The following is a 111,616-nucleotide window of genomic DNA, read 5'->3' as shown; positions in this document are numbered from 1 at the left end:
TGCGCCGGTCGCCTCCTACAACAACCATTGGGGCGTGCCTCTCACGCTCTGCCGCACGCCTGCCGATATCGCCTATGGCGTCTACGAGATCGGGATGAACAGCCCCGGCGAGATCGTCCCGCTGGCGCGGATGGTGCGCCCGCAGGTCGCGATCATCACCACGATCCAGCCGGTGCATCTCGCCGCCTTCGCTTCGCTGGAGGGGATCGCCGAGGAGAAGGCCGGCGTCTTCTGGGAACTTGAAAAAGGCGGCACGGCCATCGTCAACGCCGACATCCCGCAATCGGAGCTGCTGCGCGATATCGCCAAGTCCGGGCCGGCCGGGCGGATCATCACCTTCGGCGAAAGCCCGGATGCCGATGTCCGGCTGATCTCCTGCGCGCTCAAGCCGGACCTGTCCGTGGTCGAGGCCCGCGTCTTCGGCGAGCCCGTCACCTATCGCCTCGGCAGCCCGGGCAAGCATATCGTGCTGAACTCGCTCGGCGTGCTCGCCGTCGTCCATGCGCTCGGTGCCGATCTCGCGCTGGCCGCGCTCGCGCTCGGCGACCTCAGGCCGCCGGCCGGGCGCGGGGCGCGGCAGATCCTGCAGGCGCGGGGCGGCGCGATCACGCTGCTCGACGAGAGCTACAACGGCAACCCCGCCTCGATGCGCGCCGCGATCGAGAATCTCGGTCGCTTGCCGGTGGAAGGGCGCGGCCGGCGCATCGCCGTGCTCGGCGACATGCTGGAGCTCGGACCGAGCGGCGGCGACCTCCATCGCGGTCTCGCCGAGCCTCTCGTGGCTAACACGATCGACCAGGTCTTCGCCTGTGGCCCGCTGATGAAAGGGCTCTATGAGAGCTTGCCTTCCGCCATGCGGGGGGCTTATGCCCCCGGGGCGAGCGAACTGGAGCCGCTCGTGCTCGATGCGATCCGCGCCGGCGATGTCGTCACGGTCAAGGGTTCGCTCGGCTCGCGCATGGGGCCGATCGTCAAGGCGATCCTCGCGCGCTTCCCCGCCATGCCTGCCGAAGACTGACCCTGAGAGCGGGATGCGAGAAAGTGGAAGCTGGTTTTTCGCACCAATCCCACTCTCATCTTTTGGAATCGATCACGTTTTGTGATTTGGGATCGAAACGATCCAAAATCATCGTGATATAAGAGAATCAATCAGCATGCTCGTCTGGCTCGCCGACTTCTCCGGCACCTTCCCGATCCTGAACGTCTTCCGCTACATCACCTTCCGGGCTGGTGGGGCTACAGCGACGGCGCTGCTCTTCGTCTTCTTCTTCGGCCCGGCGGCGATCTCCTGGCTCAGGATCAAGCAGGGCAAGGGGCAGCCGATCCGCACCGACGGCCCCGAATCGCACCTCGCCAAGCGCGGCACGCCGACCATGGGCGGGCTGATGATCCTGGGCGGGCTCTTCGCCGCGACGCTGCTCTGGGGCAATCTGCGCAACCCCTATGTCTGGATCGTGCTCGGCGTGACGTTCTGCTACGGCGCGATCGGCTTCTATGACGACTATCTCAAGGTGACCAAGCAGTCGCATAAGGGCTTCTCGGGCAAGGCGCGCATCGCCATCGAAGTCGTGGTCGCGCTGATCGCCTGCTACCTCGTGATGCAGACGCAGCCGCCGGCGATCTCGTCGGGCTTTGCCATGCCGTTCCTCAAGGACGCGATCATCCCGCTCGGCATCCTGTTCCCGCTGGTGACGGCCTTCGTCGTGGTCGGCGCCGGCAATTCAGTGAACCTGACCGACGGGCTCGACGGCCTCGCCATCGTGCCGGTGATGATCGCGGCAGGCACCTTCGGCTTCATCTCCTATCTCGTCGGCAACGCGATCTTCGCCAACTACCTGCAGATCAACCATGTGCCGGGCTCGGGCGAGCTCGCGGTGATCTGCGGCGCGGTGATCGGCGCCGGCCTCGGCTTCCTCTGGTTCAACGCGCCGCCGGCCCAGATCTTCATGGGCGACACCGGCTCGCTTGGCCTTGGCGGCCTGCTCGGCACCATCGCGGTCGCGACCAAGCACGAGATCGTGCTGGCGATCGTCGGCGGCCTGTTCGTGGTAGAAGCGCTCTCGGTCATCATCCAGGTCGCCGTGTTCAAGCGCACCGGCAAGCGCGTCTTCCTGATGGCGCCGATCCATCACCATTTCGAGAAACTGGGCTGGACCGAGCCGCAGGTCGTGATCCGCTTCTGGATCATCTCGGTGGTGCTGGCGCTGGTCGGCCTCTCCACGCTCAAGCTGCGCTGAGCGATGTCTGTGGCTACCGGTACCACCGCGTCATTCCGGGGCGCGCCGCAGGCCCGAGCCCGGAACCCAGACCCGATGTTCTTGATCGAGAGGGCGATCGTGTTCCGCTGTCTTTTCGAAACACCGCATCGGTTCTGGGTTCCGGGCTCAAGCGCTCCGCGCTTGCCCCGGAATGACGGAGGTACTCGATGACACCGGTTACGGTCTTCGCCGGGCGCAAGGTCGCCCTGTTCGGCCTCGGCGGCTCGGGGCTCGCCACGGCGCGCGCGCTCAAGGCCGGCGGCGCGGATGTCGCGGCCTGGGACGACAACGAGACGAGCCGCGACAAGGCGGCGGCCGAGGGCATCGCCGTCGTCGATCTCGCCAGCGCCGACTGGTCGGGCTTTGCCGCCTTCGTGCTCTCGCCGGGCGTGCCGCTGACGCATCCGGAGCCGCACTGGACCGTGGCGAAGGCGAAGGCTGTGGGCGCCGCGATCATCGGCGATGTCGAATTGTTCTTTCTGGAGCGGGCCAGGATCGCGCCGGGCTCTCCGACCGTCTGCATCACCGGCACCAACGGCAAGTCGACGACGACGGCGCTGATCGCGCATGTGCTGAAGCAGGCCGGGCGCGACGTGCAGATGGGCGGCAATATCGGCACTGCGGTGCTGGCGCTGGAGCCGCCCGCGGCCGGGCGCGTCCATGTCATTGAATGCTCAAGCTACCAGATCGACCTCGCGCCATCGCTTAAGCCCACGGTCGGCATTCAGATGAACCTGACGCCAGATCATCTCGACCGGCACGGCTCGCTGGAGAACTACGCGGCAATCAAGGAGCGGCTGGTTGCTGCCGCCGATATCGCCGTCGTCGGCGTCGACGATGAGGCCTCGAAGCAGATGGCGCGGCGCCGCGCCGCCGGAGGCCGCCCGCTCGTCAAGATCAGCGGCGAGCAGCCGCTCGACGAAGGCGTCTTCGCCGGCGTCACCGCCAATCACGGCCGGCTCGATACCCGCATCGTCGAGGTCAAGGACGGCAAGCCCAAGGTCGTCGCCAATCTCGCCGGCATCGGTTCCTTGCGCGGTTCGCACAACGCACAGAACGCGGCGGCGGCCTTCGCCGCCTGCTCGGCAGTAGGCTTGAGCGCCGAGGAGATCGAGGCCGGCTTCAAGAGCTATCCGGGTCTCGCGCATCGCATGGAGGAGCTCGGCCGGATCGGCCGCGTCGTCTTCATCAACGACTCCAAGGCGACCAATGCGGATTCCACGGAAAAGGCGCTGACCTCCTTCCGCGACATCTTCTGGATCCTCGGCGGCAAGGCCAAGGATGGCGGCATCGAGTCCCTGCGCCGCTATTTCCCGAATATCGCCAGGGCCTATCTGATCGGGGCCGCGAGCGATCTCTTCGCCGCGACCTTCGACGAGGATGGGCGTGTCACCTATGAGCGCAGCGTCACTCTCGACCAGGCGGTGGCTGACGCGACGCGCGATGCGCTCGCCAAGCCGGGCGAGGGCGAGATCGCGGTGCTGCTCTCGCCGGCCTGCGCCTCCTTCGACCAGTTCCCGAATTTCGAGGTGCGCGGCGACACGTTCCGCAAGCTTGTCGCAGCGCTGCCGGGTTTCGAGCCCTTCGGGGCACCCGGAAAATCTACCGCTCCGTAGAGCCTGCTGATGTGAGCCGGAAAAGCGTGCTCATCCCGGGCTTGACCCGGGATCCATGCCGGAACTGTTCAGGCATGGATCCCGGATCTCCGCTTCGCTGCGTCCGGGACGACGGCACGGACGTTCAAATCCGGCTGGGCTGATCGGCGTCAGGACGCCGGGCAGGCGGAGCCGCTGTCGGCCCAGGCCTGCATCAGCGCGCCGAACTCGGCCGGGGTGCCCGGAGCCGGTTCGCGGCCCTTGCCGGGCTTCCAGCCCCAGAGCACGAGGCTGTCGGTGGTGACGTGCTTGACCAGGGCAGCGAGGTCGCGGCTGCCGTTGCGGTTCTGGTCCTTCAACTGCTCGCAGATCTGGGCGAGGCTCTTGCCTTCCCAGGCCATGGAGGCCGGTGCCAGCGCCCAATGCTCGTTGCCGGGGATGCGGGCGGGATCGAAGTTCTCCTTGCCGTGGCAGGTCGCGCAATGCAGGCCGGCCGCGCCGTGCCCGTCCTTGCCGCGCACGACGAGGGGCTCGTGCAGCTTGCGCAGATCGCCCTGGCGCGGCCGCTCCGTCGCCGGATGGCAGTTCATGCAACGCGGATGCGTGAGCACCTTGCCCATCTCGTTGAAGACCGCGACCGAGCGGTCGCGCTGATTGGCGATGGACGAGAAGCTCGATGCCGGCCTCAAGGTCGCGCCGCCGGGTTGAGCCTGCCCGGCGTTCTGCGCCAGCGTCAGCGCGCTGCCGGTGACGCAGACCGCAAGCGCGGCGGCGGCAGCGAGGATGAGATTCCTGCTCATCAGACGGTTCCTCCCTGCATCGGCAACTGGCGCGGCCGGCCATGGCCGAGCGCGGCGAGCGCATTGGCGACCGCAGGGCCGATCGGCGGCACGCCGGGCTCGCCGACCCCGCTCGGTTTCTCGGTGGAGGCGATGATCTTCACCTCGACCTCGGGCATCTCGTGGATGCGCAGGGAGCGGTATTCGTGGAAGTTGGTCTGCACCGGCCGGCCCTGGTCGAGCGTTATCTCGCCGTAGAGCGCATGGCCGAGGCCGAAGCCAATGCCGCCTTCCATCTGGGCGCGGATGATGTCGGGGTTGACGGCGACGCCGCAATCCACTGCGCACCAGACCTTGTGCACCTTCGGCTCGCCCTCAGGGCCGATCGAGACCTCGGCGACCTGGGCGACGAAGGAATCGAAGCTCTCGACCACGGCGATGCCGCGCGCGCGGCCATCGAACGGGCCTGCGCCCTTCCAGTTCGCCAGCTCGCCGACCGCCTTCAGGACGCCGGCAGCGCGCGGATGCCTGTCGCCCATCAGGGCGAGCCGGCCCTGCAGCGGGTCCTGCCCCGCCGCCTGCAGCAACTCGTCGATGAAGCATTCGACGGCATAGCCGGTATGGGTGTGGCCGACCGAGCGCCACCACAGCGTGGGCACGCCGACCTTGGGATTGTGCACCTCGCAGTGGAAGTCCGGCACCTCGTAGAAGATCTCGTTGGCGCCCTCGACGGAGGTCGCGTCGATGCCGTTCTTGACGGTCATCGCCTCGAAGGGCGTGCCCAGGAAGAAGGACTGGCCGACCAGCGTGTTCGCCCAGGCCATGACCTTGCCGTCCTTCACCGCCCCTCTGAGACGATGCACGAAGAGCGGCCGGTAGTAGCCGCCTGTGAGGTCGTCCTCGCGGGTCCAGACGATTTTGACCGGGCGGTTCGGGCCGATCGCCTTGGCCACCATGGCGAGCTCGGCGGCGAGATGCTGGCTGACCTGCGCGCGCCGGCCGAAGCTGCCGCCGGCGAGCATGGTCTCGAGGCTCACCTTCTCGGGCGGAAGGCCGAGGATGGTCGCGATGGTCTGGTGTTCGGTGGTCTGGAACTGGCTGCCGAAGCGGGCGAGCGCCCGCTCGCCGTCCCATTCGAGATAGCCGTCGAGCGGCTCCATCGGCGCATGCGCCAGATAGGGGAAGACGAACTCGGCCTCGATCACGCGGTCGGCCTTGGCGAGCGCTGCCTCGGCATCGCCGTGGCTGCCGGCGATGGTGCCGGGTTGCCGAGCGAGCTTGCGGTATTCAGCGATCAGCTCGGCGCTGCCGCGCTTCTCGGCCGCACTGTCGTCCCAGGTGACCTGGAGGACCTCGCGGCCCTTCAGCGCCGGCCACATGCCGTCGGCATAGACCGCGACGCCCGAGCCGATCTGCTTGACGTCGACCACGCCCTTGATCTTGAGCGCCTCCGAGGCGTCGAAGCTCGCGACCTTGCCGCCGAAGCGCGGCGAGCGGGCCACGACGACCGTCAGCATGCCGGGTGCGTGGATGTCGATGGTGAACTGCGCTTTGCCCCGCGCCTTGTCGGCGCTGTCGAGGCGCTTCACCGCGCCTTCCTTGCCGATCAGCTTGTAGGCCGAGGCCGGCTTCAGCGGCGGGTTCTCCGGCACGGGCAGCTTCGCGGCGGCTTCCGCGAACTCGCCGAAAGAGCCCTTCTTGCCGGAGGCATGGGCGATGACGCCGTCGGAGACGGTGATCTCGCCAGCCGGGACCTTCCAGGCATCGGCTGCTGCCTGAACGAGCATGGAACGCGCCGCGGCGCCCGCCTTGCGCATCTGCTCCCAGCTGTTGGCGATGGCAGTCGAGCCGCCGGTGCCCTGCACGCCGAAGAGGAGATTGGCGTAGAGCTTGACGTCGGCCGGGGAATGCTCGGCCCGCATCTGGCTCCAGGCCGCGTCCATCTCCTCGGCGGCGAGAGTGGCGAGGCCGGTGAACGGCCCCTGGCCGAACTCGATGTGCTTGACGAGCACGGTCACGGTCGAGTCGGGCGCGACGCGAATGAAGGCATTGGGCGCGAAGGTGGCGTTGCCGCCCGGCCGGTAGGCCGCGCCGGCTCCGGATTGGGCCTTGGCGCCACGCGGCAGGTGCAGGCCAATGACGAGGGCGCCAGCGCCCGACAGCAGCGCGCGGCGGGAGAGCTTGGGATCATGCGCGGCCATGGCTCAGATCTCCAGCGCGCGGGCGGCGTCATGGATTGCGGCGCGGATGCGGACGTAAGTGGCGCAGCGGCAGATATTGCCGTTCATCGCGAGGTCGATGTCGCGATCGCTCGGCTTGCGGTTTTCCTTGAGCAGGGCGATGGCGCTCATCACCTGGCCGGACTGGCAGTAGCCGCATTGCGGCACGTCGCGTGCGGTCCAGGCGGCCTGGACGGCATCGGCCTCCTTGCCGGCGAGACCTTCGATGGTCGTGATCTCGCTGGTGCCGACCGCCGAGACCGGCGTCACGCATGAGCGCAGCGGCTGCCCGTCGATGAAGACGGTGCAGGCGCCGCATTGGGCGACGCCGCAGCCGAATTTGGTGCCGGTGAGGCCGAGATTGTCGCGGATCGCCCAAAGCAGGGGCGTTTCGTCGTCGATGTCGACGCTATGCGTCGTCCCGTTGACCTTGAGAGAGACCATGGCTGCCTCCGATGCTGGCAAGACGCAGCGCGGCACCATGGTGCGGATCGAGGGCTCGCCCTCGATGGCCCGATCTGACATATCAGATGGCGGGCGATGAATCCGTAGCCCTGGGTCGCGCGACTGGACTAATTAGACGTTTTGAGTCTAATTAGGATGGTCGCGCGCAGTTTGGATTTTGTCAAGACTACCGACGCTGCAAATGCCGGACGAAAGCGAAAGTTCCAGCCCTCTCCCTGTCGACGAGGCGAATGCCCGCGTCGACCAGATCGCCGATGCGGCGCTGCGGCTGTTCGCCCGCTATGGCTACAAGCGCAGCTCGATGGACGACATCGCCAAAGAGGCAGGTCTCGCCAAGGCGACGCTCTACCTCCACTTCAAGGGCAAGGACGACGTCTTCCGGGCGATGCTGGACTTGCTGGCGCGCCGCGTCGAGGCACGTTGCCGTGAGGTGATCGAGAGGAGGGGGCCGTTCCCGGAACGCCTCGCCGCGCTGCTCCAGGCTCATCACGGGCAGGCCTATGCGAGCTTCGGCACCGGCGAGCATCTCGTCGAGCTGAAGGCGGTGATGAACGCCATCGCGACGCGGGAGTTGCAGGCGTTCGAGCAGATCTTCGCCAGCTTCGCGCGCCAGCTGCTTCGGGAAGCGGAAGCCCAGGGCGAGATCGCCCTGAACCGTGGCTCCATCACCATCGAGGACTGGATCGCTGGGCTGATGTTCGCCGCTGCCGGCGCCAAGACGGGCGAGCCGCCGGGTGCCCAGGCCTATGCCGAGCGGCTAGCCGGCATCGCCCGCGTCTTCGCGGCCGCGGTGACGACGGGATAGGCTTCCCGGCTCTGCATGCAACCAAGCGGTCATTCCGGGGCTTCAAGCGAAGAGTCCGGAACCCAGAGCCGACGCATGCGACGAAAGAGCTGGCCAACTTGAGCGCCTTCCCGACGAGCGATATCGGTTCTGGGTTCCGGGCTCAGGCCTTCGGCCCGCCCCGGAATGACGGTGTGGCTCCGTCCTAAAACAGCGGGCTTCGGAGTGCCGTCCGGCAAGCCGGTCGTTCGCCGTGTGCAAGTCCGGCAAACCGCGGCATCGGAATCAATCGGTTAACCATTCATTGACAGAGTGATTCGTCACGCAAGGCGTGGCTTCGGCCGCGCAGAATTTGTCGATGGGATGCCGTCATGGTCTCGCGCGCGGAACCTTCTCTCAGTGGCCGCTGGTGGTGGTCGATCGATCGCCTGATCCTGACCGCGCTCGTCGCGCTGATGGTCTCGGGCGTGGTGCTGCTGATGGCCGGCGGGCCGCCGGTGGCCGAGCGGCTCGGGCTCTCGACCTTCCATTTCGTCAACCGGCAGGCGGCCTATCTCGCGGTCGCGCTGGCGATCTTCCTCGGCGTCTCGCTGATGACGCCACGCCAGGTGCGTCGCGCGGCGCTGCTGATCTATGTCGTCTCGCTCGCGATGGTGGTGGCGACGCTCTATTTCGGCGTCGAGGTGAAGGGCGCCAAGCGCTGGCTGACGCTCGGCCCGCTAGGCTCGGTCCAGCCTTCCGAATTCCTGAAGCCGGCCTTTGTCGTGCTGGCCGCCTGGGCCTTCGCCGAGGGCACGCGCCGGCCGGACCTGCCGGGCACGATCATGGCCCTGCTGCTGCTGCCGGTCACGATCGTGCCACTCGTGCTGCAACCCGATTTCGGCCAGACCATGCTGGTCAGCCTCGTCTGGTGCGGGCTGTTCTTCGTCGCCGGCCTGCATTGGTTCTGGGTGATCGGGCTCGGCGGCATCGGCGCCACCGGCATCCTCGTCGCCTATGAGCTGGTGCCGCACGTCCGCGCCCGCATCGAGCGCTTCATGGACAAGGGCTCGGGCGACACCTTCCAGGTCGACACGGCGCTGGAGAGCTTCGCGCAGGGCGGCTGGCTGGGGAAGGGACCGGGCGAGGGCACGGTCAAGCGCATCCTGCCGGACGCGCATACCGACTTCATCTTCGCCGTCACGGCCGAGGAATTCGGCATCCTCGTCTGCATGCTGCTCGTCGCGCTGTTCGCGGCCATCGTGATCCGGTCGCTCTTCGTGGCGCAGAAGGCGGAGGACCCGTTCATCCGCCTCGCCGTGACGGGGCTCGCTTTGCTCTTCGGCATCCAGGCGGCAATCAACATGATGGTCAACCTGCACATGATGCCGGCCAAGGGCATGACGCTACCGTTCATCTCCTATGGCGGCTCGTCGCTGCTCTCGCTCGCGATCGGCACCGGCTTCCTGCTGGCGCTGACCCGGCGCAGGCCGCGCTCGGTCGATTTCGGCTCCTACGGACGTTGAACGATGGCAGCGGGCAAGCTCGTCATGCTGGCCGCCGGCGGGACCGGCGGCCATCTTTTCCCGGCCGAGGCGCTGAGCCACGCGCTCCATGCCAAGGGCATGCGCGTCGTGCTGATGACCGATACGCGCGCCGCCGAGTTCGCCGGCACCTTCCCGGCCGAAGCGGTGCATGCCGTGCCGGCGGCGACACCGTCCGGCCGCTCGCTCTTCCAGAAGGCCGCGGCGCTGTTCCGCATCGCCAAGGGCACCTTCGCGGCGCGTCGGATCATCGCGCAGGTCAAGCCCGCCGTCGTCGTCGGCTTCGGCGGCTACCCGACCGTGCCGCCGGTGCTCGGCGCCTCGCTTGCCGGGGTCCGCACCCTCATCCATGAGCAGAACGCCGTGATCGGCCGCGCCAACCGCTTCCTCGCCGGCCGTGCCGACGTGATCGCGACGGGCTTCGCCAAGGTGGGTGGTCTCACCGAGGCCCAGCAGGCGAAATGCCGCCATGTCGGCAACCCCGTCCGCCCGGCCGTGATCGAGGCTGCCGGACGTGACTATGACTGGCCGGGCGAGGGCAGGATCCAGCTTCTGGTCTTCGGCGGCAGCCAGGGCGCACGCATCATGGCGGACATCGTGCCGCCGGCGATCCAGCTCCTGACCGATGCGGAGCGAGCGCGGCTGGCGATCGTCCAGCAGGCGCGGGCAGAGGATGACGAACGAGTGCGCGGCATCTACGAGAAGCTCGGCGTGAAGGCGACGATCGCGCCCTTCTTCAAGGACCTGCCGGCGCAGATGGCGGCGGCGCAGCTGGTCATCGCACGCTCGGGTGCCTCGACAGTGGCGGAGCTCACCGTGATCGGCAGGCCGGCCATCCTCGTGCCGCTGCCGGGCTCGCTCGATCAGGACCAGGCCGCCAATGCCGGGTTCCTTCAGGATGCCGGTGGCGCCATCCGCATGATGCAGCCGGACTTCACGCCGCGGCACCTCGCCGCCGAGCTCTCGCAGCTCATCGCGCAGCCGGCGCACTTGACGACGATGGCCGCAAACGCGAAGAGCGCCGGCATCCCCGACGCTGCCGACCGCCTGGCCGATCTCGTGATCGCCACGGCCCATTCTTCGAACTGACAGGATTCACGGACCATGAAGCTGCCGCCGAAGCTCGGCTCCATCCATTTCGTCGGCATCGGCGGCATCGGCATGTCCGGCATCGCCGAGGTGCTGCACAATCTCGGCTACAAGGTGCAGGGCTCGGACGCCTCCGACGGCGCCAACGTCAAGCGCCTTGCGGAAAAGGGCATCACCACCTTCGTCGGCCACAAGGCGGAAAACCTCGGCGAGGCCGAGGTCGTCGTGGTCTCGACCGCGATCAAGCGCGACAATCCCGAGCTTGCCGCCGCGCGCGAGCTGCGCCTGCCCGTGGTGCGCCGGGCGGAGATGCTGGCCGAGCTGATGCGCCTGAAGAGCTGCGTCGCCATCGCCGGCACCCATGGCAAGACGACCACGACCTCGCTGGTCGCGACGCTGCTGGAGAAGGGAGGGCTGGACCCGACCGTCATCAACGGCGGCATCATCAACGCCTACGGCACCAATGCCCGCATGGGCGAGAGCGACTGGATGGTGGTCGAGGCCGACGAATCGGACGGCACCTTCCTGAAGCTGCCGGCCGACGTCGCGATCGTCACCAATATCGATCCGGAGCATCTCGACCATTTCGGCACCTTCGACGCGATCAAGGCCGCGTTCCGGTCCTTCGTCGAGAACCTGCCCTTCTACGGCTTCGCGGTGATGTGCATCGACCACCCGACGGTGCAGGGTCTGGTCGGCCAGATCGAGGACCGCCGCGTCGTCACCTATGGCGAGAACCCGCAGGCCGATTTCCGCCTGATCGACATCGATCTCTCGGGCGGGCAGGCAAAGTTCACGCTTCTTATCCGCGACCGCAAATCGGGCCGCGACGAGGTGATCCGCGATCTCGTCATGCCGATGCCCGGCCATCACAACGCGCTCAACGCCACGGCCGCTATCGCAGTCGCCTACGATCTCGGCATTCCCGTGCCTGTTATCCGCGAGGCGCTGGCCGGCTTCGGCGGCGTCAAGCGCCGCTTCACCAAGACCGGCGAGTGGAACGGCGCGCTGATCTTCGACGATTACGGCCATCACCCCGTGGAGATCGCCGCCGTGCTCAAGGCCGCGCGCGCCTCGACCAAGGGCAAGGTCATCGCCATCGTGCAGCCGCATCGCTACACCCGGCTCTCCAGCCTGTTCGACGATTTCGCGGCCTGCTTCAACGACGCCGACACGGTGATCGTGGCCGACACCTATGCGGCCGGCGAGGCGCCGATCCCGGGCGCCGACCGCGATTCGCTGGTGGCGGGCATCAAGGCGCGCGGCCATCGCCACACGCTGCCGCTGGAAGGGCCCGAGAAGCTCGCCGGCATCGTGGCGGAGCTGGCGGGGCCGGGCGACTACGTCGTCTGCCTCGGCGCCGGCAACATCACGCAATGGGCCTATGCGCTGCCGGGGGAACTCAAGGCACTGGCGTGAATGTGCGCCGCACTCTCCGCCGTCATTCTCGGGCGCAGCGAAGCGTAGACCCGAGAATCTCAGGTAGGAAAAGGCAACGGAAACTCCTTCGGCAAGAGATGCTCGGGTCAAGCCCGAGCATGACGACCTGTTCCGTCCCGGATCATCATGCTCTAAAGCGACGCCATGCCCTTTGCAGACCTCACCTCCGACATCCGCGCCTCGGCTCCCGATCTGCGGGGGCGGCTCCTTGCGAACCAGGACCTTTCCGGTCTGACGTGGTTCCGCGTCGGCGGTGCCGCGCAGATCCTGTTCACGCCGGCCGATGACGAGGACCTGGCCTATCTGCTCTCGAAGCTGCCGGAGGACATTCCGGTCACCGTGGTCGGGCTCGGCTCCAACCTGATCGTGCGCGACGGCGGCATTCCCGGCGTCGTGGTCCGGCTCGGCGGCAAGGGCTTCGGCGAGATCGCGATCGAGTCCGGCGATCGGCTGCGGGCCGGCACGGCAGTGCCGGACGTCAAGGTGGCGCGGGCGGCGGTCGATGCCTCGCTCGATGGGCTTGCCTTCTATCGCGGCATCCCCGGCTCGATCGGCGGGGCGCTGCGCATGAACGCCGGTGCCCATGGCGGCGAGACGACCGATGTGCTGGTCGAGGCGCGTGGCGTCACCCGCAAGGGCGAGATCGTAACGCTGAGCCACGCGCAGATGGGCTTCACCTATCGCAACAGCGCTGAGGCGACCCGCGAGATCATCTTCACCTCGGCGCTCTTCCAGGGGCGGCCGGGCGACAAGGCGGCGATCCAGGCCGAGATGGACCGGGTGACGCAGGCGCGCGAGGCGGCCCAGCCGATCAAGGAGCGCACGGGAGGCTCGACCTTCAAGAATCCCGATGGCGGCAAGGCCTGGAAGCTGATCGATGCTGCCGGCTGCCGTGGCCTGCGCGTCGGCGGGGCGCAGGTCTCGGAGATGCACTGCAACTTCCTGATCAACACCGGCGGCGCGACGGCGGCCGATGTCGAGGGGCTGGGCGAAGAAGTGCGCCGCCGGGTCAAGGACAACTCCGGCTTCGAGCTGCACTGGGAGATCAAGCGGCTCGGGGTTGCGGCGTAATCGTCGCCATCGCGGCGGCCCGGCGCGAGAGTAGCATGCCGGCGATCGTCGAACTCAGGATGATCGCGATGCCGAGGAGCTGGAGCCCGCCAAGCCATTGGCCGAGCAGGACGGCGCCGAGGATGGTCGCGACCGTTGGGCTGAGCAGCCCGAGAAAGGCGACGCTGGCGCCGAGCGTGGTGATGCCCCGGACCCAGAGCCAGTAGGCGAGGGCGGTGCCGATCAGGACGAGATAGCCCAGGCCGAGGCCGTTCAGGGCGGTCGGCATCGGCGGCGGCCCTTCCACCAGCAGCGCCACCGGCAGCAGGATCAGCCCGCCCAGCGTGAGTTGCCAGGCCGCCAGAGCGAGCGGCGAGCCCATCTTGCCCCAGCGTTCGATCAGCACGGTGCCGGTCGCCATCGAGGCGGCGCTGGCGAGGCCGGCGATCAGGCCGACGGCATCGGGCCGGGCATGCGGATCGAGCACCAGCAGGGCCACGCCGACGAGGCCAGCGAGCGCGGCGACGATCTGGCCCCGGCCGGGGCGCCGGCCGAGCAGCGGCCAGGCCAGCAGTCCGACGATCAGCGGCTGGATCGAGCCGACCGTGGCGGCAAGCCCGCCCGGCAGGCGCGCGGCACTGACGAAGAGCAGCGCGAAGAACAGCCCGATATTGGCGAGCCCGAGTGCCGCGAGCGGCAGGAGCTTGTCGCGCGGCGGCAGTCCCGGCCCAAGCGCCATCAGCAGAAGGCCGGCCGGCAAGGCGCGGAGAGCTCCGACCAGCAGCGGGTGATCCACGGGCAGCGTCTGGGTGAAGACGATGTAGGTGGAACCCCAGAGGCAGGGCACGAGGATCGTGGTCAGCAGCGTTCTGTTCAGGCTCGGCATGGCGGCCTCCGATGCGCGTGGAGCTTGGCTCCCGACAGCGCCGATGCTAGTTTGATTTGATGTAAGATAATTCGATATCAAATTATCTGATATGAAATTACTTGGCAAGGAGCGGGGATGAGCGAGGAGCGGCCCGGTGGTCAGGGCGGGGCAATGGATTCGATCCTGACGCAGTGGCGGCGGGAGCGTCCCGACCTCGACACCAGCGTTATGGCGGTCTGCGGCGATCTCTGGCGCGCGGCCGACCGGGTGCGCGACGGCGTTTCCGCCAATCTCGTGGCCGACGAGCTCGATCTCGCCGGTTTCGACGTGCTGCTGACTCTGCGGCGGCAGGGCAAGGGGCGGGCGCTCTCACCGTCCGAACTCGCGCAGGACATGATGATCTCGACCTCGGCGATGACGAATCGGCTGGACCGCCTGCAGAAACGCGGGCTGATCGAGCGGCAGGCCGATCCGGCCGACCGCCGGGCGTTGCGCATCGTGCTGACGGAGGCGGGCTTCGCGCTCGCCGACCGAATCGTCGTCTCGCATGTCGCGACGGAGGAGCGGCTGGTCGGCGCCCTTTCGCCGGAGGAGCGGGCGCAACTGCGACGGCTTCTCGCCAAGATCGGCTAGCGGCTGCTGATTCTCTATGGAATCACGCGGTCATCCCGGGCTTGACCCGGAATCCATGCCGGAGCTTTGCCGATCAAGCTTCAGGCATGGATCCCGGCTCTGCGTTTCGCTCCGGCCGGGATGACCCGGATTTTCGTGAATACACAGAGGCCTTCAGGCCTAGCCGTAATGGCCTTCTCAAGGCCGGAGCGTCGGGCCGTCGTCCCTCGTTAACGCCCGGTTCGTCATGGTTAACGCGCTGTTAACCATTGCGGGCAGAGGTTCGGCCATCGCATCGAGCGGGGACCGGCATGAGCAAACACGTCGCAGTGCTGATGGGCGGATGGTCCGTCGAGCGGGAGGTCAGCCTCAATAGCGGCGCGGCCTGCGCGCGAGCGCTGGAGAGCGTCGGCTACCGCGTCACGCGCGTCGACGTGCAGCGGGACATCGCCGAGGTTCTCGCGCGGCTGAAGCCCGACGTCGCCTTCAACGCGCTGCATGGGCGCTTCGGCGAGGACGGCACGATCCAGGGCGTGCTCGAGATCCTGCGGATTCCCTATACCCATTCCGGCGTGCTGGCCTCGGCGCTCGCGATTCGCAAGGACCGGGCGAAGACGGTGGTGAAGGCGGCCGGCGTGCCCGTCGCCCATGGCGTCAACGTCTCTCGCTTCGCCGCAGCGAAGCAGCATGTGCTGCCGCCGCCCTATGTGCTCAAGCCGATCGACGAGGGTTCCTCTGTCGGCGTAGTGATCGTGAAGCAGGGCCGGGAGCATCCGCCGCAGGAAATCGCCCGGCCGGACTGGCCCTGTGGCGAAATGCTGCTGGCCGAAACCTTTATCGCCGGCCGCGAGCTGACCTGCGCGGTGATGGGCGAGCGCAGCCTCGGTGTGACGGAAATACAAGCCGCAACCGGTGAGTTTTACGACTACGACGCGAAGTACGCGAAAGGTGGCTCGATCCACATCTGTCCGGCTCAAATTTTACCGAAAATTTACCAGCAGATCGAAGAGTGTGCGTTAACGGCGCATCAAGCAATCGGATGCCGGGGCGTCAGCAGATCTGACTTCCGATACCACGACGAGACCGACACGCTCGTCTGGCTGGAGGTCAATACGCAACCCGGAATGACCGAGACCAGCCTGGTGCCCGAACTGGCTGCCCACGCGGGCCTGAACTTCGGTGAGCTCGTCAAATGGATGGTGGAGGACGCCTCCCTCGATCGGTGAATGCGATGACGGCGAAACCCGTTTCAGTGGCAAGACGCGCGCCGGTGGCGAGACCTGTCTCGCGCCTGCCGGTCCAGCATGCCGGCCCGCAGCTGCTCGTCGGCGAGCGGCAGGGCAAGTGGCTGCGCCGCTCGCGCCGCAGCGCCATCGCCGTGCCGCTGGCGCAGCGCCTGCCGAGCAGCCTCGGCACCTGGCTCGCGATCGGCTTCCTCACCCTGAGCCTGGGCACCGGCTTCGTGATGGGCGGCCACTGGCAGACCATGCAGGACAATTACGGCGAGCCGCGCCACATGCTGGCTCGCGCACTCGGCTTCGGCATCGACCGCGTCACCATCTCGGGCCTCTCGGGGCTCTCGGAGCAGGAGGTGCTGGTCGCGGCCGGCATCGATTCGAAGACGTCGCTGGTGTTCTTCGACGCCGACGAGGCTCGCAAGCAGCTCGAAGCCACGCCGCTGATTCGCGAGGCGACGGTGCGCAAGCTCTATCCGGGCGAGGTCTCGATCGCGCTCACCGAGCGCGAGCCCTTCGCGTTGTGGCAGGTCAAAGGGGAGCTTTTCGTGATCGCGGCCGACGGGACGGTGATCGACAAGATGGATGACGGCCGTTTCGCCTATCTGCCGCTGGTCGTCGGCAAGGACGCCAACAACCGGGCGGGCGAGTATCTCGCGCTGCGCAACCAGGCGGGGCCCTTCGCCCAGCATATCCGCGCGGCGACGCTGATCTCCGGCCGCCGCTGGAACCTCAAGCTCGACAACGGAATGGATGTGCGCCTGCCCGAGACCAAGCCGGAAGCCGCCGTCCAGCGCCTCGTCTCGATGGAGAGCGACTACCGCATCCTCGACAAGGATGTGCTGGCCATCGATCTGCGCCAGCCCGACCGCGTGGTGATGCGCCTCTCCGAGGAGGCCGCCGCCGCCCGGGCCGACCTGCTCAAGAGCAAGGGCAAGAAGAAGGGAGGCGAGGCATGAACCACGTCACCTCCCAGGGTCTGACCCCGCGCATGCGTCCGCTGTCGTCGCGCAAGAGCGCGACCTTGTCGATTCTTGACATCGGCACCAGCAAGGTCGTCTGCCTGATCGCCGAGCTCAACCCGGCCGAGGCCAATGAGCGGCTGCGCGGACGCACCCATGTCGCCCGCATCATCGGCATCGGCCACCAGCGTTCGCTCGGCCTGAAGGGCGGGGCGATCATCGATCTCGAAAGCGCCGAGCGTGCGATTCGTGCCGCGGTCGACGCGGCCGAGCGCATGGCCAAGGTCGAGGTGCAGTCGGTCATCGTGAACCTGACCGGCGGGCGCATCGGCTCCCAGCATTATGCGGCGAGCGTCGACCTGCGCTCCGGCTCGGTCGGCGACGGCGACGTCAAGCGCGTGCTCGCCACCGCCGCGACCCATGCGATCCGGCCGGGCAAGGCCGTGCTCCATGCGCTGCCGACCGGTTACGCGCTGGACGGCGTGCCGGGCGTGCTCGATCCGCGCGGGCTGATCGGCGGCAAGCTCTCCGTCGACATGCATGTCGTCGCCAGCGAGGCGGCAGCGGCGCGCAACGTCATGCTGGCGGTCGAGCGCTGCCATCTCGAGGTCGAGGCCGTGGTGGCGACGCCCTACGCCTCCGGCCTTTCGGTTCTCGTCGACGACGAGGCCGAGATGGGCGTGGTCGTCGTCGATCTCGGCGGCGGCACCACCAGCCTCGGCGTCTTCTCCGGCGGGCACATGGTCCATGCCGACGCGATCGCGGTCGGCGGCAACCACATCACCATGGACGTGGCGCGCGGCCTTTCCACCCGCGTCTCGGCGGCCGAGCGGCTGAAGACGCTGCACGGCTCCTGCATCTCCAGCGCCTCCGACGAGCGCGACATGATCGCGGTGCCGCAGGTCGACGACGACGAGCGCGACATGCCGAACCATCTGGCGAAGTCGCATCTGGTGCGGATCATCAAGCCCCGCGTCGAGGAAATCCTCGAGCTGGTGCGCGACCGGCTGACCAATGCCGGCTTCTCGGCCCAGGCCGGGCGGCGCGTCGTGCTGACCGGCGGCGCCTGCCAGCTCACCGGCCTGCCGGAAGTGGCGCGGCGTGTGCTGGGGGGGCAGGTCCGCACCGGACGCCCCCTCGGGATCAAAGGGTTGCCGGAAGCGGGCAAGGGCCCGGCCTTTTCGGCGGCGGTCGGCCTGCTGGTCTATCCGCAGGTCGCCCATGTCGAGCACTTCGAACCGCGCGCCGCCGGTGCGCGCTATTTCGCAACCGGGACGGACGGCTACTTCTCGCGTGTCGGGCAGTGGCTGAAGGACAGTTTCTAGATCATGGCGCGAAAGGGCGGAGACCAGCCTTTCGCGCGCATATCCGGAATTTGAGTGAGTACCGGCGCGTTCGAAAGGGCGAGCCACGGCGTCAAACGTAGCAATCGGGACGGCTCCCGCCAGGCGCCGGACAAACGGATCAAAAGAGGCAACCATGGCGATGAATCTGCAAGCCCCGGACATCCGGGAACTGAAGCCCCGGATCACCGTCTTCGGCGTCGGTGGCGCCGGTGGCAATGCGGTCAACAACATGATCGAGGCGGGACTCGACGGCGTCGATTTCGTCGTCGCCAACACGGACGCTCAGGCTCTCGCCCTTTCGCGCGCCTCGCGCATCGTCCAGATGGGCCTCCAGGTCACCGAGGGTCTCGGCGCCGGCTCGCAGCCGGAAGTCGGGCGCGCGGCGGCCGAGGAGGTCATCGACGAGATCCGTGACCATCTGGCGGGCGCCCACATGGTGTTCATCACCGCCGGCATGGGCGGCGGCACCGGCACCGGCGCGGCCCCCGCCATCGCCCGCGTCGCCCGCGACATGGGCATCCTGACCGTCGGCGTCGTCACCAAGCCGTTCCAGTTCGAGGGCCAGCGCCGCATGCGCATGGCGGAGGCCGGCATCGGCGAGCTCAACGAAGCCGTCGACACGCTGATCGTCATCCCCAACCAGAACCTGTTCCGCGTCGCCAATGAGACCACCGGCTTCGCCGATGCCTTTGGCATGGCCGACCAGGTGCTCTATTCGGGCGTCGCCTGCATCACCGACCTGATGGTCCGCCCCGGCCTCATCAACCTCGACTTCGCCGACGTGCGCGCCGTGATGCGCGGCATGGGCAAGGCGATGATGGGCACCGGCGAGGCGCAGGGCGAGAAGCGCGCGCTGACCGCCGCCCAGGCCGCGATCAACAACCCGCTGCTCGACGACGTCTCGATGAAGGGCGCGCGCGGCCTGCTGATCTCGATCACCGGCGGGCGCGACATGAAGCTCTATGAGGTCGACGAGGCCGCCACCCGCATCCGCGAGGAGGTCGATTCCGAGGCCAACATCATCGTCGGCGCGACCTTCGACGAGTCGCTCGAGGGAACGGTCCGCGTCTCCGTCGTCGCCACCGGCATCGACAAGCCGATCTCGACGCAGGCCGAGGTCGACGACACCGAGGCCCGCATCGCCCAGGTCGCCGAGCGTCTGAAGCAGGAAGCGCGCCTGCGCAGCACTGCCGCCGCCGCGACCCGTCCGGTCGCCCAGGCCACGCATGTGCCGGTCATCGAGACCACCCGCATGGCCCCGATGGCCGAGCCCGCCCCGGCGCCGATGGCGCAGGACATCCGGATCGAGCCGGTCCAGCCTCGCCCCGTCATGGCCGCCCCGGCTCCCGAGCCGATCGCCCATGCCGAGCCGAGCCTGCATTTCGACGACAGCTTCATCCCGCCGATGCCGGAGCGCGCGGTGGTCCGCCCGACCCGCATGCCGCGCGTCGAGGATCTTCCGGCCCCTGGCCAGGCCCAGCTCAACGCCCAGCGCGGCGCCCAGCCCGCGCCGGTGCCGCCGAACGCCATCGAGCAGAAGCGCATGTCGCTGATGCAGCGCCTCGCCTCGGTCGGCTTCGGTCGCAAGGAGGATGAGGCCGAGCATGCGCCGGCCCCGGCTCCGGTTCGCCAGGCTCCGCAGGCCCCGATGCCGCAGGCGGCTGCGCCGAGCGCTGCTCATGCCGAGTATATGCGCCGTCCGGCACAGCCGCCGGTCTCGCGTCCGGCGCAGGGCCAGCTCGACCCGCATGGCCGACTCGCGCCGACCCGCAGCAGCGAGGAAGATCACCTGGAGATTCCCGCTTTCCTGCGTCGCCAGGCGAACTGAACGACCGCGCCTTTCACGGCGTTGTAACCGATCCCGTCGCGGCCAGCCGCGGCGGGATTTTTGCGTGTTAGAAAATCGTTATCTTTCAGCGTGTTATTGATCGGGGCCAAAGCTTTCCCGCTGTAACACAGCGAAAGAAAGAGTGATTTTGAGAGGCTGCGGCAAAGACTTATGTTGCAGCCGCATCAAGAGGATTAGCCCATCTGGGTCGCTTGATGCCGAATTTGGATATGTCGCCGCCGACCGTCGCATATGAAGCGACCCCGGTTGCCGCGACCAGGATTGGATAGCGGAATGAACTTCGATCGGCAGACGACCTTGCGCGCAGCCGTGACCCTCGCCGGGATCGGTGTCCATTCCGGGGCGCCCGCGAGCATCTGCCTGAAGCCTTCCAGCGCCAATTCGGGCGTCGTCTTCCTGCGGACGGGCATCGAGGGCATGCCGCCCCAGCTCATCCACGCCAAGCATACCAAGGTCAGCGCCACCGAGCTCTGCACCGTGATCGGCGATCGCGGCCCGGCCTCGGTTTCGACGATCGAGCATCTGATGTCGGCCTGTGCCGGTCTCGGCCTCGACAACGTTCTCGTCGAGATCGACGGGCCGGAAATGCCGATCATGGACGGCAGCGCCACCGCGTTCGTCGCGGCGATCGAGGCGACCGGCATGGTCATGCTCGGCGCTGCCCGTCGCTACCTCAAGGTTCTCCAGCCGGTGCGCATCGAGAACGGCCGCGCCTTCGCCGAGCTGATGCCGGCCGAGCAGGGCTTCCGCCTCGACGTCGAGATCGATTTCGACACCGCCGTCATCGGCCGCCAGCGCAAGATCTTCGATCTCGACGCGAAGGCCTATGCCAGCGAGATCTCGAAGGCCCGCACCTTCGGCTTCATGCGCGATGTCGAGCAGCTCTGGAAGGCTGGCTTCGCGCTCGGTGCCTCGCTCGACAACACCGTCGCGATCGGCGAGGACAAGGTCATCAACCCCGAAGGCCTGCGCTACGGCGACGAGTTCGTGCGCCACAAGGTGCTCGACGCGATCGGCGATCTGGCGCTCGCCGGCTATCCGATCATCGGCGAGTTCCGCTCCTATTGCGGCGGTCACCGCATGAATGTCCGTATCCTGGAAGCGCTCTTCGCCGACCGTGCCAATTTCGCGATCGTCGAATCCCAGCCGGTCTTCGCCGCGCCGCGCGCCGTTCAGATGGCTGCGTCCGCGCCGGCAGCCTACGCGCCGGATCTGCACTGAAAAGTCGCAGGGCGGCGCTTTCTGCCTTTCCTTCGCCAGGTTTTTGTCCCAGATGCCGCAAGGCTGCGGAATCGTGCCCTGACCGGCTTTCGGCAGTGGCGCGGGGGAAGCGTCTGAGGTAAGGCATGCTTCCCGCCGGCAGAGACGATCGAAAGAGGACGGACGACGTGAGCGTGAAGCGGCATAGCCTTCCGGCAATTCATCGTGGCTCCTATCCACGCAAGGGCATCGCCCTGGCGCTGGGCGCCGCCATGCTGCTCGGCGGCTGCGATACGCTGTCCTCGCTCAATCCGTTCGACAAGCCCGAGGTCTACAAGCCGGACCTCACCCCGCCCGAGCCGGCCGACAAGCTCTATAACGAGGGCCTTGCGCGCCTGCAGACCGGCGACAGCGAAGGCGCGACCAAGAAGTTCGAAGGCATCGACAAGGCGGAGCCGTTCTCGCCCTACGCCCGCAAGGGCCTGCTGATGACGGCCTACACCAATTTCCAGGCTTCGAAGTGGGAGGAGGCGATCACCGCGTCCAAGCGCTTCATCGCCCAGAACCCGGCCAGCCCCGATGCGGCCTATGCGCAGTACATCCTGGCGATGTCCTATTATAACCAGATTCCGGACACGACCCGTGATCAGGAGCGGACGGCTCAGGCGATCCAGGCCTTCGAGCAGCTGATCGCAAATTATCCGAAGTCGGAATACGTGCTGGACGCCAAGGAGAAGCTCCTGGTGGCGCGCGACCAGCTCGCCGGCAAGGAGATGAACGTCGGCCGCTACTATCTGGAGAAGCGCAACTACACCGGCGCGGTGAACCGCTTCCGCGAGATCATCATCAAGTACCAGACGACGCGGCATGTCGAGGAGGCGCTGATGCGCCTGACCGAGGCCTATATGGCGATGGGCATCTCCAACGAAGCCCAGACTGCCGCGGCCGTGCTCGGCCACAACTTCCCGGATAGCCCGTGGTACAAGGACGCCTACAGGCTGCTGCAAAGCGGCGGTCTGGAGCCGCGCGAGGATCGTGGCTCCTATATCAGCCGCGCCTTCCAGGGCTTCTCGCGCACGGTCGGCGGCGTTTTCGGGTTCGGCGGTCTCTGACGGGGCTTGCATGACGGACCCCGGACGACCCTGCCGGCTCCGCAAACCGAGCTGAGCGCCAATGCTGGCGCAGCTCTCCATCCGCGATATCGTCCTGATCGACCGGCTCGATCTCGGCTTCCGTGAGGGCCTCAGCGTCCTCACGGGCGAGACGGGCGCCGGCAAATCGATCCTGCTCGACGGTTTCGCGCTGGCGCTCGGCGGGCGCGGCGATGGTTCCCTCGTGCGCCATGGCGAGGCGCAGGGACAGGTCAGCGCCGTCTTCGACCTGCCGCTCGAGCATGCCGCTCGCAAGCTGGCGCAGGCCCAGGAACTCGGCACCGACGGCGATCTGATCCTGCGCCGCGTGCAATATGCCGATGGCCGCACGCGCGCCTTCATCAACGACCAGCCGGTTTCGGTGCAGATCCTGCGGATGGTCGGCGCGGCGATCGTCGAGATCCACGGCCAGCATGACGACCGGGCCCTGACCGACCCGGCCCAGCACCGCACCATCCTCGACGGCTTCGGCGGGCTCGAGAAGCAGGCCGAGGCCGTCGCCACGGCCAGCGAGACGCTGAAGCGCGCGCGGCAGGCCCTGCAGGCGCAGCGGATGCGGGTCGAGGCGGCGCGCAAGGAAGCGGATTTCCTGCGCCACGCGGTCGAGGAACTCGGCAAGCTCGCGCCGCAGCCGGGCGAGGAGGATGCACTCGCCGCAACCCGGCAATCGATGATGCAGGCGGAGAAGGTCGCGCGCGACCTGATCGATGCCCATGAAGCCGTCGGAGGGCAGGCGTCGCCGGTCGCGGGGCTGGCGGCCGTGCTGCGCCGGCTGGAGCGCCGGGCCGGGCAGGCGCCGGAGCTGATCGATCCCTCGCTCGCCTCGCTCAACACCGCCATCATCGCGCTCGAGGAGGCGGGCGAGACGCTCGCTGCCGCGATGCGCGCCGCAGAGTACGATCCGCGCGAGCAGGAGCGCATCGAGGAGCGGCTCTTCGCGCTCAGGGCGGCGGGCCGCAAATACGACGTGCCGGTCGATGGGCTGCCCGTCCTTGCCGCCACGATGGCGAGCGATCTCGCCGCGCTCGACGAAAGCGAATCGTCGCTCGCGCGCCTCGAGGCCGAGCTGAACGAGGCGGAGACAGCTTTTCTCGCACAGGCGCAGGCGCTGTCAGAGGCCCGCAAAGCGGCCGCGGCGCGGCTCGATGAGGCCGTGAAGGCCGAGCTGCCGCCGCTCAAGCTGGAGCGCGCCCGCTTCATCACCCGGATCGAGAGCGACGAGAGCGCGCGCGGCCCGGAGGGCTTCGACAGGGTCGAGTTCTGGGTCGAGACCAATCCGGGCACGCGGCCGGGGCCGATGATGAAGGTCGCGTCCGGCGGCGAGCTTTCGCGCTTCATGCTGGCGCTCAAGGTGGTGCTGGCCGAGCGCGGCTCCGCGCCGACGCTGGTCTTCGACGAGATCGATACGGGCGTCGGCGGCGCCGTCGCCGATGCGATCGGCGAGCGGCTGGCGCGGCTCGCGGGACGGGTGCAGGTGATCTCGGTGACGCATGCTCCGCAGGTCGCCGCCAAGGCCGGGCAGCATTTCCTGATCGCCAAATCGGCGGTTGACGACGCGGCTTCCCGCACCGTGACGCGGGTCACGGTGCTGGAGGATCAGGCGCGGCGCGAGGAGATCGCGCGAATGCTGGCCGGCGCCTCGATCACAGAAGAGGCGCGGGCCGCGGCCGGGCGCCTGCTGCAGGCGGCGGGTCTGCGCGGCTGAGGCCGCTTGGTGCGGTCGAGACGGAATCCACTGACCGTCATTATCTTCTGACCGTCATTCCGGGCATCGCGCCAGCGATGAGCCCGGAACCCAGAACCGATGCCCTCGATCGTGAAAACTGCGGGAAAGTTTCCGTTTCATGACGGACAGCATCGGTTCTGGGTTCCGGGCTCGGCCTTTCAGGCCGCCCCGGAATGACGGTGCGAGCAGCTTGGCCGCCGGCATGGATCAACACGTCGAGCGGGGCCTCGAAGATGCCGTCGTGCAGAATCGAGACCTCATAGGCGCCGATGCGGCGTGACTGCTGCTCCATGAACCGTTCTCCGTCAGGCATGATGCTTCGGCGATCAGGGCTGGAAGCTAGTGGGACCGGCGGATGGCCGACAAGGCGCGTCTGGCTTCGTGCGGCTTTGCGTGCCGCGCCGGGCGCCATGCATTCCCTTTTGCCTCGGTTTGCTCTATGAGCCGGTTTCATTCGATGGCGCAGCCTGCCCGTCAGCGCTTCAGCCCATCGTCCACGCTTTCGCGTCGTTCCGCCGACCACGCCGCAACCTCAGGCCCGTTATCGCATGTCCTTCTCCCTCACGAGCCCGCCGCTCGCGCGCGCGCTCGCCGATCGCAACTATTCCGAACCGACGCCGGTGCAGAGCGCTGTGCTGGAGGAGAACGCCCGCGGGCGCGATCTTCTGGTTTCCTCGCAGACAGGCTCCGGCAAGACCATCGCCTATGGCCTCGCCATCGGCGAGACGCTGCTGGGCGACGCCGAAAAGCTCGGCCCCGCCGCCGAGCCGCTGGCGCTGATCATCGCGCCGACGCGCGAGCTTGCGCTCCAGGTGCAGCGCGAACTCGCCTGGCTCTATGCCCAGACCGGAGCGCGGGTGATCTCCTGCGTCGGCGGCATGGACCCGCGCCGCGAGGCCATGCTGCTCGACGAGGGTGCCCATATCGTCGTCGGCACGCCCGGCCGCCTGCGCGACCATATCGAGCGGCGCCGCCTCGACGTTTCCGCGCTGAAGGCGGTCGTGCTCGACGAGGCTGACGAGATGCTCGATCTCGGCTTCCGCGACGATCTCGAATACATCCTGAAGACGACGCCCGAGGGGCGGCGCAGCCTGCTGTTCTCGGCGACCTTCCCGAAGGCCATCGTCCAGCTCGCGCAGAGCTATCAGCGCGATGCGCTGCGCATCGAGGTGGAAGCGACGCGGCGCGGCCATGCCGACATCGCCTACAAGGCCGTGCGCGTCTATCCCAAGGAGGCGGAACTCGCGGTCGTCAACCTGCTGCGCTTCCACAATGCGCCAGTGGCGCTCGTCTTCTGCAATACCCGCAACGCCGTGCGCCACCTCGAGGCGATCCTGCTGGAGCGCGGTTTCACCTCCGTCGCGCTCTCGGGCGAACTCGGCCAGAACGAGCGCAACGCCGCGCTGCAGGCGCTACGCGACGGCCGGGCGCGGGTCTGCGTCGCGACCGATGTCGCGGCGCGCGGCATCGACCTGCCGGGGCTCGACCTCGTCATCCATGCCGAATTGCCGAACGATTCCGAGGTGATGCAACACCGTTCGGGCCGCACGGGCCGCGCCGGCAACAAGGGCACGAGCGTGCTGCTGGTGCCGCAGTCGCGCCGGCGCAAGGCCGAGCGCCTCCTGATGGAGGGCAAGGTCGAGGCCGAATGGATCGCCCCGCCGACGGCGGAGGAAATCCGCGTGCTCGACCAGGAGCGCCTGCTATCCGATCCGCTGCTCAGCGGCGACGGCTCCGAGGACGATGCCGGCATGATCGAGGCGCTGATGGCGGGCCGCGAGGCCCGTGACATCGCGGCGGCCCTGGTCCGTCTCTACCGTACCCGGCTGCCAGCGGCGGAAGAGGTCGGCGATCCCGGCTTCGGCCGTGACGAGCGCCGCCCCGTCCGCACGAACGAGGATTACGCTGCCAAGCGCCGTCCGTTCGGACGCGACGAGGGCGAGGATGGCGAACGCCCGCGCAAGCCGGCCGGCCCGCGCGGCGACACCGTCTGGTTCCGGCTCGACATCGGCCGCAAGCAGGGCGCCGATCCGCGCCAGCTCCTGCCGATGCTGTGCCGCCGCGGCCGGATCACCCGCGACGAGGTCGGCGCGATCCGCATCTTCGACCGCGAGACCAAGGTCGAGATCGATGCCGATGTGGCCGACCGCTTCTACGAATCGGCGAAGGTGCCGGATCGCGACCGGATCACGATCGAGCCCACGACCGAGGCCGAGCGGCGGCCGGCCAAATCTTTTGGCGACAAAGCCGAGCGTCCGGCTGCGCCGCGCAAGAGCTGGGACGGCGCCGAGGCTACGGGCGATGCGCCGCAGCGTCCGCGCTATCAGCCGAAGGACGGCGGAGAGCGCGAGCCGCGCGGCGAGGACCGCAAGCCTTATCGCCCGGAAGGCAGGCCCCAGCGCGACGACGCTCGCCCGCGCCGGGATGATGGCAAGCCCGCCGGTGGCGGCTTCAAGAAGCCGTTCGCTGCGAAGGGGAAGCCCTTCGCCGCCAGGCCGGAGCGTACTGAGGGCGGGCGCCCCGCCGGCGGCGGTAAGCCGTTCGGAAAGGGCAAGCCGCGCCGCGGCTGAGCCTCAGCGGCCGGCGTCTGCAATCCGCCTTCTCTTCGCTCTCAGCGCAAGCCAAGGAAGGAGAGAATGGCGAGGACGACGACGATCAGGCCGACGATATAAATGATGTTGTTCATGAAAAACCCCCTGACTGAATGAGCCATCAGGCTCGATTTGACAGGGGGTGAACCCCATTTAGGGGCCAAAGGTTCCCGCGACGACGGCAGCGCTCCCGGGGAGCGCCCGATCCCGACCCGGGTTCAGACCACGATCTTGCGGTAGAGATGCCAGGTCGCGTGGCCGAGCACCGGCATCACCACGATCAGGCCGACCAGCACCGGCAGGCAGCCGAGCACGAGCAACCCGGTCACCATCAACCCCCAATACATCATCACGCGCGGATTGGCCTCGACGGCGGCGATCGAGGTGCGGATCGCCGTGGGCGCATCGACATGCCGGTCGATGATCAGCGGGAAGGATATCACCGAGATCGAGAAGGCGAGGATCGCGAAGAGCAGCCCGAGCGAGTTGCCGATGACGATCATGATCCAGCCGTCGGCCGTGGTGAAGAGGGCCCGCAGGAAATCAGTGGTCGAGACATCGGCCGGCAGACCGAGGATGCCGCGATAAAGGAACCAGGCGCTGAATAGCCAGGCGAGGAAGAGCCCGGTCAGGATTGCGCCCAGCAGGATGATCTGTCCGATCGAGGGCGAGCGCAGCACTTCGAGTGCGTGACTCCAGGAAGAGTCGAGGCCCTTCTCGCGGCGGCGGCTCACCTCATAGAGCCCGATCGCGGCGAACGGGCCGATCAGCGCAAAGCCGCTGAGCAGCGGGAAGAGCAGGGGGAAGATGTTGTAGCTCACGGTGAGCTGCGCCAGCAGGATGCCGGCAATGGGATAGATCACCGCGATGAAGACCAGATGGCTCGGCTGCGCCATGAAGTCCTCCCAGCCGCGTCGCAGCGCTTCGCGCAAGTCCATCGTGGTGATGGTCTTGATGCGTGGCTGCGAGAGCGTGACGATGTCATGTACGGTGCCGTCGACATTAGCCATGGCGTGACTCCCGGTTCCTGGCCCGGTTCACCACGGCTGTCGACATGTCCCTGGCGTCAACGGCCTGCGGCGTCGAGCTTCCAATTCCCAGCCTCCAAACTATACGCGCGAAAGCCGGATTTGTCGCAAGCCTTCTCGCGGATGTGAGAGGCTTATCGATCATAGTCCTCATCTTGAGGAGTAGCCGAAGGCTGCGTCTCGAAGGATGTTCCAGATGGTTCGGGAACCTTCTGAAGCACCCTTCGAGACGCCGCTGCGCGGCTCCTCAGGATGAGGGCTGAGTATCGGCTGGAGTGGTAAGCCGCATCGGCTGCTGCCCTTTCTCGTCACGCGCATCTCGCCTAATGCTGTGCCATGAGCGACGCCGACGACACCGCCCTCTCCGAAACCCCGGTTGCCGAGCTGACGCCGCGCAAGGCGAAGGTCGAGCACAAGCGGCTTGCCGCCGAGGTGCAGGCGGCGAACGACGCCTATTTCCAGGACGATCAGCCGATCATCGATGACGCGGCCTATGACGCGAAGCGTCAGCGGCTGGTCGCGCTCGAAGAGGCCTTTCCCGAGCTGAAGGACGCCGCCGGCGTCAGCGGCAAGGTCGGCGCCAAGCCTTCGGGCAAGTTCGCCAAGATTCGCCATCGCGTGCCGATGCTCTCGCTCGACAACGCCTTCTCCGACGAGGCGGTCGCCGAGTTCGTCAGCCGTGTCTATCGCTTCCTCGGGCGCAAGGAAGAACACGGCATCGCCTTTACCGCCGAGCCGAAGATCGACGGGCTGTCGCTTTCGCTGCGCTACGAGAAGGGCGAACTCGTCTCTGCCGCGACGCGCGGTGACGGCGAGGAGGGTGAGGACGTCACCGTCAACGCCCGGACCATCTCCGAGATTCCGCACCGGCTGGAGGGGGGCGACATTCCGGAGATCGCCGAGGTTCGCGGCGAGGTCTATCTCGGCCATGCCGATTTTGCTGGGATCAACGAGCGCCAGCGCGAGAAGGGGCTCACCGAATTCGCCAATCCGCGCAACGCAGCGGCGGGCTCGCTGCGCCAGCTCGACGCGACGATCACGGCCGCCCGGCCCCTGCGCTACTTCGCCTATGCCTGGGGCGAGATGCCGGTGTTGCCGGCGCCGACCCAGATGGGCGTGGTCGAAATCTTTCGGCGATGGGGCTTCCGCACCAATCCGCTGATGAAGCGCTGCGAGAGCGTGGCGGAGCTGCTGGAGCGTTACCGGCTGATCGAGAGCCAGCGCGCAACGCTCGGCTACGATATCGACGGCGTGGTCTACAAGGTCGACGATCTCGCGTTGCAGGCCAGGCTCGGCTTCGTCTCGCGGGCGCCGCGCTGGGCGATCGCGCACAAATTCCCGGCCGAACTCGCGACCACCATCCTGGAGGCGATCGATATCCAGGTCGGGCGCACCGGCGCATTGTCGCCGGTGGCGCGGTTGAAGCCGGTGACGGTCGGCGGCGTCGTCGTGACCAACGCGACGCTCCACAACGAGGACTATATCCGCGGCTTCGATTCCAAGGGGCTGCCGATCCGCGACGGCACCGACATCCGCATCGGCGACACGGTGACGGTGAAGCGCGCCGGCGACGTCATCCCGCGCGTCGAGGCCGTCGATCTCGCCAAGCGTCCGGCGGATTCGAAGCCCTATGAGTTCCCGACGCTGTGCCCGGCCTGCGGCAGCCATGCGACGCGCGAGCTCAACCCCCGCACCGGAAAAGAGGATGCGGTGCGCCGCTGCACCGGCGGGCTGATCTGCCCGGCGCAATCGGTCGAGCGTCTCAAGCATTTCGTCTCGCGCGATGCGATGGATATCGACGGGCTCGGCGACAAGCAGATCGAGTTCTTCCATTCCGACCCCGAGCTGCCGGTGAAGGAGCCGGCCGATATCTTCACGCTGGCCGAGCGCGACGCCGCCAACTTCAAGAAGCTCAAGGACAAGGAAGGCTTCGGCGCGGTCAGCGCCAGGAAGCTCTTCGATGCGATCGAGGACAGGCGCACCCCGCCGCTCAACCGCTTCATCTTCGGCCTCGGCATCCGCCATATCGGCGAGACGACGGCGCGGCTCCTGGCGCGGCATTACGGCTCGTTCGAGGCGCTGCGGGTGGCCAGCATCGCGGCGGCCGACGAGGCCTCGCCCGAGCGACAGGAACTCGACGCCATCGACAGTGTCGGGCCGACCGTGGTCGAGGCGTTGATCGAGTTCTTCGGCGAACCGCATAACGAGGAGCTGCTCGACCGTCTGCTGGCGCAGGTGTCGCCGCAGCCGCTGGAGGCGGTGGCCTCCGCGAGCCCGGTCGCCGGCAAGACCGTGGTCTTCACCGGTGCGTTGGAGCGGATGACGCGCGACGAAGCCAAGGCGATGGCCGAGCGGCTGGGCGCCAAGGTGGCGGGCTCGGTCTCGTCGAAGACCGACCTGCTCGTCGCCGGGCCGGGCGCCGGCTCGAAGCTCAAGGATGCCGCCAAGCACGGCGTCGAGGTGATCGACGAGGCCGGCTGGTTCGATCTGGTGGGTGGGTGAGTTTGCTCGTCATTCTCGGGCGGAGCGAAGCGCAGACCCGGGAATCTCGTGACCAGAGGGCGCTGGTCTCCGAGATGGTCGGGTCAAGCCCGACCATGACGGCGGGAGTTAGGCTACTCCGCCGCCTCCGCAGACGGCGCGAACATCGCTGTTGGCTGCTGCCCGCCTGCCGCCCGCACCTGGCTCGGCGCCGAGCCGGTGATGCGCTTGAAGGCGCGGCTGAACGAGGCTTCGGATTCGTAGCCGAGGCGTTGCGCCACCACCGCGATGCGCAGCTTGTCGCGGGCGAGCCATTGCCGGGCCTGGTGCATCCTGACCTGCGCGACATAGCGTGCCGGCGTCTCGCCGACGACCTCGGCAAAGCGTTCGGCGAAGCCGGAGCGCGAGGCGCCCATCAACCCGGCCAGGCTTTCGACCGTCCAGTCGGTTTCCGGATGAGCGTGGACGGCGGCAAGCACGCGGCCGATCTGCGGGCAGCGCGCCGCCGCGATCCAGCCCTTGGCAGTACCGCATCCGAACTCGACCCAATTCCGGATAATCGTCGCGGCGACGACATCGGCAAGGCGGGCGAGGATGCCGCCAGCGCCGACGCGGTCCATCGCGACCTCGCGGCCCATCGCCTCCAGCAGGTGCGGAAGGCCGGGCTCGTTGGCGGCGAAATCATAGATCCGCATCACATCCGGCATCAGGCGCAGCAGCGGATGGTCGAGGTCGACGTTGAAAGTCATCCGGCCTGTGAAGACCAGCATGTGCTCGCCGGTGCCGCCGCCCTCGACATCGAAGACATTGCCGTAGAGCTCCCGCACGCGGCAGTCGCAGGGCGGGGTGGGCACGACCTCCGGCGAACTGGCCAGGATATGGCCGCCGCCATGCGGCAACAGGACGGCATCGCCGTCGCGCAGCTCCACCCATTCGCCTGTCAGCGTCTTTAGCCAGCAACCGCCGCGGGAGATGAAATGGAAGCAGGCCTCGCGGCTCTGCGGGAAGACGACGCCCCAGGGCGCGGCCATCTGGCAGCGGCTGTAGTCGACGCCGTCGAGCCTCAGCCCGCGCAGCATCTCGGTCAGGTGATCGATTGAAGCGCTCATTGCAGTCCTGGACGAACGGACAAGGAATGCGGATTATATAGCATGGAAACTCCACGGCGCCACGCCCATCTTCCGGCCACCTCGTGGAGACCCCCATGTCAGATTCTCTGTCTGCAACTGCACTCGAACTCGATGACATCCGCGACGACACGCGCGAAAAGCCTGCCTGGGCCGCCGTCGTCTCGCTGACCTTCGGCGTTTTCGGCCTCGTCACCGCCGAATTCCTGCCCGCCAGCCTGCTGACGCCGATGGCCGCCGATATCGGCGTCTCGGTCGGAGCGGCCGGACAAGCGGTGACCGCGACGGCGGTCGTGGGTGCCATCGCCGGCCTCGCCGCGGCGATCGTGACCCGCGGCATCGACCGTCGCATCGTGATCTGGTCGCTGACCAGCCTGCTGATCTTCTCAAGCGCGCTCGCCGCCGTCGCCACCACTCTCCCGACGCTGCTCGTCGCCCGCGTCCTGCTCGGCATCGGGCTCGGCGCCTTCTGGTCGATGGTGGCGGCGATCGCGATGCGGCTGGTGCCGCCGAGCGCCATGCCCAAGGCGATGTCGCTGATCTTCACCGGCGTTTCCATCGCCACGGTGAGCGCCGCGCCCATCGGCGCCTATGTCGGCAACCTGCTGGGCTGGCGCGTCGTCTTCTGGATCGCGGCTCTCATCGGCGTCGCGACGCTCGTCATCCAGATGGCCGTGCTGCCGCGCCTGCCGGCACGCGGCTCGCCCGATATCCGTACGCTCTTCCGGTTGCTCGGCCGGCCGAGCATCGCGCTGGTCCTGGCGGGCATTGTCGTCGTGATCTCCGGGCATTTCGCCGGGTTCACCTATGTCCGGCCGTTCCTGGAGCAGATCCCGCAGCTTTCGGTCGAGGCGATCTCGCTCGTCCTGCTGGCCTATGGCGTCGGCGGCTTCTTCGGCAACCTGGTCGGCGGCGCCATCACCGCCCGCAGCGCCAAGGCATCCGTGATCTTCGGTGCGCTGACGATTGCGCTGATGGGCCTGGGCCTGCTGCTGGTCGGTTCTTCGCCGGTGGCTTCCGCCGTCGCCGTCGGGCTCTGGGGCTTCGCCTTTGGTGCGCTGCCGGTAGGGTTCCAGACCTGGCTGGTGCGCGTCGCGCCGGAAGAGGAGGCCGAGTCGGCCGGTGGCCTGCTCGTCGCCGCCTTCCAGGTCGCGATCGCCAGCGGCGCGATCTTCGGTGGGCTTCTGGTCGACGGCTTCGGGACGCTCGGCGTGATGGCCTATGCCATGGTCGCGACGCTGGTCGGCGGGCTCGGCGTGCTGGCGCTGGGATCGAAGAGCCCCGAGCGGGTCGGAGCCGGCAGCGCCTCCCACGCCATCTAACGCTGTTCCGAACGACCAGAACACATCGGGCGCGTGATGCGCCCGATCACTTTTCTTCAAGACAGCGATGCGGCGAGAGAGTTTATGCTCGCCCCATGGAAGCGATCACACAGGGCGAGACATTGTGCCTCGAACCGCTCGTCGCCGGCGAGCGGGCGAAGCTGTTTCCGGCTGAGCGCTTCGACGGGCTGGATTGCCTCGCCGCGACCTTCCGCCGGCATGCCTATGCCCCGCACCGCCATGAAAGTTATGTGATCGGCACGATCGAGGCCGGCTGCGAGACGTTTCGGGTGCGTGGCGAGCGGCACTATGCGCGCCCCAACCAGATCACCTTCGTCAATCCGCTCGAGACCCATGACGGCGAGCCTTATGGGCCGGGCTACAGCTACCGCATGACCTATCCCGAGATCGGGCTCATCCGCGAGGTCGCGGCCTCCCTCAGCGGCCGGGACGTGTCGGGCACACCGTTCTTTCGGCAGCCGCTGGTCGAGGATGCCGAGGGCGCGGCGCTCTTTGCAGCCGCGCATTGTGCGATCGAGGATGGCGAGGATCTGCTGGAGGGAGAGGAGATGCTGCTACGCTTCTATGCGCGCTGCCTGGCCCGCCATGCCGATCTGGCGGTTCGTTCGGTCGGTGCTGAAGGCGGGCCCGTCGCCAAGGCGCGCGAATTGTTCGAGGCGCGCTATGACGAGGACCTGTCGCTCGCCGATCTCGCGCGATTGACCGGCCTGCCGCGCCACCATCTGATCCGCGCCTTCCGGCGGGAAACCGGACTGACGCCGCATGCCTATCTCGTCGATGTCCGCGTCCGGCGCGCCCGCGAGCGGCTGCGGCGCGGCGACATGCCGGGCGATGTCGCGGCGGCCACGGGTTTCTGCGACCAGCCTCACCTGACCCGCGCCTTCAAGGCCCGCTTCGGCGTGACCCCTGGCGCCTTCCGTGCGGCGCATGCCGGCTGAGCCAAGCGCCTTTCGAGAGAGCGAACCCATGTCCACGATGCGCGACGACATCAGGCGCGGCCTGAGCGACATCTGGCCGGCGGCGGTAGCTGCGGCGCCGATCGGCCTGCTCTTCGGCGCGGTCGCCGCCAGCAAGGGGCTGTCGCCGCTCGAAGTCTTCCTGATGAGCCTGATGGTCTTCGCCGGCGGGGCGCAGTTTGCGGCAGTGGAGCTGTGGACGGCACCGGCGCCCATCGCCGCGCTGGTTTTCTCGACGCTGCTGATCAATGCCCGCCATGTGCTGATGGGCGCCTCGCTCGCGCCCAAGCTCGAGGGCTTCAGCCGCTGGCAGAAGCTGCTCGGCCTCTACTACATGGCCGACGAGAACTGGGCCCTTGCCGAGAAGCGAGCCCGCACGCATCGGCTCACGCCGGCCTACTGGTTCGCGATGGTCGTTCCCTTCGTCACCGGCTGGCTGGTGAACTCGACGCTGGGCGCGAGCATCGGCGCCGTGCTGGGCGATCCGAAGCGGCTCGGCGCCGATTTCGCCTTCACGGCGCTGTTCATCGCGCTGGTCGCAGCCTTCTGGAAGGGGCGGGTTACGTTCTGGACGGTGGCGGCCGCCGGCATCGCCTCGGCGGTTACCTATCGCCTGGCCGGGCCGCCCTGGCATGTCGCGGCGGGTGCGGTGTGCGGACTTCTGGCCGCGTGGCTGGCCGCCGGCGCCGATCCGCAGCCCGTGGCGAAGGAGGCTGAGGCGTGAGCGTCGATCCGATCAACCTCCTCGCCTTCCTCGGCATGGCGATCGTGACCTATGCAACGCGCGTCGCAGGGCTCGCGCTCGCCGGGCGCCTCAGCCTGTCGCCAAGGGCGCAGGCGGCGTTCGACGCCATCCCGCCGGCCGTGCTGATCGCGGTGATCGCGCCGAGCGCGCTCGCGACCGGGTGGGCCGAGACGGCTGCGGCGGCGGTGACGGCGCTGGCCGCGACACGGTTGCCGCTGTTGGGCGTCGTGGCCGTGGGTGTCGTGGCCGTGGTGGCGTTCCGGATGGTGATGTGATCCACCCCCGTCATGCTCGGGCTTGACCCGAGCATCTCGTGACCAGCGGGCTGCGGTTTCGCGCCTTTTTCTGCAGGAGATTCTCGGGTCGAAGCTTTGCTTCGCCCGAGAATGACGGGTGAGATCACAACGGCCGGCAGGCCTGCTCCAGCCAAGCCTTCGCCTCGCCTTCGACCAGCGGGGAGAGCTTCTCCCAGACCGTGGCGTGATAGGCGTCGATCCAGGCGATCTCGCCGGCATCGAGCAGCGACGGCTCGATCAGCGCTCGCTCATAAGGAGACCAGGTGATGGTCTCGAAGCCGTAGATCGTACGCTCGGCACCGGGGATCTGCCGCTCCTCGACGACGATCAGGTTCTCGATACGGATGCCGTATTCGCCCTGCTTGTAGTAGCCGGGCTCGTTGGAGAGGATCATGCCCGGCTCCAGCGGCGTAGTGCCGAGCTTGGAGAGCCGCTGCGGCCCCTCATGCACCGAGAGATAGCTGCCGACGCCATGGCCGGTGCCGTGGTCGAAGTCGAAACCGCCCTGCCAGAGCGGCAGCCGCGCGAAGGCGTCGAGCTGTGCGCCTGACGTGCCCTTGACGAAGACCAGCCGGGAGATCGCGACATGGCCCTTGAGCACGCGAGTATAGCGGTCGCGCATCTCAGCGGTGGGCTCACCGATGACGATGGTGCGGGTGATGTCAGTGGTGCCGTCCTCGTACTGGGCGCCTGAATCGACCAGGAAGATGCCGGGCTCCAGCCGGCGATTGGTCGCCTCGCTGACCCGGTAATGCGGCAGTGCAGCGTTGGGGCCGGCGCCGGCGATGGTCGTGAAGGAGACGTCCTTCAGCAGCCCGGTCTTCAGCCGCTCGGTTTCGAGAGCGGCGACGGCGTCGATCTCTGTCAGCTTGCCCTTTGGTGCCTCGCTTGCGAGCCAACTCAGATAGTTCGTCATCGCCGCGCCGTCGCGCAGATGGGCGGCGCGCGTGCCGGCGAGCTCGGCCGCGTTCTTTCGGGCCTTCATCAGCGCGATCGGGTCGGTGCCGGCATCGGGCGTGCCGCCGGCGTCGCGGATCAGCGTCGCCAGCGCGGCGGCGGCGGTGGTGGCATCGAGCCGGACCTTGGCCTTGGCAGCGCCGAGCGTCTTCAGCTGGTTTTCAAGCTGGGCCGGTGGCGCGATCTCGCCGACGGCGCCGATCGCGTCGCCGGCTTCGTTGGTGATCTTCTCGGGCGCGAGGAACACGGTCGGGCGGCCTTCGCGCGGGACGATGGCGTAGCCGAGCGGCAACGGCGTGTGCTCGACATCGCCGCCGCGGATGTTGAAGACCCAGGCCAGCGCATGCGGGTCGGAGACGACGAGCGCGTCGACCTTGGCCTCGGCCAGCGCCTTGCGGATGCGGTCGAGTTTCGAGGCGGTATCCTCGCCGGCATAGGCGGCCGGGTGTGCCTTCACCGGCGCAGCGGGCGGGGCCGGGCGGTCCGACCAGAGCGCGTCGACGGGATTGGCGGAGACCGCGACGAGGCTGCCGCCGGCTGCGGCCGCCGCCTTCTCAAGCTTCGCGACACCATCGACCGTGTGGAGCCAGGGATCGTAGCCCAGCTTGCTGCCGGCCGGCAGGTTCTGCTCGATCCAGCGCTCCAGCGGCGTCTCTTCCATGCGGACGGGGGTGACGATCTTCGTGTCGGTCTGCGCGGCCGACTGGATGGTATAGCGGCCGTCGACGATCAGCGCGGCCTTGTCGGCCAGCACCACGGCACTGCCGGCCGAGCCGGTGAAGCCCGTCAGCCAGGCGAGGCGGGCCATATGGCCCGGGACATATTCGCCCTGATGCTCGTCGGCGCGTGGGATGACGAAGCCGGCGAGGCCCTGTGACGCAAGGGCGCCGCGCAGCGCCGCGACGCGGCCGGCGACCTCGGCGGGATCGCTGGGTTCAGAGAAGGACTGGAAGCGGCAGGTCGGCAGGGTCGATTCGGTCATGGCAGGGTCCGGCATAGCGTGCGCCATCGTCGCGCCCCGCCAGGGAAAGCGCCAGCGCAAAAGCGGCGTTTCGGCGATGCCCATTCGGTGGGACCGGACTGCCTGCCCGCTCCGCATTGTGCCGCTTGGTTATGCAATCGACGCAAACGTTAACGGATATGGACGGATCGCATGCGTTTTGCGCATATCTCGCATATGCGAACATACCTTCTCGCAAGTGCGAAATGACCCCACCTTAGTCGCATAAGAGAACGAGGAAGCGACCGGGACTGTCCTTCGTTTTTCGGAGATAGACCCATGACCTATGTGCTGAACAATGCCGACGTGCTGCCCGTACCGGTGGTGGCCGAAGCCAAGGCTCGCAAGGCCGATACGCCCAGCCTGATGCAGCGCCTCTATGCCGCGCTGATCGAGAGCCGCATGCGCTCCGCCACCCGCGAGCTGCGCGCCCGCAACCTCCTCGTCAACGAGGCCGAGATGGTCCTGGGCGGCTACCCGTCCGCGACGCTGTCGGGCGACGTCTCGCTGCCTTTCAACCGCTGAATTCGGGCTGCTGCGGCCCTGCCGCGCGCCGGCAACTTTCAGGATCCGAACCATGATCGCCATCATCAAGCATATCGCCGAACAAATCGCCGACGCGGCGAAGTTCACCGCTGCCGTCTGGCACGACGCCCGCAGCCTGCAGGCCGAGGCCGAGCGCAAGTACGGCCATATCGGCTTCTGAACTGAACGGGTAACGACCTCGCGCTTCTAGCGGCAGTGGATCGGAAGGGGCTTCGCCTCTTCGGTCCGGTGCTCTGGCGCAGGAGGTCAGGCAGGGCGGCGGGGCCTTGGGGCTGCGCCGCCTTTTTTCATGACCAGCGTCGCCCAGCCTTCGCGCAGCGAGTGGCTTGCGAGATAGACGCCCTGATGCCGATAGGCGGAGACCACGCCGGCAACGTCCATGGCGAGCAGCCCGGACAGGATCAGCGTACCCTGCGGCGCCAGCACGCGCGCGATCGAGGGCGCGAGACGCCTCAGCGGCCCGGCCAGGATATTGGCGAGGACGAGGTCGAAACGGCCCGGCCGGTTCGCCTTGGCATGGCGCAGGCCCGGCGCGACATAGAGATCGAGCGCGCGGGGCGCGTGGTTGAGCCGGGCATTATGGGCGGAGACCTCGACCGCGACGGCATCGATATCGCCGGCGACGACCTTGCGCTTGATCTGCTTGGCGAGCGCCAATGCCAGAATCCCGGTGCCGGTGCCGACATCGATGCCGAAACGGGGCCGGCGCTTCTTCATTTCGGCATCGAGCGCCAGCAGGCAGCCGGCCGTGGTGCCGTGATGGCCGGTGCCGAAGGCGAGCGCCGCCTCGATCTCGATCGCGACGTCGTTGACGCGCACGGTCTCCCGGTCATGGGCGCCGTGGACGAGGACGCGGCCGGCGCGCACGGGTTTCAGCCCGTCGAGGCTCGCCGCAACCCAATCGCGCGTGTTCACGGTGGTGAAGGGTGTCGTGTCGACCAGACCGCCGACGATCGGCCTGAGCAGGTCGCGCACCGCCTCTTCGTCCGGGTGCTGGGCGAAGTAGATCTCGACCTTCCAGGGCGCATTCAGCGAGAGCGTGGTGACGCCGTCCTCGATCTCGAAGGCCGAAATCGCGGTCTCGGTCGGGTCGAAGATCTCGCCGAGCAATTCGGTCAGGGCCCGAGCCTTCTCGCCCGAGGTGGAGAGTTCGAAGACGGTCGCAACCGTCGCTGGCAGGAGGCCTTCGCGCATGCGGTGGCATTAGCAGGGCGGGGCAAGGTTGTCATGCGCTGCCGGCGAAGGGTCCTTCGGAGAAAGTACAGGCTCGGCCAGCGCGGGAAACCATCTCCTGGAGGGAGAGGGCAGGGTGAGGGGTAGGCCGCTAACCCATTGCCGCGCAGCGGTAAGCCCCGCTTTGCCGGTCCAACGGTCGACACCTCAGCCCTGCCCCTCTCCTTGCAGGAGAGGGTTCGCCACGCCCCTTTCCTAAGGTTGCGCTTGTTTTCAGGCGTGCTGGGCGTTCAGCGCGGCGAAGATGTTGGCGAAGGTGCCTGTCGCCTCGGCGAAGCGCAGCGGCTTGCAGCGCTCGACGATCACCTCGGCGGCCTCCGGCCGGGTCTCCAGGATCGCCATCACCTCCGCGATGAAATCGGCCAGCGGCATCGCGGCGGGATCGACCGCCTGATGCGAGCCGAGGAGTTCGGTCTGGACATAGGGCGGGGCGATCTCGATGACCCCGACCGACGTATTCTTGAGCTGCTCGCGCAGGCCGATCGACCAGGAATGGATCGCTGCCTTGGTCGCGCTGTAGGTCGGGGTTCCCGCCAGCGGCACGAAGGCGAGGCCGGAGGAGACGGTCAGGACCGTCGCATTCCGCTGCTTCAGCAAATGCGGCAGCAGCGCCGTGGTGAGGCGGATCGGACCGAGCAGGTTGGTCGCGATCGTCTCCTCGGCGATGGCGAGATTATCGGCGGCCGGGACGTTCTCGGGCTTCATGATGCCGGCGTTGTTGAGGACGGCGTTGAGCTTCGGAAAGCGCTCGACGATCTGCCTGGCGAAGGCCTCGATATCGGCCTTGTCCTGAATGTCGAGCAGCATCGAGGCCATGCCGGGATTGGCGGCGGTGACCTCGTCGAGGACGCTTTCGCGACGCCCCGCGATGATGACCTGGTTGCCCTTGGCGTGAAGGGCCTCGGCCAGTGCCCGGCCGATGCCGGAGCCGCCGCCGGTGATCAGGATGGTGTTTCCGGAGATGTGCATCGCAAGTCCCTTTCGTGGTTGCGTGACACCAGTTGGCACCCTTACTCTTCAATGGAAAGAAGGCGCGTAGAAGTTCCATACGCACCAAAAGGAGAGTGTCGGATGCAGGCGATCCGCAGTGCCATGGGCGCGATGCATGCCAGGAGCGACGCGCTGCCGCCGGTGAGCCCGGCCGTGGAGTCGCTGGTGCGCCAGGTGATCGCGCAGATCGCCGACAAGTGGACGATGCTGGTGCTGGAAGCGCTGGAGGAGCGGGGCACGCTGCGCTTCACCGAGGTGGGGCGCAGTGTCGGCGGCATCAGCCAGAAGATGCTGACCAAGACGCTGCGGGAGATGGAACGCGACGGGCTGGTCGTGCGCACCGTCCATCCGGTGATCCCGCCGCATGTCGACTACACGCTGACCGAGCTCGGCCGCGAGCTCAGCGCCGCCTTCTGCGGGGTCTGGGTCTGGGCGGAGACCTACTACCCGCAGGTCTCGGCGGCGCGGAAGGCCTTTCGCGAGCGGGAGAACGGCGCTTGAGCGCTCAGAGGTCCTTGGTCAGGTAGACCCGGGTCGCGCCGGGCGGCTTCGGTGCGATCTCACCGAAAACCTGCCATCCCAGCTTCTTGTAGAACTCCGGCGCCTGGAAGCTGATGGTGTAGAGCACGGCCTTGCTGCAGCCGCGCCGCCGGCCTTCCTCCTCCGCCATGGCGAGGATGCGGCTGCCGACGCCCGAGCCGCGCAGGCTCTTCGGCAGATAGAAGAAATCGATGAAGAGCAGGCCGAGCGCGCTGCGGCCCATGAGCCCGCCGATCGGCTCGCCGCTCTCGGGATCATCGACGCGGATCGTCAGCGTCTGGCGATCGTTCCGGCCGATCTTTTCGTCGTTGTAGTTTCGCAGGCCGTTATGGAGGACGTCGCGAAGAGCATCGTCCTCGGCGTCGGTCAGCGCGATCTGGGGAGTCATAGTCGGTTGTTTCTTCAGAGAATCGGCAGCTTAGGCGCCGCTTCTACTCCGCTGCTGGCTGTAGCGATACATCCGGAGCCGGGATCAGGGCGATGGCGTGCCGGGTCTCGGCCGGGATGCCTCCGGTGTCGGTTCAAGCCGACGGTCGCCAGCGATCCCCGGCAGGATCGTTGCACAAGTCGATTCCGTGTCTATGCGATGCCTGACGTAAATGTCGGTGCCGGGTTGCATCACAAAGTTTCATGCAACTTATAGTTGTATTTTTGACATTGGGCTCGTAATCATCGTCGCTCTGGAAAAGGGGGCAACATGATGAGAGCTTTTGCGCTGGCAGCCACTGCAGGTCTCGTCGCTTTTGCGACGGCTCCCGCGATTGCTCTGCCGAAGATCGAATCCTCGACGCGGGCGAACGGAGTGGTCGCCTTTCAGGACGAGGCGGATCCGAAGCAATTTCATATCTATCCTGAGCGAATTCCGCTCGTGCTCGGCCTGACATTGTCCGATCCCTCGGTGAAATACTGGGGCATCGGAGCGCCATTCAGGCAGAAGGATCCCGAGTACGGCCTGTATGTGCCGATCGTCGGGGCAACCATCTCGGGTCTGGCCACGGTCACGATCACGCCCGATCAGGAAACTGCGATCCGCGCTGCCATCAAACGCGATTTCGAGGTCGACACGCCGAAGCTCGCCAATCTCGATGGCAAGACCAAGAGCATCGAGCCGGTTTACGCCGCCACCTCGCTCGGCATCAAAGGTAACGGTGATTCAGTCTTTCCGCCCGCGTTTCGCTTCGGTTCGTCCTTCAATTTCGTCGTGGGTTCGCCCGACAGCCACACTTTCGCGTCCTATGTGGCGCAACGCATTCGCGACCAGCCCGACATCACGCCGGATTCGAGCTTCGGTGTGAACCTGGTTGCTACCTCGCAGTTCAGGGGCGCTCCGTGGAGCGTCAGCTGCAAGGCGGATCTCCAGAAGGTCTGGAAGGAGGTGCGGCAGCGCTATAACGGCTCGGGCGGGTACGGATGGTTCGGCATGACGGCCGACTATCAGTCGATCCAGCAGGATCTGTTCCGCAGCAAGCTCATCGATTGCGATCTGAAGGAAGGAGACCTGGAGGCGAAGGAAAAAGGCGCCCAGCTGTTCCAGATCGCGAAGGACGCGCTGACATCGATCAACGACCCCGACAACGAGTTCTTCCGCTTTCAACCCAATCCGCAGGCTGCGGCCAATGGCGGGGCTGCGCAAGGACCGTGGCTGGTCTCGCTGAACCTCGCCTACAGCTCCGCCAGCCTGAAGGACAAGATCGAATGGAAGCAGACCTTCACGTTCAACCCGACCGTCGAACGCGATATGCCGGTCTCGCTCACGCTGGCGGTCAAATGCGATGTGAATACAGAGCAATACTTCAAGGAGCTTGAAGTATCCGAGCCTTGCATAACCGCGAAGAAGGCAAATTTCATCAAAGAGTGGACCAGCCGCGAAAACGAGCTCAAGCAGGCCAAACTGATCGAGGTCATGAGCAATCCGAATCTGTCGGACAAACAGAAGAAGGATCTGGTCAAATTCTACAGCAAGATCTCGCTCAGCGATTCCGCCATGAAGGTTGCGGCCAGCGGCCTTTCCAGCAAGGATAGCGCCAGCATCCTCAAGACGGCGCCGACGTCTGAGTATTTCATCGGTCTTTCGGACGACTTCTTCGAGCAGCTTGAGCGGTTGGTCGCGCGGGGAAGCTCGGTCAAGGACGCGGTCAAGGCATTGAGCAAATGACCGCTTCGCACGGGAAGCCCGGCTCCGGACTTGCCGTTGCGTCGATCGCCTGGCTGCTATCGTGCAGCCTCGCGATCGGTGCGGACGCGCCCCAGCAATGCAGGATTTTCGGCGCTGGCCGCATCCCCGACAAGCTCGAGGCTTTCGTGCAGTCCGGCGTCGGGCTGCCGCCGCCTTGCGTGAACAACAAATGCTGCATCGACATGAAGTTCCACGAGATCGCCGTCGTCAGGAAGCTGGAGCCGGTCTCCGTATGGACGCGGGCGGTCTTTTTCGACCGGCTCGACACCGGCATTCCGGACAAGCAGATCCGGGTTTCGGTCGTCGACGTCAACGGGATGGAGATCGGGGGATCGAGCGCTCACTATACGATCACCAATGGCGACATCATCACCGACAAGAACGGCTTCAGCTATTTGCCGGTCGTGCTGCAGTTTTCCCCCGACGCGCCGACGGCAAACATCTATGCGCTGAGGTTCGGCTATGCCGATCGGGGGCCGATCTCATATAGCTACGGCCCGTACTTCTACGTGAAGGAACCGGCCGAAGCTGCGTCGACCACCCGCGACAAGCTGTTCCTGCGAGGATTTACAGCGATCAGCGGGCTTGGCCCCTAGCGACGGGTGCCACTGCAAGGTGGCGCGTCGCCGCCATCACCCGGCCTTCTGCACGAAGCTATCCAGCACCATCTTCCGCCCGGCCTTGTCGAAATCGACGGTGAGCTTGTTGCCGTCGACGCTGGCGACGGAGCCGGGGCCGAACTTGACGTGGAAGACGCGGGCGCCCTCGCCATAGGCGGATTCGCCTGATGATTTGGCGGTGAGCTCGCCCTCGATCAGTAGTGGGCCGCGCTGGCGCGAGCCTGAGCCTGAGCCTGAACCGAAGCCGCCCGAGCCGAAACCGCGGCCGCTCTCGGAGAAGCCGCTGCCGCCGCCGTTCTTGGCCCGGTTCTCCTGCGCGCGCTGCCAGCCCGGCGTGTTGTAGCTGGAGCCGAAGCTCTCCATCCGGTCGAAGCGCGAAGCGCCGTAGCCGCCTTGGCTATAGCTGTTCGGAGCCTGCTCGACCTCGACATGCTCCTCCGGCAGTTCGTCGATGAAGCGGGAGGGCAGGCTGGTCTGCCAAAGGCCGTGGATGCGCCGGTTCGAGGCGAAATAGAGCTTCAGCTTCTTGCGGGCGCGGGTCAGGCCGACATGGGCGAGGCGGCGCTCCTCTTCCAGACCGGCGCGGCCGCTCTCGTCGAGCGCGCGCTGGTTGGGGAAGAGCCCTTCCTCCCAGCCGGGCAGGAAGACGGTGTCGAACTCCAGCCCCTTGGCGGCGTGCAGCGTCATGATCGAGACGCGGGCGCCGGATTCGCCGTCGGCGACATCCATCACCAGCGAGACGTGCTCGAGGAAGGCCGGCAGGTCCGGGAACTCGTCGAGCGAGCGCACGAGCTCCTTGAGGTTTTCGAGGCGCCCGGCGGCATCGGCCGAGCGGTCCTTCTTCCACATCTCGGTGTAGCCGGACTCCTCCAGCACCAGTTCGGCTAGCTCGCCCTGCGGCATGTGCTCGGCGCGGGCCGACCAGCGGCCGAAGGCCTCGACCAGTTCGCGCAGCGCCGTGCGGGCCTTGGGCTTCAGCTCGTCGCTCTCGACCGCGGCGCGGGCCGACTGCAGCAGCGAGAAGCCGGTGGCGCGAGCGTGGTTGTGCAGGAGCTGGACGGTGGCGTCGCCGAGGCCGCGCTTGGGGACATTGACGATGCGCTCGAAGGCGAGATCGTCGGTCGACGATACCACGCAGCGCAGATAGGCCAGCGCATCGCGGATTTCGGCGCGCTCGTAGAAGCGCGGGCCGCCGATCACGCGATAGGGCACGCCGGCCTGGACGAAGCGCTCCTCGATCTCGCGCATCTGAGCGGAGATGCGGACGAGCACCGCGGCCTGGCCGAGATCCTGGCCCTTGGACTGCATCGCCTCGATCTCGTCGGAGACCAGGCGGGCTTCCTCCTGGCTGTCCCAGGCACCGGTGATGGTGACCTTCTCGCCGAGCGCATCCTCGGTGCGCAGCGTCTTGCCGAGGCGGCCCTCGTTGCGGGCGATGAGCTTGGAGGCGGTGGCGAGAATATGGCCGGTCGAGCGGTAGTTGCGCTCCAGCCGGATCACGGTCGCGCCCGGAAAATCGTGCTCGAAGCGCAGGATGTTGTCGACCTCGGCGCCGCGCCAGCCATAGATCGACTGGTCGTCGTCGCCGACGCAGCAGATGTTGCGGCGGCCCTGCGCCAACAGGCGCAGCCAGAGATACTGCGCCGTGTTGGTGTCCTGGTACTCGTCGACGAGGATGTAGCGGAAGCGGTCGTGATAGGTCTGGAGTACGTCCGGATAGTCGCGAAACAGCGTCAGGCAGTGCAGCAGGAGATCGCCGAAATCGACGGCGTTCAGCGCCTTCAGTCGCTCCTGATAGGCGGCGTAGAGCTTGCCGCCCTTGCCGTTGGCGAAGACGGCGGCCTCGCCGGGCGCGACGTCCTTGGGGCTAAGGCCGCGGTTCTTCCAGCTGTCGATGAAGCCCGCCAGCATGCGGCCGGGCCAGCGCTTCTCGTCGATGCCCTCGGCCTGGATCACCTGCTTCATCAGGCGGATCTGGTCGTCGGTGTCGAGGATGGTGAAGTCGCTGCGCAGGTCGAGCAGCTCGGCATGGCGGCGCAGCAGCTTGGCCGAGATCGAGTGGAAGGTGCCGAGCCAGGGCATGCCCTCCGCCACCGGGCCGACGAGATGGGCGACACGCTCCTTCATCTCCCGCGCCGCCTTGTTGGTGAAGGTGACGGCGAGGATCTGCGAGGGGTAGGCGCGGCTGGTCGAGATCAGATGACCGATGCGGGTGGTGAGCACGCGGGTCTTGCCGGTGCCGGCGCCGGCGAGCACGAGCACCGGGCCTTCCGTCGCCTCGACAGCCTGGCGCTGCTCCGGGTTCAGCCCGGCGAGATAGCCGGCCGCCGGCTGCGCCGCGGCGCGCGCGGCCAGTCCGCCGGGGCGGGGCAAGGGAGCGGAAAAGGCGTCGGTATCGGACAAGGGTCTAAGCTGCTCGTGCGTGATTCGTTCTCCGGCAAATATAGGGCGTCGATGTCAGGATTGCGCCCTGCCGGAGCGATCATTTTATATCCCGTTCCACAGGGAGGTGGCAGCAATGGCCGAGCATGGCAACGACGGGCGCTGGGAGGTCACCAATCAGGTGCCTGTGCTGGCGGATTACGATGCATTCGCCGCCGATCCAGTGCTGCCCCGTATCGTCGCGGCCTTCGGTGCCGATTGGGCAAGCGCCCGGCTGCATGAGGTTGGGCGCACGGTCGGCTCCAGCCGCGTGCAGGAGCTCGCCTATCTCGCCAACCGCCATACGCCGGAGCTTCGGGCCTTCGACCGCTTCGGCAACCGCATCGACGAGATCGCCTTCCATCCGGCCTGGCATGAACTGATGGGCCTTGCCATTGGGCAGGAGACGCATGCGTTGGCCTGGAACCAGCCCGAACCCGGCGCGCAGGTGGCAAGGGCCGCCCTGCAATATCTCTGGTACGGCGCGGAGAGCGGCATCTGCTGCCCGATCAGCATGACCTATGCCGCTGTGCCCGTGCTGAAGCAGGATGCTGCGCTCTGGGAGCAGTGGGGTTCGCTCGTTACGTCCAACCGTTACGATCCGAGGCAGGGGCCAGCGCATCTGAAGACGGGCGCGACCGTCGGCACGGCGATGACGGAGACGCAAGGCGGTTCGGATCTGCGCCAGACACAGACGGTGGCCGAGGATAATCGCGACGGCACATTCTCGCTGCATGGCCGGAAATGGTTCTTCTCGGTGCCGCATTCCGACGCCTTCCTGACGCTGGCGCGAACGAAGGAGGGCATCTCCTGCTTCGCTGTGCCGGGATGGCTGCCTGACGGAGCGCGCAACGGCGTCGCGATCCAGCGGCTCAAGGACAAGGTTGGCAACCGCTCGAATGCGTCGTCCGAGGTCGAGTTCCGGGGAGCCATCGGGCACCTGATCGGCGAGCCGGGACGTGGCATCCGCACCGGGCTCTCGATGAACCATAATTCGCGGCTCGACATCGCGGCGGCGTCCTCCGGCCTGATGCGGATGGCGGTGTCGCTGGCGGCCCATCATGCGCAGCACCGGCGCGCCTTCCAGAAGGCTCTGATCGACCAGCCGATCATGCAGAACGTGCTCGCCGATCTCGCCATCGAGGCCGAGGCGGCCGCATGGCTCGCATTCCGGTTCTTCGCGGCGCTCGATCGGCAGGAGACGTCCGAGAGCGAGCGCCTGCTGGCGCGGGTGGGCGCGCCGATCGCGAAATACTGGATCACGCGGCGGGCGCCCGCCGTCGTCACCGAGGCTTTGGAATGCCATGGCGGCAACGGGTTCATCGAGGAGAACCCGATGGCGCGGCTTTACCGCGAGGCGCCACTCAACGCCATCTGGGAAGGCTCGGGCAACGTCATCTGCCTCGACGTGCTGCGCTCGCTGACGCGGGAGGAGGGGGTGGTGGATGTGCTGCGGGCGGAGTTGCTGGCGGCTGCCGGGGCGGATCGACGCTATGACGCGGCGCTCAAGCGGCTGGAGGGCGATCTGCCGGAGCTGATGCGCAACGAGGGGCAGGCGCGGCGGCTGACGGAGAGGCTGGCGCTGCTGCTGCAGGGCTCGCTGCTGTTGCGGCATGCACCGGCGGAGGTCGCGGATGCCTTCATCGCGACGCGGCTTGGGGATGGCTGGTCGGGGCAGTTCGGCGATCTGCCGGTTTCGGTCGATGCGGCGGCGCTGGCGCGAAGGGCGGTGCCACGGGCTTCATAGAGCGCACCGTCATTCCGGGGCAGGCCGAAGGCCTGAGCCCGGAATGACGGCAGTAGGCTTCAAGCCGCTTCCGCCGCCTCGAAGTTCATCGCCACGCCGTTGATGCAGTAGCGCAGGCCGGTGGGCGGCGGGCCGTCCGGGAAGACGTGGCCGAGATGGCCGCCGCAATTGGCGCAATGCACCTCGGTGCGGACCATGCCGAACTTGCGGTCGTCGCTGGTCTCGACCGCGCCTTCCAACGGCTGGTCGAAGCTCGGCCAGCCCGTACCGCTCTCGAACTTCTTGCCGGATTTGAACAGCTTCTGGCCGCAGCCGGCGCAGGAGAAGGTGCCGGCGCGCTTCTCGAAGTTGAGCGCGCAGGAGCCGGCCCGCTCCGTGCCATGGCCGCGCAGGATCTGGTACTGCTCCGGCGTCAGCCGCGCGCGCCACTCTGCATCGGTCAGCTGGAACGGGAAGGTCTCGTCCGCCTTCTTCGGCTCGCCGAACATGCTCATCAGACCCATTGCGATCTCCTTTCAGCGGGCGGTGGGGCCGCCATCCGTCTCGTGCCTCGCAATATGGCGACTCGCCGGCCGGATTTCACCCCTCGGCCTGCCCCGCTATTTCACGATGCTGTGGCACTTTGGCGGGCTTCGTCACCTGACCGTCACGCGACTCCTCTAGCAGCCCCGCCACCCGCAGAGGGAGGAAACCGTGACGCAACAAGCGACACAGACGGCGCGTGCCGCGCGCCGCATGACCAGTTCGGGGCTCGGCTCGGCGGTCCGGCGCAGCAAGACGCTCTCGAAGGCCGGCATGCTGGAATGGCTGTTCGCGCGGGCCTTCTCGGGTCTGGTCTATCCGCAGATCTGGGAGGACCCGGTCGTCGACATGGCGGCGCTGCAGCTCAAGGCCGACGACCACGTCGTGGCGATCGCCTCGGGGTCCTGCAACATCCTCTCCTATCTAACGGCGGCGCCAGTCCGCGTGAGTGCCGTCGACCTCAACGGGGCGCATATCGCGCTCGGCCGGCTGAAGCTCGCGGCGCTGGCACGGCTGGAAAGCCATGAGACGTTCCTGCGCTTCTTCGGCCGGGCGAACGCGCGCGACAACATCGCGCTCTACGACCGCGAGATCGCGCCGCATCTCGATGCCGTCTCGCGCGGTTATTGGGAAGGCCGGGGGCTCAATGCCCGGCGCCGGATCAACCTCTTCGCCAACGGCTTCTACCGTTATGGGCTGCTCGGCCGCTTCATCGGCACGGGCCATGTGCTGGCGCGGCTGCTCGGGGGCAATCCCCGCGCGATGCTCGCCGCCCGCGACCTCGCGGAGCAGAGGGCGCTCTACGAGCGGCACCTCGCGCCGGTCTTCGAGCGCAGGCTGGTACGCTGGCTGGTGCGCCAGCCCGCCTCGCTCTACGGGCTCGGCATTCCGCCGGCGCAGTACAAGGCGCTCGCCGCCGATGGCGAGGACGGCATCCTCGGCGCGCTGAAGCTGCGGCTCGAACGCCTCGCCTGCGATTTCGACCTGAAGGACAACTACTTCGCCCAGCAGGCCTTCGGGCGGCGCTATGGCGAGGGGCCCGATGCGGCGCTGCCGCCCTATCTGCAGCCGGCCCATTTCGCGACGGTCAAGGCGCGCGCCTCGAACGTGTCCTATCGCCAGACCCCGGTCACGGCGTTGCTGGAGGACCAGCCGGCCGAGAGCTGCGACGCCTATGTGCTGCTCGATGCGCAGGACTGGATGAACGACGCCGACCTGACGGCGCTGTGGTCGCAGATCACGCGCACGGCGCGTCCGGGCGCGCGGGTGATCTTCCGCACGGCCGCCGACGAGCGCCTGCTGCCGGGACGGGTACCGGCCGCGATCCTCGACCAGTGGCGCTACGAGGAAGAGCGTAGCCGCGAACTGTGCCGGCAGGACCGTTCCGCGATCTATGGCGGCTTCCACCTCTATGTCCTGAAGGGGCAGGCCCGATGAGCGCGGCCGAGGCATCGGCCGGCACCGCCGCCGGGCTGATGGACCGGATCTACCGGCATCAGCGCCATATCTACGATGCCAGCCGGAAGTTCTACCTGCTCGGGCGCGACCAGTTGATCGATGGCCTGCGGCCGCCATCCGGCGCGACCGTTCTGGAGATCGGCTGCGGCACCGGGCGCAACCTGATCCGGATCGCGCAGCGCTATCCGGACTGCGCCTGCTACGGGCTCGACGTCTCCGGCGAGATGCTGGCGACGGCGCGCGCGTCGGTAGCGCGTGCGGGACTGGAGGATCGGATCAGGCTTGCGCGGGCCGATGCCACTGATTTCGATCCGCAGGCCCTGTTCGGCCTGCCCGGCTTCGACCGGATCGTGATCTCCTATGCGCTGTCGATGATCCCGCCCTGGCAGGGTGTCGTCGTCGAGGCTTTGCGCCGTCTGGACGAGGGTGGGGCGCTGCACATCGTCGATTTCGGCGATCAGGATGGCTTGCCCGCGCCCTTCAAGGCGGTGCTGCTGCGCTGGCTCGGCCTGTTCCATGTCACGCCGCGGGAGGAACTGCCGGGAACCGTGCGGGCGCTCGCGGAGGCGGCCGGCGCCGATTGCCGGCTCGCCGCGCCCTATCGTGGCTATGCGGTCCACGCCGTCGCGACGCGCCGCTGAGATGCAGCCCGGCCGGCGGCGGCGCTGGTAGCGGCTCATCCGGCGAGCGCCTATGCTCGCCGCAATGGATGCCGCCGACGCCCCGCCCGAAGAGAGCCGTTTCGAAAGCCTTCGCGACCGGCTGCGCCAGCTCTATCACGGCCGGACGCCGGCGGCCCTGCGCTTCCAGGCGGTCACCACGATCGTCGATCTGCTGATCATCGCCTTCTTCGTCGCCACGCCGCTGCTACGGGAGCAGTCGACCTTCCTCTGGATCGACTATTCGGTCGCGGTGATCATGGTGGCGGAGATCGGGGCCCGGCTGCTCGCCTCGACCAACATGCTGCGGCTGCTGCGCCAGCCGACCATGCTGCTCGACCTGTTCATCCTGTCGACGTTGCTGGCGCCGCAATGGCTGGAGAATTTCGGCTTCCTGCGCATCCTGCGGCTTTGGTCGCTCTCGCATAAAGGCATCGTCTGGTCTCAGTTCCGCGCCACCCGCTTCCGCGAGTGGGAGAACGTCGTGCGGGCGCTGAGCAACATCGCGACCTTCCTCTTCGTCGTCACCGGCTTCGTCTACACCTTCTTCTTCCGGCAGGCGGGCGGGTTGGAGAGCTACGTCCAGGCGCTCTACTTCACGGTCGCCACCGTGACCACGACCGGGTTCGGCGACGTGACGTTGCCTGGTGTCGCCGGCAAGCTGACGTCGATCGCGGTGATGATCGTCGGGATCACGCTGTTCGTGCGGCTGGCGCAGGCGCTGTTTCGTCCCAACAAGGTGCTGTTTCCCTGCCCGGAATGCGCGCTGCAACGGCATGAGCCCGACGCAGTCTACTGCAAGGCCTGCGGGCACAAGCTGAAGATTCCCGACGAGGATGTCTGAGGCGCGGGCCGCTCAGTGGCGCGTTTCGATCTCGGTCTCGCGCTCTTCGGCCATCTCGCCGACCCGGATCGCCGATTTCCTGGGCATGCCGATGATGCGCCCGATCGTGGCCGGCACCTGCATCATGCCGTGGGCGGCCTTCATCAGGGCGATGTTCGCGAGAATGTCGGCCGGGAAGGGCACGACCCTGCGATGGAGCATATCGACATGAAGCGACAGGTTCTCGCTCGTCGCGGCGAGCCAGCCTTCATGGGCGTGGCGCATCTCGAGATAATAGTGCAGGCGCTTGTCGTCGAAGCCGATGAGCTGGGCGGTGACGCGGACGAGATCGCCTTCCGTCAGCTCGCGCTTGTAGAGGATGTGGCATTCCGCCGTGAAGGTGGAGGCGTGCCGCGTCTCGACATAGTCCCGGGTCAGGCCGACCAGCGAGAAGACCTCGTCGACCGCGCGATCGAACAGGACATGGTAGTAGGCCATGTTGAGATGGCCGTTATAGTCGATCCACTGCGGCTCGACCCGCATCGCCGAGGAGACGAAGGGTGCGAAGAACAGCGCCGGGGCGCGTGTATCGTGTTTCATGATCGCCTCCCTGTCAGGCGCCTCGATCAAGGGACGGCCGCATTATTGCGGATGCCCATTTTGTCGTCGCATGATCTACTATGCATCAATCGCAATCAGCGTCAGCACTTCGACCCGGCTGTTGCAGCCAGGATGATGTCAGACCGTAACCAATTGCGAAACCGATCTGTTCCAAGTCTAAGCGCCAAAACCGGATCTTGACAATGAGCCTGCCTGCCGCCGCCCTTCATGACAGCCCTGCCTCCGCCGCAGTGCTGCCGCCTTCTCCCGATGCCGTCGCAGCCGTGACGCAGGCGCTGGCCGCGCGCTTCGGCAACCGGCTGGTCACCAGCCTAGCGGTGCGCCAGCAGCACGGCCACACCCTGACCTGGATCCCGAACCAGCCGCCGGATGCCGTGGTCTTCCCGCAGAGCACGGAAGAGGTCTCCGAGATCGTGAAGCTCTGCGCCGCGCATGGCGTGCCGGTTATCGCTTTCGGTACAGGCACTTCGCTGGAAGGTCATGTCAACGCGCCCTTCGGCGGCGTCTGCATCGACATGTCGCAGATGAAGCGGATCATCGCCGTCCATGGCGAGGACCTCGACGTGGTGGTCGAGGCTGGCGTGACTCGCAAGGAGCTCAACGAGGATCTGCGCGACCAAGGCTTGATGTTCCCGATCGATCCCGGCGCGGACGCCTCGATCGGCGGCATGGCGGCGACGCGCGCCTCCGGCACCAATGCCGTCCGCTATGGGACGATGAAAGACAATGTTCTGGCGCTGACGGCGGTGATGGCTGATGGCTCCGTCGTCAAGACCTCGACGCGGGCCCGCAAGACCTCGGCCGGCTACGATCTCACGCGCCTGCTCGTCGGCTCTGAAGGCACGCTCGGCATCATCACCGAGGTGACGCTGAAGCTGCACGGCATCCCGGAGGCTATCGCCGCCGGCGTCTGCCCCTTCCCTTCGGTGAAGGCGGCCTGCGACGCGACGATCCTGACCATCCAGACCGGCCTGCCTGTCGCGCGCATCGAATTGCTCGACGACGTGATGATCCGCGGCGTCAATCTGCATGCCAAGCTCGGCCTGGCCGAGACGACGATGCTCTTCGTCGAGTTCCACGGCACGGAAGCCGGCGTTGCCGAGCAGTCCGAGCGCTTCGGCGAGATCGCTGCCGAATTCGGCGGCGGCCCCTTCGACTGGGCGACCAAGGCGGAGGACCGCTCCAAGCTCTGGCAGGCGCGCCATGACGCCTATTGGGCGGCCAAGGCGCTGAGGCCCGGCTTCGAGTCGGTGGCGACCGATGTCTGCGTGCCGATCTCGCAGCTCGCCGAATGCGTCGAAGAGACCAAGCGCGACATCGAGGCCTCCGGGCTGATCGCGCCGATCGCGGGCCATGTCGGCGATGGCAATTTCCACACCCAGCCGCTGGTCGACCTCAACGACGCAGGCGAGGTCGAGCGGGCGCAGGGCTTCATCGACCGGCTGGTCAAGCGCGCGCTCGCCATGGGCGGCACCTGCACCGGCGAGCATGGCGTCGGCCAGAAGAAGATGAAGTATCTCGAACAGGAACATGGGCCGGAGGCGCTCGCGGTGATGCGGACGCTGAAGCGGGCGCTCGATCCGCAGAACATCCTCAATCCCGGCAAAATCGTCGTCCTGTGACATCGGCGCGGCTTGCGCTGCCCGCGCCCTTCGCGAAAATGTCGTGATCCCGCCGCGACTTGCAGGCATGATCGCGCGCGGCTGCCGGTTTCCAACCGGCGCTACGCCATCTCGGCGACAGGGACAGAAAGCGAACGTTGCGTGAAAGCCTGACAGTTCTGGCCGGCCTGCTGGTGTTGGCGCTGCTGGCGGCCCTGATCGGCCCCGGCTTCGTCGACTGGCGGGCCTACCGGCCTCAGATCGAGGCCAGGCTGAGCGAGGCGCTTGGCGTCGAGACGCAGATCGGCGGCGCCATCGGCCTGCGCCTGCTGCCTTCGCCGCGCATCTCGCTTGAGAACGTCAGGATCGGCAGCGGCAACGGCGCCACGAGTTCGGCGACGGCCGAGCAGGTGACCGTCGAGCTGGCGCTGGCCGCGATGGCGCGCGGGGAGTTCCGCTTCTCCGAGGCCGAGATCGACGGCGCCGCGATCTCACTTGTTCTCGACGATGCCGGCGCAATCCAGATGCCCGCGCGAACGGGCAAGGGTCTCCCAACCGAGGCGCGGCTCGATCGTCTCCGGATCGGCCGTTCGGCCCTGGTCTGGCGGGAACCCGGCAAGCCGGCGGTCTCGCTGTCGCCCATCGCCGCCGAGGTGTCCGCGGTCAGCCTCGCCGGCCCCTGGCGCTTCGAAGGCGAGGTGGCCGGCGCCTCGCTGCGCGTGACCACGGGCGAACTGGAAGAGGGCGGCCGGCTGCGCACCAAAGCCTTTCTCACCGGCGAGGATCTGCAGCTCAATTTCGACGGTTCGCTGGTTCTGCCATCGGGGCAGGGTCGTGTCGGCGTCGAGCTCGATGGCGCCTTCGGTCTCTCGCCGGGCGGGGCCGTCGCGCTCTCGGGGAGGGTCAAGGGCGGCAGCCGCCAGCTCGATCTCGCCGGGCTCACGCTCGATCTCGCCGGTGGCGCCGCGCGGCTGGAGGGCGAGGGCCAGTATCTGCCCGGAAGGGGCGCCGGTTCGCTGGCGCTGCGCGCGCGCCGGCTCGATGCCGATGCGCTGATGGCGGCGCTGGCCGAGCGCCAGGGCTTCGAACGGGCCCTGCAGGGCCTGCCGGGCACGGTCGATGTCGGGCTCGACCTCGACCAGGTCATCTGGCGCGGCGAGGATTTCTCGGGCTTTGCCTTGCGCGGCCGCCTGCATGATGGGGGACTGAGCGATGCCTCCGCGTCGGTGCGCGTCGCCGGCGCGCTTGCCGGTGCGAGCGGGAGTATCAATGCGGACGGGGCTTCCGGGCGCATCAATCTGAAGGCCGAGGATGCGCGCCGGGTCGCGCTGGTGCTGGCGCGTGCTGGCCTCGATCCGGCGCTAGCGGATTTCGTCGCGGGGTTCGGGCGGATCGATGCCGACGCGCTCGGTTCATGGGCGGGCGAACGTGCCACATTCCAGCGTCTGCTGGTCGTCGGCTCCTCCGGCCTGCGGCTCGACGCCTCTGGCGAGGCTGGTCCGGCCCGGCTTGCCGCCAAGGCGACGGTGAGCGGGCTCGCGCTCGACGCCCTGCCGCCGGGCGCGAGCCTCGGTGGCCTGTTCAGGCAGCGCGACATCGCCCTCGACCTGACGCTCGCCAATGCGCGCTTCCGCAATGCCCCGCCGGGGTCGGCCAGCCTCGATCTGCGCCGGGAGGGCGATATCTGGCGGCTCAGCCGGCTTTCAGTGGACGGTTTCGGCGGGGTCAGTGTCACCGGCGCCGGCTCGCTTCTGGCCGAGGGCGGGGAGATCACCGGGCGAGTCCGTGCGCCGCGGTTCGAGACCCTGACGGCATTGGCCGGGCCGCTGCTGCCGGAAGCGGCCACGCAGGCCCTGATACGGGCAGGGGAAGGCTTGGCGCGGCTCGATGCCAGCTTCCGCCTGACGCGGGCAGCGTCCGGCGAGACGGCGCTCTCCGCCGAAGGCACAGCCGCAGCGGGAAAGCTGTCGATCAGCGGCCTGCTCGATCGCGCGGGCAACTGGAGCCGTGCCAATCTGGGCTTCGACCTTGCTGACCGTCGGCAGGCCTTCACGGCGCTCGGCCTGCCGACGCCGATGCAGGGCGGGGCCGGCAGGTTGGCGCTCGAACTGGGCCAAGGGCGGGCCGTCGGCTCTCTCGCCGGGCCGGGGCTTTCCATCGTCGTGGAGGACGGCGCAAGCGGGCCGCAGCTCTCGGTCCAAGCCGAGGGGCCGGGCCAGATCCTGGCCGAGGGACCCGCAAGGCTGCTGCCCGACGGCATCCTCGATGCGCATGCTCGCCTTGAGGTGACCAGCGAGGCGGTGAAGCTCGACGCCATCCGGGCAAATCTCGGCGGCATGGCTGCCAGCGGCGTCCTCACCCTGCCGCGCGAGGGGCGCTACACCGGCCGGATCGCGATCCCCTCAGCCGATCTGCGCCAGTTGATCGCGGCGTCGTTGGGGCCTGCACCGTCGTCGCCGGGGTCGATCTGGTCCACCGCCCGCTTCGGTCGCGTCGCCGGGTTGCCGGATATCGACATCGCCGTCGAGGCCGGCTCGCTTGCCGCTTTCGACGGCGGCACGATCCGCAATGCGAGCTTCGCCCTGCGCTCGGACCAGGACGGCCTGCGGGTCGACGACATCCGGGGCGCCTTCGGCGGCGGGCAGCTGGCGGGCAGGCTCAGCCTGCGGCGCGATGGCGGGCTTGCGCAGCTCAACGGGCGCTTGAGCGTGATGGCGATCGATCTCGGCGATCTGACCAAGGGCGCGGTCGGCGGCAAGGCTTCGGGTCAGATCGAGTTCGGCGGCTCGGGCGAGACCCCGGCAAGGCTGATCGCCGGCTTGAGCGGGGCCGGCAGCCTCGCGCTGTCGGAGACGCGCCTCGCCCGCTTCGACCCGAACGCTTATGCGCGCGTCATCGCCAGCACCGGCGAGGACGCCTCCGAGAGTGATGCGTCGCGCCTGCAGGACAGGATCGCCGCGGCCCTCGACCGCGACGCCTGGGCGCTTAGCGACGTGGCACTTCCCTTCACGCTGGCGGGCGGGCTGGTCCGGCTGCAGCCGTTCAGCTTCGAGCGCAACGGGTTGCGCGCCGAGGCGAGCGGCGCCGTCGATCTGCGCGCGCTCAATGCCGATCTCAGGCTCGGCCTCAAGCCGCTCGGCGCCTTGCCGAAGGGCTGGCCGGGCGATGCGCCACAGATCGGGATCGCCTGGCGCGGCCCCCTCTCGAACCTGCGGCGCGAGAGCGATGTCAGCGCTCTGTCGAACACCGTGGCGGCGCGGGCGCTGGCGCGCGAGATCGAGCGTGTCGAAGCCTTCGAGGCCGATGCGCGCGAACGCGCGATCCATGCCCGCCGGCTGCGGGCCGAGCGCGAGATGCGCGAGAACGAGCGCAAGCTCAACGAGTTCGTGAAGGCAGAGGAAGAGCGCCGCCTGGCCGAAGAGAAGCGGCAGGAAGAGGCGCGTCGAGTCGAGGAGCAGCGTCGCCAGGCCGAGGAGAAACGGGCCGAAGACGTGCGCCGTGTCGAGCAGGCACGGGCCGAAGTGGAGGCGCGTCGCCGGGCGGATGCCGAGGAGCGTGCGCGTGCCGCCGCCGAGCGAGCGGCCGCGCAATCGGCGCCGCCCCAGCCGCAGCCCGGCCCGCTGGTCCTGCCGGGCGCGCCGCGCAGCAGCTCCCCGGAAGGTGCGGTCCAACCTCCGACCGGCGGGACGGCCCCGCAACTGCCGCCGCCTTTCCAGATCGCGCCGGTGCCGCAGCCCCGCAACGTGCCGCCGAATTGAGATTCCGATTCAACCGCTTGGCAGGTTGATTCAGGATTTTAGCACAAGTATTTGAGGCGGTGTGCTTTTTGGCTGCCGCTGCGCCGCTGTCGGACGCGTCGGCTTCACGCAAAAACCCCCTGTCGTTCCGGGTTCGCGCCTGCGGCACGCCCCGGAACGACAGGGGCTCCGATCAGGAGCGATCCAGCAATTGCCACACGGCTTAAAGTCTGCTGCGTTTTCACGGAAAAGCGGGTCATCCCGGACGCAGCGAGCGCAGATCCGGGATCCATCGTAAGACGCTGCGTTCTACGATGGATCCCAGGACAAGCCCGGGATGACGGCGCGGTTTCGTAAATATCAGCAGGGTCTAAGGGCGGCCTGCCAAGCGGCGGTAATGCGCGAGGGCGTGCAGGCGCAGGGCGGAGGAGAGATTGAGCTCCCCCCGGCCGGAGTCGATGTCGGCGACCAGGGCGGCGACCGGGCGGCCTTCCGCCGCGGCGATCTCCTTCAGCGCATCCCAGAAGGCATCCTCCAGCGAGATGCTGGTGCGATGGCCGGCGATGCTGAGCGAGCGCTTGCGCTCGGGCTTCATGCCGGTTCCGGGTCCTTGTCGTCGCCGCCGAGCCTGTGCCCGTCGACATGGCGGGCGCTCTTGGCGCGCTCGGCTTCGGCAAGGCTGCGTTCGGCCTTGCTCAGGCCGAAGCTGATGCGGTTCTGCTCGGCCGTCTTCTCAGCCTCCGTGCGCGCCTTCTGCTTGCGGGCGCGGCGGAGGTTGATGATCTCGGCCATGAGCGAGGCTCCCGTCAGGCCGGGCCGAGCATCAGCTCGGGCTTAACCGTCTTGTCGAACAGATCGGGGTCGACGCCGGCCTTGAGCGCCTCGTCGCGGAGCGTCGTGCCGTTGTGATGCGCGGACTTGGCGATGTTCGCAGCCTTGTCGTAGCCGATCGCCGGAGCGAGCGCCGTCACCAGCATGAGCGAGCGCGAGAGCAGCTCCTTGAGCTGCGTCTCGTTGGCCTCGATGCCCTCGACGCAGTTGGTGCGGAAGCTGTCGGCCGCGTCGGCCAGCAGTCGGACCGACTGCAGGAAGGCCGCGCCGATCACCGGCTTGAAGACGTTGAGCTCGAAATGGCCCTGGGACGCGGCGAAGCCGATCGTCGCCTGGTTGCCGTGGACCTGGGTCGCGACCATCGTCAGCGCCTCGGCCTGGGTCGGGTTGACCTTGCCCGGCATGATCGAGGAGCCCGGCTCGTTTTCGGGCAAGCTGATCTCGCCGAGGCCCGAGCGCGGGCCGGAGCCCATCAGGCGGACGTCGTTGGCGATCTTGAAGAGGTCGGAGGCGAGCGCCGCCAAGGCGCCATGGGCCGCGGCCAGCGCACCGTGGCTCGCCAGGGCCTCGAACTTGTTCTCGGCCGTGCGGAAGGGCAGGCCGGTCAGCGTCGCGACTTCCTTGGCGAAGAGGACAGCGAAATCCGGATGGGTGTTGAGGCCGGTGCCGACGGCCGTGCCTCCCTGCGCCAGCGCATAGAGTCCGCCCAGCGCGGCCTCGATCCGGCCGATGCCAAGATGAAGCTGCATTGCATAGCCGGAGAATTCCTGGCCGAGCGTGACGGGCGTCGCATCCTGCAGGTGGGTGCGGCCGATCTTGACGAGATGCCTGAAGGCCTCGGCCTTGGCGTTCAGCGCCTTCTCGAGGCTGCGCAGGGCCGGCAGCAGCTTGCGGGTGATCTCAAGCACCGCGCCGATATGCATCGCGGTGGGGAAGGCATCGTTCGAGGACTGGCCGCGATTGACGTGGTCGTTGGGGTGGACCGGGCTCTTGGCGCCGAGGCCGGCGCCAAGCAGTTCATTGGCGCGGTTCGCCAGCACCTCGTTGGCGTTCATGTTCGACTGGGTGCCGGAGCCGGTCTGCCAGATCACGAGCGGGAAATGGCCGTCGAACTTGCCGGCGAGCGCCTCGTCCGAGGCCTGGCCGATGGCGCCGGCGACGCGCTGGTCGAGCAGGCCGAGGCGGGCGTTGACGTGGGCGGCTGCCTTCTTGACCAGCACGAGGGCGTGGACCAGGGGCAGAGGCATGCGCTCGCGCTCGCCGCCGATCCTGAAGTTTTCCAGCGAGCGCTGCGTCTGCGCGCCCCAATATCGATCCGCAGGCACGGCGATGGGGCCGAAGGAATCGGTTTCGGTGCGCGTCTCGGTCATGGGAGGTCCGTCAGGTCTTCTTGCGGAAGGAATCGAGGCTGACGACTTCGGCTCCGCTCTTGCCGTCGTCATCGGTGTCCTGCGTCGCCGTGTCGCCATCCTTGTCGGCCGTTTCGGCCACCGGCGTACGGGTCTTCAGCGCGGGCACACCCGCCGGCACGACCTTGGCCGGGACGGCGCTGGGGGCGGCCGCCGGCTCGGGCTGCGGCGCGTCGGCTGCGTCCTCGGCCTGATCCTGGGTCTCGAACTTCAGGCCGAATTGCACGGAAGGGTCGAAGAAGGTCGTCACCGCATCGAAGGGAACGAGCAGCCGCTCCGGCACGCCGGAGAAGGACAGCCCGACCTCGAAGGAATGGTCGCCGACGTTGAGATCCCAGAACTGATGCTGGAGGACGATGGTCATCTCGTCCGGGTGCTTCTCACGCAGACGCTGCGACACGCGCACGCCCGGCGCACCGGTGCGGAAGGTGACGTAGAAATGATGTTCGCCCGGCAGCCCGTCGCGCGCCGCCTCCGTCAGGATCTTGCGGACGACGCCTTTCAGCGCCTCCTGAACCATCAGATCGTAACGCAGCACATCCTTGGACATCAGGTCGATGTTTCCGCTTATTGCTCCGGCGGGAACAGCCGGCAGGCCAAAATGAAAGTGGAGGCTTCTGTTGCCAGGCGCCTCCGAGCCCCGCCTTACGCGGCTAAACGCAAGGGCTTTGGTTTGGGAACCAGCACCGCTTACGCGGCGACAGCAACCCGAGCATTGTTGTCGTTGGCAACTATGCTTTTGGCCCGATAACGGCGGAACCATGCCGAGCAAAAGGAAGACCTTTACACCCTCGTCGATCCTATTTCGCCCCCGCCGCAGCCCTGCAACCGTCGGGCTGCAAGTTCCTGCTGCTCGCGCCGCAGGGCTGGGGTGGAGGCGCCGGGTACCGCCCCCGGGTCCGAAAGGCTTATTCCGAAATCCGTTTATCGCCATATCCGTTCTTGCGAGCGGCACCGACGAATATAGGGACAGTATCGGCGCGGGGAAAGAGCGCTGCGCCGATTTCCGTGGGTTGTGCGGCATTACGGCCTCAATCGAGAATGCGACCATTTCTGATGTCGATATCGAGCACCATCTCGCCATCGTCGAGGCTGCGGCCGGCGATCTCCCAGCGGTCGTCGGACCGGGTGATCTCCTCACCATGGACGAGGCCGGCCCTCCAGGCGATTTCGCGCGCCTGACTTTCCGAAATCGTCGCGCCCGGATCGGGCTCCGCGCCCTGTCCGGCGGCAACGACAAATCCGTTCAGCGCGAGCGCAGCCAGCAAACGGACCATCGCGGCTTTCGCCTGCATCGTCTCAATCCCCCACGAATCGGGCCGCGATGTGCGGCCCGGATTGAGGCGGGTTTGCGGATGCAGTTGCTCACGGCCGGTCGCGATGGCGTGAGGCTTGGGGCATGCCCGCGCTTCGAGGAAGCACGGACTCCTTGTTTCATCGCATTGTCTTGACGCGAACCGGTTTCCGCTTCGCTCGAAGATGCGTCAGCTTCGGCCGGCCTTGGCCGAGGCGGGCCGTTCGCGCTCCATCTTGATGACGACGCCGTCGCTGGCCCGCAGATCGATCTCGATCTCGGCGCCGGTGCTGTCGCGGCCCTCGACCTTCCACTTGTCGTCGTCGAGCTTGATCTCCTCGATCCGGACGACGCCATGATCGGCGGCGATGCGACGGGCCTGATCCATCGAGACGGCCGGCTTGGCGGGGCTGATGGGTGCGGGCGCCTGCGCCTGGGCCAGTTGGCCGTGAAGCCAGAACGGACCTATGCAGGCGAGCGCCAGGATCGGTCTGCGCGAAAGCATGGACTGCCTCCCTTTTCCGGTTGTTGGAGAGGGAACGGGAGGCTTCCGCCATTGTTCCGGCCATGGATTGGCGGGAGGGCGTGCAAAGGCTGGGGATGCATGCGATGGCGAGGGGGCCAAGGCGCCGTCGAGCCGCTATGCTCGCCCGCTTCCCAGAGATTGACCATGCGCCAGTATCACGACCTGCTCCAACGCGTCCTGACCGAGGGCACCCGCAAGGACGACCGCACCGGAACCGGCACCATCGCCGTCTTCGGCCATCAGATGCGCTTCGACCTGTCGCAGGGGTTTCCGCTGGTCACGACCAAGAAGCTGCATCTCAAGTCGATCATCCATGAACTGATCTGGTTCCTGCGCGGCGACACCAATGTGCGCTACCTGCAGGAGAACGGCGTCACGATCTGGGATGAGTGGGCCGATGCCAACGGTGATCTCGGCCCGGTTTATGGCCGGCAATGGCGTTCCTGGCCGGCGCCGGACGGGCAGACCATCGACCAGATCGCCTGGCTGGTGAACGAGATCAGGCGCAACCCGGATTCGCGCCGCCTGATCGTCTCGGCCTGGAATCCGGCGGATATTCCGAAGATGGCTCTGGCGCCCTGCCACTGCCTGTTCCAGTTCTTCGTGGCGGACGGAAAGCTCTCCTGCCAGCTCTACCAGCGCTCGGCCGACGTCTTCCTCGGTGTGCCCTTCAACATCGCGAGCTATGCGCTGCTGACCCATATGGTGGCGCAGGTCACGGGCCTCGGCGTCGGTGATTTCGTGCACACCTTCGGCGATACGCACCTCTATGTGAACCATCTGGATCAGGCGCGGCTGCAGCTTTCGCGTGAACCGCGAGCGCTGCCGAAGCTCTCGCTCAACCCCGCCGTGACGCGGCTCGAGGATTTCAGCTTCGAGGACGTGACGATCACGGCTTACGATCCGCATCCCTCCATCAAGGCTCCGATCGCCGTATGACGCTGACCATCCGTTCCGCCCGGCCCGGCGAGGCCGCGCTCGTGCTCGGCTTCATCAAGGAACTGGCCGAATACGAGAAGCTGCTGCACGAGGTCGTTGCGACCGAAGCGGAGATCGACGCGGCGCTGTTCGGCCCGAATCCCCGAACCTTCTGCGACATCGCCGAATGGGAGGGCGAGCCGGTCGGCTTCGCCGTCTGGTTCTACACCTATTCGACCTTCTCGGGCCGCCACGGCATCTGGCTGGAGGACCTTTACGTCAGGCCTGGCCAGCGTGGACGCGGCATCGGCAAGGGGCTGATCGCGGGGCTGGCGCGCCGCTGCGTCGCGGAGAAACTGCCGCGCCTGGCCTGGTGGGTGCTGAACTGGAACGAGCCTTCGCGCGTTTTCTATCGCGCGATCGGGGCCAGGGCGCAGGACGAGTGGACGGTCAAGCGGCTGGAAGGCGAGGCGCTCAGTCAGCTGGGCGCGGAGGACTGAAGCCATGGAGAAACGTCCGATCGTGTTGATCGCAGCCATCGCCGACAACGGCGTGATCGGCGACGACAACCGGTTGATCTGGCGGCTCAAGACGGACCTCAGGCGCTTTCGCAGCCTGACGCTCGGCCGCCCCGTGCTGATGGGGCGCAAGACCTTCCTCTCGATCGGCAAGCCGCTGCCGGGGCGCGAGACGATCGTGCTGACCCGCGATGCCGGCTTCTCGGCCGAAGGGGTCAGGATCGCGCATTCGCTCGACGAGGCGCTGGCGCTCGGGCAAGAGGTCGCCGCCGCGAGCGGAGCCGAGTCCGTCATTGTTGCGGGCGGCGCCGAGATCTACCGGCAGGCGCTGCCTTTGGCTGATCGGCTCGAGCTCACGCTGGTTCACACCAAGCCCCCGGGAGACGCGCTTTTTCCCGATTGGGAGCGCGACGCCTTCCTCGCCGGTGCAAAGGAGCCCCATCCTGCCGATCCCGATAACGAGCATCCTTATACCTTCGTCACCCATCACAGGCGCGGCTGATCGCCGCTTTCCGTTCACGATGAATGGCTTGCGCCGTTGACGAATCCGTGGCCCATGACCAACTCAGCCCAGCGCCTTCAGCCGAAGGCGCTGACAAGCGGCCGCTATTCGCCTATGGCTCGGCCTCTACGGAACGGAAGGGAACGGCTCGAGAATGCCTTGGAGCAATCAGAGCGGCGGTGGCAGCGGCGGGGGTGGACCCTGGGGCCAGCGCGGAGGTAGCGGCGGCGGAGGCCCCTGGGGCGGCGGCTCAGGCGGAGGCAACGGCAACCCGCCCGATCTCGAAGAGATCCTGCGGCGCAGCCAGGACCGGCTGAAGAACCTTGTTCCGGGCGGCAATATCGGCGGGCGCGGGCTCATTCTCGGCCTTCTCGCGCTGATCCTGATCTGGCTCGGTTCGGGCGTCTATTTCGTCCGCCCCAACGAGGTCGGCCTCAACGTCGTGTTCGGCCGCTTCGCCGGCAAGACCGGCGAAGGCATGAACTGGAACTGGCCCTATCCGATCGGCAACGTGATCAAGCCCCAGGTGACGAACGTCATCACCACCGAGGTCGGCTTCCGGACCGTGGAATCGGTGCGCAGCGCGCGCCAGACCGACGTGACCGAAGAGAGCCTGATGCTCACCGGCGACGAGAACATCGTCGACATCGATTTCATCGTGCAGTGGCAGATCGACCCGGCCGCGCCCGAGAACTACGTCTTCAACATCCAGGACCCGCCGGGAACCGTGAAGGCCGTGGCCGAGAGCGCCATGCGCGAGGTGATCGGCCGCCGCAACATCCAGCCCGTGCTGACGACCGATCGCGGCGCGATCGAGAACGAGGTGCGCCAGCTGATGCAGGAGACGCTCAACGGCTATAATGCCGGCGTGCAGATCCGCCTCGTCCAGCTCCAGAAGGTCGACCCGCCGCAGCAGGTCATCGACGCGTTCCGCGACGTCCAGGCGGCCCGTGCCGACCAGGAGCGCCTGCGCAACGAGGCGCAGACCTATGCCAACCGCGTCGTGCCGGAATCGCGCGGCCGGGCGGCCCAGCTCGTGCAGGCGGCGGAAGCCTTCAAGGAGCAGACCGTTGCCGAAGCCCGTGGTCAGGCGAGCCGCTTCAACGCGGTCTACGAGCAGTACAAGAACGCTCCGGGCGTGACGCGCGAGCGTCTGTTCCTGGAGACGATGGAACGCGTGATGGGCGGCACCGACAAGATCATCCTCGACAACCCGGTCGGTGGGCAGGGCGTCGTGCCCTATCTGCCGCTCGACCAGCTCAATGCGGGCCGTCAGGTCCCGGGCGCCCGTCAGCAGGGAGCCGCCCGATGAACGGCTCCTTCCTTCGCGCGGCCGCGCTGGTCGTCGTCGCCGCCGTCGCGGTCGTGCTTTACGCCTGCACCTTCGTGGTCTCGCAGACGCAGTCGGCGATCGTGCTCAGGCTCGGCGCGGTGCGCGCGGTCAAGACGGCTCCGGGCCTCTACTTCAAGTGGTTCGCACCGGTCGAGACGGTGACGCTGCTCGACAACCGCATTCTCGACCTCGATCTGTCGTCGCAGGAAATCATCGCCTCGGACCAGAAGCGTCTCGTGGTCGATGCCTTCACGCGCTACCGGATCTCCGATCCGCTGCGCTTCTATCAGGCGGTCAACAACATCCCGCGGGCCAATTCGCAGCTCGCCTCGATCGTGAACGGCAATGTCCGCTCGGTACTGGCGGAAGCGAGCTTCACGGCGATGGTGCGCACCGAGCGCTCGCGGCTGATGAACCGCATCCGCGACGACGTGAACCGCGAGGCGGCGCGCTTCGGCATGACGGTGGTCGATGTCCGGCTGCGGCGCGTCGATCTGCCGGCGGCGAACTCGGCGGCGGTGTTCCAGCGCATGCAGACGGAACGCCAGCGCGAGGCGGCGGAAGCCCGCGCGCTCGGCGGCCAGCAGGCTCAGGAGATCAGGGCGCGGGCCGACAGGGACGCGACCGTGATCGTCGCCGAAGCGCAGCAGCGCTCCGACGAGATCCGAGGCGAGGGCGAGGCGGAACGCAACAAGGTCTTCGCCGAAGCCTTCGGCAAGGACCCGGAGTTCTTCTCCTTCTACCGCTCGATGCAGGCCTATGAAGCCAGCATCAAGCCAGGAGATACCCGGATGGTGCTGACGCCGGATTCGCCGTTCTTCCGCTTCTTCAACGGACCGAACGCGCAGCGTCAGGATGGCCAGGCCGGAACCCCGGCGGCGCCTGCCGTGCCCGCGCCGGCACGTCCCTGATCATGGCGAGCGACGCGAATGCTTGATTTCGTCGCGGCGCTCGGCCTGGTCTTCGCCATCGAGGGCATCCTCTTCGCCGCGATCCCGCATCTGGCGAAGGATGCCCTCCGCAGCGCGGCGGAAACCCCGGTGGACCGGATGCGGCTGATCGGCATCGGCTCGGCGGTTCTGGGCGTGGTCCTGGTATGGGCCGCGCGGGGCAGTTGGTAGGCTTGAACCGGTAGATTTTGCGGAACTGGCACGCGATCGTGTTCGATGACATGATCGTGCGTCGCCCTTCCGCCGCATTTCGGAGTTCAATCATCGGGCGCGACTGGCTTGCATCGATCAGCCCGCATCTTTCCGACATGAGGATCCATATGGCATCGAAAACCGTTCCCGCAGTCCGGTCCGTCCGCATCGCCTTCGCTGCCGGCGTCGCCGGTCTCGCGCTGCTGGCCTCGCCGGTGCTGGCGCCGGGGCACGCGCAGGCGAACACGCCGCTGCTGCAAGGGCAGACTTCGCTCGCGGACCTCGTCGACAAGGTCATGCCGGCAGTGGTCAACATCGCGGCCGTCACCACCAACGATCAGAAGGGCCGCAACCTGCCGCAGCTGCCGCAGCTCGGCCCCGACACGCCCTTCGGCGACCTGTTCGAGGAATTCTTCAACCGCCGCAACCAGCAGGGCGAGCGCCAGGCGCCGCAGCAGCGCCGCTCGCAGTCGGCCGGCTCGGGCTTCGTGGTCGATCCCTCGGGCATCGTCGTCACCAACAACCACGTCGTCGGCGATGCCAACGAGATCACCGTGATCTTCAACGATGGCCTGCGGCTCAAGGCCGAGGTGATCGGCAAGGACACCAAGGTCGATCTCGCCGTGCTGCGTGTAAAGCACGATAAGCCGCTGCCCGCGGTCAAGTTCGGCGATTCCGACAAGATGCGGATCGGCGACCCGGTGATGGCGATCGGCAACCCGTTCGGGCTCGGCGGCTCGGTCTCGTCGGGCATCGTCTCGGCCCGCAACCGCGACATCAGCCAGGGGCCGTACGACACCTATATCCAGACCGACGCGGCCATCAACAAGGGCAATTCGGGCGGCCCGCTGTTCAACATGGCCGGCGAGGTCATCGGCATCAACACGGCGATCCTGTCGCCGACCGGCGGCTCGGTCGGCATCGGCTTCGCCGTGCCCTCGACGCTGGCGACCAACGTCGTCGACCAGCTCAAGGAATTCGGCGAGACGCGGCGCGGCTGGCTCGGCGTGCGCATCCAGAGCGTCGATGACGCCACCGCCGAGGCTCTCGGGCTCGGCACGGCGCGCGGCGCGCTTGTCGCCGGCATCGACGAGAAGGGTCCGGCCAAGCCCGCCGGGCTCGAGACCGGCGACGTGATCGTCAAGTTCGACGGCAAGGACGTCAAGGATTCGCGCGACCTGCCGCGCATCGTCGCGGCGACGCCGGTCGGCAAGGACGTGCCGATCGCGGTGATCCGCAAGGGCAAGGAAGAGATCAAGACGGTCAAGCTCGGCCGCCTCGAGGATGGCGAGAAGGTGCAGTCGGCCTCGACGAACAAGCCGGCGGCAGAGCCTGCCAAGCCCGCGGTGACGAGCGCGCTCGGCCTCGAATTCTCGCCGCAGACCGACGAGCTGAAGAAGCGCTATTCGATCAAGGACGGCCTCAAGGGCGTGATCATCACCAAGGTCGACGCCAATTCGAACGCCGCCGACAAGCGCATCCTCGTCGGCGAGCTGATCGTCGAGGTCGGCCAGGAGCCGGTCAACGCGCCGCAGGACGTGACCAAGCGGCTCGATGCGTTGAAGAAGGAAGGCAAGAAGTCCGTCCTTCTGCTCGTCTCGAACGGGCAGGGCGAGGTTCGCTTCGTCGCCGTCTCGATGAACTGAGACGATCCAGGCCGGAGATTTCGAAGGGCGGCCCAACCGGGCCGCCCTTTTTCATGCCGCCATCGCAGGCCGGGGGGCCAGGGATCGCACTGGCGCAACGGCCCGCGGCAGGGCTAGAGCCTGTCGAGTGACCGGCATCCCGAGACCGGACAAGCCGGGAGAGGCCCGATGAAGATCAGCGACATTCCCTTCGTCACCACCGACTGGTCGACGATCGCTCCGGAGCGCCATGCCGGCGACAGCGGCGAGGCGATCTGGCGCGTCCAGTATTTCGGTCCGGAGGAGAACCGCATCCGCGTGCGCATGGTGGAGTACTCGCCCGGCTACTCCGCCGACCACTGGTGCTCCAAGGGCCACATCATCCTGTGCCTGGACGGCGAGATGGACACCACGCTCGCCGATGGCCGCGTGATGCCGCTCAAGGCCGGCATGAGCTATCAGGTCGCCGATGGCGCCGAGGCCCATCGCTCCGCGACGAAGACCGGCGCGAAGCTCTTCATCGTCGACTGATTAGCCGCGGACGATCTCGCTGCCGGTGTAGCCCTGGGCATAGAGCAGGGCGGTGAGATCGGCATGGTTCAGCCTGGCGCCGGCCGCAGCCGCGACCGCCGGCTTGGCGCGGAAGGCGACGCCCAGCCCGGCCTCGCCGAGCATGGCGAGATCATTGGCGCCGTCGCCCACGGCCATAGTCGCTTCCGGCGCCAGCCCGAAGCGGTTGCGCAGCTCGACGAGCGCATCGAGCTTGGCCTGCATGCCGACGATGGGAGCGGCGACCTCGCCGCGCAGAATGCCGCCATCGGCGAGCAGGACGTTGGAGCGGTGCTCGTCGAAGCCGATCGTGGCGCTGATCGGGCCGGTGAAGACCGTGAATCCGCCCGAGACGAGGGCGGTATAGCCGCCATTCGCGCGCATGGTCCGGACGAGTTCGCGTCCGCCCGGCGTCAGCGTGATGCGGTCCCGAATGATCTCATCGACGACCGATAGCGGCACGCCCTTGAGCAGTGCGACGCGCTCGCGCAGCGCGGGCTCGAAGGCGATCTCGCCGCGCATGGCCCGCTCCGTGATGCCGGCGACGAGCTCCTTGAGGCCGACATAGGCCGCGAGCTCGTCGATGCATTCCTGACCGATCATGGTCGAGTCCATGTCGGCGAGGAACAGGGCCTTGCGGCGGGTCGCCGCCGGCTGGACGATGATGTCGATCGCCGCGCCATCCAGCTCCGCGCCGATATCGGCTTCGAGCTTGCGTGCATCGGCTGCTTCCGCGAAGAGGTCGGCAGCGACCGCGCCGTCGAGAAAGGCCGTGCGGACGGCGCCGGGAACGGTGCGGGCAAGGCGGGCCAGCAGTGCTTCGCCGACCAGCGCCTGGCCGTGGGCGGATACGAGTGTGGCGACGAGCATGTGAGGACCAGGTGGGGCAGGCCGAAGGACAGTTCAGGGCGGTGCTCATCGCAGGTCCGACCGCCAGCGGCAAGTCCGCGCTGGCGATGGAGATCGCGCGCCGCACCGGCGGCACCGTGGTCAACGCCGATTCCATGCAGGTCTATGCCGACCTGCGCACCCTGAGCGCGCGTCCCAGCGAGGCGGAGGAGGCGATGGTGCCGCATCGTCTCTACGGGCATGTCGATGGCGCCGTGAACTATTCGGCGATGCGCTACGCCGCCGATCTGGCGAAGCTGCTCGACGACTTGCGGACTAGCGGCTCGCTGCCGATCCTCGTCGGTGGCACCGGGCTCTACTTCAAGGCGGTGACGGAGGGGTTCTCGGCGATGCCGGCTGTTCCCGAGAGCGTCCGGGCTGGCTTTCGTGCCCATGCCGACGGGCTCGACACGGCCACGCTCCATGCCGAGCTCGCCGCCTGCGATCCGGCGATGGCGGAGCGGCTCAAGCCGAGCGACCGGATGCGGATCATGCGGGCGATCGAGGTCTTTCGGGCGACGGGGCGGTCGCTCGCGAGCTTCCAGGGCGAGCGCGAGCCCGGGCCACTCGGCGAGGGCGAGCTGTTGCGCCTGTTCGTTCATCCCGAGCGGGAGGTGGTGCGGCAGCAGATCGACCGGCGCTTCGAGCAGATGATCGAAGCGGGCGCGCTCGATGAGGTCGTGCGGCTGAAGGCGCGCGGGCTCGATCCGCTGCTGCCGATCATGCGGGCGCATGGCGTGCCCGGGCTGATCGCTCATCTCGACGGCGAGATCAGCCTTGCCGAGGCGATCCGGCGCGGGCAGGCCGATACGCGCGCCTATGCCAAGCGGCAGGTGACATGGTTCCGGCATCAGATGACGGGATGGCGGGCGGTCGCGCCGCTCGAAGCGCTGGATGTCGCCTGCGAGGCCCTGGCAATCTGATCAGGCGGCCGCTGCGGCGGCGACGGCTGCCGGTGGGGCCAAGCCGAGGCGATTGCGGCCTTCGTTCTTGGCCCGGTAGAGCGCCTGATCCGCCCGCCCCGTCAGGGATGCGAGGGTCTCGCCGGGATCGCGCGCGGCAACGCCGAGGCTCGCGGTCACCCGCAGCGCAAGGGTCTCGGAGACGGGCATCGAACGGGCGAGCAGGGTGTCCTGGATCTGACGGGCGCTCGACGCGGCAGAGGCCAGGTCGCAGCCCGGCAACAGGATGCCGAACTCCTCGCCGCCGAAGCGTCCCACGAGATTGTGCTCGTTGAGGAACTGCCCGAGCAGAAGATCGGCGAAGGCGCGGATCACCGCATCCCCGGCCGGATGGCCATAGCTGTCGTTGACCTGCTTGAAATGATCGAGGTCGACGATGATCAGCGCGATATCGCTGCCATCCGCCTCGCTTGCCGCGATGGCGGCGTTGGCCTTCTCGGTGAAGGAGCGGCGGTTGAGCAGCGCGGTGAGCGGGTCGGTCTCGGCCAGGCGGCGCAGCTCGCGCTCGCGTTCCTCGCGGTGGCCGATCTCCTCGGAGAGGGCGCGCCGCGTCGCGCGCTCGCGGCCGATCTCCAGCGCCAGCGTGGCCGCGCGCAGCTGCAGGGTCTGGTTGGCGACCGTGAGATCGGTGACGTCGGTCAGCGTCAGCAGCAGCCCGTCGCCCAGCGGAGCGATGGCGATCCTCAGCCAGAGGGTCTTGCCCTCCTGGGTGAAGGATGTCTCCAGCACGTCGGCACGCTGAAGGTTCATCGCATAGACGCAGCGCTGCCAGATCGAAAGATCGGACAGGAAGGGCAGGCTCTCGCGACCATCGGTGTCGAGGAGTTCGGCTTCGGGGCTTCCGCTCAGCACGGCGGCGCGCTTGTTGGCGGTGACGATGACGGCCTGCTCGATCCGGCCGGCGTTGTCGCGGATGGCGCGCAACGCCACGATCCCGCTGGGTGAGGTTTCGAGCACGGCGTTGAGCAGGTCCTCGCGGAACTGCAGCGGCCGGGCGAACGCGATGACGAAGCGGCGACCGTCCTGGTCGATCGTCGGCAGGAGCAGCCGCTCCCACAGGGCGACGCGCACCGTGCCGCTCGATCGGTGCACGGTATAGAGCGGCCGGTCTTCGGCCAGCGCCTGGTCGAGGGCGGCGATGGTGAAGCGGGCGACCTGCGGACGCATGTCCGAGACGCGCTGTCCGAGGCGCGTGGCGCCGGAATAGCGCACGATCTCGCGCCCGAAATGGAGCCAGCAATAATCGCCGTCGCCAGTGGGCTCCAGGATCATCAGATCCTTGCCGAAAAGGGGCAGGATCTCGGCGGTGAATTCCTCATAGGCGACCGGGCCGTCCTCGCGGTAGCGCGAGGCGAAGCGGCGCAGGATCTCTGCAATCTGCGGGGCATGGCTGCGCGCCGCGATATTCTCGCTATGGACTTCGTAGTACATGTCCGTCCCGGTTCGAGCGCCGCGAATCCTAGGGACGGCGGATTGAGAAATCGTTCCGTTACGGCACCTGATTTTCGGGTGCGCCGCAGACCGACCGGTAACCATGTTGGTTGGCGCTTGACCGGCTGGGCGCTCTCCGCTAGCGTTCCGCAACTTCCGCCAAGGATCGAACGCGCGATGCGTAAGCTTATTATCGTACAGGTGCGCTGGTAGGGGCCGGTTTAACAACCGGGCGTCCCCGACGCCAGCGCACGCCCAGGCCCCTCCGAGGGCCTTTTTTATTGCCTAAATCCCCAGACAGACCAGTAGATCAGCCTCAGGAGAGCGTTATGAGCGAGATGATGACCGGCGCCGAGATGGTCGTCCGCGCGCTTCAGGACCAGGGTGTCGAGCACCTGTTCGGTTATCCCGGCGGGGCCGTACTCCCGATCTACGATGCGATCTTCCAGCAGGACAAGGTCAAGCATGTGCTCGTCCGCCACGAGCAGGGCGCCGTCCATGCCGCCGAAGGCTATGCCCGCTCGACCGCCGGCAAGGTCGGCTGCGTGCTCGTGACCTCCGGCCCTGGCGCGACGAACGCGGTCACGGGCCTGACCGACGCGCTGCTCGACTCGATCCCGCTCGTCGTCATCACCGGCCAGGTTCCGACGCATCTGATCGGCTCGGACGCCTTCCAGGAATGCGACACGGTCGGCATCACCCGCTCCTGCACCAAGCACAACTACCTGGTGAAGAGCATCCATGACCTGCCGCGTGTCCTGCACGAGGCGTTCTACGTCGCGGCCAATGGCCGGCCCGGCCCGGTCGTCATCGACATCCCGAAGGACATCCAGTTCGCCACCGGCACCTATACCCGCCCGCGCGACAACCAGCACAAGACCTATCGCCCGGTGGTCAAGGGCGACCTGAACAAGATCAAGGCCGCGGTCGAGCTGATCGCCGGCGCCAAGAAGCCGGTTTTCTACACCGGCGGCGGCGTGATCAACTCGGGTCCGCACGCCTCGGCGCTGCTGCGTGAGCTGGCGCGGCTGACGGGCTTCCCGGTCACCTCGACGCTGATGGGGCTCGGCGCCTTCCCGGCTGCGGACAAGCAGTGGCTCGGGATGCTCGGCATGCACGGTACCTACGAGGCCAATCTGGCGATGCATGACTGCGACGTCATGATCAATATCGGCGCGCGCTTCGACGATCGCATCACCGGGCGGATCGACGGCTTCTCGCCGCGCTCGAAGAAGATCCACATCGACATCGACCCGTCCTCGATCAACAAGACGGTCAAGATCGATATCGGCATCGTCGGCGACTGCGCCCATGTGCTGGAGGATATGGTCCGGATCTGGCGTGAGACCGGTGCGCAGGTCGACAAGACCGCGCTCGCCGCCTGGTGGACGCAGATCGAGGGCTGGCGCGGCCGCAAGAGCCTCGCCTACAAGCAGTCCGACACGGTGATCAAGCCGCAATACGCCATCGAGCGGCTCTACCAGCTGACCAAGGACCGCGATCCCTTCATCACGACCGAGGTCGGCCAGCACCAGATGTGGGCGGCGCAGCACTTCCACTTCCAGGAGCCGAACCGCTGGATGACCTCCGGTGGGCTCGGCACCATGGGCTATGGCCTGCCGGCGGCGATCGGCGTGCAGATGAAGCACCCGAAGGCGCTGGTCATCGACATCGCGGGCGAAGCCTCGATTCTGATGAACATGCAGGAGATGTCGACGGCGGTGCAGTACCGGCTGCCGGTGAAGATCTTCATCCTCAACAACGAATACATGGGCATGGTGCGCCAGTGGCAGGAATTGCTGCATGGCGGGCGCTATTCGGAGAGCTATTCGCAGTCGCTGCCGGACTTCGTGAAGCTTGCCGAGGCCTATGGCGGCCATGGCATTCGTTGCGACGACCCGGCCAAACTCGACGCCGCGATCATGGAGATGATCGATACGCCGAAGCCGGTGATCTTCGATTGCGTCGTCGCCAAGGAAGAGAACTGCTTCCCGATGATCCCATCGGGCAAGGCGCATAACGAGATGATCCTGCCCGATTTCGAAGGCGATACCGGCCAGATTATCGACGCCAAGGGCAAGCAGCTCGTCTGACGAGGCATCGTCATGCTCGGGCTCGACCCGAGCATCTCAGGCTAGAAAGGCTTTTCGTCCTGAAAGGGATTCTCGGGTCGAAGCTCTGCTCCGCCCGAGAATGACGCTGGCGGCACGGCAAGGGGAACAGCATGAATACCATTGGCCTGATCGGCGGCATGAGCTGGGAATCGACTGCGGTCTACTACCGGCTGCTCAATGAAGGCGTGCGGGCGCGCTCGGGCGGGCTGCACTCGGCCGATGTCCTGCTGCATTCGGTCGATTTCGCTGGCATCGCCGAGATGCAGGCGCAGGGCGATTGGGCGGCGGCAGGCGCTGCACTGGCCGAGAGCGGGCGGCGGCTGGAGCGCGCCGGTGCCTCCTGCCTCGTGCTCTGCACCAACACCATGCACAAGGTGGCGGACCAGATCACCGCCGCGACCAAGCTGCCCTTCCTGCACCTGGCCGATGTGACGGCGCGGGCAATCCTCGCCTCCGGCGCGCGCCGGCCGCTATTGCTGGCGACGCGCTTCACCATGGAGCAGAGCTTCTATCGCGACCGGCTGAAGGCCTTCGGCGCCGAGGCGCTGGTGCCGCAGCCGCAGGAGCGCGACGAGGTGCATCGCGTGATCTACGAGGAATTGTGCCGCGGTCGCGTCGAGCCGGATTCGCGCGAGCGCTATCGCGCCATCGTCGAGCGTGCGGCGCGGGAGGAGGGCGCCGACGGCGTCATCCTCGGCTGCACGGAGATCGGGCTTCTGGTCTCGCAGGCGGATTTCGCGATGCCCGTCTTCGACACCACCGCGCTGCATGTCGCCGCCGCGCTTGATTTCGTCGGCGAAACCGAGAGCGTCGCCGCATGAAGCTGCTGATCGGCAACAAGTGCTATTCGTCCTGGTCGCTCCGGGCCTGGCTGCTGATGCGCGTCAAGGGCATCGCCTTTTCGGAGAAGCTCGTCCTGCTCGACGAGCCCGGCTTCAAGCAGACCGTCTTCGCTGAGGCGCCGGGCAGCGGCGGCACCGTGCCGACCCTGATCGATGGCGATCTCGCCGTCTGGGAGACGCTGGCGATTATCGAATATCTCCACGAGACGCATCCCGATGCCGGCATCTGGCCGAGCGACACCGCAGCCCGCGCCCAGGCCCGCGCCGCCTGCAGCGAGATGCATGCGGGCTTCACGGCGCTGCGCGGCGCCTGCCCGATGAACCTGGGCAAGCGTTACGCGGCGCGTGATCGCGGCGCGGATGTCGCCCGCGATGTCGAGCGGGTCACCGGCATCTGGCGGCAGGCGCGCGAGCGTTTCGGCGGGGCAGGCGAGGGGCCTTTCCTCTATGGCGCCTTCTCGGCTGCGGACGCGATGTACGCGCCGGTCGTCACCCGCCTCGACACCTATGGCATCGCCGTCGATCCGGTTTCGCAGGACTACATGCGCGCCGTTCTGGCGCTGCCGGCCTATCGCGAATGGCTCGCGGCCGCGCTCGACGAGCCCTGGATCGTAGCCCATGACGAGGTGGACGAGTCCGCCCTCGTCGATCTGCGCCAGCCCTGAACCTTACTCTCCGCTGATCTTTCGCTCCAACCCGCCTGCAGGTCCGTCATGTCGAAGCCCGCCAGCCATTACCCGAACGCTCCGAAGTCCCAGCCGGTCGCGCGCCATACGCTGGCGGTGATCGTCGACAACGAACCGGGCGTTCTTGCCCGCATCGCCGGACTGTTCTCGGGGCGCGGCTACAACATCGAGAGCCTCACCGTTTCCGAGACCGAGCATGACAAGCACATCTCGCGCATCACGGTCGTGACCTCGGGCACCGCGAATGTGATCGACCAGATCAAGGCGCATCTCGACCGTCTGGTGCCGGTGCACCGGGTCGTCGACCTGACCGAGCAGGGCGAGGCGCTGGAGCGCGAGCTCGCGCTGATCAAGGTGGTCGGCAAGGGCGAGCATCGCGTCGAGGCGATGCGGCTGGCTTCGGCCTTTGGAGCGCGGACACTCGATGCCTCTCTGACCTCCTTCGTCTTCGAACTGACAGGCTCGACCGAGGAGATCGAGCGCTTCATCAAGATGATGACGGTGGTCGGCCTCACGGAAGTCTCGCGCACCGGCATCGCGGCGATGAGCCGCGGGCCGGAGGCGATGTGATGATGGCGCTGAGGCCCGACCAGCTCAGTCTGATCGCGCTCGGGCTCGGCGTCGTCGGCTTTCTCTGCCTCGCCGGCCCGGTGCTGTTGCGCCTGTCCGGCCGGGCCAAGGCCGAGCCGCTCGGCAGCGGCACGAGCCTGCGCTCGCCACTATGGTGGGTAGGTTTCCTTCTGACGATCGCGGCGATCTTCCTGCAGCGTATGGCGGGCCAGCAGGGTTGACAGGATAAGATTGGGAAACCCGCCGTCATCCCGGACAAGCCGCGAAGCGGCGCCGATCCGGGATACATCGCAGAGCGCGGCGCCCTACGATGGATCCCGGGTCAAGCCCGGGATGACGGAGTTGATTCCCGGGCTGATTGAATGAGCTTCAGCCTGCGAAACCGCCCTCGGTCAGGAAGCTCTTTTCCTCCGCGGTGGTATCGCGTCCCAGCACCGGGTTGCGATGCGGGAAGCGGCCGAAATCGCGGATGATGTCGCGGTGCACCTCCGCATATCTAACCCCTTCGGGGTCATCGGCCGCCGCGCAGAGCGCGATGCAGCGCTCCTGATCCGCCAGCGTCTCGGAGTGCATGAAGGGCATGTAGAAGAAGCGCTTCTCGGGTGCCTGATAAGCTTCGTCGAATCCGCCTGCGATGGCGTGCGCCGCGATGGTAAGGGCCTGGGCATCCGTGGCGAAGGCACGCGGACTGTCGCGGAACATGTTGCGCGGGAACTGGTCGAGCAGGATCAGCAGGGCATAGACGCCCTCGGGCGTTTCCTCCCAATCGGCGAGCTCGCCCGCCGCCGCGGCTTCATGCGCGGGCAGGAAGCGCCTGATAATCTCGGCATCGAAGGCCTCGTCCTTGGCGAACCATTTCTCAGGCCCGGCCTGGCGCCAGAAAGCGACGATATCGGCGGCGGTGGGCAAGGTCATAGGTCTCTCCGTTCATCAGGCCATCGAACTCCGGAGATAATTCTTCTCTGGCGCGCTGCCACCCCGAATAACGCTTGCCCGCGATCTGTGGCTGCGCTAGATGCCTGAACCGTAACGTACGGTACTGGAGATTTTCGCCGACCATGACGCAGGCTGCCGCAGAGACGCAAGGCGAGGCGCTGACCGCGCGCCAGCAAGCCGTGCTCGATGCCGTGCTGAGCCTGATGGTCGAGAAGGGCAGTGGCCTCACCATGACCGCGGTTGCGCGGCGTGCGAGCTGCTCCAAGGAAACGCTCTACAAATGGTTCGGTGACCGCGACGGCCTGCTGACCGCGACGGTGCAGTGGCAGGCCTCGAAGGTGAGGGCGGGCAATTTCGACCGTCAGACGCTCGATGCCGGCGCGCTGCGCGAAAGCCTGAAGCGCTTCGCCGCGAACTGGCTCGAAGTCATCGCCAGTCCGACCTCGATCGCGCTCAACCGCATCGGCATCAGCCAGGCGGCCTCACGCGACGGCAATCTCGGCTCGATCGTGCTGGCGAATGGTCGCTTTGCCATCGGCGAGCGGCTGAAGCCCGTGCTCGATGCGGGCCGCGAGGCGGGGCTCCTGGCCTTCGACGATACCGAGACGGCATTCCGCACCTTCTTCGGCCTCGCCGGCCGCGACGTCCAGATCCGGCTCCTGCTCGGCGATACGCTGACCTTGAGCAAGGCCGAGATCACGGGCGACGCGGAGCGCGCGGCCGAGCAGTTCTTCACCCTCTACGGCACGGCACAGAACGATCCGGGCCGGGACAAGTCCAACGCGTGACAAAGGAGACACCCATGCGCGTTTATTACGATCGTGATGCCGACATCAACCTGATCAAGGGCAAGAAGGTCTGCATCGTGGGCTACGGCTCGCAGGGCCACGCCCATGCGCTCAACCTGCGTGATTCCGGCGTCAAGGAGATCATTATCGCGCTCAAGGCCGGCTCGGCCACGCGCAAGAAGGCCGAGGAAGCCGGCTTCAAGGTGATGACCCCGTCGGAGGCCGCCAAGGTCTCGGACATCATGATGATGCTGACCCCGGACGAGCTGCAGGGCGACATCTATCGCGACGAGCTGCACGGCAACATGAAAGAGGGCGCTGCCCTCCTGTTCGCGCACGGCCTCAACGTTCATTTCAACCTGATCGAGCCGCGCAAGGACCTCGACGTGCTGATGGTCGCCCCGAAGGGCCCTGGCCACACCGTCCGTTCCGAGTATCAGCGCGGCGGCGGCGTGCCGACCCTGATCGCGATCCACCAGGACGCGACCGGCAACGCCCATGACCTCGGCCTGTCCTATGCCTCGGCCAATGGCGGCGGCCGCGCCGGCATCATCGAGACGACCTTCAAGGAAGAGTGCGAGACCGATCTCTTCGGCGAGCAGGTCGTGCTCTGCGGTGGTCTGGTCGAGCTGATCAAGGCCGGCTACGAGACGCTGACCGAGGCCGGCTACGCCCCCGAGATGGCGTATTTCGAGTGCCTGCACGAAGTGAAGCTGATCGTCGACCTCATCTATGAGGGCGGCATCGCCAACATGAACTACTCGATCTCGAACACCGCCGAGTTCGGTGAGTACGTCACCGGCCCGCGGATCATCACCGCCGAGACCAAGGCCGAGATGAAGCGCGTGCTGACCGACATCCAGTCGGGCAAGTTCACCCGCGACTGGATGCTCGAGAACAAGGTCAACCAGACTTCGTTCAAGGCGACCCGCGCTCGCTACGCCGCCCATCCGATCGAAGAAGTCGGCGCCAAGCTCCGCGACATGATGCCCTGGATCAAGGCCAAGGCGCTGGTCGACAAGACCAAGAACTGAGGATCGATCCGGGACTTTTGTTCCGCGACGGCCCGGCTTCCGCCGGGCCTTTGGGATCAAGGCCAAGGCCCTGGTCGACAAGGCGAGAACCGAACCCTTTCACACTCCGTGATGCTCGGGCTTGACCCGAGCATCACGTGAAGGAAGGGCGCCCTTTTCGACAGGAGGTTCTCGGATTGCCGCGTCGCGGCGCCCGAGAATGACGTCAAAGGCGCGGGCTTGCCGGATTGATTTAAGTCGTTCCGGATCTGATTCCGGAAAGGCTTGCAACAACTTGATATCAAAGGTTCTTTCTGTTTGCGGGCGGTGGCTGTGAGGCTGCCGCCCGTTTTCTTTCGGGCGCTGGCAGGAACCCTCCTGACGTGGGGGCGTTTCGGTTGCAGTGCCGGTCTTCTGTCCGGCTGAACGCAGGGAGACGGTCATGACGGTCGATACCCGACCCAGAGTGCCGCCGCAGGATGTCGAGCAGCTTCGCGGTGGTGATCCGGTGCCGCCGATGCGCGCCGACGATCACAGCGATGCCGATCCGGCGGTCGAGACGCCCGTCGAGGCGCGGCAGGGCTTCCTCGGACGGCCGGTTCTGACGGTGCTGATTTCCGGGCTCGTCCTCGCCGTGGTCGCCTGGATCGCGCTCGAAATGTTTGCCTATTGAGATTTGCGTCGGTCGTTCGTGTTTGCCCGCTCATCAGAGGAGGCTGCGATGGAACTTCTGCGAATCCTTGAAACGCCTGCGGTCATCCGCGTGGTGCTGGGGTTGTCGCTGGCGATGATGCTTGCCGTGGTGCTCGGCCTCGCCTGACAAGTCAGCGCGGCCGCGCGGTCGATTTTCCGCTTTGCCCGTATCGGGCACAGCGAAGCCTCCGGCGCCTTGCGCCGGAGGCTTTTGCATATCCGAAGCCGATCAGAAGGTGATCTTGTCCTTGATCTCGGCCTCGACATTCGACGGCAGGGTGCCGCGCTTCACCAGATCGGCGAAATCCTTGAATTTCGCCTTGCCGCGTTCCTCGATGATCTTCTTGGAACGGGCCTCGCCGATGCCCTTCAGCGTGTCGAGTTCGGCTGCGGTCGCCGTGTTGATATTGATCTTCTTGGCCTGTGCCGCGACGGGCTGGGCGGCAGGCGTGGCCGGCTTGGTTGCCGGGGCTGCCTGTGCAGCGGGAGCGGCAGGCGCGGTGACGGGCGCTGCCGGCTTGGCGGAGGGCGCAGGCTGCGTCGCGGTCTGGGCGAAAGCCTGACCGCCCATGGCGGCAAGCGCGACGAGGGGGATCAGGAAACGGGACATCGTCATGGCATGGACCTCACAGGGTCGGCCCGGATCATCGCATCCGCCGGGGGCCGGGTCCCGCCGACGGACGACGCCGGCGGCTCAGGGCCGTTCGGCGTGTCGCGCCGGGCTCGCCGATGAAAGTGGCGTGCCGCGATGCGACGACGCGAATAGGCGCCTTTGGAATTGAACGGCCGCACAATGCCGCGTTCACCGGGCAGTCAGGTTCCCGGCGCCTTCAGCGCGCGAAGAACTCGCTGACCCGCCCGACGCCGTAGAGCAATCCGAAGCCCCAGGCGAAGGAGGCGAGCCAGTTCGCGAGCTGGAACTGCCAGAACGGCATGTTGACGATGCCGGCAACGATCGCGATCACCGCCCTGAGCGGCCCGAAGAAGTGCCCGATCAGGATGCTGGCGATGCCCCATTTCTCGAAGAAGGCGTGGCCGCGATCGAGCAGCTGCGGGTTCTTGGTGAAGGGCCAGTAGTCGTGAACGCGCGGGCCGAGCAGAAGGCCGGCCCAGTACGACACCCAGAAGCCGCTGCCGGCGCCGAGCGAAGCCGCGAGCGCGAGCGGGACGAGATTGAGGCCGGAAGCGCCCGCGACGGCGCCGAAGGTGGTGAAGAACACGGTCGCTGGCACCAGCCAGGACAGGATCGCGACGCATTCGGCGAAGGCGACCATGAAGACGATCGGGATCGCCCATTGCTGGTGGATGCGCATGAACTCCACGAGCGCGTGCATGGCTTGTTCGAGGTCGGCCATGGCGTTCGGTTCAGCTCCCGCAGATCGGTCTTGGCACGGATCGGTTCTGGCATATGGCCGTGGCGGCGGATCGATGCAAGCGACGCGCGGCCGCACCACGCGACGGCGTTGCCTTCGCGGACTGATCGCCTATTAATCTCCGCAACGCAGAACAAGCTGACGGCACCGCCGGGACGGCGGTCGATGGGAAACGGGTTTCATGGAGTTGCAGGATCGCCCGCAGGTGCATGCGGGGGCAGGAGCGATGTCGCCGGATGAGCCGGCCGTTGCGCTCTGCGGCATCGACATCACCTTCCATCTCGCCGATGGAGGCCGCTATCAGGCCGTGAAGGGGATCGACCTCAAGGTCCATCCCGGCGAGTTCGTCTCGATCGTCGGGCCGACCGGCTGCGGCAAGTCCACGCTGCTCAACGCGGCGGCGGGGCTGCTTTCGCCGTCGGCCGGAAAGGTCGGCATCTTCGGCAAGCCGCTGGCGGGCCTCAACCGCCGCGCCGGCTATCTCTTCCAGCAGGACGCGCTGATGCCGTGGAAGACGGCGCTGGACAACGTCAAGGTGGCGCTCGAGCCCATGGGCGTGCCGGAGCGCGAGGCGGACCAGCGGGCGCGCGAATGGCTGGCGCGCGTGGGCTTGCGGACCTTCGTCGACCGCTACCCGCACATGCTCTCGGGCGGGCAGCGCAAGCGCGTCAGCCTCGCCCAGATGCTGATCCGCAATCCCGAGATACTGCTGATGGACGAGCCATTCGGTCCACTCGATGCGCAGACCCGCCAGATCATGGGCAATCTCCTGCTCGATCTCTGGTCGCGCGACCGCAAGGCGCTGATGTTCGTTACGCACGATCTCGAAGAGGCGATCGCGCTGTCCGACCGTGTCGTGGTGATGTCGGCCGGACCGGCGGCGGGGATCGTCGCGGATTACAAGGTCGACCTGCCGCGCCCGCGCGACATCGCAGACATCCGGCTGGAGAAGGCCTTCCACGAGATCCATCGCGATATCTGGACCTCGCTGCGCGTCGAGGTGCAGAAGGCCTATGCGATGGGCGAGGGGCGCGAGCTGGTCGGGGGAGACGCATCATGAAGCGCGTGAAGCTCCTCTCGCTCCAGGTGCTGGTGATGCTGGCCTTCCTGCTGATCTGGCATGTGGTGACCACGACGAGCCTGTTCGGCGACGTCAAGACGATCCAGTTCTTCTTCTCGACGCCGGTCGCCGTGCTGACGCGCACCTTCAAGCAACTCACCAGCGCCGACATCTACTGGCATCTCGGCATCACGCTGACCGAGACGGTGCTGGCCTTCGTCATCGGCTCGCTCGCGGGCATCCTGTTCGGATTCGCGTTTGCGCGGCGCGAACTGCTCTCGGCGGTGTTCGACCCCTACATCAAGGCGGCGAACGCCCTGCCGCGCGTCGTGCTGGCGCCGATCTTCGCGCTCTGGTTCGGGCTCGGCATCTGGTCGAAGGTGGCGCTCGGCTTCACGCTCGTCTTCTTCATCGTGTTCTTCAACGTCTACCAGGGCGTGCGCGAGGTCTCGCCGACGATCCTCGCCAATGCGCGCATGCTCGGCATGAACGAGCGCCAGCTCTTCAAGCATGTCTACTGGCCGTCGGCGCTGACCTGGATGTTCTCCTCGCTGCATACCTCGGTCGGCTTCGCGCTGGTCGGCGCCGTGGTCGGCGAATATCTCGGCTCGTCCGCCGGGCTCGGCTACAAGATCCACGAGGCCGAGAGCGTCTTCGACGTCACCGGCGTCTTCTCGGGCATGCTGATCCTGGCGATCTTCGTCATCGCCATCGACGCGCTGGTGACGCTGGTCGAGAAGCGGCTGCTGGCCTGGCGTCCCGGGCAGAGCTCGACGACGACAGCCTGATGCGACGGAGGCGGGACGGAAACGGTGGCTTCCGCAACGTCAGTTCGCTAGGGTCGCATCATCACGCGCGGGTGGGGAGGTTCCGGTGGCCGAAACGATCAGGATGGGTGGGCTGCTGCTGGAGTTCCTGTACGACAAGGATGAGACCGAGGGCAGCATCGACGTCTTTCGGATGACCGTGGCTCCGAAGGTGAAGGTCCCGGTGCCCCACTATCATGAGAGCTGGGACGAGACGGTCTATGGTCTCGACGGGACCTTGACGTTCACGATCGACGGCCGGGATGTCGCTCTCCAACAGGGACAGTCGGCCTTCATCAGGCGCGGCGTGGTCCACGGCTTCCGGAACGAAAGCGATGAGGCGGCGAGTTGCCTCTGCATCCTGTCGCCCGGCGTGCTCGGGCCCGGCTATTTTCGCGAGATCGCCGGCTTGCTCGGCGCTGGCGGTCCACCCGATCCTGTCGCGGTGAAGGAGCTCATGCTTCGCCACGGCCTCGTTCCCGCAGTGCCGGCGGGCTGAGCGACGGACCGTTGTAGCCCTGCAGGGCGAAGCGACGGGCAACCCGTCGCTTCGCTGTAGCCTTCCAGCCTGTGGCTGGCCTAGCGCTTGGTCACGACGACTTCCAGATAGGCACTCGGTAGAACCATCGTGCTGTCCCCGGAGATATTGAGCCGGCCGATCAGGGCGAGCAGGTCCTGCTCGAGCTCGCGGCCCTTGTCCTCGGGAAGGTTCGCGAAGGTCTTCTGCACCGGGCCATACCAGGTGCGGAACACCGAGAGCCAATGGGCTGGCGAGCGATAGCGGAAGGTGAAGTGGCGTTCGTTCCAGGACGGCGAACCGGCGCCGAACAGCTCCTTGAGGCGCTCGGCCGTGCCCCAGAGCGCCGGCGACCGGACACCCGGCGCGGGCGGGACGTATTTGCCGATTGTCTTGAAGACCTGGCCGATGAAGCTCTCGGGCGTCCAGTTCGCCAGCCCGATCCGTCCGCCGGGCCGGCAGACCCGCATCATCTCCGAGGCGGCGCGCTCCTGATCGGGGGTGAACATGACGCCGAAGGTCGAGAGCACGACGTCGAAGCTGGCATCGGCGAAGGGCAGGGCCTCCGCGTCGGCCGGCTGGAAGGTCACGTCGAGGCCCTCGGCCTTGGCACGGGCGCGGCCCCGTTCCAGCAGGGCGGGGACATAGTCGGTCGAGGTGACGTCGCCCCAGCGGCGGGCGGCGGCCAATGTCGCGTTGCCGTTGCCGGCGGCGACGTCGAGAACGCGTTCGCCGCTGCGCAGATCGACGGCCTCGCACAGATTCTCGCCGACGATCTGGAGGGTCGTGCCGATGACGGCGTAATCGCCCGATGCCCAGGTCGATTGCTGGCGGGCCTTGACTGCGGCGAGATCGGGCGTCGCTGCGGCGGGCGGGGGAGTCATCGTGAGTGTCTCATCCATGGTTCTGCCTCATGCGCTGTCATGTGGTGGGAAGCCATCGACGCCGGCTGTGCCGGCCTGCCGAAAGGCGTCGTCGCGAAGGACGGTCCGTCAGCGCGCAGGATGATGCCAACGGAGATGCCGATCAGCGGGATTGATCGTGCGACAGGAGGCCGAGCGGCCATAGTGTAGTTTCTGTAGCGATCCCGATACAGAAACTGGAGCGCGGTTCGCGCTCACGCCGCGGCGAAGGAACTGCGCACCATCCAGTGCTCGATGGACGCTGCCAGGCGTGTGTCGCCGGTCAGCGAAATTCGTTCCTGCTCGATTTCCTTCTTCAGGCTGGAATGTCCCATCCATGCCGCGGTCAACGCCTCGAGCTTGGCGGTGACGAAGAGATCGACGTCGTAGCCCGGATCGGTCGAGCAGAGGTCCACGGGCGTGCCCGGCTTCACGATCAGCCAGAAGTTCCGGTCGGCGGCGCAAAGCTCGGGATAGATGAACTGGATCACCGTGCGCCTGGCGAGCGGCAGCGCACTGATGTCGATCTTGCGCCGCATGTTCCACATCAGCAGGCGGGCATCGAGGTTGTCGAGCGTCACCTCGGCATCGATGTGGCGATGCGCCCAGTTCCCCAGAGCCTTGATGATCGGCCCGAGCTCTTCGGCGAGAGGCGTCGTCCTGTAGTGAATCTCGCCCGTGGCCGGATGTTCCGAGCGGACGATCAGCCCGCGCTCCTCCATCTCCTTCAGGCGTCGCGACATCAGCGTCGGCGACATGCCGGGGACGCCCCGGCCGATCTCGTTGAAGCGCGTCGAGCCCGCCAGCATCTCGCTCAGAAGCAGGAGCGTCCAGCGCGGCTCTATGACCTCGCAGGCCTTGGCGACCGGGCAGAACTGGTTGTAGCCCTTCTGTGACATCAGGGCGTCCTCCAGCCTTCATGATGCCGATGTCCGCGCCCGCGATCCAGTCCAGATAGTGTAGTGCGCAATGCCGGCGATCTGGCGGCCGAAACGCAACAAGCAATCCGGGTTTACCGGCGCATTTCGGTGAGGGCTCTCTGCAAGGGAGCGGGCGAGACCTGGATCGGCCCTTCGAAGGGGACATCCATGTCCACGATCAGATAGATCGCTCCACCGATCAGGGCCGCGGCAGCGACGAAACCCGTCACGACCACGGCGTTCCGCGGCGCCCGGAATCCAAAGATCGCGAAGATCAGAACCAGCCAGGCGACGACCATCAGCATCAGCGGCCGTGGCAGGGAGCCCTCGGCCTGTTCCACCAGACTCCAGCGCAACTCCAGCACCTTGCGGTACTGTTCGCGCATGTCGTTCCAGATCGAGAGCTGAGGATCGCGGTTCGGTTCGAGGGTGCGCAGGCCGGTTCCGACATCCTCGATCATTCGCTCGGAGGTCTTGTCCGAAAGCCCGCCTTCGGCAGTCCAGTGGCCATTCGCGGCGCGCTCGGCATAGACGAGAAGCTTCTGGCGGGTTTCGCCGGCTTCCGGGCCATAGAGGAACAGCATCCGGTCGAGCAGGATCAGCTCGGTGGCGTAGCTGTGAACGTCCTGGTTGACCCCATCGAACCTGCTCTTCGCCGAAGTGATCATCAGGCCCAGGACGAGGGAGGTCATCACGACGAAGATGTTGGCGATGAGATGCAGGACCTTCTGCGTATCGTCCAACCGCTGATGCTCCGGAAGACGCTGGTAGGAAAACAGCGCGCCCAGCGAAGCCGCGGTCAGGCAGAAGAAGACGAAAATCGCGATGCGCACTTCGTTCACGGGCGGCCCTCGCCTTGCCGTTGCAGCAGGTAGACATGCGTGGACAGGCCGGAAGGCTCCGGCCTCGTCGCCGGTTCGGGATTGTTGCTCCCGCGCTTCAATCTAGCCTATGTTCCCGGGGAATGCGCGCCCGTCAGAAGCGCCAGCAGGATCCAACCCGGAGGAATGTCCATGCTCTTGTCCCGCCGCGGCGCGCTGGCCGCGCTCGCTCTTTCGACCGCGCTCGGCGCGGCGTCCCATGCCGTCGCCCAGAACGCCGAGAAGCCCAAGCTGACGCTCGGCGTCGGCGGCAAGCAGCTGCTCTACTATCTCCCGCTCACGATCGCGGAGAAGAAGGGTTTCTTCAAGGATCAGGGCCTCGACGTCGAGATCAACGATTTCGGCGGCGGCGCGAAGTCGCTGCAGGCCCTCGTCGGCGGCTCGGTCGATGTCGTGACCGGCGCCTATGAACACACCATCCGCATGCAGGCGAAGGGCCAGGACATCCGGGCGGTGATCGAGCTCGGCCGCTTCCCGGCAATCACCATCGCCGTGCGCAAGGACCTCGCCGACAAGGTCAAGTCTGCCGCCGACTTCAAGGGCCTCAAGATCGGCGTGACGGCGCCGGGCTCCTCCACCGCGCTGACCGCGCAATACGCCATGGTCAAGGCCGGGCTGAAGGCGACGGACGCGGCGATCATCGGCGTCGGCGCCGGCGCGAGCGCGGTCGCCGCGATCAAGCAGAAGCAGGTCGACGTGATCTCGCATCTCGACCCGGTCACCTCGAAGCTCGAAGCCGACGGCGATATCGTCTCGCTGATCGACACGCGCACCGAGGCCGGCACCAAGGCTCTGTTCGGCGGCGCCAACCCGGCGGCCGTGCTCTATCTCAAGAACGATTTCGCCGAGAAGAACCCGGTGACGACGCAGAAGCTGGTCAACGCGCTGATGAAGTCGCTGAAGTGGCTGGAGACGGCGAAGCCCGAGGATGTCGCGGCACTGGTGCCGGAAGAGTATCTGCTCGGCGACAAGCCGCTCTACCTCCAGGCGGTGAAGAACTCGCAGGAGAGCTATTCGCGGACCGGCATCTCCACGCTTGACGGCATGAAGAGCATGTACGATTCGCTGAAGCTGCTCGATCCCGAGCTGACCAACTCCAATGTCGACCTGTCGAAGACCTTCATCGACAGCTTCGCCAAGAAGGCGGCTTCCGGCTCCTGACGTCCTGCACCCGGGATGGATCGCCATGCGTCCTTTCGGACGCGGCGTGACGATCCATCCTTTTGCCTAGGCATCGGACCGTGATTTGACGTCGCGCACGATCCGCGCTCGGTGCATGTTGTGCGGATTCGCGCTGGGGGTGTCGCTTGAACGGCGAAACGGCTTTTCTGGATGGCGGTGGCGATATGGCCGCCGCCATCCGTGCTTATGATTGGGAGGCGACACCGCTCGGGCCGCTCGGCGACTGGCCGGCCGCGCTGAAGACGGCCGTCAGCATGATGGTCAACTCGCGCTTCCCCAAATGCCTCGCCTGGGGCGCCGAGCTGATCACCATCCACAACGATGCCTTCCGCTCCATTCTCGGCAACAAGCCCTCGGCGCTCGGGCAGCCTTTCCGGGAGGTCTGGCTGGAGGTCTGGGACGAGATCAGCCCGATCGTGTCCAAGGCTCTCGCCGGCGAGGCGACCTTCATCGAGGACTTCCCGCTCACCATCAATCGGTACGGGCATCCCGAGGAGGTCTGGTTCACCTTCTGCTACAGCCCGATCCGCGACGAGGCCGGGAGGGTTCTCGGCATGATGGATACGGTGATCGAGACGACCGGGAAGATGCAGGCCGAGCGCAACGGGCGCCTGCTCAATGCGGAACTCGCTCACCGCATGAAGAACACGCTGGCGATGATCGCCGCGATCGCCAGCCAGACCTTCCGTTCCGCCGAGACGCTCAAGGAGGCGCAATCGATCCTGAGCGAGCGCATCGCGACGCTGGGGGAAGCGCATTCGATCCTGACACAGTCGAGCTGGAGCAGCGCCCCGATCCGCGCGGTGGTCGAGGGGGCGCTGGCGCCGCATCGCGCCGGCCTCGGCACGATCCGAATCGGCGGGCCGCCGCTGCAGCTGCCGGCGGATCAGGCGATGACGCTGGCGCTTGCCGTCAACGAGCTCGCGACCAATGCGATGAAGTACGGCGCGCTGTCGGTCGAAGCCGGCGAAGTCGCGATCGGCTGGTCGACCGGACGCCCGCAGAGCGAGGATGCCTTCCGGTTCGAATGGACCGAGAGCGGCGGGCCTCTCGTCGTCCCACCGCGCCGGGTGGGTTTCGGCTCGCGGCTGGTGGAGCGCGTCATGGCGCAGAAGTTCCATGGCGAGGTCGCGCTGGACTATCAGCCCGAGGGGCTGCGCTACGTGCTGGCCACGACGATGGCGCAGGTCGCGCCGCGGGAATGACCGTTCCGGCACCGCGCTGGACTCGCAGCCGCGGCAGCGCAAGACTGAGGTGCTGACGCAAGGAGAGGCGAGATGACCGAGCGCGCCGCCGTCGAAGCCCTGATTCGCGATGCCTATGCCGCCCGTCACCGCGGCGATCTCGAAGCCCTCATGGACTATATGCATCCCGACTGCAGCTATCGGCTGGCTGGCGGGCCGCAAGCGGCCGCGATTTTCGCGCAGCCGGATGGGCACTCCGCCGTCCGCGAGCAGATGGCCGGGCTGATCGCGACCTATGTCTTCAGCAATATCGAGGAACTGGCGCTGACGGTCGACGGCGACAAGGCGACGCTGCATTGGCGCGCCGATGTCGAATGCAAGCCGACCGGACGCAGCGGCTCCTTCGAGATCATGGATATCTTCACCATCGCCGACGGCAAGCTGAAGAGCGTAACCCAGTTCACCGACACGGCCGGCGTGGCGCAGCTTTCGAGCGCTTGACGCCGGGCTGATCGCAGCCATCACCGCTTTCGATTTGCGCCGCGCGCCGGACCCGCTAGGTTCGCGGGCCTATCGCGAACGGGGTATCGCTTCGGACCATGAATATTCTCTCGATCCAGTCCCACGTTGCCTTTGGTCATGTGGGCAACGCCTCCGCGACCTTCCCGATGCAGAGGCTCGGCGTCGATGTCTGGCCGATCCACACGGTGCAGTTCTCGAACCACACCGGCTATGGCAGCTGGAAGGGCCGTGTCTTCGACGGCGGCATGATCGACGAGGTGATGGAAGGCATTGCCGAGCGCGGCGTGCTGGCCGATTGCGACGGCGTGATCTCCGGCTATATGGGCTCAGCCGATATCGGCCATGCGATCCTCTCCGCGGTCGAAAAGGTGCGGGCGGCCAACCCCAAGGCGCTCTATTGCTGCGACCCGGTGATCGGCGATGTCGGCCGTGGCGTCTTCGTGCGGCCGGGAATCCCCGAATTCATGCGCGAGCAGGCTGTGCCGGCCGCCGATATCGTCACGCCCAACCAGTTCGAGCTCGAGCTGCTGACCGATATCGAGATCAAGACCCTCGCCGACGCGCACCGCGCCGTGGAAGCGTTGCGCGATGCCGGCCCCAAGGTGGTGATGGTGACCTCGCTGGTGACCGAGGAGACGCCGGGCGATTCCATCGACCTGATGGCGGCGGACGCCACCGGCAGCTGGCGGGTGCGGACGCCGAAACTCGACGTCAGCGTCAACGGTGCGGGCGATGCCATCGCGGCGCTGTTCTTCACGCATTACCTGCGCGAGGAATCAGCCGCTTCGGCGCTCTGGAAGGCTTCGTCCTCGATCTACGGTCTGCTGAAGCGCACCAAGGAGGCGGGCTCGCGCGAGATCCTGACCGTGGCGGCGCAGGACGAGTTCGTCACGCCCTCGCAGGTCTTCGAACCGGAAGCGATTTGACGCTCGTGGCCGGTCCTTTCACCAGCCCTCATCCTGAGGAGCCGCGAAGCGGCGTCTCGAAGGATGGTCCAGATGTTTCCGGAGCCTCCTGGAGCATCCTTCGAGACGCGCCTTGCGGCGCTCCTCAGGATGAGGGCTTCGGGGAGGATGGCTGGCGGTGGGGAGGGGCGTCGCGATGAAGCTGCGCGTCGGCACCTTCAACGTCGAGAACCTGCTGACCCGCCACCGCTTCGAGCCGGGCGGGCGCACCGAGACGGCGGCTGCGATGTCGCTGTTCCATTTCCCGCGCGCCGACGAGCGCGACGCGGTGGAGCGCTCGCTCGCGGTGGCGCTGGAAGACGACAAGCGCCAGATGACTGCGCTCGCCATCGCCGAGGCGCAGGCCGATCTGTGGATGTTGCAGGAAGTCGATTCGCTGGCGAGCCTGCAGGCCTTCTTCGCCAATTACGTCCACCGCATCGCCGACCACCGCTACGGCCATTTCACGCTGATCGACGGCAACGACCGGCGCAACATCGATATCGGCTTCGCGGCGCGGCGCGATCTCTTGGGGCAGGTCACGGTTCGCTCGCACAAGGAGCTGACCTTTGCAGAGGCCGGCGTGCATGACCGCGAGCTCGCCATGCTCGGCATCGGCCCGCATGGCAAGGTCTTCGCGCGCGATTGCCTGGAGGTCGAACTGACCCTCGACGGACGGCGGCTCAGCCTGTTCGGCTGCCACTTCAAGTCGATGAACAATGGCCGCGAGGATGGGCGGGAGATGACGCTGCCCGTGCGCCGGGCCGAGGCGCGGGCGGTCAAATGGCTGGTTCAGCAAAGCTTCGGGGGTGGCTGGCGCGAGGCGAACTGGATCGTGCTCGGCGATCTCAACGGCTATCACCATGGCCTCGGCCCGCGCGCCGAAGTGGTCGACGAGGGCGACAGCGGCATCGAGCCACTGCTCGACGATTTTGCCGTCGAGCCGATGGATGTGCTGCCGGCGCATGAGCGCTGGACGCATTTCCGGCGCTACTGGTCGGAAAGCCAGGAGAGGCTGATCGACAGCCATATGCCGCTCGACCACATCCTGCTCTCGCCTTCGCTGGCGGCGGCCAATCCGACACCGCCGATGCAGATGATCCGGCGCGGCCTGCCGTACCGCGTGCCGCTCGACCCGCGCGAGCCGGACCGCTCGATGGCGCGGCTGGCGACCTGCGCCGATCGCTATCCACGCGTCGGCTGGGACCGGCCGAAGGCGTCTGACCATTGCCCGCTCACGATCGATCTCGAAATCCCGGCAGGATGACCCGATGAAACGCCGCTTCGTCACGCTCGACGTTTTCACCACGCGCCGCCACGCCGGCAATCCGCTGGCGGTGGTGCTCCAGTCGGAGGGGCTCGACACCGAGGCGATGCAGGCCATCGCCAGGGAGTTCAACCTGTCCGAGACGGTCTTCGTCTCGCCTCCCGAAAAGCCCGGGCATCGCGCTTCCGTCCGCATCTTCACGCCGGGCGGCGAATTGCCATTCGCGGGCCATCCGACGGTCGGCACGGCTGTCTGGCTCGCGCTCACCGACGATGCCGAAGGGCGGCCCGCCGAACTGCTGGTGCTGGAGGAGAAGGTCGGTCCGGTCTCTTGCGCCGTGGAGGTCAAAGGCAGCCATGCCGGGCACGCCGTCTTCACCTTGCCGCGCCTGCCGGAACGGGTGGGCGAGGCGGCTGCGGCGGAGGTGCTGGCCGCGGCGCTCGGCCTCGATGCCAGCGAGATCGGCTTCGAGAACCATGCTCCGGCGATCTATTCGGCAGGCGTGCCCTTCCACTTCGTTCCGGTGGCGACACGCGAGGTCATCGGCCGCGCACGTCCTGATCTTGCGCGCTGGCAGGCGGCGTTCGGGGCCGGCGGGGCTTATCTCTACGGCCGCGAGACGGCGGAGACCGGGCACGACTTCCATGTCCGCATGTTCTGGCCGGGAACGGGCATCGGCGAGGACCCTGCCACGGGTGGCGCCGCCGCCGCCTTTGCCGGCGCGATCATGGCCTATGACAAGCCGGCCGATGGCGACCATCGCCTCGTCATCGAGCAGGGCTACGAGATGGGGCGGCCATCGCAGATCACGCTGGAACTGAGCGTGCGGGACGGCGCGCTGGTTTCGGCCCGCATCGGCGGCTCGGCCATCGTCGTCAGCGAGGGCGTGCTTCTGTGACTGACGGCGTCGAGAACGGCACGATCGTCCGGCTGACCGGCGTCGATGCCCGCGTCGAGCCCTATGACTGGGCCTATGCACGCGAGAACGCCGAGGCGATCGAAGCGCATTGGGCGAAGATCAGCGCCGGAAAGCCGGCGATGTTCAACGGGCGCATCATGCTGCAGCATCGTGCCGCGATCCGCGACGGCGTGTTCGAGGCCGGTTATTTCGAGACCGATTATGCCGCCTTCATGAGCTGGCGCGATGCGGGCCATCCCGGCGCCGTCATCCGCAACGGCTTCGCCATGGCGGCGCTGAGGGCCAAGGACGGCGCCTTCCTCTGCGGCAAGATGGGCGATCACACCGCCAATGCCGGCAAGGTCTATTTCGCCGCCGGCACGCCCGACCGCGAGGATGTCCGCCCCGACCGTACGCTCGACCTTGCCGGCAGCGTCACGCGGGAACTCGGCGAGGAGACGGGCTTAAGCGTCGAGGAGCTCAGCGTCGGCGGCGGTTGGACCGCGGTGATCGAGCATGGGCGCATCGCCTTCATGCGCGAGGTCGCGATCGATCTGCCGGCGAGCGAGGCGCGGGCGCTGATGATCGAGCGGATGAAGGACCTCGAGGAGGAGGAACTCGCCGACATCGTGATCGTCCGCAGCCTGCCCGAGACTGAAAAGCTCGACATGCCGCCCTTCATGCGCCGCTATCTCGCGCATATCTTCGATGGCGAGTGATCCACCCGGCTTTTCGAAAGCGATATGATGAACTCTGCCGAGACCGCCTATCCCGAAGCCCTGCCTCTGCCGGCTGAGAACCCCTTCGCCACGCGCTGGGAGACGCCGTTCCGGTTGCCGCCCTTCGGCGCGATCAGGCCCGAGCATATACGCCCGGCCTTCGACGCGGCGCTCGCCAAGCACAAGGGCGAGATCGCGGCGATCGTTGCGGACAAGGCCGCGCCCGATTTCGCCAACAGCATCGAGGCACTGGAGCGGGCAGGGCGGGCACTCAGCCGCGTCGGCGGCGTGTTCTACAACCTGACCGGTGCCGACACGAACGAGGCGCTGCAGGCGATCGAGCGCGAGATGTCGCCGATCACCTCGCGGCACTGGTCGGCGATCATGATGGATGAAGGGCTGTTTGCTCGCGTCGATGCGGTCTTCGCCGGACAGGACAAGCTTGGACTCGATGCCGAGCAGGCGCGGCTGCTGGAACGGACCTACAAGGGCTTCATCCGCTCGGGCGCGAAGCTCGGCGCGGACGACAAGAAGCGTCTCGCCACCATCAACGAGCGGCTGGCGGGGCTCGGCACGCAGTTCAGCCAGAACGTGCTGAAGGACGAATCCTCCTATGCGCTCTTCATCGAAGACGAGGCGGGCTTGGCCGGGCTGCCGGAGTTCGTCAAGGCTGCGATGGCGCGCGCGGCGGCCGACCGCGGCAAGCCCGGCCAGCATGCGGTGACGCTGTCGCGCTCGATCATCGAGCCGTTCCTGACCTTCTCGACCCGCCGCGACCTGCGCGAGGAAGCCTTCATCGCCTGGAGCAAGCGCGGGGAAAACGGCGGCGAGAGCGACAACCGCGCCATCGTCGCCGAGATGGTGAAGCTGCGCGCCGAGAAGGCCAAGCTTCTGGGCTATGCGACCTTCGCGCATTTCAAGCTCGACGACGCCATGGCGAAGACGCCGGAGCATGTGCGCGGGTTGCTGGAATTGGTGTGGAAGCCGGCCAAGGCGCGGGCGGCGCGCGAGGCTGCCGATCTTGCGGCGCTCGCTCAGGACGAGGGCGAGAACGGGCCGATCCGCCCCTGGGACTGGCGCCACTATGCCGAGAAGCTCAGGCAGAAGACCTATGCGCTCGATGAAGCCGTGCTGAAGCCCTATCTGCAGCTCGATCGTGTCCGGCAGGCGGCGTTCGATGTCGCCGGCAAGCTCTTCGGGCTCACCTTTGCGGAACGGCCGGAACTTGCCGGTTATCACCCGGATGTGCGCATCTTCGAGGTGACGGAAGCGGCGAGCGGCCGGCATATCGGGCTGTTCATCGGCGACTATTTCGCCCGCTCCTCGAAGCGCTCGGGCGCCTGGATGAGCGCCTTCCGCGGCCAGCGCAAACTCGACGGCGAGACCCGGCCAATCATCGTCAATGTCTGCAATTTCGCCAAGCCGGCCGAGAGCAAGCCCGCGCTGCTCTCGATCGACGACGCGCGCACGCTCTTCCACGAGTTCGGCCACGCGCTGCACGGCCTGCTCTCGGATGTGACCTATGGCTCGCTCGCCGGCACGGCGGTGGCGCGCGATTTCGTCGAATTGCCGTCGCAGCTCTACGAGCACTGGTTCCTGACGCGCGAGGTGATGCGGCAATATTGCCTGCATGCCGAGACGGGCGAGCCGATCCCGGAGGCGCTGATCGAGAAGATCGAGAAGGCGCAGACGTTCAATCAGGGGTTCTCGACCGTGGAGTACACCTCCTCGGCGCTGGTCGATCTCGCCTTCCATTCGCTGGAGGCGCCGGCCGAGGTCGATCCGCTTGCCTTCGAGGCGGCGGAGCTGAAGCGCATCGGCATGCCCGACGAGATCACCATGCGCCACCGCACGCCGCACTTCACCCATGTCTTCTCGGGCGACGGCTATTCGGCCGGCTATTACAGCTATCTCTGGTCCGAGGTGATGGACGCCGACGCCTTCAACGCCTTTACCGAGACCGGCGACGTGTTCTCAGCCGAGGTGGCGGAGAAGCTGAAGCGCTACATCTATTCGGCCGGCGACACCCGCGATGCGGCAGAGGCTTACACGCTCTTCCGCGGCCGGCTGCCGACACCGGATGCGCTGCTCGAGAAGCGGGGGTTGGCGGCGTAGCCGTAAATCCTTCTCCCTTAGGGGAGAAGGTGTCTGCGAAGCAGACGGATGAGGGCAGCCCTGGCCGCGCCTCACCCGGTCTTCCCTCATCCGACCCGGCTGCGCCGGGCCACCTTCTCCCCCGAGGGGAGAAGGGTTCAGCCCGGATAGCCGAACCGCGTCTTCGTCGCCCGGATCTGGCTGATAGCGCCCGCGTCGTTGCCGGCCGAGCAGGTCGAGCGGGCGCGGGAGATCTCGCCGCTGACGCGGTCATGCACGCTTTTGGTCGTGTGGCCGGTGGCGAGATCGTTGTCCATCACGGCCTGGAAGCGCTCGACCTCGCCGGAGCAGCCGGTGCCCGAGGGCATGCGGAAGGTGCTTGGCGTCACGCCGGGCGCGGCCTGCTCAGGCCGCGGGGCAGGGGGCGTGCTGACCGTCGAGGTCTGGCAGGCAGACAGCAGCAGCGCCGCGAAGGCCGTGGCGAGGATCGGTGTGGCGCGCATCGGGGAGGCTCCGTCTCTTCGAGCCGGAACCATGACCGATTCCGTCCCGCCGGCAAAGGCGTCCCGCATGGGCCGGGGCTTAGCCCCGATCCGGCATGAAGAGGGCGACGACGGTGAAGAAGCCGGCCGCCGCGGCCCCCAGCCAGATCGCGTCGAGGCCGATCCGGCTATGCGCGGCGGCTCCAACGACAGCACCGCTGAGCAAGCCGAGCCAGAGCGCGAAATGGCGCAGGAAGGCGAGCTTCGGCCCGCCGAGCAGGGCGCCGGCGAGGCGCTGGCCCATCTTCACCAGCGTGCCGGTCATGTAGGTCAGGCCGATCGTGACCTCGCCGTCGCGCTGGAAGACCGAATTCTCCGCTCCCATCGCCAGGGCGAGAACGCCGGCTGCGGCTGTGCCGAATCCGATGGTGTCGAGACCGGCCGCGAGGATCAGCACGAGCGTGACGAAGGCGAGCACCGCCGCCTTGCGCTGCCTCTTGCCGAAATGGCCGACCAGCGAGCCGCAGACGACGCCGAGGACGAAGAGGCCGAGGATCGTCGCGGCCAGGACGATGCCACCCGCATGCCGCCCGGCCAGCTCGATGCCGAGGCGCGTGGTGTTGCCGGTCATGAACGAGACGAAGAAGCCGCCGAGGCTGAGGAAGCCGAGAGCATCGACAAAGCCGGCTAGCCCGGAGAGGCAGAAGGCGAGCCCCATGTCGGGGCGGTCGTAACGCATCATCGGCGCGTGACTCCGAGTGTTTTCAGCCTGGCCGTCGCGGAGCGCGATTGCCGGCCGAATCGCGCGCTGCGATGATAATCGACAGATGGCGGCCGTCGTTATTTCGCGACGCATGAGACATATGCTTGCGCTTCGCCCGCGCTTTCGGTTACATCCTGTCCCGTCGATTTGAGGAACGCCCGTGGTTTCGACCGCCCGCCATGACCTGATGAAGGACTGCGCCGCTGCGCAGCTCGTCGGCATGCGCGCTTGCGCTCCCCTCGCTCGTGCTCCGTTCTCGCTTCTTGGCCTTCTTCTCCTTAGCTGCCCCTGAGGGCCGGCCGGGCATGCTGCCTGGGCGCTCAGGGGAGTGACGAGAACCGCCGACAGCAAACCCAGCGCCCGCCTTTTCCGATCTCGCGGCGCACCGACACCGGAAGCAGACCATGACCAATCCGACCCAGACGGGCTCCGCCAAAGACCGCGTATTGATCTTCGACACCACCTTGCGCGATGGCGAGCAGTGCCCCGGCGCCACCATGACCTTCGAGGAGAAGCTGGAGGTTGCCGAAGCCCTCGACATCATGGGCGTCGACATCATCGAAGCCGGTTTCCCGATCGCCTCGGAGGGCGATTTCGAGGCCGTGTCCGAGATCGCCCGCCGCACCAAGCGCGCGACGATCGCCGGCCTCGCCCGCGCCGTCAGCATCGATATCGCGCGGGCGGGCGAAGCCGTGCGCCATGCCGTGAAGCCGCGCATCCACACCTTCGTCTCGACCTCGCCGATCCATCTGGAGCACCAGATGCGCAAGAGCCAGGAGCAGGTGCTGGAGATCATCAGCGCCACCGTGACGCAGGCGCGCAACCTGGTCGAGGATGTCGAGTGGTCGGCGATGGACGCCACGCGCACGCCGATCGACTATCTCTGCCGCGCGGTCGAAGCCGCGATCAAGGCGGGTGCGACCACGATCAACCTGCCCGACACGGTCGGCTACGCCACGCCGGACGAATATCGCTTCATGTTCAAGTCGATCCGCGAGCGCGTGCCCAACGCCGCCAAGGCGATCTTCTCGGTGCACTGCCACAACGATCTGGGCCTGGCCGTCGCCAATTCGCTGGCCGGCATCGAGGGCGGCGCACGGCAGGTCGAATGCACGATCAACGGCATCGGCGAGCGGGCGGGCAACGCCTCGCTGGAAGAAGTCGTGATGGCGCTGAAGGTGCGCGGCGACGTCCTGCCCTATGAGACCGGCATCGATGCATCGCATCTGATGCGCGTGTCCAAGGCGGTATCCACCGCCTGCTCCTTCCCGGTGCAGTACAACAAGGCGATCGTCGGCCGGAACGCCTTCGCGCATGAGAGCGGCATCCATCAGGACGGCATGCTGAAGAACCAGTCCACCTACGAGATCATGACGCCGGAATCGGTCGGCGTGACCAAGACCTCGCTGGTGATGGGCAAGCATTCCGGCCGCGCCGCCTTCCGCTCCAAGCTGAAGGAGATGGGCTACGATCTGGGCGACAACCAGCTCGAGGACGCCTTCACCCGCTTCAAGGCGCTGGCCGACCGCAAGAAGCATGTCTACGACGAGGATATCGAGGCGCTGGTCGACGAGAACATCGCCACCGCCCATGACCGCATCAAGCTGGAATCGCTGACCGTGATCGCCGGCACGCGCGGCCCGCAGCGCGCGACGATGAAGCTCAATGTCGACGGCCGCTTCGTCACCGAGGAGGCCGAGGGCAACGGGCCGATCGATGCCGTCTTCAACGCGATCAAGGCGATCGTGCCGCATGAGGTGGCGCTGGAGCTCTACGACGTCCATGCCGTGACCGAGGGCACCGACGCCCAGGCCGAGGTGACGGTGCGGCTCGCGCGCGACGGCTCCTCCGTCACCGGGCGTGGTGCCGATCCCGATACGCTGGTGGCCTCGGCCAAGGCGTATCTGGCCGCGCTCAACAAGCTGATCGCGCGGGGCGGGCGCCTGCACGCGCAGGCGGCGGAGTAAGAGCCACCCGCCGTCATTCTCGGGCGGCGCATCGCGCCGACCCGAGAATCTCTGGACGCGAAGGCACCGGAGCCTCATTCGGCACGCGATGCTCGGGTCAAGCCCGAGCATGACGCTTTCGTCCCCTGATTCCGGTGGATGACGCCGCCGCTATCTGGCGCTGGCCGGCATCTTGCCCTCATCTGCTCTTCCGGTGCGGTCGCTCCCCCGGCGGCCCTGGGGAGCGATATGATGGGCTATTTTCCGAACTGGACCCTGAAGACTTCCGGCGCGGTGATGCCGGACGAGCGGCTGCCGACCGGGCAGACGGTCATCGCGGGGATGCAGCACGTCGTCGCGATGTTCGGCTCGACGGTGCTCGCGCCGGTGCTGATGGGCTTCGATCCGAACGTCGCGATCTTCTTCTCGGGCATCGCGACACTGCTGTTCTTCGTCATCACGCGCGGGCAGCTGCCGAGCTATCTCGGCTCCTCCTTCGCCTTCATCGGCGTCGTCATCGCGGCGACCGGCTATGCCGGCTCCGGACCCAATCCGAATATCGGCGTGGCGCTCGGCGGCATCATCGCCTGCGGCGCGGTCTATGCGGTGATCGGGCTGATCGTGCAGGGCGTCGGCACGGCCTGGATCGAGAAGCTGCTGCCGCCGGTGGTCACCGGTGCGGTCGTGGCCGCGATCGGCCTCAACCTGACCTCGGTCGCGATCAGCATGATCTCGGCCAGCCCGTACACAAAGTGGATCGCGCTGTTCACGGTGGTCTCGGTGGCGCTGGTCGCTGTCTATGGGCGCGGGCTGCCGCAGCGCCTGCCCATCCTCATCGGTGGGCTCGCGGCCTATATCCTTTATGCGATCTCGGCGGCCAGCTTCGGTGCGCCGCCGATCGACTTCGGCAAGGTCGGCGCCGCTGCCTGGTTCGGCCTGCCGCAATTCGTGGCGCCGGTCTTCGAGATGAAGGCGATCACCCTGATCGTGCCGGTCGCAATCATCCTGGTCGCGGAGAATCTCGGCCACATCAAGGGCATCTCGGTGATGACCGGGCGCAGCTTCGACCACCTGATCGGCCGCGGCTTCTTTGCCGACGGTCTCGGCACCATGATCGCCGGCTCGGGCGGCGGCACGGGCGTCACGACCTATGCCGAGAACATGGGCGTGATGGCGGTGACGCGGGTTTATTCGACACTGGTCTTCGTCGCGGCCGGCATCATCGCCCTGCTGCTCGGTTTCTCGCCGAAGTTCGGCGCGGTGATCGGCACGATCCCCGTCGCGGTGCTCGGTGGCCTTGCGGTCGTGGTGTTCGGCCTGATCGCCGCGACGGCCGGCCGGATCTGGGTCGAGAACAGGGTCGACTTCTCCGAGCCGAAGAACCTCATCACGGTCGCGACCGCGCTGATCCTCGGCGCGGGCGATCTCAAGCTGCCGATCTTCGGCTATGAGCTCGGCGGCATCGGCACCGCGACCTTCGGCGCGATCGTGCTCTATCACCTGCTGAACCGCCGCGCGGCCTGACCATCCACAGGCTCGCCCGTGTTTTCGGGCGAGCCTTGAAAAAACTGTCATGGACGGGTGGACAGGGGGCAGGGCCTTTGCTACACGCCCCCTGCCTGACGCGGTCCACGCCGCCGAACGGCGGCGCTTCGTGGCGTATGGGTGATTAGCTCAGTTGGTAGAGCAGCTGACTCTTAATCAGCGGGTCGTAGGTTCGAGCCCTACATCACCCACCACGGTTTTCCTGAAAATCTCCGGATCGTACTTTCGCTGAGGCGAGCGGCTGGCGCCTGGGGCGCAGCAGCCCGGTCGTGGCCTGTTGCCGTTACCGGCCGACGCAGCATCTTCGCCGGCTTCGCGGCTGTGCTATCGTTGGCCCCCAATTAAAGGCGGGAGCGAGCAGCAGCGTGGCGGAACTCGAACTGCTTCTTCGGCTGCTTGCCGGGCTCGCGGCGGGCGTGGCGGTCGGCTGGCAGCGGACTGTCCAGCGCAAGAGCGCCGGCATCCGGACCTTCGGCCTGGTCGGGCTAGGGACTGCGGTGGCTGCAAGCCTGTTCAGCGAGGCGCTGCATCCCGACGCGGCGAGCCGCGTGGTGCAGGGCGTGCTGACCGGCGTCGGCTTTCTCGGCGCCGGGCTGATTATCCGCCGCAACGACGACATGATGCCTCACGGCCTGACCACGGCGGCGGCGGTCTGGGTCACGGCTGCGCTGGGATGTGCCGCCGGGCTGGGGCACTGGCTCGTCACGCTTGCCGCCACGGTGCTGGCCCTCGTCCTGCTCGCACTCGATCACTCGCTGGAGAGCTGGATCCAGGCGCGGCATCCGCTGCCGAAAGACGAAAAACGAGGTGCGGACCAACGGGAGTAGCCCTGCCAGCTTCGATCGGGCGGAGCCTTTCGGCGACTGCGGCGTTGCTGTCCTGAAAGGGCAGTTTCCGCATGATGCAGTTCAATCGCAGCCTAGAAGCCGGCCCCGGCAATACGCCGGCCGTGCCGAACCCACCGCCAGAGGTCCCGCCGCTGACGCCCGGCGACGTGCCGCCGGCCCCGCCGGTCGAATCGCCGCCCGACGAGGAGCCGCAGGGCATCCCGACCGAGCCGCCACCGGAATTGCCGCCGAACGCACCGCCGGAGGCGCCCCCGGCGACGCCGATCGACCTGCCGCCGGGACGTGACCCGCGCCAGCCGCAGGAGTGAGCTTCAGACGGGCGGCGTGCTTCCCGCGCCGATGTCCCAGTAGAGCCCGGCCATTGCCGTCAGCGCTTCGCGCGCGATGGCGACGGGGAGGTGTTCGTCCGGCGCATGCTGCGAGCAGCCGGGATAGGAATGCGGCACCCAGATCGTGCGCAGCTTCAGGATCTCGGCGAAGATGTCGTTCGGCAGGGAGCCGCCAAGATTGGGCAGGAGCGCGGGCTTCTTGCCGGTGCTCTCGGCAATCGAAGCGATCGTGAAGGCCACCCACGGATTGTCCGGATCGAGCCGTGTCGCGCCGAAGCGCTCGGTGCCGGGCATGATGATCTCGACCATCGGGAAACCGTGGCGATCGAGGTGGCGGCGCAGCGCCGGCGCGACGTCGCGCGGCTCGATGCCCACGACGAAGCGCAGGGCGACGCGGGCCCAGGCGCTCGGCGGCACCGCGTTGACCGGCGTTTCCGGCACGCCCGACTTCATCGCCAGCACATCGAAGGAACACCAGCCGAAGACCTGCTCGGCCGGCGAGAGGCCGGCCTCGCCCCAGTTCGGATCGATGGTCGGGCCGTCCGGTCCGCCGTCGATCTCGCAATCGGCGACGGCGCGACGCACGGCCGGTGGCAGCTCCTTCGGAACCCATTCGTGGATGCGGATCTGGCCGGTCGGCGAGGTGATCGAGGCGATGGCGTGGGCGAGCTGGATGGCGGGATCGGACAGAATGCCGCCCCAGTTGCCGGAGTGATGGCCACCCTCGCGCGCGGTGATCTGGAGGTCGAAGGTGATGACGCCGCGGGCGCCGAGGAAGACGGTCGGCCGCTCGGCGTTGAGGCGCGGGCCGTCGGAGGCGATCAGCACGTCGGCCTTGAGCAGCTCCGCCTGCTCCTCGCAGAGTTCGCGCAGGCCGGGCGAACCCGATTCCTCGCCCATCTCGATCAGGTATTTGGCGTTGAAGCCGAGCTTGCCGCGCGTTTCCAGCACGGCGCGGAGCGCACTCAGATTGATCAGGTGCTGGCCCTTATTGTCGACGACGCCGCGGCCGTACCAGCGGCCGTCACGCTCGGTCAGCGCCCAGGGCGAGAGGCCTTCGCTCCATTGCGCGTCGAGGCCGCGGATCACGTCGCCATGGCCGTAGCCGAGGATGGTCGGCAGGGCTGCATCCTCGATACGCTCGGCGTAGAGGAAGGGGCCCTTGGCCTTGGCATGGGTCAGGACGCGGCAGGTGAAGCCGAGCGATTCCAGCAGCGGGCGCATCTCGGTGTCGAGATATTGCGAGAGCACCGGGGCGCGATCGGGATTCTGGCTTTCGGTCGGCATCGCGACAAGGCGGGCAAGATCGCTCTTGAGCCGGCCTGAATCGAAACAATCCTGTGCTTTCGCGATCGCCTGCGCACGGGTCATCTGTCTGGGTCTCCCGGATTCGAGGCCGGCACAGTGCCGGTGGACGCCGTGGCGCGCCAGTGCCAAGAGAGCGGAACGGGCATGGCGTGCCCGATGAACGGAATTCGCGCTGCCCGCCCATGAATTTTGTCCCGCATCCCCACCAGATCGTCGCGCGCGATGCGATCCTCGCGGCGCGGGCCAAGGGCGCGGCCGGCTTCCTGCTTGGCGACCTGACGGGACTCGGCAAGACCTTGTCGGCCTGGCTCGCGCTTTCGGCGATGCCGGAAGAGGAGGTGCTGGTGATCTGCCCGAAGGGCGCGATCCCGCAATGGCGGCGGACCATCGCGCTGTCGGGTTTGCCGGCGAAGCGGGTGACGCTGATGAATTTCGAGAAGACGAAGTCGCTGCTCGCGCCGCCCACCGACAGCAAGAAGCGCTCGACGCGGGCCAAGAACAACGAGATCGCCAAGCACGGCACACCGAAGCGGACCTGGCCGCTGGTGGTGATCGACGAGGCCCACCGCATCCGCAACCCCAACTCGCAGCAGGGGCTGGTCTGCCGGCAGATGGCGGAGGCTGCCGATTTCACGATCTATATGAGCGCGACGGCCGGCCAGTCCCCGCATGAATTGTCCTATCTCGCGCCGCTATTGGCCAAGGCGGCGGGCATGCCATCAGCCGATCTCGACGGCTTCCGCCTGCTGATGAAGCGGCTGAAGATCGGCCGGGCGAAGGGCCGCTGGAAAAACTGGAGCTGGGAGCCGAACGAGGCCGACCGGAAGGTGATGGCCGATCTGCTCTATCGCGGGGCGAATGCCATCGGGCTGCGGCGCCGGCCGGAGGAGATCGCGGGCTGGCCGGAGGTGCAGCGCGAGCTTGCTCCCGTTGCGCTCGATGCCGCCTCGCGCAAGCTCTACGACGCGACATGGCGCGAGTTCCGCAAGGAGCTCGGCCTCGCCGGCGGCTCGACGCGCAAGCCTCAGGGCTGGGCGGCCGATCTGCGCTTCCGCCAGAAGGCGAGCCTGCTGCGCATCCCCGGTACCGCGGATTTCTGCGAAGACCTGCTTGGCAATGACGAGCAGGTCGCGATCTCCGTCGCCTTCCTCGAAACCAGCGCGATGCTGGCCGAGACGCTGCGCGGGCGCGGCTGGCGCACGGCCGAGATCAACGGAGAACATTCGGGCACGCAGAACGAGGAGACGCGCATCGCTTTTCAGACGGGGCAGCTCGATGCGGTGATCTTTACCGTCACCGAATCGATTTCGCTGCATCGCGGCGAGATGCCGGGCGGGGAGCGGGAGCGGGCTCTGGTGGTTCACGACATGCGCCACAGCGCGATCCAGCTCCAGCAGATCGAGGGCCGCTGCCATCGCGACGGCCAGCACGCGACGATCTTCTATGCCTATGCCGAGGACACGGTGGAGGAAGCCATCGCCGCGACCGTGATCCAGCGCATGGCTGCGATGGAGGGGCTCGCCGGGGACGATACGCGGATGCTGGAGGCGATTGCGGGAATCGTCGAGGGCAGGGCGGCCGCCTGAGCCACCCGAGGGCCGCTCAGTTGCGTGCGCGCTCGCCGAGTTCCTTGGCGCCCTCGACCGACGCACTCGTCAGCCGGACGATGCTGTTCCAGGCGTCACGCGTGTAGGCGCCCTGATGCACGACGGCGTCGTATCCGACGACCAGTATGATGATGACCAGCAGCAGGCGGAACACCGGACACTCCATGGGGTTTCCGCCGAACAACGCCCGCCCGCGCGACGCGGTTCCCGCTGCCGACAAAGCTTGCCAGAGGCGGAAGCCGTCTGATAGAACAAATAGTGAACATAAGGAAACGCCATGGCTCAGCTCACCACGATGGAGAAGCTCGAGATTCTGAGCGACGCCGCCAAATACGACGCGTCCTGCGCGTCGAGCAGCACGACGCGGCGCGATTCCCGCGACGGTCGCGGGCCGGGCTCGACGACGGGTTCCGGCATCTGCCATTCCTATGCGCCGGATGGCCGCTGCATCTCGCTGCTCAAGATCCTCCTGACCAATTTCTGCAGTTTCGACTGCGTGTTCTGCATCAACCGCTCGTCGAGCAATGTGCGCCGCGCCCGGTTCTCGGTGGAGGAGGTGGTGAAGCTCACGCTGAGCTTCTATCGACGGAATTACATCGAGGGGCTTTTCCTCTCCTCGGGCATCATCCGCTCTCCCGACTATACGATGGCCGAGCTCGTCCGCGTCGCCGAGACGTTGCGCCTGCAGAATGATTTCCGCGGCTACATCCATCTCAAGCTGATCCCCGGCGCCAGCCAGGAGCTGATCGAGCGGGCCGGGCGGTTCGCAGACCGGGTCTCCGTGAATGTCGAACTGCCCAGCGAGGCAGGTTTGGCGCGTTTTGCGCCGGAGAAGAGCGCCGTCGCCATTCGAAGCGCGATGGGCGGGCTCAAGCTGAAGATCGAGGAGGCCGCAGAGGAACGGGAGGCGAGCGCGAAGGCGCCGGCCTTTGCGCCTGCCGGGCAGAGCACCCAGATGATCGTGGGGGCCGACGGCGCGAGCGACGGGACGATCCTGAGGCGCAGCGCGCTGCTCTATGGAAGCTTTGGGCTGAAGCGGGTCTACTACTCCGCCTTCAGCCCAATCCCGGACGCCTCGCGGCAACTGCCCCTCATCGCGCCGCCGTTGATGCGCGAGCATCGGCTCTACCAGGCCGATTGGCTGACGCGCTTCTACGGCTTCGAGGCCGAGGAGATCATCGCGCAAGGGGAGATGCTCGACCTCGACATCGATCCCAAGCTCGCATGGGCCCTCAAACACCGGGCGCGCTTTCCCGTCGACGTCAACCGGGCCGACCGCGAAACGCTGCTGCGCGTTCCGGGGCTCGGAACCCGCAGCGTCGACCGCATCCTGACCTCCCGGCGCTTTCGGCGTCTGAGGCTTGAGGATGTCGGGCGGCTGACGCGTTCGCTCGCCACCATCCGCCATTTCATCGCAGCCGAGGGATGGTCTCCGGGCCGGAGCCTCGACCGTGAAGGGCTGCGGGAGCGGTTGTCGCCGCGGCCGCAGCAGCTCTCACTGTTCGCATGATCGCGGCGCGGCTTTCAGGGCCCGCCGACTTCGCAGGCTGGCGTGCCGAGGCGCGCCGGCTGGCGCAGGCGGGCGCAGCGCCCGAGGACGTGGAATGGAATTGGGGCGAAGGCGGGGGCGGCCTGTTTGGAGCCGGGGATGCGCTGGCACCGGCGCAGGCGCAGCCTTGCGATCTCACGGTGCCCAGGCGCTTCCTTGATCTGGCCGAGACGGTGATCTGCCACCGGGACGGTGGCCGCTTCGCCTTGCTCTACCGCATGCTGCTGCGCCTGCAGCAGGAGCCGGCGCTGCTCGACGACAGCGTCGATGCCGATGTCGCCCGGGCGCAGGCGATGGCGCGCTCGGTGCGGCGCGACCTTCACAAGATGACGGCTTTCGTCCGCTTCCGGGCGGTGGCCGGGGCGTGCGAGGACGGCCCTTTCGTCGCCTGGTTCGAGCCCGAGCATTTCATCCTGGCGCCCGCCGCCACCTTCTTCACCGCGCGCTTCGCGGCGATGTGCTGGTCGATCCTGACCCCGCAAGGCTCGCTTCACTGGGATGGCGAGACGCTGCTGCACGGTCCACCGGCCCGGCGAGCCGAGGTTCCCGATGACGACCGGATGGAGGATTACTGGCGCACCTACTACGCCAGCATCTTCAATCCCGCGCGTTTGAAGGTCAGGGCGATGCGGGCCGAGATGCCGATGAAGTATTGGCGGAACCTACCCGAGGCCGAACTGATTGCTCCCTTGATCGCCAGTGCGAACCGGCGGGCGGAGGAGATGGTGATGCGCACTCCGACAGAACCTCCGGAGCGACATATCAGGCAGGAGCGGCGGTCGTCTCAAGCGGATCAGCCGGCGAACGAAGCCGCGATCGCGTCATGGCAGGATGCGGCGGCAGTCGCGCAAGGCTGCACCCGCTGCGAGCTTCATTGCCATGCGACGCAGGTCGTGTTCGGGGAGGGGCCGCTCGACGCGCCGGTGATCTTCGTCGGCGAGCAGCCGGGCGATCAGGAAGACCTTGCCGGCAGGCCCTTCGTCGGGCTGGCTGGGCGGCTCTTCGATCAAGCTCTGGCCGAAGCCGGGCTCGACCGGCGGCGCGCCTATGTCACCAATGCGGTGAAGCACTTCAAATTCCAGTTGCGCGGCAAGCGCCGCATCCACGAGAAGCCGAATGTCGGCGAGATCAAGGCCTGCAAGTTCTGGCTCGATCTGGAGCGCGGCTTCGTCAAGCACGGGCTTGTCGTCGCTCTCGGGGCGACGGCCCTGCGCTCGCTCACCGGCCATGCCGGCCCTCTCGCCCAGGCGCGCGAGCGGGAGCTGGTCCTGGACGACGGCACGCCGTTGGTCGCCACCGTGCACCCGTCCTTCCTGCTGCGCCTGCCGGATGAGGAGGCGAAGCGGCGCGAATATGCCCGCTTCGTCGCCGATCTCAAGCGCGTCGGTTCGCGCGTTTCGGCGCTTCGGCTGGAGCGGGCGGCCTGAACAGCCTCAATCGGCGGGCAGCAGCTCCTTCAGCCGGAGCAGGACGATCTTCTCGACCTGGGTCAGTGCCGTCGCAAATTCCTGCTCGGGCGTGTTCTTCAACCGCTCCTCGAAAGCGGCGAGAATCTGGGCCTTGGTCGCGCCTTTCACCGCCATGATGAAGGGAATGCCGAAACGGGCCTTGTACGCCTCGTTCAACGCCGTGAAGCGGACACGCTCGTCGCTGGTGAGGCGGTCGAGCCCGGCCGAGGCCTGTTCCTGCGTCGATTCCGGCGTGATCTCGCCGGCCGCCGCGAGCTTGCCGGCAAGATCGGGATGGGCGTTGAGCAGGGCCTTCTGGCGCTCCGGCGAATGCTTGCGCATGGCGGCGACCATCGCCGCATGCAGTCCCTCGGCAGTGTCCTGCGCCGTGCCGATCCCGGCATCATAGGCCGCCTCGGCGACCCAAGGAGAATGCTCCCAGACGCGGCCGAAGACCTCGACGAAGAGGGCCTTCGGCAGTTTCGAGGGCACATAGCCGCCGGCCGGAGGATGTGTCCTGACCCAGTGGCGGGCGATGTCGAGGCGCGTCGCAACCCAGGCCTTCTCGTGGCTCTTCACATAGTCGAGGAAGCGGGTGAGCGCCGCGGCGCGGCCCGGCCGGCCGACGAGGCGGCAGTGCAGGCCGACCGACATCATCTTCGGCGCGGTCTCGCCCTCGGCATAGAGCGTGTCGAAGGTGTCCTTCAGATAGGCAAAGAACTGGTCGCCACTGTTGAAGCCCTGCGGCGTGGCGAAGCGCATGTCGTTGGTGTCGAGCGTGTAGGGCACGGCGAGCTGCGGCCCCTTCGGTCCCGAAAGCCAGTAAGGCAGCTCGTCGGCATAGACATCGGCGGTGTAGAGGAAGCCGCCTTCCTCCATCGTCAGCGGTATCGTGTTCTGCGAGGTGCGGCCCTGATAGCAGCCGAGCGGGCGCTCGCCGGTGAGCTCGGTCTGGATGCGGATAGCTTCGAGGATGTCTGCGCGCTCGCGCTCCCTCGGCACATCGCGGTAGTCGATCCATTTCAGGCCGTGGGTCGCGATCTCCCAGCCGGCCTCCTGCATCGAGCCGACGATCTCGGGATAGCGGGCGAGCGCGCTGGCCACGGCGAAGACCGTAACGGGCAGGTTCCGCTCGGTGAACATCCGCCAGAGCCGCCAGTAACCGGCGCGGGAGCCGTATTCGTAGATCGACTCCATGTTCATGTGGCGCTGGCCGGGCCAAGCCGCTGCGCCGACGATTTCGGAGAGGAACGCTTCCGAAGCGGCGTCGCCATGCAGGATGTTGTTCTCGCCGCCTTCCTCGTAGTTGACGACGAACTGGACGGCGATGCGCGCCTCGCCCGGCCAGTGTGGATGGGGCGTGGTGCGGCCATAGCCCTTGAGGTCGCGCGGATAGGCGGTGGTGGTCATGTGCGGCTGCCCACAATTCGATTCAGACGATGATGCTAGATCACTCTATTTGATGCGGAAACTCTCCGTCATTCCGGGGCATCGCGCAGCGATGAGCCCGGAACCCAGAAACGATACCCTCTCAAGCAAAGCTGTTTCGGCCGACGCGCTTGCCGTGCAAACGCATTGTTTCTGGGTTCCGGGCTCGGGCCTTCGGCCCGCCCCGGAATGACGGCGGAGGGTTGGTAAACTCAACTCCCCCGGTAGGTCGTATAGCCATAGGGCGAGGCGAGGAGCGGGACGTGATAATGCCGAGTCACCTCCGAGATGCCGAAGCGCACGGTGACGACGTCGAGGAAGGCGGGCTCCGGCATCGTGACGCCGCGCTCGCGAAAATAGGGGCCGATCGCGAAGTCGATCTCGTAGATGCCCGGCCGGGTCGCTTCGGGCGTGAGCAGCGGCGCGTCTGTGCGGCCATCGGCATTGGTGAGCGTCTCGACGAGCGTCTCGCTGCCTTCCGGGCCGAGGCGGCGCAGCGAAATCGCGACCCCGGCAGCGGGCTGTCCGCCATGGGTGTCGAGGATATGCGTCGTCAGCCCTGCCATGTCCGTTCCCGTCGGTTCGCGTGTCGAGGCCAGCAACTTGCATGCCGGCTTGCCTCAACCGTAATTTGCCGGAAGGCCAATTCCAACGGCGCGTCGCGCCGGCCCGGCCGAATCGAGGATGGTGACCGCCGATGATGGAAGCCTATCTGATGGAATGGGGCGGCATGATGCTGCGCTGGCTCCATGTCATCACGGCGATCGCCTGGATCGGCGCCTCCTTCTTCTTCATCCATCTCGACGCCTCGCTGAAGCCGGCCGAGGACATTCCGCCCGGTACAGGCGGGCGGGCCTGGCAGGTGCATGGCGGCGGCTTCTACGAGATGCGGAAATACATGGTCGCGCCGGCCGTGATGCCGGCCGAGCTGACATGGCATAAATGGCAGAGCTACTGGACCTGGATCTCCGGCTTCTTCCTGCTGGTCTGGGTCTATTACGCGCAGTCGGAGCTCTATCTGATCGACCCGGCGGTGATGCAGCTTTCGCCCTTTGCGGCCGGCGCCATCGGCATCGCGGCGCTGGTCGTAGGCTGGCTGATCTACGACCTGATGTGCAAGTCGCCGCTCGGCAAGCACGACGTCCTGCTGGGGCTCGTCGGCTTCGGCTATGTGGTGGCGGCGAGCTGGGCCTTCGCCAGCGTCTTCTCCGGGCGGGGCGCGCTGATCCACACCGGCGCGCTGATGGCGACGATCATGACCGCCAACGTCTTCTTCAACATCATGCCGGGGCAGCGGAAGGTGATCGCGGCGCTGACCGCCGGCGAGAAGCCCGATCCGAAATACGGCAAGGCCGCCAAGCAGCGCTCGACGCACAACAACTACATCACCCTGCCGGTGCTGTTCCTGATGCTGTCGAACCACTATCCGGTGACCTATGCCAACTCGACTGCGATCCCGCTGCTGGTGGCGCTGGTGATCGTAGCGGGCGCGCTGATCCGGCATTTCTTCAACGTCCGCCACGCCAACCACGCCAAATCGCCCTGGTGGTGCTGGGCGGTGGCGATCCTGGCGCTGTGGCTCGCCTTCTGGGTGGCGATGTCGTCCTCGCCGGGCGGGCGCGATCAGCTCGGCCTCAAGCCGCGCGAGGCGGGCAAGCCGGTCCTGCTGGCGGGCATGACGCTGCCGCCGGTGGAGGTCTCCAACATCGTCGCCGGGCGTTGCGCGATGTGCCATGCGCCCGAGCCGTCCTGGCCCGGCATCCAGATCGCGCCGAAAGGCGTGCTGCTGCACGAGCCGGAGCAGATCGCCGCCCATGCCCGCGCCATCCGCATGCAGGCGGTGATGACGCACGCCATGCCGCCGAACAACCTCTCCGGCATGACACCGGCGGAGCGCAAGGTGCTGGCCGGCTGGCTCGCCGCCGGGCGCTAGCACAGGGAGTTCGCAAGGAACCGCGCGTCATCCCGGGCTTGACCCGGGATCCATCGCGGAACGCCGAGCCCTCCGATGGATCCCGGATTTGCGCCGCTTCGCAGCTTGTCCGGGATGACGCTGCGGCTCCATCACACATCGGCGCGCAGGCGCATCCCCTTTGGTCTTTCTTCAGCTTGTCCTCAGCCGTGCTCACGGATGCGTGATCGCGTTCAGATTCGGTTCAGGTGCGCCGCAGCATCGTCAGTCCACTGACAGGGCTGAAGACAGGATCCCAGAACGGGACCGTTCGTGCCGAGGACCGTGGGGGTCCAGTTGAGACGTTTGGATGCAAGGTGCGCCGGCTACCTGCTGGCGGCCGCGGGTTTCGTCGTGGCATGGGTGGTCCTGTGCTGGCCCTGGCTTTCGGGTTCGGTGACGATTCCGTTCGATGCGAAGGCGCATTTCCAGGCGCAGGTCCAGTTCCTGGCGAACGCGCTCCATTCCGGCCAATCGCCGTTCTGGAACCACAACGTCTTCGGTGGCTCGCCGCAGATCGCCGATCCGCAATCGCTGATCTTCTCGCCCGCGATCCTCCTGGCGCTGCTCTCGCCTTCACCGAGCTTCCGCGAGGTCGACGCCTATATATTGGCGCATCTCCTGGCCGGCGGACTGGCGCTCATCGTGTTCTTCCGCGATCGCAACTGGCATCCGGCGGGCGGGCTGATGGCGGCGCTGGTCTTCGCCTTCGGCGCCTCAGCCGCCTGGCGGGTGCAGCATGTCGGGCAGATCGCCAGCCTCGCCTTCTTCGCCATCGCCTTCTGGCTGACGGCGCGCATGCTGCAGCGGTCGTCGATACTTTCCGGCGTCTTCGCCGGGCTTGCCGCCGGGCTGATGGTGCTCGAGCCCGATCAGGTCGCGTTGCTCGGCGGCTATGTGCTTTTCGGCATGGTCGTGGCGCATTGGCTTTCGGGCGGCTGGCCCGCTTTCCGCACCAGCCTGCTGCCGATCGCCGCCGCCAGCGTCGCGGGGCTCGCCGTCATCGCCTTGCCGCTGATCTGGACCTGGCTCTTCGCCGAGGCGACGACCCGGCCCGAGATCGACCTGACCGAAGCCGGGCGCGGCTCGCTGCATCCGGTCTCGCTGCTGACCGCCTTCATCGGCGACCTGTTCGGCGCCAAGGACCCGAATGTCGAGTTCTGGGGCCCGTACAACAATCCGCAATGGGCCAAGGAGCTCTTCCTGTCGCAGAATATGGGGCAGGTCTATTTCGGCGCACTGCCGCTGCTGCTGCTGCTGGCGCCGGGGCTGACGCGTGGCTGGCTCTGGGACAAGGCGGTGCGGCCGCTGACGCTGATGTTCGCCTTCATGGTGCTGTTCGCGCTCGGGCGCTACACGCCGCTGTTCCAGTTCGCCTATGATTATCTGCCGGGCATCAAGGTGTTCCGCCGGCCGGCCGATGCGACCTTCCTGATCGGTGGGCTGGCGGCGGTGCTGTCGGGCTATGTGCTGCATCGCATCCTGACGGCCGAGGCGGGCACCTCGTTCCGGCGCGATCTCCTCATCGGTGCCGGGCTCGTTCTCGCAAGCTTGGCGGTTGCGCTTCTGGTGTCGCGCGGCGAGGGGCATCTCGGCGATGCCTGGAAGCCCGTGGCGCTGGCGATCGGCTGGTTCGCGGTCGCGGGCGGCGCCTTCTTCATGCTGCAGCGCTGGCGCGGCGCGCTCGGCACGGCCGCGGCCGCTATCCTCGTCACGGGCGTGGTGGCAGCCGACCTCGGCGTCAACAACGGCCCCAACGAATCCACGGCCCTGTCGCCGCAGCTCTACGACGTGCTGCAGCCGGGCACGAAGAACGAGACCATCGCGCTGCTGAAGCATCTGACGGCGCAAACGGCCGATTCACCGCGTCGCGACCGGGTCGAGCTGCTCGGCCTGGGCTTCGAATGGCCGAATGCCGGCATGGTCCACGGCTTCGACCACACGCTGGGCTACAACCCCCTGCGGCTGGAGGATTTCTCCGAAGCGGTGGGCACGCGCGACGGCATCGCCTCGCCGTCAGAGCGCAAGTTCACGCCGCTCTTCCCGTCCTATCATTGCCGGCTCGCGAACCTGCTGGGCCTCCGCTACATCGCCTCGCCGGTCCCGATCGACCAGGTGGACCATGCGCTGCGCGGCGGCGATCTCAACCTGATCGCCCGGACGAAGGAAGGCTATGTCTACGAGAACCCGCATGCGCTGCCGCGCGTGCAGTTCGTCGGCGGCTGGCAGTTCGCCGATTTCGAGAGCATGAAGCTCTCGGGCCGCTGGCCGGAGACCGATCCGCAGCAGGCCGTGCTGCTCGATGTCGAGCCGCCGGTCGTGACGGCGGAAGGGCCGGTCGCGGTGCAGGCCGATGTGAAGCTGACGCGGTATCGCAATGCCGAGGTCGAGATCGAGGTGACGACGCCTTCAGCCGGCTTCGTGGTGCTCAACGACATCTGGCACCCCTGGTGGAAGGCCGAGGTCGACGGCGTCGAGACGGAGATCCTGAAGGCGAACGTGTTGTTCCGCGCCGTGCAGGTTCCGGCCGGCACGCACAAGGTGCGCTTCAGCTTCCAGCCGCTGTCGGGCGCGCTTGCCGAGCTCAAGGCACGCATCGAGCCGCAGGAGCCGGAGGATAATCTGCCGCTGCCGCCGATGCATGGCGAGCCGCAGATCGTCACCGCGCCGGGCGAAGGGCCGATGCTGGCCGGCCCGTCTCAGAGCGTGCGCAATTCGCTCGGCCTCGCCCCGGTGCAGAATACGCCGGCGCGGAGCGGGACGGCTGCCGCTCACATCCCGAGCGACGTCACCGCGCAATAAAAAAAAGCCGCGGCCTTTGCCGCGGCTTCATCGATGCCTGCCCGAAACCGGCCGGTTCAGGCGACGCCGAGCTTCTTCTGCAGGCTCGACGAGGATGTCGTGTACTGGAAGGTCAGCCGCTTCTCCGGATAGACGTAGCGGTGGACCTTCTGGGAGCAGAGTGCGGCCTCGTGGAAGCCTGAGAGGATGAGCTTCAGCTTGCCCGGATAGCTGTTGATGTCGCCGACGGCGAAGATGCCGGGCACGTTCGTCTCGAACTTCTCGGTGTCGACCGGGATCAGGTTCTCGTGCAGGTTCAGGCCCCAGTCGGCGATCGGGCCGAGCTTCATCGTCAGCCCGAAGAAGGGCAACATCGTATCGCAGGCGATCTCGAAGGTTTCGTTGTCGGTGCCGCGGCAGATG

General features: G+C 67.1%; 106 protein-coding genes, 1 tRNA gene and 1 other RNA gene (2 of these 108 running past the window's edge). 71 read left to right on the top strand and 37 right to left on the bottom strand.

All coding sequences use genetic code 11. The annotated features are described in order from the left end of the window. The 3 genes from AC1DVA_RS02770 to murD form a co-directional block, all read left to right on the top strand. Positions 1-1,018: the 3' portion of a UDP-N-acetylmuramoylalanyl-D-glutamyl-2,6-diaminopimelate--D-alanyl-D-alanine ligase gene (locus tag AC1DVA_RS02770; protein WP_265054179.1), read on the top strand. It extends 407 nt beyond the left edge of the window; only the last 1,018 of its 1,425 coding nucleotides appear in the window; its start codon lies beyond the left edge, outside the window; its stop codon occupies positions 1,016-1,018. A 136-nt stretch (positions 1,019-1,154) separates the two neighbouring features. Beyond that, on the top strand, positions 1,155-2,237 hold the full coding sequence (gene mraY / locus AC1DVA_RS02765) for a phospho-N-acetylmuramoyl-pentapeptide-transferase (RefSeq protein ID WP_265054178.1): 1,083 nt from the start codon (positions 1,155-1,157) through the stop codon (positions 2,235-2,237). 188 nt (positions 2,238-2,425) lie between these two features. Continuing rightward, positions 2,426-3,874 carry a UDP-N-acetylmuramoyl-L-alanine--D-glutamate ligase gene (gene murD, locus AC1DVA_RS02760; RefSeq protein ID WP_476804887.1) on the top strand — a complete coding sequence of 483 codons (1,449 nt, stop codon included), beginning with the start codon at positions 2,426-2,428 and terminating at the stop codon, positions 3,872-3,874. A 149-nt stretch (positions 3,875-4,023) separates the two neighbouring features. On the opposite strand, the gene AC1DVA_RS02755 is transcribed toward murD, so the two are convergent. The 3 genes from AC1DVA_RS02755 to AC1DVA_RS02745 are packed head-to-tail and all read right to left on the bottom strand — an operon-like array spanning position 4,024 to position 7,295. Beyond that, positions 4,024-4,653: an Isoquinoline 1-oxidoreductase subunit gene (locus AC1DVA_RS02755; protein ID WP_265054176.1), complete on the bottom strand. Its 630-nt coding sequence runs from the start codon at positions 4,651-4,653 to the stop codon at positions 4,024-4,026. After that, complete coding sequence (locus AC1DVA_RS02750) at positions 4,653-6,833, bottom strand: xanthine dehydrogenase family protein molybdopterin-binding subunit (protein ID WP_265054175.1); 2,181 nt, start codon at positions 6,831-6,833, stop codon at positions 4,653-4,655. Before AC1DVA_RS02750 ends, AC1DVA_RS02755 begins: the two co-directional genes overlap by 1 nt. A 3-nt stretch (positions 6,834-6,836) precedes the next feature. Then, positions 6,837-7,295: a (2Fe-2S)-binding protein gene (locus tag AC1DVA_RS02745; RefSeq protein ID WP_265054174.1), complete on the bottom strand. Its 459-nt coding sequence runs from the start codon at positions 7,293-7,295 to the stop codon at positions 6,837-6,839. 202 nt (positions 7,296-7,497) lie between these two features. Here AC1DVA_RS02745 and AC1DVA_RS02740 point away from each other — a divergent pair, with 202 nt between their 5' ends. From AC1DVA_RS02740 to murB, 5 genes are all read left to right on the top strand, one after another. Further along, on the top strand, positions 7,498-8,121 hold the full coding sequence (locus AC1DVA_RS02740) for a TetR/AcrR family transcriptional regulator (protein WP_265054173.1): 624 nt from the start codon (positions 7,498-7,500) through the stop codon (positions 8,119-8,121). 350 nt (positions 8,122-8,471) lie between these two features. Further along, the gene (locus AC1DVA_RS02735) at positions 8,472-9,605 is read left to right on the top strand and encodes an FtsW/RodA/SpoVE family cell cycle protein (protein ID WP_265054172.1); all 1,134 of its coding nucleotides are present in this window, start codon (positions 8,472-8,474) and stop codon (positions 9,603-9,605) included. Positions 9,606-9,608: 3 nt separating this feature from the next. Then, complete coding sequence (gene murG, locus AC1DVA_RS02730; protein WP_476804886.1) at positions 9,609-10,712, top strand: undecaprenyldiphospho-muramoylpentapeptide beta-N-acetylglucosaminyltransferase; 1,104 nt, start codon at positions 9,609-9,611, stop codon at positions 10,710-10,712. A 15-nt stretch (positions 10,713-10,727) separates the two neighbouring features. Then, complete coding sequence (murC, locus tag AC1DVA_RS02725; protein ID WP_265054170.1) at positions 10,728-12,131, top strand: UDP-N-acetylmuramate--L-alanine ligase; 1,404 nt, start codon at positions 10,728-10,730, stop codon at positions 12,129-12,131. Positions 12,132-12,296: 165 nt separating this feature from the next. Continuing rightward, positions 12,297-13,223 carry a UDP-N-acetylmuramate dehydrogenase gene (murB, locus tag AC1DVA_RS02720; RefSeq protein ID WP_265054169.1) on the top strand — a complete coding sequence of 309 codons (927 nt, stop codon included), beginning with the start codon at positions 12,297-12,299 and terminating at the stop codon, positions 13,221-13,223. Here murB and AC1DVA_RS02715 read toward each other — a convergent pair. Beyond that, entirely contained in the window at positions 13,198-14,088 is an 891-nt protein-coding gene (locus AC1DVA_RS02715; protein WP_476804885.1) for an EamA family transporter, read from the bottom strand. The two genes, murB and AC1DVA_RS02715, sit on opposite strands and share 26 nt — an antisense overlap. A 117-nt stretch (positions 14,089-14,205) precedes the next feature. On the opposite strand from AC1DVA_RS02715, the gene AC1DVA_RS02710 reads away from it, so the two are divergent. From AC1DVA_RS02710 to recN, 8 genes are all read left to right on the top strand, one after another. After that, a complete protein-coding gene (locus AC1DVA_RS02710) occupies positions 14,206-14,703 on the top strand; it encodes a MarR family winged helix-turn-helix transcriptional regulator (protein ID WP_265054166.1) in 498 nt (165 codons plus the stop codon). 290 nt (positions 14,704-14,993) lie between these two features. Beyond that, positions 14,994-15,908, top strand: a complete 915-nt coding sequence (locus AC1DVA_RS02705) for a D-alanine--D-alanine ligase (protein ID WP_476804884.1) — start codon at positions 14,994-14,996, stop codon at positions 15,906-15,908. A 44-nt stretch (positions 15,909-15,952) separates the two neighbouring features. After that, complete coding sequence (locus AC1DVA_RS02700; RefSeq protein WP_476804883.1) at positions 15,953-16,876, top strand: cell division protein FtsQ/DivIB; 924 nt, start codon at positions 15,953-15,955, stop codon at positions 16,874-16,876. Next, on the top strand, positions 16,873-18,204 hold the full coding sequence (gene ftsA, locus AC1DVA_RS02695; protein WP_265054163.1) for a cell division protein FtsA: 1,332 nt from the start codon (positions 16,873-16,875) through the stop codon (positions 18,202-18,204). Before AC1DVA_RS02700 ends, ftsA begins: the two co-directional genes overlap by 4 nt. A gap of 154 nt (positions 18,205-18,358) precedes the next feature. Continuing rightward, positions 18,359-20,053 (top strand): cell division protein FtsZ, encoded by a 1,695-nt coding sequence (gene ftsZ / locus AC1DVA_RS02690; RefSeq protein ID WP_476804882.1) that lies wholly within the window; start codon positions 18,359-18,361, stop codon positions 20,051-20,053. A gap of 294 nt (positions 20,054-20,347) precedes the next feature. Then, entirely contained in the window at positions 20,348-21,295 is a 948-nt protein-coding gene (gene lpxC / locus AC1DVA_RS02685; RefSeq protein WP_476804881.1) for a UDP-3-O-acyl-N-acetylglucosamine deacetylase, read from the top strand. A gap of 167 nt (positions 21,296-21,462) precedes the next feature. Beyond that, positions 21,463-22,386 carry an outer membrane protein assembly factor BamD gene (locus tag AC1DVA_RS02680; protein ID WP_476804880.1) on the top strand — a complete coding sequence of 308 codons (924 nt, stop codon included), beginning with the start codon at positions 21,463-21,465 and terminating at the stop codon, positions 22,384-22,386. A 61-nt stretch (positions 22,387-22,447) separates the two neighbouring features. Then, a complete protein-coding gene (gene recN / locus AC1DVA_RS02675) occupies positions 22,448-24,130 on the top strand; it encodes a DNA repair protein RecN (protein WP_476804879.1) in 1,683 nt (560 codons plus the stop codon). 40 nt (positions 24,131-24,170) lie between these two features. Here recN and AC1DVA_RS02670 read toward each other — a convergent pair whose 3' ends face one another. Continuing rightward, positions 24,171-24,443, bottom strand: a complete 273-nt coding sequence (locus AC1DVA_RS02670; RefSeq protein ID WP_265054159.1) for a hypothetical protein — start codon at positions 24,441-24,443, stop codon at positions 24,171-24,173. Positions 24,444-24,699: 256 nt separating this feature from the next. On the opposite strand from AC1DVA_RS02670, the gene AC1DVA_RS02665 reads away from it, so the two are divergent. Continuing rightward, positions 24,700-26,721, top strand: a complete 2,022-nt coding sequence (locus AC1DVA_RS02665; RefSeq protein WP_476804878.1) for a DEAD/DEAH box helicase — start codon at positions 24,700-24,702, stop codon at positions 26,719-26,721. A 239-nt stretch (positions 26,722-26,960) separates the two neighbouring features. Here AC1DVA_RS02665 and AC1DVA_RS02660 read toward each other — a convergent pair whose 3' ends face one another. After that, entirely contained in the window at positions 26,961-27,752 is a 792-nt protein-coding gene (locus AC1DVA_RS02660; RefSeq protein WP_265054157.1) for a DUF2189 domain-containing protein, read from the bottom strand. Between the two features lie 354 nt (positions 27,753-28,106). Between AC1DVA_RS02660 and ligA the strand changes: the two genes are divergently transcribed. After that, positions 28,107-30,272 carry an NAD-dependent DNA ligase LigA gene (ligA, locus tag AC1DVA_RS02655; protein ID WP_476804877.1) on the top strand — a complete coding sequence of 722 codons (2,166 nt, stop codon included), beginning with the start codon at positions 28,107-28,109 and terminating at the stop codon, positions 30,270-30,272. Between the two features lie 113 nt (positions 30,273-30,385). Here ligA and AC1DVA_RS02650 read toward each other — a convergent pair whose 3' ends face one another. Next, positions 30,386-31,360 (bottom strand): AraC family transcriptional regulator, encoded by a 975-nt coding sequence (locus AC1DVA_RS02650; protein ID WP_476804876.1) that lies wholly within the window; start codon positions 31,358-31,360, stop codon positions 30,386-30,388. 95 nt (positions 31,361-31,455) lie between these two features. On the opposite strand from AC1DVA_RS02650, the gene AC1DVA_RS02645 reads away from it, so the two are divergent. From AC1DVA_RS02645 to AC1DVA_RS02630, 4 genes are all read left to right on the top strand, one after another. Then, positions 31,456-32,700, top strand: coding sequence for an MFS transporter (locus tag AC1DVA_RS02645; protein WP_476804875.1), 1,245 nt, complete (start codon positions 31,456-31,458; stop codon positions 32,698-32,700). Positions 32,701-32,795: 95 nt separating this feature from the next. Next, positions 32,796-33,659 (top strand): helix-turn-helix domain-containing protein, encoded by an 864-nt coding sequence (locus AC1DVA_RS02640; RefSeq protein WP_476804874.1) that lies wholly within the window; start codon positions 32,796-32,798, stop codon positions 33,657-33,659. Positions 33,660-33,687: 28 nt separating this feature from the next. Continuing rightward, entirely contained in the window at positions 33,688-34,401 is a 714-nt protein-coding gene (locus AC1DVA_RS02635) for an AzlC family ABC transporter permease (protein WP_476804873.1), read from the top strand. Continuing rightward, a complete protein-coding gene (locus tag AC1DVA_RS02630) occupies positions 34,398-34,697 on the top strand; it encodes an AzlD family protein (protein ID WP_265054151.1) in 300 nt (99 codons plus the stop codon). Before AC1DVA_RS02635 ends, AC1DVA_RS02630 begins: the two co-directional genes overlap by 4 nt. A 124-nt stretch (positions 34,698-34,821) precedes the next feature. Here the strand turns inward: AC1DVA_RS02630 and AC1DVA_RS02625 are convergent, their stop codons facing one another. After that, entirely contained in the window at positions 34,822-36,657 is a 1,836-nt protein-coding gene (locus tag AC1DVA_RS02625) for an aminopeptidase P family protein (RefSeq protein ID WP_476804872.1), read from the bottom strand. 297 nt (positions 36,658-36,954) lie between these two features. Between AC1DVA_RS02625 and AC1DVA_RS02620 the strand changes: the two genes are divergently transcribed. Further along, entirely contained in the window at positions 36,955-37,200 is a 246-nt protein-coding gene (locus tag AC1DVA_RS02620; protein WP_265054149.1) for a hypothetical protein, read from the top strand. Positions 37,201-37,252: 52 nt separating this feature from the next. Further along, entirely contained in the window at positions 37,253-37,381 is a 129-nt protein-coding gene (locus AC1DVA_RS02615; RefSeq protein WP_265054148.1) for a hypothetical protein, read from the top strand. Positions 37,382-37,467: 86 nt separating this feature from the next. On the opposite strand, the gene AC1DVA_RS02610 is transcribed toward AC1DVA_RS02615, so the two are convergent. Further along, positions 37,468-38,415: a 50S ribosomal protein L11 methyltransferase gene (locus AC1DVA_RS02610; RefSeq protein WP_265054147.1), complete on the bottom strand. Its 948-nt coding sequence runs from the start codon at positions 38,413-38,415 to the stop codon at positions 37,468-37,470. Between the two features lie 252 nt (positions 38,416-38,667). Beyond that, positions 38,668-39,423, bottom strand: coding sequence for an SDR family oxidoreductase (locus AC1DVA_RS02605; RefSeq protein ID WP_476804871.1), 756 nt, complete (start codon positions 39,421-39,423; stop codon positions 38,668-38,670). A 102-nt stretch (positions 39,424-39,525) separates the two neighbouring features. Between AC1DVA_RS02605 and AC1DVA_RS02600 the strand changes: the two genes are divergently transcribed. Then, positions 39,526-39,945, top strand: coding sequence for a winged helix-turn-helix transcriptional regulator (locus AC1DVA_RS02600; protein WP_476804870.1), 420 nt, complete (start codon positions 39,526-39,528; stop codon positions 39,943-39,945). Positions 39,946-39,949: 4 nt separating this feature from the next. Here the strand turns inward: AC1DVA_RS02600 and AC1DVA_RS02595 are convergent, their stop codons facing one another. Continuing rightward, complete coding sequence (locus AC1DVA_RS02595; protein ID WP_476804869.1) at positions 39,950-40,372, bottom strand: GNAT family N-acetyltransferase; 423 nt, start codon at positions 40,370-40,372, stop codon at positions 39,950-39,952. A gap of 312 nt (positions 40,373-40,684) precedes the next feature. Between AC1DVA_RS02595 and AC1DVA_RS02590 the strand changes: the two genes are divergently transcribed. Beyond that, a complete protein-coding gene (locus tag AC1DVA_RS02590) occupies positions 40,685-42,139 on the top strand; it encodes a hypothetical protein (RefSeq protein WP_476804868.1) in 1,455 nt (484 codons plus the stop codon). After that, positions 42,136-42,756 carry a hypothetical protein gene (locus tag AC1DVA_RS02585; protein ID WP_265054127.1) on the top strand — a complete coding sequence of 207 codons (621 nt, stop codon included), beginning with the start codon at positions 42,136-42,138 and terminating at the stop codon, positions 42,754-42,756. Before AC1DVA_RS02590 ends, AC1DVA_RS02585 begins: the two co-directional genes overlap by 4 nt. 36 nt (positions 42,757-42,792) lie before the next feature. On the opposite strand, the gene AC1DVA_RS02580 is transcribed toward AC1DVA_RS02585, so the two are convergent. Beyond that, positions 42,793-45,183 carry an ATP-dependent helicase gene (locus AC1DVA_RS02580; RefSeq protein ID WP_472841030.1) on the bottom strand — a complete coding sequence of 797 codons (2,391 nt, stop codon included), beginning with the start codon at positions 45,181-45,183 and terminating at the stop codon, positions 42,793-42,795. Between the two features lie 115 nt (positions 45,184-45,298). On the opposite strand from AC1DVA_RS02580, the gene AC1DVA_RS02575 reads away from it, so the two are divergent. Next, positions 45,299-46,948, top strand: a complete 1,650-nt coding sequence (locus tag AC1DVA_RS02575; RefSeq protein ID WP_476804867.1) for an acyl-CoA dehydrogenase family protein — start codon at positions 45,299-45,301, stop codon at positions 46,946-46,948. 59 nt (positions 46,949-47,007) lie between these two features. Here the strand turns inward: AC1DVA_RS02575 and msrB are convergent, their stop codons facing one another. Next, the gene (gene msrB / locus AC1DVA_RS02570) at positions 47,008-47,442 is read right to left on the bottom strand and encodes a peptide-methionine (R)-S-oxide reductase MsrB (protein WP_476804898.1); all 435 of its coding nucleotides are present in this window, start codon (positions 47,440-47,442) and stop codon (positions 47,008-47,010) included. Positions 47,443-47,641: 199 nt separating this feature from the next. Between msrB and AC1DVA_RS02565 the strand changes: the two genes are divergently transcribed. The 3 genes from AC1DVA_RS02565 to AC1DVA_RS02555 all read left to right on the top strand — a co-directional run bounded on the left by AC1DVA_RS02565 (position 47,642) and on the right by AC1DVA_RS02555 (position 50,431). Then, positions 47,642-48,907, top strand: coding sequence for a BtaA family protein (locus AC1DVA_RS02565; RefSeq protein WP_476804866.1), 1,266 nt, complete (start codon positions 47,642-47,644; stop codon positions 48,905-48,907). Beyond that, a complete protein-coding gene (locus AC1DVA_RS02560) occupies positions 48,904-49,569 on the top strand; it encodes a class I SAM-dependent methyltransferase (protein ID WP_476804865.1) in 666 nt (221 codons plus the stop codon). The genes AC1DVA_RS02565 and AC1DVA_RS02560 overlap by 4 nt, the downstream gene beginning before the upstream one ends. A 64-nt stretch (positions 49,570-49,633) precedes the next feature. Beyond that, positions 49,634-50,431 carry a potassium channel family protein gene (locus tag AC1DVA_RS02555; protein ID WP_476804897.1) on the top strand — a complete coding sequence of 266 codons (798 nt, stop codon included), beginning with the start codon at positions 49,634-49,636 and terminating at the stop codon, positions 50,429-50,431. Positions 50,432-50,443: 12 nt separating this feature from the next. On the opposite strand, the gene AC1DVA_RS02550 is transcribed toward AC1DVA_RS02555, so the two are convergent. After that, a complete protein-coding gene (locus AC1DVA_RS02550) occupies positions 50,444-51,010 on the bottom strand; it encodes a thioesterase family protein (RefSeq protein ID WP_265054124.1) in 567 nt (188 codons plus the stop codon). Between the two features lie 203 nt (positions 51,011-51,213). On the opposite strand from AC1DVA_RS02550, the gene AC1DVA_RS02545 reads away from it, so the two are divergent. Further along, a complete protein-coding gene (locus tag AC1DVA_RS02545; protein ID WP_476804864.1) occupies positions 51,214-52,653 on the top strand; it encodes an FAD-binding oxidoreductase in 1,440 nt (479 codons plus the stop codon). A 137-nt stretch (positions 52,654-52,790) separates the two neighbouring features. Further along, positions 52,791-56,390 carry an AsmA family protein gene (locus AC1DVA_RS02540; protein ID WP_476804863.1) on the top strand — a complete coding sequence of 1,200 codons (3,600 nt, stop codon included), beginning with the start codon at positions 52,791-52,793 and terminating at the stop codon, positions 56,388-56,390. 349 nt (positions 56,391-56,739) lie between these two features. On the opposite strand, the gene AC1DVA_RS02535 is transcribed toward AC1DVA_RS02540, so the two are convergent. The 7 genes from AC1DVA_RS02535 to AC1DVA_RS02505 form a co-directional block, all read right to left on the bottom strand. Further along, positions 56,740-56,964 carry a ribbon-helix-helix domain-containing protein gene (locus AC1DVA_RS02535; protein ID WP_265054121.1) on the bottom strand — a complete coding sequence of 75 codons (225 nt, stop codon included), beginning with the start codon at positions 56,962-56,964 and terminating at the stop codon, positions 56,740-56,742. Next, on the bottom strand, positions 56,961-57,161 hold the full coding sequence (locus tag AC1DVA_RS02530; RefSeq protein ID WP_476804862.1) for a DUF4169 family protein: 201 nt from the start codon (positions 57,159-57,161) through the stop codon (positions 56,961-56,963). The genes AC1DVA_RS02535 and AC1DVA_RS02530 overlap by 4 nt, the downstream gene beginning before the upstream one ends. Positions 57,162-57,175: 14 nt before the next feature. Further along, complete coding sequence (gene fumC / locus AC1DVA_RS02525; RefSeq protein ID WP_476804861.1) at positions 57,176-58,570, bottom strand: class II fumarate hydratase; 1,395 nt, start codon at positions 58,568-58,570, stop codon at positions 57,176-57,178. 10 nt (positions 58,571-58,580) lie between these two features. Next, positions 58,581-59,159: an SspB family protein gene (locus tag AC1DVA_RS02520; RefSeq protein WP_265054118.1), complete on the bottom strand. Its 579-nt coding sequence runs from the start codon at positions 59,157-59,159 to the stop codon at positions 58,581-58,583. 56 nt (positions 59,160-59,215) lie between these two features. Further along, positions 59,216-59,602: a transfer-messenger RNA gene (gene ssrA / locus AC1DVA_RS02515) on the bottom strand. A 38-nt stretch (positions 59,603-59,640) separates the two neighbouring features. Beyond that, on the bottom strand, positions 59,641-59,904 hold the full coding sequence (locus tag AC1DVA_RS02510; protein ID WP_476804860.1) for a PepSY domain-containing protein: 264 nt from the start codon (positions 59,902-59,904) through the stop codon (positions 59,641-59,643). 189 nt (positions 59,905-60,093) lie between these two features. After that, complete coding sequence (locus AC1DVA_RS02505) at positions 60,094-60,408, bottom strand: PepSY domain-containing protein (protein ID WP_476804859.1); 315 nt, start codon at positions 60,406-60,408, stop codon at positions 60,094-60,096. A gap of 165 nt (positions 60,409-60,573) precedes the next feature. Between AC1DVA_RS02505 and AC1DVA_RS02500 the strand changes: the two genes are divergently transcribed. From AC1DVA_RS02500 to AC1DVA_RS02465, 8 genes are all read left to right on the top strand, one after another. Continuing rightward, the gene (locus AC1DVA_RS02500) at positions 60,574-61,368 is read left to right on the top strand and encodes a thymidylate synthase (RefSeq protein ID WP_476804858.1); all 795 of its coding nucleotides are present in this window, start codon (positions 60,574-60,576) and stop codon (positions 61,366-61,368) included. Beyond that, positions 61,365-61,847: an N-acetyltransferase family protein gene (locus AC1DVA_RS02495; protein ID WP_476804857.1), complete on the top strand. Its 483-nt coding sequence runs from the start codon at positions 61,365-61,367 to the stop codon at positions 61,845-61,847. Before AC1DVA_RS02500 ends, AC1DVA_RS02495 begins: the two co-directional genes overlap by 4 nt. Positions 61,848-61,851: 4 nt before the next feature. Then, positions 61,852-62,367: a dihydrofolate reductase gene (locus AC1DVA_RS02490; RefSeq protein WP_476804856.1), complete on the top strand. Its 516-nt coding sequence runs from the start codon at positions 61,852-61,854 to the stop codon at positions 62,365-62,367. 154 nt (positions 62,368-62,521) lie between these two features. Further along, positions 62,522-63,679 carry an FtsH protease activity modulator HflK gene (gene hflK / locus AC1DVA_RS02485; protein ID WP_476804855.1) on the top strand — a complete coding sequence of 386 codons (1,158 nt, stop codon included), beginning with the start codon at positions 62,522-62,524 and terminating at the stop codon, positions 63,677-63,679. Continuing rightward, entirely contained in the window at positions 63,676-64,611 is a 936-nt protein-coding gene (hflC, locus tag AC1DVA_RS02480) for a protease modulator HflC (RefSeq protein WP_265054111.1), read from the top strand. Before hflK ends, hflC begins: the two co-directional genes overlap by 4 nt. Positions 64,612-64,629: 18 nt before the next feature. Then, positions 64,630-64,821 carry a DUF2065 domain-containing protein gene (locus AC1DVA_RS02475; protein WP_476804854.1) on the top strand — a complete coding sequence of 64 codons (192 nt, stop codon included), beginning with the start codon at positions 64,630-64,632 and terminating at the stop codon, positions 64,819-64,821. A gap of 149 nt (positions 64,822-64,970) precedes the next feature. Next, the gene (locus tag AC1DVA_RS02470; protein ID WP_265054109.1) at positions 64,971-66,488 is read left to right on the top strand and encodes a DegQ family serine endoprotease; all 1,518 of its coding nucleotides are present in this window, start codon (positions 64,971-64,973) and stop codon (positions 66,486-66,488) included. A gap of 168 nt (positions 66,489-66,656) precedes the next feature. Next, positions 66,657-66,998 (top strand): DHCW motif cupin fold protein, encoded by a 342-nt coding sequence (locus AC1DVA_RS02465; protein WP_476804853.1) that lies wholly within the window; start codon positions 66,657-66,659, stop codon positions 66,996-66,998. On the opposite strand, the gene serB is transcribed toward AC1DVA_RS02465, so the two are convergent. Continuing rightward, positions 66,999-67,886, bottom strand: a complete 888-nt coding sequence (gene serB, locus AC1DVA_RS02460) for a phosphoserine phosphatase SerB (protein ID WP_476804852.1) — start codon at positions 67,884-67,886, stop codon at positions 66,999-67,001. Between the two features lie 86 nt (positions 67,887-67,972). On the opposite strand from serB, the gene miaA reads away from it, so the two are divergent. Further along, the gene (miaA, locus tag AC1DVA_RS02455; RefSeq protein ID WP_476804896.1) at positions 67,973-68,827 is read left to right on the top strand and encodes a tRNA (adenosine(37)-N6)-dimethylallyltransferase MiaA; all 855 of its coding nucleotides are present in this window, start codon (positions 67,973-67,975) and stop codon (positions 68,825-68,827) included. On the opposite strand, the gene AC1DVA_RS02450 is transcribed toward miaA, so the two are convergent. Continuing rightward, entirely contained in the window at positions 68,828-70,297 is a 1,470-nt protein-coding gene (locus AC1DVA_RS02450; RefSeq protein ID WP_476804851.1) for a GGDEF domain-containing protein, read from the bottom strand. 329 nt (positions 70,298-70,626) lie between these two features. Between AC1DVA_RS02450 and AC1DVA_RS02445 the strand changes: the two genes are divergently transcribed. The 5 genes from AC1DVA_RS02445 to AC1DVA_RS02425 all read left to right on the top strand — a co-directional run bounded on the left by AC1DVA_RS02445 (position 70,627) and on the right by AC1DVA_RS02425 (position 74,730). Then, positions 70,627-72,390 carry an acetolactate synthase 3 large subunit gene (locus tag AC1DVA_RS02445; protein WP_265054105.1) on the top strand — a complete coding sequence of 588 codons (1,764 nt, stop codon included), beginning with the start codon at positions 70,627-70,629 and terminating at the stop codon, positions 72,388-72,390. A 131-nt stretch (positions 72,391-72,521) separates the two neighbouring features. Next, positions 72,522-73,232 carry an aspartate/glutamate racemase family protein gene (locus AC1DVA_RS02440; protein ID WP_476804850.1) on the top strand — a complete coding sequence of 237 codons (711 nt, stop codon included), beginning with the start codon at positions 72,522-72,524 and terminating at the stop codon, positions 73,230-73,232. Then, positions 73,229-73,918: a glutathione S-transferase family protein gene (locus tag AC1DVA_RS02435; protein WP_476804849.1), complete on the top strand. Its 690-nt coding sequence runs from the start codon at positions 73,229-73,231 to the stop codon at positions 73,916-73,918. The genes AC1DVA_RS02440 and AC1DVA_RS02435 overlap by 4 nt, the downstream gene beginning before the upstream one ends. 48 nt (positions 73,919-73,966) lie before the next feature. Next, positions 73,967-74,509 carry an acetolactate synthase small subunit gene (gene ilvN, locus AC1DVA_RS02430; protein WP_265054102.1) on the top strand — a complete coding sequence of 181 codons (543 nt, stop codon included), beginning with the start codon at positions 73,967-73,969 and terminating at the stop codon, positions 74,507-74,509. A 2-nt stretch (positions 74,510-74,511) separates the two neighbouring features. Continuing rightward, a complete protein-coding gene (locus tag AC1DVA_RS02425; RefSeq protein ID WP_476804848.1) occupies positions 74,512-74,730 on the top strand; it encodes a hypothetical protein in 219 nt (72 codons plus the stop codon). 148 nt (positions 74,731-74,878) lie between these two features. Here the strand turns inward: AC1DVA_RS02425 and AC1DVA_RS02420 are convergent, their stop codons facing one another. Next, entirely contained in the window at positions 74,879-75,424 is a 546-nt protein-coding gene (locus AC1DVA_RS02420; RefSeq protein WP_476804847.1) for a DUF924 family protein, read from the bottom strand. A 143-nt stretch (positions 75,425-75,567) separates the two neighbouring features. On the opposite strand from AC1DVA_RS02420, the gene AC1DVA_RS02415 reads away from it, so the two are divergent. Both AC1DVA_RS02415 and ilvC read left to right on the top strand, forming a co-directional pair. Beyond that, complete coding sequence (locus AC1DVA_RS02415; RefSeq protein ID WP_265054099.1) at positions 75,568-76,233, top strand: TetR/AcrR family transcriptional regulator C-terminal domain-containing protein; 666 nt, start codon at positions 75,568-75,570, stop codon at positions 76,231-76,233. Between the two features lie 14 nt (positions 76,234-76,247). Next, a complete protein-coding gene (gene ilvC, locus AC1DVA_RS02410; RefSeq protein ID WP_265054098.1) occupies positions 76,248-77,267 on the top strand; it encodes a ketol-acid reductoisomerase in 1,020 nt (339 codons plus the stop codon). A gap of 99 nt (positions 77,268-77,366) precedes the next feature. On the opposite strand, the gene AC1DVA_RS02405 is transcribed toward ilvC, so the two are convergent. After that, on the bottom strand, positions 77,367-77,690 hold the full coding sequence (locus AC1DVA_RS02405; protein ID WP_476804846.1) for a hypothetical protein: 324 nt from the start codon (positions 77,688-77,690) through the stop codon (positions 77,367-77,369). Here AC1DVA_RS02405 and AC1DVA_RS02400 point away from each other — a divergent pair. Continuing rightward, positions 77,689-77,919, top strand: a complete 231-nt coding sequence (locus tag AC1DVA_RS02400) for a hypothetical protein (protein WP_476804845.1) — start codon at positions 77,689-77,691, stop codon at positions 77,917-77,919. The genes AC1DVA_RS02405 and AC1DVA_RS02400 overlap by 2 nt on opposite strands. A gap of 249 nt (positions 77,920-78,168) precedes the next feature. Here AC1DVA_RS02400 and AC1DVA_RS02395 read toward each other — a convergent pair whose 3' ends face one another. Both AC1DVA_RS02395 and AC1DVA_RS02390 read right to left on the bottom strand, forming a co-directional pair. Further along, positions 78,169-78,555, bottom strand: a complete 387-nt coding sequence (locus AC1DVA_RS02395; protein ID WP_476804844.1) for a ComEA family DNA-binding protein — start codon at positions 78,553-78,555, stop codon at positions 78,169-78,171. Between the two features lie 214 nt (positions 78,556-78,769). Further along, positions 78,770-79,294: a DedA family protein gene (locus AC1DVA_RS02390; protein ID WP_265054094.1), complete on the bottom strand. Its 525-nt coding sequence runs from the start codon at positions 79,292-79,294 to the stop codon at positions 78,770-78,772. Positions 79,295-79,538: 244 nt separating this feature from the next. On the opposite strand from AC1DVA_RS02390, the gene AC1DVA_RS02385 reads away from it, so the two are divergent. The 3 genes from AC1DVA_RS02385 (at position 79,539) to AC1DVA_RS02375 (ending at position 81,677) form a co-directional block, all read left to right on the top strand. Next, positions 79,539-80,372, top strand: a complete 834-nt coding sequence (locus AC1DVA_RS02385; RefSeq protein ID WP_476804895.1) for an ABC transporter ATP-binding protein — start codon at positions 79,539-79,541, stop codon at positions 80,370-80,372. Next, positions 80,369-81,160 carry an ABC transporter permease gene (locus tag AC1DVA_RS02380; protein ID WP_476804843.1) on the top strand — a complete coding sequence of 264 codons (792 nt, stop codon included), beginning with the start codon at positions 80,369-80,371 and terminating at the stop codon, positions 81,158-81,160. Before AC1DVA_RS02385 ends, AC1DVA_RS02380 begins: the two co-directional genes overlap by 4 nt. An 85-nt stretch (positions 81,161-81,245) precedes the next feature. Next, positions 81,246-81,677, top strand: a complete 432-nt coding sequence (locus AC1DVA_RS02375) for a cupin domain-containing protein (RefSeq protein ID WP_265054091.1) — start codon at positions 81,246-81,248, stop codon at positions 81,675-81,677. Between the two features lie 80 nt (positions 81,678-81,757). Here AC1DVA_RS02375 and AC1DVA_RS02370 read toward each other — a convergent pair whose 3' ends face one another. From AC1DVA_RS02370 to AC1DVA_RS02360, 3 genes are all read right to left on the bottom strand, one after another. Further along, positions 81,758-82,597 carry a class I SAM-dependent methyltransferase gene (locus AC1DVA_RS02370; RefSeq protein WP_476804842.1) on the bottom strand — a complete coding sequence of 280 codons (840 nt, stop codon included), beginning with the start codon at positions 82,595-82,597 and terminating at the stop codon, positions 81,758-81,760. Between the two features lie 215 nt (positions 82,598-82,812). Beyond that, positions 82,813-83,496 carry a winged helix-turn-helix transcriptional regulator gene (locus AC1DVA_RS02365; protein WP_476804841.1) on the bottom strand — a complete coding sequence of 228 codons (684 nt, stop codon included), beginning with the start codon at positions 83,494-83,496 and terminating at the stop codon, positions 82,813-82,815. Positions 83,497-83,609: 113 nt separating this feature from the next. Continuing rightward, positions 83,610-84,359 (bottom strand): bestrophin-like domain, encoded by a 750-nt coding sequence (locus AC1DVA_RS02360; protein ID WP_476804840.1) that lies wholly within the window; start codon positions 84,357-84,359, stop codon positions 83,610-83,612. A 171-nt stretch (positions 84,360-84,530) separates the two neighbouring features. On the opposite strand from AC1DVA_RS02360, the gene AC1DVA_RS02355 reads away from it, so the two are divergent. The 8 genes from AC1DVA_RS02355 to AC1DVA_RS02320 all read left to right on the top strand — a co-directional run bounded on the left by AC1DVA_RS02355 (position 84,531) and on the right by AC1DVA_RS02320 (position 93,229). Next, positions 84,531-85,559 carry an ABC transporter substrate-binding protein gene (locus tag AC1DVA_RS02355; RefSeq protein ID WP_265054087.1) on the top strand — a complete coding sequence of 343 codons (1,029 nt, stop codon included), beginning with the start codon at positions 84,531-84,533 and terminating at the stop codon, positions 85,557-85,559. Positions 85,560-85,744: 185 nt separating this feature from the next. Next, a complete protein-coding gene (locus tag AC1DVA_RS02350) occupies positions 85,745-86,785 on the top strand; it encodes a sensor histidine kinase (RefSeq protein WP_265054086.1) in 1,041 nt (346 codons plus the stop codon). Positions 86,786-86,857: 72 nt separating this feature from the next. After that, complete coding sequence (locus tag AC1DVA_RS02345; RefSeq protein WP_476804839.1) at positions 86,858-87,265, top strand: nuclear transport factor 2 family protein; 408 nt, start codon at positions 86,858-86,860, stop codon at positions 87,263-87,265. A 98-nt stretch (positions 87,266-87,363) separates the two neighbouring features. Further along, a complete protein-coding gene (gene pdxY, locus AC1DVA_RS02340) occupies positions 87,364-88,212 on the top strand; it encodes a pyridoxal kinase PdxY (RefSeq protein ID WP_265054084.1) in 849 nt (282 codons plus the stop codon). Between the two features lie 175 nt (positions 88,213-88,387). Beyond that, entirely contained in the window at positions 88,388-89,497 is a 1,110-nt protein-coding gene (locus AC1DVA_RS02335; protein WP_476804838.1) for an endonuclease/exonuclease/phosphatase family protein, read from the top strand. Between the two features lie 4 nt (positions 89,498-89,501). Then, a complete protein-coding gene (locus AC1DVA_RS02330) occupies positions 89,502-90,395 on the top strand; it encodes a PhzF family phenazine biosynthesis protein (RefSeq protein WP_476804837.1) in 894 nt (297 codons plus the stop codon). Beyond that, positions 90,392-91,114 (top strand): NUDIX hydrolase, encoded by a 723-nt coding sequence (locus AC1DVA_RS02325; protein WP_476804836.1) that lies wholly within the window; start codon positions 90,392-90,394, stop codon positions 91,112-91,114. The genes AC1DVA_RS02330 and AC1DVA_RS02325 overlap by 4 nt, the downstream gene beginning before the upstream one ends. A 27-nt stretch (positions 91,115-91,141) precedes the next feature. Further along, entirely contained in the window at positions 91,142-93,229 is a 2,088-nt protein-coding gene (locus AC1DVA_RS02320; RefSeq protein ID WP_476804894.1) for a M3 family metallopeptidase, read from the top strand. A gap of 137 nt (positions 93,230-93,366) precedes the next feature. On the opposite strand, the gene AC1DVA_RS02315 is transcribed toward AC1DVA_RS02320, so the two are convergent. Both AC1DVA_RS02315 and AC1DVA_RS02310 read right to left on the bottom strand, forming a co-directional pair. Continuing rightward, positions 93,367-93,711 carry a hypothetical protein gene (locus tag AC1DVA_RS02315; protein WP_476804835.1) on the bottom strand — a complete coding sequence of 115 codons (345 nt, stop codon included), beginning with the start codon at positions 93,709-93,711 and terminating at the stop codon, positions 93,367-93,369. A 79-nt stretch (positions 93,712-93,790) separates the two neighbouring features. Further along, a complete protein-coding gene (locus tag AC1DVA_RS02310) occupies positions 93,791-94,432 on the bottom strand; it encodes a YoaK family protein (RefSeq protein WP_476804834.1) in 642 nt (213 codons plus the stop codon). A 425-nt stretch (positions 94,433-94,857) separates the two neighbouring features. Between AC1DVA_RS02310 and AC1DVA_RS02305 the strand changes: the two genes are divergently transcribed. From AC1DVA_RS02305 to AC1DVA_RS02285, 5 genes are all read left to right on the top strand, one after another. After that, entirely contained in the window at positions 94,858-96,420 is a 1,563-nt protein-coding gene (locus tag AC1DVA_RS02305; RefSeq protein ID WP_476804833.1) for a 2-isopropylmalate synthase, read from the top strand. 231 nt (positions 96,421-96,651) lie between these two features. After that, the gene (locus AC1DVA_RS02300) at positions 96,652-97,923 is read left to right on the top strand and encodes a solute carrier family 23 protein (protein ID WP_476804832.1); all 1,272 of its coding nucleotides are present in this window, start codon (positions 96,652-96,654) and stop codon (positions 97,921-97,923) included. Between the two features lie 139 nt (positions 97,924-98,062). Further along, a tRNA-Lys gene (locus AC1DVA_RS02295) sits at positions 98,063-98,138 on the top strand. Positions 98,139-98,309: 171 nt separating this feature from the next. Beyond that, complete coding sequence (locus AC1DVA_RS02290; protein ID WP_265054054.1) at positions 98,310-98,771, top strand: MgtC/SapB family protein; 462 nt, start codon at positions 98,310-98,312, stop codon at positions 98,769-98,771. A 71-nt stretch (positions 98,772-98,842) separates the two neighbouring features. Then, the gene (locus AC1DVA_RS02285; protein WP_265054053.1) at positions 98,843-99,100 is read left to right on the top strand and encodes a hypothetical protein; all 258 of its coding nucleotides are present in this window, start codon (positions 98,843-98,845) and stop codon (positions 99,098-99,100) included. 3 nt (positions 99,101-99,103) lie between these two features. Here the strand turns inward: AC1DVA_RS02285 and AC1DVA_RS02280 are convergent, their stop codons facing one another. Then, complete coding sequence (locus AC1DVA_RS02280; RefSeq protein ID WP_476804831.1) at positions 99,104-100,492, bottom strand: M20 family metallopeptidase; 1,389 nt, start codon at positions 100,490-100,492, stop codon at positions 99,104-99,106. Positions 100,493-100,611: 119 nt separating this feature from the next. On the opposite strand from AC1DVA_RS02280, the gene AC1DVA_RS02275 reads away from it, so the two are divergent. Further along, entirely contained in the window at positions 100,612-102,015 is a 1,404-nt protein-coding gene (locus AC1DVA_RS02275) for an SNF2-related protein (protein ID WP_476804830.1), read from the top strand. A gap of 16 nt (positions 102,016-102,031) precedes the next feature. Here AC1DVA_RS02275 and AC1DVA_RS02270 read toward each other — a convergent pair whose 3' ends face one another. After that, complete coding sequence (locus tag AC1DVA_RS02270) at positions 102,032-102,202, bottom strand: hypothetical protein (RefSeq protein ID WP_476804829.1); 171 nt, start codon at positions 102,200-102,202, stop codon at positions 102,032-102,034. 111 nt (positions 102,203-102,313) lie between these two features. On the opposite strand from AC1DVA_RS02270, the gene AC1DVA_RS02265 reads away from it, so the two are divergent. Together AC1DVA_RS02265 and AC1DVA_RS02260 are read left to right on the top strand one after the other, a co-directional pair. Further along, entirely contained in the window at positions 102,314-103,546 is a 1,233-nt protein-coding gene (locus AC1DVA_RS02265; RefSeq protein WP_476804828.1) for a putative DNA modification/repair radical SAM protein, read from the top strand. Continuing rightward, on the top strand, positions 103,543-105,012 hold the full coding sequence (locus AC1DVA_RS02260; RefSeq protein WP_476804827.1) for a UdgX family uracil-DNA binding protein: 1,470 nt from the start codon (positions 103,543-103,545) through the stop codon (positions 105,010-105,012). The genes AC1DVA_RS02265 and AC1DVA_RS02260 overlap by 4 nt, the downstream gene beginning before the upstream one ends. A gap of 6 nt (positions 105,013-105,018) precedes the next feature. Here AC1DVA_RS02260 and puuE read toward each other — a convergent pair whose 3' ends face one another. Continuing rightward, entirely contained in the window at positions 105,019-106,443 is a 1,425-nt protein-coding gene (gene puuE / locus AC1DVA_RS02255; protein ID WP_265054047.1) for an allantoinase PuuE, read from the bottom strand. 230 nt (positions 106,444-106,673) lie between these two features. Then, on the bottom strand, positions 106,674-107,027 hold the full coding sequence (gene uraH / locus AC1DVA_RS02250) for a hydroxyisourate hydrolase (RefSeq protein ID WP_265054046.1): 354 nt from the start codon (positions 107,025-107,027) through the stop codon (positions 106,674-106,676). A gap of 134 nt (positions 107,028-107,161) precedes the next feature. On the opposite strand from uraH, the gene AC1DVA_RS02245 reads away from it, so the two are divergent. Continuing rightward, a complete protein-coding gene (locus AC1DVA_RS02245) occupies positions 107,162-108,394 on the top strand; it encodes a urate hydroxylase PuuD (RefSeq protein ID WP_265054860.1) in 1,233 nt (410 codons plus the stop codon). Positions 108,395-108,709: 315 nt separating this feature from the next. After that, on the top strand, positions 108,710-111,214 hold the full coding sequence (locus tag AC1DVA_RS02240) for a hypothetical protein (protein WP_476804826.1): 2,505 nt from the start codon (positions 108,710-108,712) through the stop codon (positions 111,212-111,214). A 56-nt stretch (positions 111,215-111,270) separates the two neighbouring features. Here the strand turns inward: AC1DVA_RS02240 and AC1DVA_RS02235 are convergent, their stop codons facing one another. Further along, positions 111,271-111,616: the 3' portion of an NAD(P)/FAD-dependent oxidoreductase gene (locus AC1DVA_RS02235; protein ID WP_265054044.1), read on the bottom strand. It continues 716 nt past the right edge of the window; 346 of the gene's 1,062 nt are visible here — the last part of the coding sequence; its start codon lies beyond the right edge, outside the window — the gene reads right to left on this strand; its stop codon occupies positions 111,271-111,273.

This window comes from Allobosea sp. P4_C6 (assembly GCF_056402015.1).
Note: the sequence above shows the minus strand (reverse complement) of the source record. Positions and strands in the feature narration are given on the sequence as shown.

Excerpts from the sequence above, each read along its gene's own strand:
- mraY (WP_265054178.1), top strand. The coding sequence starts at position 1,155 with ATGCTCGTCTGGCTCGCCGACTTCTCCGGCACCTTCCCGATCCTGAAC.
- murD (WP_476804887.1), top strand. The coding sequence starts at position 2,426 with ATGACACCGGTTACGGTCTTCGCCGGGCGCAAGGTCGCCCTGTTCGGC.
- AC1DVA_RS02755 (WP_265054176.1), bottom strand. The coding sequence starts at position 4,653 with ATGAGCAGGAATCTCATCCTCGCTGCCGCCGCCGCGCTTGCGGTCTGC.
- AC1DVA_RS02750 (WP_265054175.1), bottom strand. The coding sequence starts at position 6,833 with ATGGCCGCGCATGATCCCAAGCTCTCCCGCCGCGCGCTGCTGTCGGGC.
- AC1DVA_RS02745 (WP_265054174.1), bottom strand. The coding sequence starts at position 7,295 with ATGGTCTCTCTCAAGGTCAACGGGACGACGCATAGCGTCGACATCGAC.
- AC1DVA_RS02740 (WP_265054173.1), top strand. The coding sequence starts at position 7,498 with ATGCCGGACGAAAGCGAAAGTTCCAGCCCTCTCCCTGTCGACGAGGCG.
- AC1DVA_RS02735 (WP_265054172.1), top strand. The coding sequence starts at position 8,472 with ATGGTCTCGCGCGCGGAACCTTCTCTCAGTGGCCGCTGGTGGTGGTCG.
- murG (WP_476804886.1), top strand. The coding sequence starts at position 9,609 with ATGGCAGCGGGCAAGCTCGTCATGCTGGCCGCCGGCGGGACCGGCGGC.
- murC (WP_265054170.1), top strand. The coding sequence starts at position 10,728 with ATGAAGCTGCCGCCGAAGCTCGGCTCCATCCATTTCGTCGGCATCGGC.
- murB (WP_265054169.1), top strand. The coding sequence starts at position 12,297 with ATGCCCTTTGCAGACCTCACCTCCGACATCCGCGCCTCGGCTCCCGAT.
- AC1DVA_RS02715 (WP_476804885.1), bottom strand. The coding sequence starts at position 14,088 with ATGCCGAGCCTGAACAGAACGCTGCTGACCACGATCCTCGTGCCCTGC.
- AC1DVA_RS02710 (WP_265054166.1), top strand. The coding sequence starts at position 14,206 with ATGAGCGAGGAGCGGCCCGGTGGTCAGGGCGGGGCAATGGATTCGATC.
- AC1DVA_RS02705 (WP_476804884.1), top strand. The coding sequence starts at position 14,994 with ATGAGCAAACACGTCGCAGTGCTGATGGGCGGATGGTCCGTCGAGCGG.
- ftsA (WP_265054163.1), top strand. The coding sequence starts at position 16,873 with ATGAACCACGTCACCTCCCAGGGTCTGACCCCGCGCATGCGTCCGCTG.
- ftsZ (WP_476804882.1), top strand. The coding sequence starts at position 18,359 with ATGGCGATGAATCTGCAAGCCCCGGACATCCGGGAACTGAAGCCCCGG.
- lpxC (WP_476804881.1), top strand. The coding sequence starts at position 20,348 with ATGAACTTCGATCGGCAGACGACCTTGCGCGCAGCCGTGACCCTCGCC.
- recN (WP_476804879.1), top strand. The coding sequence starts at position 22,448 with ATGCTGGCGCAGCTCTCCATCCGCGATATCGTCCTGATCGACCGGCTC.
- AC1DVA_RS02670 (WP_265054159.1), bottom strand. The coding sequence starts at position 24,443 with ATGGAGCAGCAGTCACGCCGCATCGGCGCCTATGAGGTCTCGATTCTG.
- AC1DVA_RS02665 (WP_476804878.1), top strand. The coding sequence starts at position 24,700 with ATGTCCTTCTCCCTCACGAGCCCGCCGCTCGCGCGCGCGCTCGCCGAT.
- AC1DVA_RS02660 (WP_265054157.1), bottom strand. The coding sequence starts at position 27,752 with ATGGCTAATGTCGACGGCACCGTACATGACATCGTCACGCTCTCGCAG.
- ligA (WP_476804877.1), top strand. The coding sequence starts at position 28,107 with ATGAGCGACGCCGACGACACCGCCCTCTCCGAAACCCCGGTTGCCGAG.
- AC1DVA_RS02650 (WP_476804876.1), bottom strand. The coding sequence starts at position 31,360 with ATGAGCGCTTCAATCGATCACCTGACCGAGATGCTGCGCGGGCTGAGG.
- AC1DVA_RS02645 (WP_476804875.1), top strand. The coding sequence starts at position 31,456 with ATGTCAGATTCTCTGTCTGCAACTGCACTCGAACTCGATGACATCCGC.
- AC1DVA_RS02640 (WP_476804874.1), top strand. The coding sequence starts at position 32,796 with ATGGAAGCGATCACACAGGGCGAGACATTGTGCCTCGAACCGCTCGTC.
- AC1DVA_RS02635 (WP_476804873.1), top strand. The coding sequence starts at position 33,688 with ATGTCCACGATGCGCGACGACATCAGGCGCGGCCTGAGCGACATCTGG.
- AC1DVA_RS02625 (WP_476804872.1), bottom strand. The coding sequence starts at position 36,657 with ATGACCGAATCGACCCTGCCGACCTGCCGCTTCCAGTCCTTCTCTGAA.
- AC1DVA_RS02620 (WP_265054149.1), top strand. The coding sequence starts at position 36,955 with ATGACCTATGTGCTGAACAATGCCGACGTGCTGCCCGTACCGGTGGTG.
- AC1DVA_RS02615 (WP_265054148.1), top strand. The coding sequence starts at position 37,253 with ATGATCGCCATCATCAAGCATATCGCCGAACAAATCGCCGACGCGGCG.
- AC1DVA_RS02610 (WP_265054147.1), bottom strand. The coding sequence starts at position 38,415 with ATGCGCGAAGGCCTCCTGCCAGCGACGGTTGCGACCGTCTTCGAACTC.
- AC1DVA_RS02605 (WP_476804871.1), bottom strand. The coding sequence starts at position 39,423 with ATGCACATCTCCGGAAACACCATCCTGATCACCGGCGGCGGCTCCGGC.
- AC1DVA_RS02600 (WP_476804870.1), top strand. The coding sequence starts at position 39,526 with ATGCAGGCGATCCGCAGTGCCATGGGCGCGATGCATGCCAGGAGCGAC.
- AC1DVA_RS02595 (WP_476804869.1), bottom strand. The coding sequence starts at position 40,372 with ATGACTCCCCAGATCGCGCTGACCGACGCCGAGGACGATGCTCTTCGC.
- AC1DVA_RS02590 (WP_476804868.1), top strand. The coding sequence starts at position 40,685 with ATGAGAGCTTTTGCGCTGGCAGCCACTGCAGGTCTCGTCGCTTTTGCG.
- AC1DVA_RS02585 (WP_265054127.1), top strand. The coding sequence starts at position 42,136 with ATGACCGCTTCGCACGGGAAGCCCGGCTCCGGACTTGCCGTTGCGTCG.
- AC1DVA_RS02575 (WP_476804867.1), top strand. The coding sequence starts at position 45,299 with ATGGCCGAGCATGGCAACGACGGGCGCTGGGAGGTCACCAATCAGGTG.
- msrB (WP_476804898.1), bottom strand. The coding sequence starts at position 47,442 with ATGAGCATGTTCGGCGAGCCGAAGAAGGCGGACGAGACCTTCCCGTTC.
- AC1DVA_RS02560 (WP_476804865.1), top strand. The coding sequence starts at position 48,904 with ATGAGCGCGGCCGAGGCATCGGCCGGCACCGCCGCCGGGCTGATGGAC.
- AC1DVA_RS02555 (WP_476804897.1), top strand. The coding sequence starts at position 49,634 with ATGGATGCCGCCGACGCCCCGCCCGAAGAGAGCCGTTTCGAAAGCCTT.
- AC1DVA_RS02550 (WP_265054124.1), bottom strand. The coding sequence starts at position 51,010 with ATGAAACACGATACACGCGCCCCGGCGCTGTTCTTCGCACCCTTCGTC.
- AC1DVA_RS02545 (WP_476804864.1), top strand. The coding sequence starts at position 51,214 with ATGAGCCTGCCTGCCGCCGCCCTTCATGACAGCCCTGCCTCCGCCGCA.
- AC1DVA_RS02535 (WP_265054121.1), bottom strand. The coding sequence starts at position 56,964 with ATGAAGCCCGAGCGCAAGCGCTCGCTCAGCATCGCCGGCCATCGCACC.
- AC1DVA_RS02530 (WP_476804862.1), bottom strand. The coding sequence starts at position 57,161 with ATGGCCGAGATCATCAACCTCCGCCGCGCCCGCAAGCAGAAGGCGCGC.
- fumC (WP_476804861.1), bottom strand. The coding sequence starts at position 58,570 with ATGACCGAGACGCGCACCGAAACCGATTCCTTCGGCCCCATCGCCGTG.
- AC1DVA_RS02520 (WP_265054118.1), bottom strand. The coding sequence starts at position 59,159 with ATGTCCAAGGATGTGCTGCGTTACGATCTGATGGTTCAGGAGGCGCTG.
- AC1DVA_RS02510 (WP_476804860.1), bottom strand. The coding sequence starts at position 59,904 with ATGCAGGCGAAAGCCGCGATGGTCCGTTTGCTGGCTGCGCTCGCGCTG.
- AC1DVA_RS02505 (WP_476804859.1), bottom strand. The coding sequence starts at position 60,408 with ATGCTTTCGCGCAGACCGATCCTGGCGCTCGCCTGCATAGGTCCGTTC.
- AC1DVA_RS02500 (WP_476804858.1), top strand. The coding sequence starts at position 60,574 with ATGCGCCAGTATCACGACCTGCTCCAACGCGTCCTGACCGAGGGCACC.
- AC1DVA_RS02495 (WP_476804857.1), top strand. The coding sequence starts at position 61,365 with ATGACGCTGACCATCCGTTCCGCCCGGCCCGGCGAGGCCGCGCTCGTG.
- AC1DVA_RS02490 (WP_476804856.1), top strand. The coding sequence starts at position 61,852 with ATGGAGAAACGTCCGATCGTGTTGATCGCAGCCATCGCCGACAACGGC.
- hflK (WP_476804855.1), top strand. The coding sequence starts at position 62,522 with ATGCCTTGGAGCAATCAGAGCGGCGGTGGCAGCGGCGGGGGTGGACCC.
- hflC (WP_265054111.1), top strand. The coding sequence starts at position 63,676 with ATGAACGGCTCCTTCCTTCGCGCGGCCGCGCTGGTCGTCGTCGCCGCC.
- AC1DVA_RS02475 (WP_476804854.1), top strand. The coding sequence starts at position 64,630 with ATGCTTGATTTCGTCGCGGCGCTCGGCCTGGTCTTCGCCATCGAGGGC.
- AC1DVA_RS02470 (WP_265054109.1), top strand. The coding sequence starts at position 64,971 with ATGGCATCGAAAACCGTTCCCGCAGTCCGGTCCGTCCGCATCGCCTTC.
- AC1DVA_RS02465 (WP_476804853.1), top strand. The coding sequence starts at position 66,657 with ATGAAGATCAGCGACATTCCCTTCGTCACCACCGACTGGTCGACGATC.
- serB (WP_476804852.1), bottom strand. The coding sequence starts at position 67,886 with ATGCTCGTCGCCACACTCGTATCCGCCCACGGCCAGGCGCTGGTCGGC.
- miaA (WP_476804896.1), top strand. The coding sequence starts at position 67,973 with ATGGAGATCGCGCGCCGCACCGGCGGCACCGTGGTCAACGCCGATTCC.
- AC1DVA_RS02450 (WP_476804851.1), bottom strand. The coding sequence starts at position 70,297 with ATGTACTACGAAGTCCATAGCGAGAATATCGCGGCGCGCAGCCATGCC.
- AC1DVA_RS02445 (WP_265054105.1), top strand. The coding sequence starts at position 70,627 with ATGAGCGAGATGATGACCGGCGCCGAGATGGTCGTCCGCGCGCTTCAG.
- AC1DVA_RS02440 (WP_476804850.1), top strand. The coding sequence starts at position 72,522 with ATGAATACCATTGGCCTGATCGGCGGCATGAGCTGGGAATCGACTGCG.
- AC1DVA_RS02435 (WP_476804849.1), top strand. The coding sequence starts at position 73,229 with ATGAAGCTGCTGATCGGCAACAAGTGCTATTCGTCCTGGTCGCTCCGG.
- ilvN (WP_265054102.1), top strand. The coding sequence starts at position 73,967 with ATGTCGAAGCCCGCCAGCCATTACCCGAACGCTCCGAAGTCCCAGCCG.
- AC1DVA_RS02425 (WP_476804848.1), top strand. The coding sequence starts at position 74,512 with ATGGCGCTGAGGCCCGACCAGCTCAGTCTGATCGCGCTCGGGCTCGGC.
- AC1DVA_RS02420 (WP_476804847.1), bottom strand. The coding sequence starts at position 75,424 with ATGACCTTGCCCACCGCCGCCGATATCGTCGCTTTCTGGCGCCAGGCC.
- AC1DVA_RS02415 (WP_265054099.1), top strand. The coding sequence starts at position 75,568 with ATGACGCAGGCTGCCGCAGAGACGCAAGGCGAGGCGCTGACCGCGCGC.
- ilvC (WP_265054098.1), top strand. The coding sequence starts at position 76,248 with ATGCGCGTTTATTACGATCGTGATGCCGACATCAACCTGATCAAGGGC.
- AC1DVA_RS02400 (WP_476804845.1), top strand. The coding sequence starts at position 77,689 with ATGACGGTCGATACCCGACCCAGAGTGCCGCCGCAGGATGTCGAGCAG.
- AC1DVA_RS02405 (WP_476804846.1), bottom strand. The coding sequence starts at position 77,690 with ATGACCGTCTCCCTGCGTTCAGCCGGACAGAAGACCGGCACTGCAACC.
- AC1DVA_RS02395 (WP_476804844.1), bottom strand. The coding sequence starts at position 78,555 with ATGACGATGTCCCGTTTCCTGATCCCCCTCGTCGCGCTTGCCGCCATG.
- AC1DVA_RS02390 (WP_265054094.1), bottom strand. The coding sequence starts at position 79,294 with ATGGCCGACCTCGAACAAGCCATGCACGCGCTCGTGGAGTTCATGCGC.
- AC1DVA_RS02385 (WP_476804895.1), top strand. The coding sequence starts at position 79,539 with ATGTCGCCGGATGAGCCGGCCGTTGCGCTCTGCGGCATCGACATCACC.
- AC1DVA_RS02380 (WP_476804843.1), top strand. The coding sequence starts at position 80,369 with ATGAAGCGCGTGAAGCTCCTCTCGCTCCAGGTGCTGGTGATGCTGGCC.
- AC1DVA_RS02370 (WP_476804842.1), bottom strand. The coding sequence starts at position 82,597 with ATGGATGAGACACTCACGATGACTCCCCCGCCCGCCGCAGCGACGCCC.
- AC1DVA_RS02365 (WP_476804841.1), bottom strand. The coding sequence starts at position 83,496 with ATGTCACAGAAGGGCTACAACCAGTTCTGCCCGGTCGCCAAGGCCTGC.
- AC1DVA_RS02355 (WP_265054087.1), top strand. The coding sequence starts at position 84,531 with ATGCTCTTGTCCCGCCGCGGCGCGCTGGCCGCGCTCGCTCTTTCGACC.
- AC1DVA_RS02350 (WP_265054086.1), top strand. The coding sequence starts at position 85,745 with ATGGCCGCCGCCATCCGTGCTTATGATTGGGAGGCGACACCGCTCGGG.
- AC1DVA_RS02345 (WP_476804839.1), top strand. The coding sequence starts at position 86,858 with ATGACCGAGCGCGCCGCCGTCGAAGCCCTGATTCGCGATGCCTATGCC.
- pdxY (WP_265054084.1), top strand. The coding sequence starts at position 87,364 with ATGAATATTCTCTCGATCCAGTCCCACGTTGCCTTTGGTCATGTGGGC.
- AC1DVA_RS02335 (WP_476804838.1), top strand. The coding sequence starts at position 88,388 with ATGAAGCTGCGCGTCGGCACCTTCAACGTCGAGAACCTGCTGACCCGC.
- AC1DVA_RS02330 (WP_476804837.1), top strand. The coding sequence starts at position 89,502 with ATGAAACGCCGCTTCGTCACGCTCGACGTTTTCACCACGCGCCGCCAC.
- AC1DVA_RS02320 (WP_476804894.1), top strand. The coding sequence starts at position 91,142 with ATGAACTCTGCCGAGACCGCCTATCCCGAAGCCCTGCCTCTGCCGGCT.
- AC1DVA_RS02315 (WP_476804835.1), bottom strand. The coding sequence starts at position 93,711 with ATGCGCGCCACACCGATCCTCGCCACGGCCTTCGCGGCGCTGCTGCTG.
- AC1DVA_RS02310 (WP_476804834.1), bottom strand. The coding sequence starts at position 94,432 with ATGATGCGTTACGACCGCCCCGACATGGGGCTCGCCTTCTGCCTCTCC.
- AC1DVA_RS02305 (WP_476804833.1), top strand. The coding sequence starts at position 94,858 with ATGACCAATCCGACCCAGACGGGCTCCGCCAAAGACCGCGTATTGATC.
- AC1DVA_RS02300 (WP_476804832.1), top strand. The coding sequence starts at position 96,652 with ATGGGCTATTTTCCGAACTGGACCCTGAAGACTTCCGGCGCGGTGATG.
- AC1DVA_RS02285 (WP_265054053.1), top strand. The coding sequence starts at position 98,843 with ATGATGCAGTTCAATCGCAGCCTAGAAGCCGGCCCCGGCAATACGCCG.
- AC1DVA_RS02280 (WP_476804831.1), bottom strand. The coding sequence starts at position 100,492 with ATGACCCGTGCGCAGGCGATCGCGAAAGCACAGGATTGTTTCGATTCA.
- AC1DVA_RS02275 (WP_476804830.1), top strand. The coding sequence starts at position 100,612 with ATGAATTTTGTCCCGCATCCCCACCAGATCGTCGCGCGCGATGCGATC.
- AC1DVA_RS02270 (WP_476804829.1), bottom strand. The coding sequence starts at position 102,202 with ATGGAGTGTCCGGTGTTCCGCCTGCTGCTGGTCATCATCATACTGGTC.
- AC1DVA_RS02265 (WP_476804828.1), top strand. The coding sequence starts at position 102,314 with ATGGCTCAGCTCACCACGATGGAGAAGCTCGAGATTCTGAGCGACGCC.
- AC1DVA_RS02260 (WP_476804827.1), top strand. The coding sequence starts at position 103,543 with ATGATCGCGGCGCGGCTTTCAGGGCCCGCCGACTTCGCAGGCTGGCGT.
- puuE (WP_265054047.1), bottom strand. The coding sequence starts at position 106,443 with ATGACCACCACCGCCTATCCGCGCGACCTCAAGGGCTATGGCCGCACC.
- uraH (WP_265054046.1), bottom strand. The coding sequence starts at position 107,027 with ATGGCAGGGCTGACGACGCATATCCTCGACACCCATGGCGGACAGCCC.
- AC1DVA_RS02245 (WP_265054860.1), top strand. The coding sequence starts at position 107,162 with ATGGAAGCCTATCTGATGGAATGGGGCGGCATGATGCTGCGCTGGCTC.